Origin of the sequence: Erwinia typographi, assembly GCF_000773975.1 — a bacterium.
GTDB lineage: Bacteria > Pseudomonadota > Gammaproteobacteria > Enterobacterales > Enterobacteriaceae > Erwinia > Erwinia typographi.
Genome location: NZ_JRUQ01000027.1, coordinates 114100 through 229442, shown reverse-complemented (window position 1 = coordinate 229442; position 115343 = coordinate 114100). Strand labels below are relative to the sequence as shown.

Genomic DNA, 115343 nt, shown 5'->3' with positions numbered 1-115343 from the left:
TATCACCCGACGAGGGGGTTTCCAGCCCGATCAGCGAGCGGCCAGTGGTGGATTTACCGCAGCCGGATTCGCCCACCAGCGCCAGCGTTTCTCCCGGATAGAGGTTGAAACTGATCCCTTCCACCGCGTGAACTCGCCCTTTCAGGCGGCGTAAAACCCCTTCCCGCACGTCATAGCGTACGTGTAAATCGCGTACTTCCAGCAGCGGTTGAGCCGGTACGGCTGAGGGAGTCAGCGCCCCGCTGATTAACGGCGTCGTCTCTTCGGCTTCATTAAGCAGGCGAAAACGAACCGGCCCTTCCTGCCCCGCCGTTTCACCCAGACGCGGCACCGCCCGCATCAGGGCCTGCGTATAGGCATGTTGGGGCGCGGCAAACAGCGGCCCGACATCGCCCTGCTCGATCATCCGCCCCTGCTGCATCACAATCACCCGATCGGCCATTTCGGCCACCACCCCCATATCGTGAGTGATCAGCAAAATGGAGGTGTTGAATTCACGCTTAAGCTCCCGCAGCAGCTCAAGCACCTCGGCCTGAATGGTGACGTCCAGCGCGGTGGTCGGCTCGTCCGCAATCAGGATTTGCGGACGGCAGGCCAGCGCCATGGCGATCATCACCCTCTGCCGCATACCACCGGAGAGCTCATGAGGATACTGACGAAAGCGGCGTTGCGGATCGTTAATCCTCACCCGCGCAAGCATCGCTATCGCCAGATCTTTTGCCTGAGAAGCGGAAAGCTTCTGGTGGGTCACAATCACCTCGGTCAGCTGCAAGCCAATGCTCAGCACCGGGTTGAGGGAGGTCATCGGCTCCTGAAAGATCATCGAGATTTGCGCGCCGCGGATCTTATTGATCTGCTCTTCGTTCATGCGCAGCAGATCCTGGTCGTTAAACAGCGCTTCGCCAGCCCGAATAAAGCTGGAATGACGCGGCAGAAGTTGCAGCAGCGACATCATTGAAACGCTTTTGCCGGAGCCGGACTCGCCGACAATCGCCAGCGTTTCGCCCGGTTTTAGATCGAAAGAGAGGCCTTTCACCGTCGGGGGCTGGCTGATATCACGGGTGAAAGCGAGGGTCAGATTGCTGACGCTCAGCAACGGAGTGAGGGTCATGGTTATGCTCCTTAATGGCGCTGCTGACCGGGGTCGAGGGCTTCGCGGATACCGTCGCCCAGCAGGTTAAAGCCCAGCACGGTGATAACAATGGCGATGCCGGGAATAATGCAGATCCAGGGCGCGCGGGTGATAAAATCTCTTCCCTGCGAGAGCATCAATCCCCACTCCGGTAACGGCGGCTGCGCACCTAATCCGAGGAAAGAGAGCCCGGCGGCAGCCAGCATTGCCGTAGACATCCCCAGCGTGGCAACCACAATCAGCGGCGGCATCACGTTTGGCAGCAGATGGCGGAAAATCAGCCGGAAGGTGCCAGCGCCCGCCGCTACCGCCGCTTCGAAGTAGGGCCGGTTTTTCTCTACCAGCACCTGCGAATAGGTAATCCTGACGTAAAAAGGGATTGCCGCGATGCCCACCGCAATCATCGCGTTTTGCAGCGTCGGCCCCAGCATCGCCACCGCCGCCAGCGCAATCAGCACTTCGGTAAACGAGAACAGTACGTCGGTGCCGCGCATAATCACCCGCTCCAGCCAGCCGCCGGCATAGCCTGCCAGCAGGCCCAGCAGCAGCCCGGAAACGGCAGAGATCCCCACGGAAATCGCGCCGATCGTCAGCGTCAGGCGCGAACCGTAAATGATCCGGCTGAAGATATCGCGGCCAAATTCGTCGGTGCCGAACAAGTGCGCCAGCGAAGGCGGCGTCAGTCGGCGCCCTGCCCCCATCCGGTCCGGCGCATAGGGGGCCAGCAGCGGCGCGAGCATCGCCAGCGAAATCAGCAACAGCACAATCACCAGCCCGACCATTGCCGCCCGGTTGCGGCGTACGCCCCGCACAAGACGGCGGAATCCGTTGCCGCCGGTGGTCAGCGGCCGGGCCGCTTCACTGCTGAGTTGAGCAGACATATCGCCTCCGGTTATTGCACTTTGATGCGCGGATCGAGCCACGCATAGAGAATGTCGAGCAGCAATGAAACGATCGCCACAATAAAAGCAAACACCAGAATGAAGCCCTGAATCAGCGGGTAGTCACGCTGGAAAATAGCCTGCACGGCGAGCCTGCCAATGCCGTTCCAGCTGAAGACGTTTTCGATGATCACCGCCCCGCCCATCAGATAGGTGAACTGCATCCCCATCATGGTGATCACCGGGATCAGACCGGCACGCAGCGCATGGCGATAGAGCACCAGCGTGCGCGGCAGCCCTTTGGCCCGCGCGGTGCGGATAAAGTCCTGGCTGAAAATTTCAATCATCGAGGATCGGGTCAGGCGTGCAATGATCGCCGCATTGGTGATGCCCAGCGTCAGCGCTGGCAGGATCAGGCCTTCAAAGCCCGTGCCCGCCACCGGCAGCAGCCCCCACTTGACCGAGAACAGCAGCATCAGCATCAGCCCAAGCCAAAAATGGGGTAACGAGACGCCCAGGATCGCCGTCACCATCAGCGCGGAATCAAACCAGCTGCCGCGTTTATAAGCGGCAATAAAGCCGCAGGTCATGCCGAACAGCAGCGCGACCACCATTGCCGAGCAGGTCAGCGCCAGGGTGTAGGGCAGGCAAATCATGATCAGCTTCAGCACCGGCTGCTGACCCCGGATGGTCACGCCCATATCGCCATGAAACAGCCGCACCAGGTAGTTGAAATACTGCTGATAAATCGGCAGATCGAGGCCAAAGTTATGGCGGATCTCTTCGATCTGCGCGGGAGTCACGCCCTGAGACTGGGCAAACATGGTGCGCACCGGATCGCCAGGCACCAGGTGGATCAGCAACACCGCCGCCAGCGTGGCGATCCAGACGGTGACCAGCGCCGCAATGCTTCGGCGTGCGATAAATTGCAGCATAATAAGTCCCGAAAACGGGGGCTGCGGAACGCCCGCAGCCCCGAAGGTTACTGGACGGTGACGTCATTAAAGATTGGGCGGTTAAAGGTGCTGACCTTAAAGCCTTTCACTTCATTGCGCACCGCATACAGCCAGTTCCAGCCCGGCGTATAAAGCGGAACCTGAATCGCATGTTTCAGCAGGTAGCTTTGCGCATCGTGCACCGCCAGCAGGCGCTGGGCAGGATCGAGGGTGGTGCGGGTTTTCTCCAGCATGGCGTCCAGCTCAGGCGTCTGATAACCGGAATAGGCGCCCGGCGAGTGCCACAGGTTGTAGAGAATATCCGGGTCATACCAGGCCCAGCCCATCATATTGAACGAGCCTTTGCCGGTTTTGGTTTCGTTCTCCTGCTTGACGCGCGCATTCAGCGTGCCGATATCCATCAGCTCAATGGTGGCGTTAATGCCGATCTGCTGTAGCTGGTTCTGGAAGACCTGTAAGATCTTTTCACGGTTATCATCCGGCCAGGTCATCACCGTGACCTCCAGCGGCTTGTCCGGGCCATAACCGGCCTCTTTCAGCAGCGCTTTGGCTTTCTCAGGGTCATAGCTGTAGCCCTGCTTTGCACACCAGTCCTCGTCATTGCCGAAGACGCCCGGCCCAACGGTACAGTGTTCGCGCTGCGCCACATCGCCAAAGACAATATCAATGGCCGCGTCAGGATCGATACCGTAGGCCACCGCCTGGCGGATACGCTCATCGTTAAACGGCGGCCGCGAGGTGGTAAATTCAAAGAAGATCGTGGAACCGGTGTTTTTCGCCGTCAGTAAGTGCATTTTCGCCGACTTTTTAACGGTATCGACGTCATCCAGCGGCGGCGTGGCAATTTGCACCTCGCCGGTAGACAGCGCGGCAAGCCGGGACTGGGCTTCCGGCATACGACGGACAATCAGCTCGTCAATCTTCGGCGGACCGGCATTCTCGACCGGGCGACCATAATTTTTGAAGTGAGGATTAGGCACCAGCACCATGCGGTCGCCTTTTACCCAGGATTTCACCATAAACGGACCGGAGCCAATGGCCTTGCTGGAGCCGAACGCTTTGCCCAGCGCCTGATTGCTGTCGCAAAGGATTGAGGCAAAAGGTTCGCCCTGGAAAGCGAGGAAGGCGCCAAACGGGCTGGAGAGTTTAAATTTCACCGTCAGCGGATCGACGACCTCCACGGCGGTGACCGGACCAAACCCGGCTTTCATCACGCTGGGGTTTTTACTGTCGAAAGCGCGATCCATGGTGTACTTCACATCGGTAGCGTCCAGCGGCGTGCCGTCGCTGCACTGCATCCCGGCGTTAAGGTGGAAGGTGTACTCTTTGCCGTCCGGCGACATTTCCCAGCTTTTTGCCAGGTTAGGCACCACTTTGCCGTTGGCATCAAACTGCAACAGCGAATCATAAATCAGATCGAAGGTAGCCCAGGATTCCCAGGTGGTGGTGCGGTGCGGGTCCAGCGAATCGGCATCCACGCCCACCGCCCAGACGACCTTGCCAGCAGCCTGTGCCTGAACGCTGGCCACGGCGGGCACCAGCGCAGCCGCAAGGGCCATCTGCCTTAACGTTTTTGATACCGAGGTGAGGCGCATACAAACACTCCCAAAAGGTGAAGTTAACGGTGGATCTCGTCTGCAAACAGGCGCGAAGTGCGATCGGTGGCTATTTCCAGCCGTCTTCCTCTCGCGGTGTGGGTCAGGCGTAGCGTGGGGCGGTAATCTCCGTCAGGATTAACGGCAGGGGTGGCCAGCATCACGCCATCGGCGAACGGTAGCAGCGTAAAGCGACTGACGCCGAACGGGCCGGCCAGTTCAAGCTGCCACTGCTGCTGCTGGCGACTGATACGCCACTCGCAGTTAAGCTCAGGCTGATAAAAGGTGCCGGCAAGGGAGGCGTCAGCTTCCGGCAGCCAGGGCGTCAGCCGCCGCCAGCAGGCAGGGTTTGGCCCGTTGCTGCCCAGCAGGCAATCCGGCTGCGGAGAGAACTGGTAATGCAGCATCGGCCAGAAAGGACGGCAGCATCCTGGCTGGTGCCATTCAAGCGGCGCACGAGTCATGGTGCTGTTAAGCATCACTTCTCCACTGCGCTTTTCTACCTGTAAGAGCCGGTTTTCGGCTTCGTTATAGTAATAACCCGGCAGGACGTCAGCGGCAGGCAGACGCGCCGTCAGCACTGACGGAATCAGCACGTCGGCCAACTGACGTCCCAGCAGAAACGGGTTAATTTCCGTGGTGTTAGCGATTAAGACAAGGGTCACATCGGCCTGAGGGAACCAGGCTATTTCGGCAAATACGCCGGGCAACTGGCCATGATGGCCAAAAGAGGGCTGGCCCCGGTACGGCATCACCGTAAACCCAAGGCCGTAAATCGACGGACTGCCGTCCGCATAGGGACGAGCCTGCGCCATCCGCTGAAAAATCGGCTGAGACGCGCCGTGGCTGTCCCTCACCCAGGCCGCCCATTTCAGCAGATCGTCTACCGTGGAAAGCATACCGCCAGCGCCATCCAGCGGCACCGACCACTGTCCCTGAGTGGGCTGCCCCGCCTCAACGACGTAGGGCACCGCGCGGCCTTCAATCCACGGCGAATCGGTACGGGCCAGCCCGGTTTGCGTCATCCCCAGCGGCTGGAGAATTCGGCGCTGCAACACCGTTTCCAGCGCTTCCCCTTCCAGCTTTTCCACCACGCGGGTCAGCAGCAGAAAGCCGCTGTTGGAATAGGCAAAACGGCTCCCCGGCAGGAAGTTCAGTTCCGCTGTGCTGCAAATCAGCCGGTAACTCTCTTCCGCCGTGGCCGGATCGCTGAAATTGCCGCCGGAGAGCAGGCGCAGCTCAAGGAAATCACGCACGCCGCTCTGGTTGGACATCAAATCCAGCAGGGTGACCGGCACGCCATAATCGGGCAGCTCTGGCAGATATTGCTGAATGGGGTCGCTGACGGCAAGGCGCCCCTCGGCTTCCAGCATCAGTACGATACTGACCAGAAACTGCTTGCTGAGTGAGGCGATCCGCATCGGAACATCCGCTGCGTTGGGGCGTCCGGCGGCGATATCGGCCAACCCGTAACCCTTACGCAGCACCACTTTGCCCTGAGACAATACGCCGACGCTCAGACCGGGCATGTTGTAGCGCTGGAAGCGTGCGAGAACCGCATCCACCGCCTCTTCCGGCTGCTGCACCAGCGCGCTCACAGCTGTCCGCCTGCGGCAAACGGATCTTCCACCTGCGGCCAGAGCGGTCGGCCTGCTTTTGCCAGCGGCAGCGTGGTGAAATCAGGGGAAACCGTGCCGGGCGCGCTGACGTAAATCACCCGATCCGCAACCGGGGCAAATCCGGCATAGAAGTGCTGGGCCGACTTCACCACCACCGCGCGATAGTCGTTAAGGTCGAGGCCAAACTGGGTGTAGGCATCCGGGTGAAACGTCTGGGTACGGACGCTGTTAATGACGATATGCAGCCCGTCAGCGTCTAACAGCACCGCATCCCCCATCGCCTGCTTGCCGGCGCCAAACGTCACGGTCGCCTGTTCGACAATCTTCAGCACGCGAACCCGGAGATCGAGCGGATCGCCAGACTGCGGCCCGACTTTACCGCCGATCCTCAGCGGTAGCTGGCTGCCCTCTCCCGCCTCCTGGCAAATGCGCACCGCCAGCGGGTCCCAGAGGTTGCCGAACAGCACGCCGCTGCTTTTCGCCTGGATCATGCCCTGTAGCAGCCAGGTCGCATCGCTGGCGGCCCCGCCGCCTGCATTGTCGGCAATATCGGCGACTACCGTCACGCCGGGGAGGTCGGGCAGGCTGGCGGTCAACTGGTCAATGGTCAGCAGCGTCGGCTGATAGCGGTAACGCAGCCCGAGGATTTTCTCAGCCAGCTCATCCGCCAGCCGCCCGGCAAGCTGCGGATTATCTTTTACCGCAACCAGCGCTTTCGCGCCGACATTAGGGACATCCGCCCATGGAAAGCCGTGGCAGAAGCTCAGCGACAGCACGGCTTCCTGTTGCTCGCTGGTGAACATCTCATCCACCAGTTGGCGAATCTCGCTGTCCGACGTCCGCCAGACGCCGAGCATCCGGCAGTCTCGCAGCGCCATCACCGGCGTGAACTCACCCAGCGCCGCCGCACGACAGTGGGTAAACAGCTCCACGGCACGATCGTTAACATCGGTATGCGGGTACTCTTTGTAGAGGATCACCAGGCTGGCGGCGGCGATCAGCTCAGGATCAAGATGGCAATGCAGGTCCAGCTCAACCCCGATGATTACCTCCGGCCCGACGATCTGCCGTACCGCCAGCACCAGCTCTTTCTCGCAGTCATCGCAGTCGTCAGACGCCATCGCCCCATGCAGGTTGAGCAGAACCCAGTCCACCTGACCGGCGCTTTGCAAATCCGCCAGAAGATCGTCACGGAGCGTTTCCCAGACATCCTGCCGGGTCAGGCCGCCAGGCTGGGCGAAAGTGGTCAGGCTTTCCACCACCTCATCTCCCTGCTGCGTCGCCATCTCACGCCAAATCCGCACCGGCTGAGCGAAATAGTGATCGGACTGGCTCCCGTTATGGCGGGAGAAGAGCGTCTCATCAAAATTTTGTCTTCCGGTGGGGAGCGGTGAAAAGGTATTAGTTTCTGTTCCCAACGCAGCGATAAAAAGGTTCACGATCGTCAGTCTCCGCAGATTTTTTTCACATCCTACGCCACATTTTCTTTTAGTAAAAAATGTTTTTCTTATGATAAAAACGACACGCGATGCACGAAAATTCAGGTACACTGCCTGTGGGATCAGAGCAGAAGTGGGAAACAAGCATGGCGAAGAGTCACCAGGACGTAAAAGAAGCGTTACCTACCGAGTCCGATTTCGGTAACCGGATCAAATCGCTGCGCCAGGCGCGACAATGGACGTTAGAGCAGGTTGCAGAGAGCAGCGGTCTGTCGATCTCCACCCTGTCAAAAATTGAAAACGGTCAGGTTTCCGCCTCGTTTGACACGCTGGTGAAAATCGCCAATGCCTATCATTTGAGCTTTGGCGAGCTGTTCAGCGCCCAGCGACCGGTTGAAGCGCCCCTTACCCCGGCAGTACCGCCCATTTCCGGCCGCCGCACCTTTACGCGGGCGGGAGAAGGTCTGGCTTTCACCACCGATAACTACGGCTATAACGTGCATTCGGCAGAGCTGACCCATAAGGGAATGATCCCACTGATTATGCAGATCAAAGCGCGCAAGGTGCCTGCCAAAGCAGAGTGGTCGAGCCATGAAGGGGAAGAGTTTATTTATGTCACCCAGGGCGTCACCGAACTGCACACCGCCTGGTATGCCCCGCTGCGTCTGGAGACCGGGGACAGTGCCTATATCGACAGCACCATGCCCCATGCGTTTATTTCGCTCAGCGAGGAAGACGCGCATATCCTGTCGATCTGTATGACCCAGCGGCTGTTTTTCAAGGAAGGGACGGTCGGCATTCCTGCCGAATAAAAAACGCCCCGGCACAGGCCGGGGCGTCGCTACTTTCCTCAAACGGGGAAAGAAAAATCAGAAGTCGTAGCGCAGGCGCACCAGGTTCATATCACCCAGATTGTCGGTGCTTGACGTAAAGACGTGCTCATAGTCAACGCGGAAGCCGTAATCCAACTGGAAGGACACGCCGACGCCGTTATCGATACGCTGATAATTGCGGTCGTTGATGTATTCCAGACGGTCACCCATAAAGTAAGGCATTACCGACTTCAGCGCGTACTGACCAACCGGAATGGTATAACCGGCCAGATATTCAATCCCCCACGCATCGCCCGCGAAGTAGTTATCCACGTCGACCTTTTTGGTGGTCAGGAAGTTCTGGTAGTAGCCGCCGCCGAAGCTGAAGGTCCAGTTATCAGGTTTCCAGGTCAGAGCCGTTCCGTAGATGTTTTGATCGTAAGACTTCGACTCGTCATTGCCATGATCGCGCATCTCAGCGCGGGTATAGTTCCACGCCGTGCCCCAGGTCAAATCTTTGGTGATATGGTAATCCACGCCCAGCGATCCGCCGCCCTGACGCTTATAGCGCAGACCGTTACCCGGCAGATACTCATTATCATCAAACAGATAAGAAGCATAAATATCCGTATCGCCGAAGCTGTTTTTATACTTCAGCATGTTACGTGAACGGTAGGAACCGTCGTAATCTCCGTTAATGCCGTTGCCCGGTGCCTGGGCGAGCATGTCGTAATCCCAGATATCGGTTTTAGCCCCCACCACGTCGTAGTAGACGCTGTTCTGCTGGCCGTAGGTCAGCTGGCCCCAGGTCTTACTTTTGAACCCGGTGTACAGCATACGACGGGTGGTGTTGTTCGCCCCGTCAGCATAGTGATTATCCCAGCTGAAGACCGCTGGAATATTCACGCCGAGTTCGTAGTAGCCGATCCAACTCACGTCATCAAACAGGTAGTAATCAGCCGCGAAGCGGAAACGAGTCCCGCCGTCAAAGCCGTTACGCTTGTAAGAGCCGTTGTCGCTGGCGCCGGTCATGTTGTTGAACTGCGGACGGATGCTGCCGCCCACGGTGAAGTTCAGGCGGCTAAGCGGATCGCCGGCCTGCGGGTCCTGTTTCAGGAGAGTGATTTCCGCATGGGCGGCAAACGAAGCACTGCCGACCAGCAGACCCAGACCAATGGCCCGGGATAAAGCGCGCGTTTTTGTTAACATTTTGTATCCCTGAGAAGAATAATCACACATTTAGCGCGGATGATAGTAGCCTGGGAAGGATGACAAAATGTGTATTAACATGACCGTTTTGTGCTATTTGGCTGACGGAATTTTTAAGGAAATATGTATTCAGACGCACTTTCACACGAATATGGCTATTTTGTGCTGTATTTGACTTATGTCATCCACCGGTCACGATTTTCACACCGTGACTCTCCCTGAGCCAAAACCGTTCTGGTTAACACTTTTGCAACAATAAGGTGGTGTTCTGTTGCTGCCTGGCTATACCTCAAAAAGCAAAGAATAAAGGAGGCAAGCATGGCATCTGAGAGCAGCAGATCCGACGATCGCGAGGCAAGGCTGGCCCGACTCCGGCAGATACCTCGTACGCCAGTGCTGATCGTTGGCGGCGGCATCAACGGCATCAGCACGTTTCGCGAGCTGGCCCTACAGGGTATCCCGGTGGTGATGGTGGAAAAAGGCGACTGGTGCCAGGCTGCCAGCGGGGCGCTCTCGCGAATGATCCACGGCGGCTTACGCTATCTGGAGACCGGCGAGTTTTCTCTGGTTAAAGAGTCGGTCCGGGAACGCGATCGGCTGCTGAAAAACGCGCCTCATTATGTCGCTCCGCTGCGCACGACCGTGCCGATTGACAGCTGGGGCGGCGGCCTGCTCAATGCCGGAAAACGCTTTCTGCGCCTGACCGAAAAGCCAAGCCGCCGCGGCGCGCTGGTGATTAAAACCGGCCTGACGCTTTACGACGCCTGGTCGCGCCGCTTTGGCAACATGCCCAAACACCAGCTACACAATCAGCCGCAGACCCGTCAGCGCTGGCCGGGCTTCGCCGACTGGGTGAAATGCAGCGCAGCCTATTACGACGCGTGGATTGCGGCCCCTGAACGGCTGGGCTTTGAGCTGATTGAAGACGCCGAGCGCGCGGAACCGGCGGCTCTGGCGCTGAATTACCTCAGCGTTGAGCAGTGCGACGGCGAAAAGATCACCCTGCGCGATACCTTAAGGGGGGAAACCTTCTCGCTGAAAGCTCACGTAGTGGTTAACGCCACCGGCGCCTGGATTGACCGGCTGAACGGCACGCTGAGCGAATCGCTGCCGGAGCGCAAGCTGATTGGCGGCACCAAAGGCTCTCATCTGATCCTGCACTGCCCGGCACTCCTGCAAATGCTGGATGGCGAGATGGTTTACTACGAGAACCAGGAAGGCCGCGTTTGCATCATGTTCCCGTGGTACGGCAACGTGCTGGTTGGCTCCACTGATATCCGCGTGGATAACCCCGATGACGTGGTCTGTGAAAAAGATGAGCAGAGCTACATTCTGGATTCGCTGCGCTTTGTCTTCCCGCACCTGACTATCAAAGAAGAGGACGTGCTGTACACCTTTAGCGGCGTGCGTCCGCTGCCTGCCAGCCATGCCGCCAGCAACGGCAGCATCTCGCGTAACCACTCGCTGGTGCTGCTCCCGCCGCTGGCCGGTCGGGATTTCACCACGCTGTGCCTGGTCGGCGGCAAATGGACCACCTTCCGCCAGTTTGGCGAAGAGGCCGCCGACAGAGTGCTGAAGCTGCTGGGTGAACAGCGCAAGGTCAGCACCGCCGATCTGGCGATTGGCGGCGGCCGGGACTTCCCCAGCGCGACACGCAAGCCCGGCTGGCTGAAGGCGCTGAGCAGCGAATACGGGGTTTCGCAAACCCGCGTGTCCCAGCTGGTTTCGCGCTACGGCACGCGCGCCCAGGCGGTGATGAACTTTATGCGCCTTCAGCCGGACCATCCGCTGCACGCCCAGCCAGACTGGAGCCAGAACGAGCTGCGCTTTCTGATCCGGCATGAGCAGGTACAAACGCTGGAAGACCTGCTGGTTCGCCGTACGCCCCTCGCCATCAGCGGGCAGCTCACCCTGCCGCTGATGGCGGAAGTGAACGCGCTGCTGGCAGAGGATCGCGGCTGGTCGCCCGAAAAATCTGCGCAGCACCTCACCGACACCCTTTCACGTCTTGCCGCCCTTCACGGGCTTGGCAGGCTTTATCCCGTGGAGATGAATAAGGAATCCTGTCATGTCAGCCAGTCAGAAAGTGAGGCTTAACCGCCTCTTTAACCAGGGGAAATGCCTGGATGTCGCCATCGACCACGGTATCGCCAACGAGCCGGACTTTTTAATCGGGCTGGAAGATATTGCCAGCGTAATGCAGAGCCTGGTGACGGCCCAGCCGGACGCCATTCAGGTGAACTACGGCCAGGCCGATCTGCTCCAGCAGTTACCCCAGCGACAAAAACCGGCGCTGGTGCTGCGTACTGACGTGGGCAATGCCTATAACGCCGCCCGTCACCGCGAGATGTGGGCAGTTTTGCACAACCCGGATGACCCGATCCTTGCCGCGCTGCAAATGGATGCCGCCGCCGTGGTGGTCAACCTCTACCTGATCCCCGACGAGCCGGGGATTTTTCGCCAGTGCGTTGAGAACATTGGTCGCCTGCGCCACGCCTGTGAGCGCTACGCGATGCCGCTGATGATCGAGCCGCTGGTTATGGCTCCGGCCGGTCAGGGAGCGGCCTATGGCTCGCTGGGCGACGTGGAGAAAATGGTGCCGCTGGTCCGGCTGGCTCGTGAACTCGGTGCGGACATTATTAAGGTCGATCCCACGGATCGGGTGGAAGAGTTTCATCGCGTGGTTGAAGCCGCCCGCTGTCCGACGCTGGTTCGCGGCGGCGGCAAGGGCGAGCTGGCAGGCGTGCTGAACAAAAGTGCCGCGCTGATGGCTCAGGGGGCATCCGGCATGGTGTATGGCCGGAACGTTTACCAACACGACAACCCTGCCCGCGTCGTGGCTGCGCTGATGGCGATTATTCACCAGGGCGTCAGTGGTCAGGAAGCGCTGGAACGCTATCAGCGCGCAGAATAAAACGGAGACGATGATGAGTCAGCTGCTGGGCATTGATGCCGGAAACACCATGATAAAAGCGGTGCTGTTCGATCTGGACGGCACCGTTCGCGCCGTCGCCAGCTGTGCTGGCGAGACTCTCCAGCCGCAGCCCGGCTACGCTGAACGGCCGATAGCCGAGGTCTGGCAGAGTGTTACCGCCGCGATCCGCAGCTGCCTGGCGCAGATGCCGGAAGCGCAGGTGATCGCCGTGGGAGCCGCAGGCCACGGTAACGGATTGTACGCGCTGGATCGCCACCAGCAGCCGCTGATCGGCATTCAGTCCGTGGACAACCGGGCCGCCGGGCGGGTGCATGAGCTTGAACAGAGCGGGGCCGCCGCCGCTATTTATGCGCGTTCGCTGCAAAAAGTCTGGGCCAGCTCCACGCCGGTGCTGCTGAGCTGGCTGAAGCGTTTTGACGTGGCGACGTATCAGCGCGCAGGCCACATTCTCTGTGCCAAAGATGTGATTACCCATTTTTTGTGCGGCGAAGTAAGCGCTGACTTTTCCGATGCTGCCGGAGCCGGGCTGATCGACCACGGCGTTCGCGGTTACAGCGAGGCGCTGCTGGCGCTTTATGAGCTGGCCGACGCTCTCCCTCTGCTTCCTCCCCTGCATGAATCCTGCGACGTTGTCGGACAAGTGACGGCGCAGGCCGCGCGGCTGACCGGTCTGCCCACAGGGATTCCGGTAGTTGCCGGTATTTTTGATGTGGTCGCCAGCGCGGTGGGATCGGGCGTGGTCGCGCCTGGCGAAGCCTCCATTGTGGCGGGAACCTGGAGCATTAATCAGGTAGTGGTGGCCCGGCCAGATTACCTGCGGCCAGTCTTTATGAATTCCCTGATTGAACGCGATCGCTATATGGCGATTGAGGCCAGCGCCACCTCTGCGGCCAACCTTGACTGGTTCGTCCGTGAGTTTGCCGACGGGCGCGGCGGCAGCGGAGCGGAACGCAGCAGCGATCTGGTTGCTCAGGTGGTGCCGGATGCCCATCTGCCGGTCTACCATCCCTACCTTTACTCAGGGCGAAAAGAGGAGCCGGCCAAGGCGGGCTTCTACGGGCTAAGCGGCTGGCATACCCGCGCGGATATGCTGTTTGCGCTGTTTGAAGGGGTAACCTTTGCTCATCGCGCGCATATCGATCGCCTGCGGGCCGCCGGGCTGCCTTTCACCTCCGCGACGCTCTCCGGCGGGGCCACCCGCAGCTGCGTCTGGCCGCAGATGTTTGCCGACGTGCTGGGTATCCCGATTCAGGTAGCGGAATGCAAGGAGACGGGGGCGCTGGGCGCGGCGATTTGTGCAGGCGTCGGTGTGGGCGTCTGGTCGAGCCTCGCGGAAGGCGTGGTGCAGGCCGTAAAACTGAATCCGACCGTGCTCCAGCCCGATCCGCTTCGGCAGGCATTCCATGAGCCGCGCTACCGGCTTTTTAAAAAGCTGGAGCTGGCGATGGACAGCCTGTGGCATGAAGAACTGAATGAACATGCACAGCAAAATGTGATTTAAATCTGAATTTTGGCAACTCATCGCCAGATTGAGACGCGGGAAAAAACATTAAATTAACTGCACAATTACAGCGGTGGTTTGCCGCCCGAGCCCTCATTTTTCAGCAAATTCAACGAAATTCCCTTCTTCAGGCCGACGTTCCCTGCCGGGCTGATTAATGTTAATGCCGCTGAGTTCATGAAAAATTAAACGCAGGTTAAACGAAATGTAATAAAAAGCTGAACCGAACGCGCCATTACGGACTCCGGGATATTGCCAGAGATAATTCGCTGCGCTAAATTGGCCCATTCATCGCAGATCTGACCACAACTTTCACCGGCACAGGGCAGGGATTGCGCCAGCCTGAGGATAAAAACCACTCATGGGTTCAGAATTGCTCTCACTTATACTGTTTATTGCTTCGGTTTCACTTTACAGCTGGAAAGCTGGCAGAAACAAAATATGGTTCTCCGCGATCCTGCTGTTTCTTGGCATTTATATTATTCTCAACGCATCAATGCTGGCGAGTAATTACTTTACCGGCGAAGGGATCAATGATGCGGTCATTTATACTATTACCAGCAGCCTGAGCGGCGCCGGTATCAGCAAATATATTCTCCCTGCCGTTGGGCTCATTGTCTGTCTTATTTTGCTGTTTGCCTTTTTGTCGTGGCTACTTCGCCTGCGCAAAGGCCATCGTGCCAGCCAGCTTTACAGCCTGCTGGCGGTGATTCTGGCGCTGGCATCAATTAAAACCACGCCGGCATATCAGCAGGTCAGTAGCCTGATCAAATCCCAGGTGGGCAGCGGCAGCTCCGATTTTTACACGCATTTTAAGGTGCCGGGCAAGCAGATCCGCGGAGATAAACCTAATCTGGTGTATATTTATGCCGAAAGTCTGGAACGCACCTATTTTGATGAGAAAGCCTTCCCGCAACTGGCCCCTGAACTGACCCAGATTAAAAATACTTCTTACGACTTCAGCAATACCGAACAGCTGCCGGGTACGGAATATACCATCGCCGGGATGGTCGCCTCCCAGTGCGGCATTCCACTGTTCGCGCCGTTTGACGGCAACGCCTCAAGCTCCCTTTCAACGTTTTATCCGCAGAATGTCTGCCTGGGGGATATCCTTAAATCCTCCGGCTACCAGAACTACTTTTATCAGGGCGCAAGTCTGAGCTTCGCCGGCAAGGATCTGTTCCTCTCTTCGCACGGTTTCGATCATCTCTTCGGCTATAACGAGCTGAAGTCCGTAGTTAAAGATCCAAACTACCGCAACGACTGGGGTTGGTATGACGACACGCTGCTGGATGTGGTGTTTGATAAGTATCTGGAGCTGGCGAAACAGAACCGCCCGTTCTCGCTGTTCGCATTAACGGTAGATACGCACCATCCCGACGGCTTTATCTCCCGCACCTGCCAGCGCAAAACCTATCCTTATAACGGCAAACCCAACGAATCTTTCGCGGCGGTCGCCTGTAGCCAGGAGCATATTGCCCGGCTGATTCAGCGCATTCAGGCAACGCCGTATTTTAAAAATACCCTCATCGTGGTCAGCTCGGATCACCTGGCGATGAACAACACCGCCTATCAATATTTGAATCAGCATGACCGTAGCGACCTGTTCTTTATGCTGCGCGGGAGCGACATCAGCAGCAAAGTGCTGCCGGTGAAGCGTAGCACGCTCGATAACGGCGCGACGGTGCTGGACGCGATGGGCGGCGATAACTTTATCGGACTGGGACGCAGCAGCCTGTCCGCCACCTCGTTGGCCGCCACCTATCTGAATATCAAAGATAAAATCAACGAGTGGAAGCCAGACGTCATCAAGATGTGGAATTTCCCCAGGGCGATTTCGGATTACACTATCGATACGGATAAAAACACCTTCAGCTTCTCCGGCGTGCACTTTAAGCTGCCGCTGCTGCTGTCGGTGATGCCCAACAAGATTGAACCGAAATTTGACGTCTATCTGGCGGCGCCGCTGAAGCAGCAACTGGCGAAATTCGCCCCGGACGAAAAATTCGTCTGGATCGACCGCTGCTTTAAAATGGGCGACGTCTGGGACGAGAAGCTGGAGCTGAACCCAGGCCTGTGCGTGGCCGACGGGACGCTGAACTCGCCGCCGCAGATCCGGCAGATTCAGTCGGGCAGCACGCCGGGTAAAGTCACCTTTAAGCAGACCGGCGAACGGAGCGACGATCGCTATCAGCAGGCGGTCACCCGTCTGAGAATCAACGATGACGACCTGCGCTACACCTCCGAACGCATACTGTTTGGCCTGCCGGGTCTGCCGAAGCAGGTGCAGAAAGTCAGCGGCCTCTCGTTTATCGAACCCTGGGGCGGACGCTGGTCTGACGCGAACCTGCTGCCAACGGTGAGCGTACAGTATCTGGAACCGCTGCCTGCGGCCTTCGACCTGACGCTTACCGCACGGGCATTTGGCAAGAACAGCCAGCAACCGTTTACCTTCAGGGTGGGCGACGTAACGCAGCAGGTGAAGCTTAGCGCTGGCGACAGCACGGTCAAGCTGCACTTCAGCAATCCTTCACAGGCCAGAACCATTGAGATCCTGCCACCTGCGCCGGAAGAAACTGCCGAAGGCGCGATTGATGGTTTTGCCGCACGCAAGCTGGGGATTGGCCTGGTCAGCCTCGAAGTGAGCGCCACGGAATAAATTGCGACCAGCCGCGCCATTTTCCATCGGCTGGGCGCGGCTGGAGGCAGTTGAAACATTTTCTGGGAAAAGAGCAGGAAAAAGCGCGCTGACGCCTTTTTAAGCCGGTATAAAACAGATTACTATACGAAATATCTTAAGACCCACTCAGATGGATGACCGCCCGTTGAAACCCTTTTTTCACCGTTTGCTGGCATTACTGGTTGCTGCCCTGCCGCTGAGCGGCATGGCGGCGAAAACCGCGCCCGATCCGCTGCTGGCATCGCAGATTGTTGACCGCTACGCGCAGAACATCTACTACAACACCAAGGCGACCGGCATGGCGATGGTGGCGATTGACGCCAACCAGCGCGTGTTTGCCAGCCAGGGGGCGATTCGCCCAGGCAGCCGCATTCGTCCGCAGAAAGATTCGGTGATCCGCATCGCCTCGCTGACCAAGCTGCTGACCAGCGAATTGCTGGTCAAGCTGTCTGAACAGGGCGTGGTTCGCCTCGAGGATCCGCTGAGCAAATATGCCCCGTCGGGCAGCAGCGTGCCGAGCTACGCCGGGCAAACGATTAGGCTGATCAACCTTGCCACCCACACCAGCGGACTGCCGCGCGAACAGCCCGGAGGCAAGCCACACCGTCCGGTATTCGTCTGGCCGACCAACGCTCAGCGCTGGAACTGGCTGGAGAGCGCCCATCTGAAAGCCGCGCCGGGCACCCAGGCCGCTTACTCCAACCTGGCGTTCGACCTGCTGGGCGATGCGCTGTCCAGAGCCTCTGGAGTACCCTATCCGGCGCTGCTTCAGCGTGAGATCACCCGTCCGCTGGGCATGAAGGACACCACGTTCACGCCTTCTCCCGACCAGTGCGGACGCCTGATGGTAGCCGAAAAAGGGGCCAGCCCATGCATGAACACGCTGGCCGCCATCGGCAGCGGCGGCATCTACTCCACCCCGGACGATATGGGACGCTGGATGCAGCAGTTCCTCTCTTCCGATGTTTACGCCCGCACGCCGCAGGCCGACCGTATTCAGACCATGATTTATCAGCGCGACCAGCTCACTAAAGTGAACGGCATGGACGTGCCGGGTAAAGCGTCGGCGCTGGGGATGGGTTGGGTGTATATGGCCCCGGAGGGCGGCAGGCCTGGCATTATTCAGAAGACGGGCGGCGGCGGCGGTTTCATCACCTACATGGCGATGGTGCCGCAGTACAGCGTCGGCGTGTTTATTGTGGTCACCCGCTCCTCGCAGACCCACTTTACCGCGATGAGCGACGGCGTGAATAATCTGCTGACCGAGTTAATCGGCAATACGCCTGACAGCGCGCAATTAGCCGCCAGCATCATGTCTAATTAATTTACCAAAGCTCACTAACTGGCTGTACGCAACGCTGACCAACCGGGTACAGATGATCCCCGTCGCGTTATCAGGGCGAATTACCCCGCCCTGATAACGCGACGGCAGAAGCTTTCGCTGAAGATTGCCTCACTTAACCCGAAGATATTCCCCTTCAGCGGAAACATTGTGTCCAAATCCACAGTCTCCTTTAACCGAAGTGGTCAGCGTGTCGGCCCCGAAATTCATGCTCACCTCACAGTTTCCGAACTCATCGGTACTGCCTTCCTCCTGCTGGTGAAACACGCCTTTATTGTTGGCAATAATAACGTCCCCCTCCAGGCTGCCCATATTAGGACCGTTATACATACCCATTAATCCAGGGTAGAGACCATCGAAGATCAGATGATATTTGCCGCTTTTTTTACTGATGCTATAAGAACTCCACATCCCGCGACCGGCATATTGCCAGAATTCTCCTGCGGGACCGGCAGGCGCGGGCAGCGCCGCCAGCTTATCTTTAATAAGATTCAGGTTATATTGCGACCTCGGATGGTCTTTCTTAATCATTAACCATGCCCTGGCTTTCAGATACTCCCCCTGCCGAATCCACGTCAGGGCGACATTGTTATAGGCGGTGGCAATAGCGGCCTCCGAAAGCTCGCAGGTTTCACTCCAGCCGACCTGATCGGTATAGCTGTCGCGCGCCTTTTCATACTGCCCAGCTTTGTAGGCACGATCGCCAGCGGCGGCATAATTTTTGATTTTTGCGCAATCGACTTCAGGATGATCCTGGTCCGCCACCGCGACGGATGACATCAGCGCCAGCACGGTGAGCAAAGCGACACGAATCATATAAAACCTCCCTATTATCAATTTATTATGTAATTCATCAGTGCAGGCCACCGGTCTACGATAACACAATGACGACGACTTAATTGCCCCGCTTTCCCCCGCCGCAAGTTGCCGACTGACTCATCACGACCTGATCTTCATCAATACGCCCGTCCTGCAATCCTGCGCATATTTCACTCAGGTTACTCAACAATTACCCTGACCCCGGAGTCACTTTATGCAACACAGAATGATATTAAATGAAACCGCCTGGTTTGGTGCAGGATCCATTGCGCAAATTGTCAGTGAAGTGACGAAGCGCAAATTTAAAAAAGCGCTGTTAGTTTCCGACAAAGCTTTAGTGAAGGCGGGCGTGGTGGAAAAGGTCACCGCGCTGCTGGCTGAGCACCATCTGCCCTTTATGATTTATGATGAGGTGGTGCCGAATCCCACCATCGCTGTCGTACAAAAGGGCGTTGAGCTGTTTAAGACGTCAGGCGCGGATTATCTGATCGCTATCGGCGGCGGCTCGCCGCAGGATACCGCCAAAGCCATCGGCATCATTATCAATAATCCTGAATTTGCCGATGTTCGCAGCCTGGAAGGCTTTGCCGATACCCGCAACCCCTGCGTGCCGATCATTGCCATCCCCACCACGGCCGGAACCGCCGCCGAAGTGACCATCAACTACGTGATTACCGACGAAGAGAATCGCCGCAAATTTGTCTGTATCGATCCGCATGATATTCCGATTATAGCGATCGTCGACGCTGAGATGATGGCCTCCATGCCGCCTTCGCTCAAGGCCGCCACCGGCATTGATGCCCTGACCCACGCCATTGAGGGTTTCACGACCAAAGGCGCATGGGAACTGACCGATGCTCTCCACCTGAAGGCCATCCAGATTATCAACCGATCGCTGCGCGCCTCGGTAGCCGGTGAAGCCAAAGGCGTGGAGGATATGGCGCTCGGCCAGTACATCGCCGGCATGGGCTTCTCAAACGTTGGGCTTGGCCTGGTTCACGGCATGGCTCACCCGCTGGGGGCGTTTTATAACGTTCCTCACGGCGTGGCCAACGCGATCATTCTGCCGCACGTCATGGCGTGGAATGCCGAGTACACCGGCGAAAAATACCGTGATATTGCCCGCGCCATGGGCGTGGCGAAAGTCTGCGGCCTGAGCCTGAGCGAAGTGCGGGTCGCGGCGGTAGACGCGGTGAAACAGCTGTCGGCCGACGTGGGCATTCCGCCAAGGCTGCGTGATGTTGGGATGAAGGAAGAGGATATTGCCGCGCTGGCTCAGGCCGCGCTTGACGATGTCTGTACCGGCGGCAACCCAAGGGAGGCCACGCTCGCTGACATTACCGAGCTTTATCGCCAGCTCTATTGATCGATCTCCGGGCAGATGAGGGTGGCGTCTGCCCGGCGTTATGGCGGTCTGAGTTAGCCGATGGGCTTCAATTTCCCGATGCCGGGCAAGCCCTTCGCGATAAAACCTTTGCCAGAACCCACTGAGTTATACCGCCGCCAGCATACCGCCATCGACAAACAGCAGATGCCCGTTGACAAAGTCAGAGGCCTTCGACGAGAGGAACACCGCCGCGCCCACCAGCTCCTCCGGGTTGCCCCAGCGGGCGGCAGGCGTGCGCTTGCAAAGCCAGTCGGTGAACTCAGGATTATCCACCAGCGCTTTGGTCATTGGCGTCTGAAAATAGCCCGGCGCAATGCCGTTGACCTGAATATTATGGCGAGCCAGCTCAACGCACATGCCGCGCGTCAGCATTTTTACCGCTCCTTTTGTCGCCGCATAAGGCGTGATGGTATCGCGCCCCAGCTCGCTCTGCATTGAACAGATATTGACGATTTTCCCCGCGCCCCGGACGATCATCCGTTTCGCTACCGTTTGCGAAACCAGAAACACGCCGGTCTGGTTGGTGGCGACAAGGTCATTCCATTCCTCCAGCGGGAACTCGGTAAAAGGGTGGCGACGCTGGATGCCCGCGTTGTTAAACAGCACGTCTATTGGCCCAATCGTGGACTCGATTTTCCCGATGCCGTCCTCTACCGCCTTTGGGTCGGAGACGTTAAATACCGCGCTATGGGCGGTAAAGCCCTCCTCGCGCAGCTTACTCACCGCGTTCTCAGCGCGCTGTTCGGAAGTGCCGTTAATGATCACCTCCGCCCCGTGCTGGGCGAGGCCGCGCGCCATAATAAAGCCGATGCCCTGCGCTGCGCCGGTCAATAAAATACGTTTATTCTCTAAGCTGAAAAGGGTCATTTGTTCCTGCTCCGTAACGTCAAACAGCGAGTGGCTCGCGCGAGGTCAATGTGGTTCCGTTTTATCACACGGTTTTCACCCTCAGCAAACTACGATGAATATCACTTTAAAAAGGGGGTGACAGAAATAACGCTCAGCCATTCTCTGCATACGTGTTATTGGTCCATATAAGTCAAACAACTCTTTCCCCTGGTATTTTTTAGCCTCTTTTCCCCGCTACCTGTTCCCTATCCTGTTGTAAGTATTATCGTAGTATAGTTTTTCTTGGCCTCAGGTTTTCTCCGTGCGATGATTGCAACCTTAAAATATATTTCATAAAAAGGGAGTTTGCGCGATGCCTTCCTCTTACCAACGCTGCGTATTTACTGAAGGCCAGCTTGATCTGCCGCCGGGCTATGAAGACCGCACCCTCAACGTATTTAAACCGCTGGACCCGGCAGGAGCGGTGATTAATGTCTCCCGCGATGCGCTAAACGAAGGCGAAGCGCTGGCGGCCTATATCGATCGTCAGCTGGCGCAGCTGGCAAAACTGCTGAAAGGCTGGAAAGAAGAGAGCCGTCAGCCGGTGATGCTTGGCCAGCAGGCGTCAGCGGGAGAGAGCATTACCGCCAGCTACCTGCGCGACGGCAAGCGGATTTATCAGCAGCAGGCGGTCTTTGCCCTCGACGACTCGCTGGTGCTGGTTATTACTCAAAGCAAAACCGCCGCGCTGGATAACGGCGACAGGACTGCCTTCAGCGCGCTGCTGCAAAGCTACGCGCAGACCAACAAATAAGGACGTTGTCAGATGCTTGAAGCTGCGCGCGTTGGTGATGACATTGGCCACTCCCATGCCCTGGCAGGGATGATTGCCGGGACGATCGTCGGCGGCCTGCTGGCGGCCGTGGGCGGGATTGCCGCCGGGGCGCTGATGATAGCCGGACTGGCCTCCTCCTGCCTTGGGGTGGGCCTGCTGTTAGTCGGAGCCAGCCTTGCGGTCGGCTATGCTACGGGGGAACTGGCCACTGCGGCCCGCGACGGCATTGCCAATGCCGGGGCCAGCAGCATGACGCCGAAGGGCAAAATCCTCACTGGCTCGCCTGATGTCTTTATCAATGACCTGCCCGCCGCAATAGCCACCGTCAGCCAGGTCGGCTGCGCCGACGATGGCCCTTCCATGCAGATGGCGCAGGGCTCAGCGAGCGTGTATATCAACGGCTATCCCGCTTCGCGCGTTGGCGACGCCACTAATTGCGATGCGAAGGTGATGGTGGGCTCGCCCAACGTGTTGATTGGCGGCGAGAAAGAGACCACCTTACCGATCAAGCCGGAAGTGGCGGAGTGGATTTACAAAGCCTCCGACCTGACGCTGCTGTTCGCCGGTCTGCTCGGCGGCTGGGGCGGCGCAGCGGGAAAAGTCGGCGCGCTGGGCAAGCTACTGTCTAAAATTCCCGGCATCAATAAGATCGCGCGTGTCGCCTGTCGCGCAGGCGCGCTGATGACCGGCGCCGCTGCGGTGGGCATTATCGCCCGCCCGGTGGATATCATCAGCGGGCAAAAATTTCTCGACGGCGATGACGAGCTGGACTTCACCCTGCCCTCCCGCCTGCCGGTGATGTGGCAGCGCTACTGGCGCAGCGGCAATCCCGGCGACAGCGTGCTGGGGCGGGGCTGGAGCCTGTTCTGGGAAACCCGGCTGGAGCGCTATCAGGATGGCCTGGTGTGGCGCGCGCCTTCCGGCGACTACGTTTCCTTCCCCGATGTCCCTAAAGGCCGCAAGACATACTGTGAGGCCGAGAAATGCTGGCTGGAGCACCACAGCGATGATGGCTGGTCGGTGGCGGATATCAGCGGCGAGCGCTTTTATTACGGCAGGCTGGACGGCGACGCGCCGGGGCTGCTGACCGCGATAGCCGATATCACTGGCAATACCACGACCTTCCATTATCAACAAGATAACCTGCTGCACGAGCTGGTCGACAGCGCAGGGCAGCGCGTGGTGTGCCGCTACGATAAAAAGCGACGACGGCTGCTGGAAGCAAGACTCGACGATGCCATCACGCTTGTAAGCTACGATTATGACGATGAAGATCAGCTGATTACGGTGAAAAACCGGGGCGGTAGCGTGGTACGCCGGTTCAGCTGGCGCGATGGGCTGATGAGCAGCCACGAAGATGCCAATGGCCTGCTGAACGAGTATCTCTGGCGCGAGCTCGACGGTCTGCCGCGCGTGGTTGCCTACCGCAACAGCGCCGGAGAGCGACTGGATTTCACTTACGATTTCGCCAACGGCACCCGCAGCGTACAGCGCGACGACGGCTGCACGGCCCACTGGCTGTGCGACGATGACGACAACGTGGCGGCCTGGACCGACTGGGACGGCCGCCGCTACAGCTTTATCTATCAGGACGGCGAACTTAGCAGCGTGCTGCTGCCCGGCGGCGCACAGCGCAGCAGCAGCTGGGACCGCTATGGCCGCCTGCTCAGTGAACAGGATGAGCTGGGCCGTAAAACCGGCTATCGCTGGTCGCGCCTTACCACTAACCTGGCTGAAATTGAGTATGCCGATGGCACGCGGGAGCGCAGCGACTTCGACGAGTTTTCGCGGCTGATTAGCGAGACCGATGCCGCCGGCAACGTCACCCGCTGGCACTACCCCGATCCGGAAGAGAGCCTGCCTGATGCGGTTATCGACGCCACGGGCGGTGAGGTGAAGCTGGAGTGGAACCATCAGGGCCTGCTGACCCGGCGGACTGACTGCTCCGGCAGCGTCACCAGCTGGCAGTACGATCGTTTTGGTCAACCGCTGGCGATGACCGACGCGGAAGGCAACACCACCCGCTGGCACTGGCTTCCCGCCGGGCAGTTGAGCGAGGTGGAACACCCGGACGGCAGCGCCGAGCGCTTCAGCTGGAACGAACGCAGCCAGCTGGCGGCCTGGCACGATCCGCTGGACAGTATCATCCGCTGGAAGTACAACTCGCTGGGCCAGCCGCTGAGCCTGACCGACCGTCTGAACCGCACCCGCAGGTGGCATTATGACGCGCGCGGCCGACTGACGGAGCTGGATAACGGCAACGGCGGCCAGTATCGCTTTCAATACGACGCGTCAGGCCGCCTGACGCAGGAGCAGCGCCCGGACGAAACCTCCCGCCAGTTGGAGTACGGCGAGGCAGGCTACCTTGCCACGCTACTGGAGACGGCAAAGCCCGCAGCCGACGGCGGCATTGCCCGCCGCGCGCACTCCTTCCGCCACGATGCGGCCGGACAGCTGATATGGCGCGGCAACAAAAGCGCCGAATGGCGCTATCGCTACGATCTGCGCGGCAGGCTGAAGGTGCTGGAGCGCACGCCTACTGACGAGGGGCGCGAGCTGGGCATTGAGGAAGACCGGCTGCTGTTCAGCTATAACGTGTCAGGACAGTTGGAAGAAGAGAGCGGCATCAACGGCACGCTGCGCTACGCGCGTGACGAGCTGGGCAACCTCACCAGCCTGACGCTGCCCGGCGACGACGCGCTGAGCTGGCTGCACTACGGCTCCGGCCACGTCAGCGCCATTCGCTTTAATAAGCAAATTGTCAGCGAATTCACTCGCGACCGCCTGCACCGCGAGACTTCCCGTAGCCAGGGTGCGCGCCAGCAGCAGCGCAGTTACGACGCGCTGGGCCGCCGCACGCAGCAAAAAAGCCAGCTCAGCGGCGAGTTCGTCGCACCGCAAAACGCCCTGCTCGCCCGCGCCTTCCGCTACACCGCACGCGGCGAACTGGCTGGCGTTAGCGATACGCTGAGGGGCGACATCCATTACGGCTACGACGCCGAAGGTCGCCTGCTCAACCACGCCGAACCCCGCAGCGGTCTTGCCGCTAACGAACTGCGCTATGACGCCGCTGATAACCTGCTGGCGGACAGCGACGGACGCGGAGGCTCCGGCTCCAGTAACGGCCAGTCGGCCTTAGGTCATCAGGACAATGCCCCTCGCCAGCCTTCCAGGGGAAATCGCTACGGGAACGCCAGCGAAGGTTACGAACAGCCTGCCGCCGGACACCATGGCGCTGCAATTCCTGACAACCGGCTCAGCGTCTGGCAGAACCTGTTTTATAAGTACGACGGCTGGGGCAACCTGCTCAGCCGTCGCAGCGGTCTGTATGAGCAGCATTATCGCTACGATGCTGATAACCGTCTGATCAGCGCCAGCGGACGCGGTCCGTCGGGTAAATTTGAAGCCCATTACCACTACGATGCGCTGGGCCGCCGCACCCGCAAGCAGGTACAGATTAGCGGCAAAACCACCACCACGGCATTTCTCTGGCAGGGATATCGCCTGTTACAGGAACAGCAGCAGAACGGCGCAAGACAAACTTACGTCTACGACCCGAACGATATCTGGAGCCCGCTGGCGCGGCTCGATCAGCCTGCGACCGGAAGCCGTGCCGAAACATACTGGTTCAACACCGACCTGAACGGCGCGCCGCTGGAAATGACCGACGAAGAAGGCGCACTCCGCTGGGCAGGTCACTACGCAACCTTTGGCGAAGTACGAAATCAGACGGCACAGGGCTACGAACTGCGTAACGGCAAACCGGCCGTCGCCCAGCCGCTGCGTTACGCAGGACAGTACGCTGACAACGAAACCGGTCTGCACTATAATTTATTCCGCTACTACGATCCCGCCGTTGGACGGTTTACGGTGCAGGACCCGGTGGGGCTACAAGGCGGACTCAATTTATACGCTTACGCTCCCAATCCATTGAACTGGATTGATCCGCTGGGGTTGACGAAGTGTTCTCAAGAAAATATACCAATCAAAAGAAACTCAGGTAGGAAATTATTAAAAAGCCGTGGGTTAAATAAGCAAATACAGCATGATACTATTAATAGTTTTGATGGGCAAATATATGCCTCTAGAGGCAAGCCTGGAGATATATTTACTATTACGGAGCATACACCAGGAAGTGCTTCGCAAGTATATGTTACAAGAGGGAGCGCCGGGCTTACCCCGGCGGAAAGACGTGCAAATCTCGCTCTACCACCTAATAACTCGGCAACTTATGAAGGTAAGGTTGCATTAACCAGACCACAGGTGCTTCTTGAAGGTACAGTGGCACCACAACTGCAATGGGGAGCTGATAAGATTGGTGGGGGATGGCAAATAGTAACTGCTGGCGGTAGATACTCAGGAGCAACAGAGTTGTTATGAATCTTGAACAAATAAGTGAAAAAATATGTAATATGTTAACCGCCTCATCTTATTTTGATGAGGCTAATGATATTAAAAAATTGATGATTAAGGTTTTAACGCTAAATAGAAATGACTCTGACAGAGTGAATGCTATAGATAGTTTAATATCACGTTGCCATCCAAAATGGCTTGGGGATTATTATATCAATAATATCACTTATAAAGAATGGACTGATCTTATTACCCAATTTAAAAATAAACTTAATAAAGTAAAATAAAGTAAAGCCGGAAGTGCTCCCCGTGATCCTTCCGGCTTTTTATTATTCCGCTACTACGATCCCGCCGTTGGACGGTTTACGGTGCAGGACCCTATAGGGCTGGCTGGGGGCGATAATCTTTACCAGTATGCGCCTAATCCGCTGGGGTGGGTGGATCCGTGGGGGCTTTCTGCAGAAGACCTCGTTCGTTATAAACCTGCTTTGACCCTTAGTTCTCAACCAGGTGCGAGAGCGACTGCAATCAGTCGAGCATGGGGTGAAGAACGAGAATTAGTAGCAGTCGGCGGGGGGAGTAGGGAATGGACAGTTGCTGAACGTGAAGTAATACTTGGTACAAAAAACAATCGCCAGCTTTCTTCAATTATGTCTGATATGGGATATACTGGTCACCATATAAATAGTGTTAAAGGCAATGGTATATTGGGTGAAAAGTGGCAAGGTGACCCAAGGAATATTGTTTTCCTTCAGAAGGCTAATCATCCTGGCGGATACGATGAACATTTGCATGGATTACAAGGGCACCGTGGCAGCTATGAAACTCCAGGGAAAGGGCGATTGATAGATCGCAACTTAACACGTAAAAATTTGTCTGGCTGTGCATAACGTATATATATACTAAAAAATGAGGATATGTGATGAGCGATATTCATAACACATTAGAAAATTTCGTTGATACTTGCAAAAAATATTCTATTTCAGGGCACTTTGAAGTTATAGACGACTTAGATAAAATATATCCAGACAACTTGCCCCGCTCAGCTGAGATGGATTATTTTTACAAGAATTATAATCCAGAGGAACTAAAAATTGAAACCGGATTTACACCAATAAAAATATATGGGGTTACATATTTAGAAAAAGCTCAAACTGGTTATGGCTACCTTACTGATAACTATATTGTTATTGGTGATGATTTAGGCGGAGGAAAGCCGATAATCGCCGTAACTGATGATAAAAACACTCCAATCTTTGCAAATTATGATGTTGGTGAACCATTTAGAATAGCTGATGATTTTTGTGATTTCGTCACGTCACTAACCGAACTAATTGAGCTAGTTTATGGTAGCTATAATATTTTTGACATTGCTGATGATAATGACGAAATAAAAAAAGACTTCACCGACAAGTTAAAATCGGCAATATCCCCCATAATAGGCGATAACAATTTCAACGCTTTTTATGATTATTTTTATGGATAAAAATCATTAGTATCCATAACATTTCTTCACCATTCAATAAAAATACAATGATCCTGGTATTTTTAATCCAGAATAATGTACCCTATTAATTTAACATGAATTTTTCAATAAATACACTGATGACTTTTTATGCATCCTTGTTGACCGGTAAAAAATTTACTCTTCGTACCAACAGCTTTATACGGAAAAAAATCCGGTGAACTTATATTTTCTTAATCATTTCAGCAGGTAATATCAACATTGCCATAGTCCATTGACATAGGGTACTTACCGATACAAAAAACACATTAGCTCATTGGCTTCAAATGGGGACACGAACAAGTGTTAAGGTGACAACTCTATGAGAAATAAAGTAAATTCAATCCATTATTTAATGACATTATTAGATGGAAGAAATGAAGAAGAGTGGATGAAGATGTTGCATAATTTTTTATCTTCAGCTGATATAGAAGAAATACCAAACAATCCTGAAGTAAGTAGGGTTGAGTTTTTTTAAACATAGCAAGAATTAGATTAAACACGACCATAAAAAATAAAATTACTACTTTTGGCCTTAATGATTTGATTTCTTCTTTAGAAAAACTATCTGTTGATACATTAGTGGAAAGATATGCCTTAAAGAGTGCCAAATACTTCGGTGATTGTTTTGTTTATAAAGAAAACATTATTGGCTGTGGTGTTGTTATTAATGGCCATACATATTCATTCTCGCATTATAAACCTGAATATTATGTTGACGAAATCAAGAGGTAAAATTAGATGAAATAAAAACCAATAAAATAACAAGAAAATACCATCTGGATTATATAATGAACATATTAACAAACAGTTTTCCGTTATAGGCATGAGATATATCCATTGACAAATATTTTGAAATGGGAATATTGCTAAAAGGCATTAGAAATGGTGATGTGGAGGTGTTTTTGTCGTGAACGAGCCCAGAGAGATATCTCTATTAAAAATCTTTTCTCCGAGTGAGATAAGAAATGAAATATTTTCTTCAAAAATAGCTTTTTCTAAAAATCATCAAAGAAATAAAAATGAGGAATTGCGTGAATTAAAAATTCACCTTGATAACGCTAATTACTCAGGATTACTTATTGATGGCGGAGAATCATCTATTAATGTTTTGTCAAAATTTAAAGGTGACGCCATTAGTATTCTAGCGGGTAGAAATGATAATTATTTCTTCAAGCTGTATATAAACGAAGATATGGAAAAAGCCATATGTTTTATATTAATTAAGCGAAGAAAACACACGGAAGAAGAATTACAATTTATGGCTAAGAAATTGGGAATAAAGAATATACCACGTGAATGACAAAAAACCGGAAGCGCTCCCCGTGCTCCTTCCGGCTACTATTGTTAGCCGCTGACCTGAGCCAGTAGTTGCCGCACTTTCCGTGCTCACAGATCCGATCCTACCTGAACAGAGTTACCAGGGGGGTATTGGTGGATGCGCGCCCATCTGGCAAACTGTCCGGTAAAGCCCATGACGCCAGGCAAAATCGTGTCTCCTTAAGTCATCAACTGTCATGGCAGTTATAGCTACACAAGGTAATGCCTTGATGTAGTGATATACCCCGGTACAGTATATGAGGATTTATGCCACACTCCCCTGAAGATAAAAAGCGTGCGCTTAACCGAATTAAAAGAATACAAGGTCAGTGCGAGGGCATACAACGTTCGCTGGAAGCCGGGGTGGATTGCGCCCCGGTACTGATGCAAATGGCGGCGGTCAGAGGTGCCATAAATGGCCTGATGACGGAGGTCCTGGAAAGCTATATCAAAGAAGAGTTTGCCGGTAAGTTAAGTGCCGAAAGCGAAAGCGAACAAGATATAGGTGAGCTGGTTAAACTGGTTCGTTCTTACTTTAAGTAAGCCCCCTGCCCCGATTGCACGACCTCAGATTACAAAACCAGGCAGCACCTTAAGGTGCTGTTTTTTTTGCCCGGATTAAAACGCTGCGTAACCTTCGCCTCTAAACAAAAAATTAATTACTCTAATTTTCAGCTAATTAAAATAAATTCAGCAACATCATCGATAAATCATTATACCCCTACCGGGTATACGATCTATACTCCCCTCATCCGATGATACTTTCATCAAAATCGGTGAGCGAGGATAAGAGGGATGTTCACAACCTCCTTACGCTCCAGCCGTTATCCCCCATTTAAGTGGAGTGCAATGTATGAAATCACGCGCAGCAGTGGCGTTCGGCCCTGGTAAACCTCTGGAAATTGTTGAGATTGACGTTGAGCCACCGCGCGCTGGCGAAGTGCTGGTCAGGATCAGCCATACCGGCGTCTGTCATACCGATGCCTTTACGCTGTCAGGCGATGATCCTGAAGGCGTATTCCCTGCGGTGCTGGGCCACGAAGGCGCGGGCGTAGTGGTTGAGGTAGGAGAAGGCGTGACCAGCGTGAAACCAGGCGATCACGTTATTCCCCTGTACACGGCGGAATGTGGCGAATGCCTGTTCTGCAAGTCAGGCAAAACAAACCTGTGTACAGCGGTACGTGCTACCCAGGGTAAAGGCCTGATGCCTGACGGCACCACTCGCTTTTCCTATAACGGACAGCCTATTTATCACTATATGGGCTGTTCAACATTTAGTGAATATACCGTGGTTGCTGAAGTCTCTCTGGCAAAAATCAACCCGGCAGCGAATCACGAACATGTCTGCTTGTTAGGCTGCGGCGTAACCACTGGCATTGGCGCGGTACACAATACCGCAAAAGTACAGCCAGGAGACTCCGTGGCTATTTTTGGCTTGGGGGGTATTGGCCTTGCCGCGCTCCAGGGCGCACGTCAGGCAAAAGCGGGGCGCATTATTGCCATCGACACCAACCCGGCCAAGTTTGAACTGGCTAAACAGTTTGGCGCGACTGAATGCATTAATCCCAACGACTTCGATAAGCCCATTCAGGAAGTCATTATTGAAATGACCGGCTGGGGCGTCGACCACACCTTCGAATGCATAGGCAATGTCAACGTGATGCGCGCGGCGCTTGAGTCAGCACACCGTGGCTGGGGTCAGTCCGTTATTATCGGCGTCGCCGGTGCGGGTAAAGAGATCTCAACGCGTCCGTTCCAGCTGGTAACCGGTCGCCAGTGGAAAGGCTCTGCGTTTGGTGGGGTGAAGGGTCGCAGTCAGCTGCCGGGCATGGTTGAAGATGCGATGAAGGGAGAGATCGAACTGGAGCCATTTGTTACGCACACCATGTCGCTTGACGCAATTAATGATGCATTTGATTTGATGCATGAAGGCAAATCCATTCGCACGGTCATTCATTACTGATCGCTCAACGTTTCAGGTGTGGCTGATGAGCTACGCCTGAGCAAGCAGGAGAAATCATGAACGTACAGAAAATTCATCCGGCGGTTGACGCCGGTATCAAACCCACCAATGAGCATTTTTCCGGTGGCGTGCTCCGCTGCCACTGCGCTGAAAATCAGGTTGAAGTGAAGCTGGCAGGCCAGACGATGTTTAACCACGCCTGTGGTTGCACTAAGTGTTGGAAACCTTCAGGCGCGCTGTTCTCTTTGGTTGCCGTCATTCCTAAGGATAACGTGTCGGTCACGGCGCATGCGGAGAAATTAAAGGTCGTTGATGAGAACGCCCTGATCAGGCGTCATGCCTGCACGGAGTGCGGCGTGCATATGTATGGCCGCATTGAGAATGAGCAGCACGCTTTCTACGGCCTGGATTTTGTTCACACTGAACTGTCTGAAGCTGAAGGCTGGTCCACGCCTGGCTTTGCTGCCTTCGTCTCATCCATTATTGAAAGCGGCGCGCCTGCTTCAAAAATGGCAGCCGTTCGTGAGCGCTTAACCTCGCTGACGCTGACGCCGTACGACTGCCTTTCACCTGAACTGATGGATATGCTGGCGGTTCACAGCGCGAAACAGCTGGGTACCTGGCAGGCATAACGGCCTGTCAGACAGCGCCCTGAAAGCGCTGGCTAAACTGTTACGCCAGCTTGCTTACCGCTGGCGTAACAGCATTTCAGCCTGGCCCATCGCTGGCTGCGGCAAGAAGCGGCACGATAAGGTCGCTGAGCGGCGTAGGAATCCCCTGATTCCGGCCATAGCGCTGCACAACCCCGTTACGGATGTCCCATTCGAGCGGCTGCCCAGCCTGTCGATCGGCAAGGATAGAGGTGCCCAGGTCGGCCGGAGCGCGATGAAAACCATCGATAATCTCCTGCGGCACGTCATCACTTAATCTTGCCCCTTCGGCACGCGCAACCGCAAGACACTCGCGCAGGTAGGCCAAAGCCAGAGCGGTGATATCGGGACGCGAAAACATCCCGGCCCGACGCCCTGCCAGAACCATCAGACCGGCGACCGCGTTCTGCAACAATTTGCGCCAGGCGACAGAGATGAAATCGGCGGAGAGATCGACTTCACAGCGCGTCCCCTGCAGCGTCTTAAGGACCAGACCCGCTTCAGGCGTGTCTGGCAGCGTCAGACGAGGTTTAGCTCGCAGCCAGACAGAAGCGTCAGGTTCTCGTTGCGCCGGGAACCACACCACCGAGGGCAGCACGGTCGCGCCCGCTACATAGTCGGCAAACTGCGCTTTCTGTTCCACGCCGTTTTGCAGCACGCAAACCACCGTTTTCTCGTCGCATAGCTTCGCCAGCCATGCAGCCGTGGCTTTAATCTGCGTAGCCTTCACCGCCACGAAAACCAGGCCAACCGGCTGCTTAATCTCCGCCGGGTCGGTCAGCACCGGCCCCGGCACCACGATGCGTCCCCGATCAAAACGCAGCTCAAGCTGCTGGTGCGCTGTGCGGCCGCAAACCAATGGCGTTCGCCCTACTTCATGCAGCGCGGCGGCTATAGTGGTGCCGATTGCCCCCGGACCAATAAGAGCAACCGGGTAATGTTCAGACATCATAAATATTCTCCTGATTATTATTTGCTGCGCCGATCGCGCAATACGGCTGACGTTAGCCAATAATGAGGATGCCCAGGGCGATAACGCCGCAGGCCAGCACTCTTCGCGGAGTCAGCCTCTCACCAAGAAACAGATAACCCATCAGCGCGGCGAACAGCACGCTGGTTTCACGCAGTGCTGATACCGCCCCCAGCGGCGCAGCCGACATGGCATAGATAACGATGCCGTAAGCCAGAAGCGAGACCAGCCCGCCAATAAGAGACAGGATGAACCCTGGCCGCAGGGTAAATAAATGCGTTGTGCCACGCAGGCTGATATAAACCGCAGGCATCATCACCCCCCATAGCGCACACATCCAGACAGTGTAGGCCAGCGCGTCGCCGGACAGCCGCACGCCGATGCCGTCCGCCACGCTATAGGCGGCAATAAAACACCCGGTTGCAAGAGCATAGGGCAAACCCGGTGCCGCCAGCCTGCGACCGCGAAAGGCGAGAGCAACGATCCCACTGGAAATCAGCACGATGCCTGCAAGGGTGGGCATGGCTATCTTTTCTCCGGCAAAGATCGATGCGGCAAAGGTGATCAGCAGCGGAGAGCTTCCCCGTGCGATCGGATAGTTTTGCCCAAGCTCGCCCATCTGATAACTCCTGACCAGACACAGGTTATAGCCTACGTGCAGCACCGCCGAGAGTCCGGCATAAATCCAGCTGGCTTTCGCTGGCGGAGCCAGAAACAGCGCGATGACGACGCTTGCGATCGCAATTGATACGCACATGATCGACATCGACCAGAGTTTATCGGTTCCCCCTCGCAGCAAAGCATTCCAGCTGGCATGAAGCAGGGCGGCGAACAGGGTGAGTGAAATAATATAACCAGGCATGCGCTGATACTAAGCAGCCTGCCGCCACAATTAAAGCGAAGTCTCTTCATTACAGCATGAGTAAAAACTCATACTTCAGCGATAGCGGTCCTGCGCCTTGCGGGATTCGGCCAGCAGCCAGTTGCGGAAGTTGATGATGTGCGGTTGCGTTTCAATCCCTTTAGGACAGACAAAATAATAGGCCGTGGGTGAAGGGGAAAACAGATCAAACAGGCGGGTCAGGCTGCCCTCGTCGATCTCCTTTTCAACGTGTCCGCTACGCGCCAGCGCAACCCCCTGCCCCAACAGCGCCGCCTCGATGGTCATGTTGGTATCAGCAAGCCTGACGTTCTCCTGGAGAGCGGAAATACTCACGCCGACCTGCTTAAACCATGCCTCCCACTTTGGCACCAGGTCTGCGCCATCTCGGGTCAGGAGCGGGTAACGCAATAGTTCGGCTGGAGCCTGAGGCGTGCCAAAACGGTGCAGAAGCGCGGGACTGGCGACCGGAAAGATTTGCTCACGAAACATAAATTCGGCGTGCAGCGCAGGATAGTTGCCATTGCCAAAACGGATAGCCACGTCCGACTCTGAGCTGGAAAAATTAATCGCTTTATCAGTGGATTCCAGCGTAACCAGAATGTCCGGATGCAGCCGCGCGAGGTCCGGCAAGCGGGGTAACAACCACTTGAGCGCAAAAGAATAGGTGGTGCTGACCCGCAGCCTGACTTTGCCCTTTTGCTCGTGTAAATCAGCCAGCGTGGCTTCCAGGTTCATAAAAAATTCACGCACAATCGGGGCAAGAGCCGCTCCGGCCGGGGTCAGGCTTAATGATTTACCCCGCTGGAACAGCTGTAATCCCCAGATCTCTTCGAGGTTTTTCAGCTGATGGCTGACCGCACTTTGGGTGATATGCAGCTCTTCAGAAGCCGAGGTGAAGGTAGCGTGCCGTGTTGCGACCTCAAAGGTCCGTAAGGCCGCTACAGGAGGCAGATGTTTCATTTAACGGTATCCCCGCTGGGCGCAGCTATCGTCGCCCTCTATGAACGAATAGTCATAGTATCGAATACCGTCTCTTCACGCTCACCGGCCGATTAATGCTGACGTAAATCGCTAAGGAAACGTTTGGCGCGTTCATGCTGAGGATTGGTGAAGAAGCGCTCAGGCGCCGCTTTTTCGAGGATTTTTCCCTGATCCATAAACCAGATGGTATCGGCAACCTCACGGGCAAAGTTCATCTCGTGGGTTACGCACATCATGGTCATCCCTTCCTGCGCCAGACCGCGCATAACGTTTAATACTTCGCCGACCATTTCCGGGTCCAGCGCGGATGTGGGTTCGTCAAACAGCATCACTGGCGGCTTCATTGCTAATGCCCGGGCGATGGCGACGCGCTGCTGCTGACCACCGGACAACTGTGCCGGATAGGCGTCGGCCTTATGAGACAAACCAACACGTTCCAGCAGTTCGCCAGCATGGCTGCGCGCTTCCGAACGCTTAATGCCCAGCACTTTCACCGGCGACATCATAATATTTTCGATCACCGAGACGTGCGGGAACAGATTGAAACTCTGAAACACAAAGCCAATACGCGTACGTAACTGATTCAGGCGCGTGCTGCTGCCGTGGATATCAATGCCGTCAAACAGGATCTGCCCCTGTTCAATCGGCTCAAGGCGATTCACAGTGCGAATTAACGTCGACTTGCCGGAGCCTGAAGGGCCGCAAACCACTACCACTTCGCCACTTTTAATTTCAGCACTCAGGTCGGTCAGGGCCTGGTATTCGCCGTACCACTTGTTGACCTGGTTGAACAATATCATTGGTCTCATTATCGTTCCTTATTGCAGTTCAGTTTTGGTCAGTAGCAGGGCTTTTGCCGCCGTCTTCTCATCCGCGCGTTCATTACGCCGCTTGCGCGCGATACGATCTTCCAACTTATTCGCCAGCCAGGTCAGGCTGAAACAGATGATGTAGTAACCCATCGCGACGATGGCGAAGACCTGGAACGGCTTGGTCAGCAGTTGGTTATTCACCTGGTTGGCGGCATAGGTCAGCTCCGGCACGTTAATCACGTAGCCGAGGGTGCTGTCTTTGATAATCGATACCAGCTGGCTGACCAGGCTTGGCAGCGTGTTGTAGAGCGCCTGCGGTAAAATCACCAGCCGCAGGGTTTTCATATAGCTCATGCCCAACGCGCGAGACGCTTCATACTGCCCGCCCGGCAGCGCCTGAATCCCACCGCGCACAATCTCGGCGATATAGGCGCTCTCATAAATCACCAGGGTACACAGCATGGTGGTAAAGCCGCTAATATTGTGACCAATTAGCAGCGGGACGCAGAAATAGGTCCAGAACACCACCATCAGCAGCGGAATACCGCGCAGCACGTATACCCAGCAGGCGGCAGGCCAGCTCAGCCAGCGGAACGGCGACAGTCGCGCCAGCCCGAGCAGTACGCCAATCGGGAAGGCGAACAGCACCGCCAGCAGCGAGATCAACAGGGTACAGAGAATGCCGCCCAGCGGTCCATTCGGGTACTGTCCCATCAGGAACAACATGCCGTTATCATGCAGGATCGTGAAGATATCGAACATGGGTTACCTCGCGTAAGCGCGCTGGAAGTGACGAGCCAGCAACGCGCCGGCAGCCATCAACAGCAGAGAGAAGAACAGATAACCGACGGACGCCACCAGATAGGACTCAAAGGTGCGGAAGGTTTTGTTTTCGATATCGCGGGTGACATAGGTCAGCTCTGCCACGCCAATCACCATCGCCAGGCTGGTATTTTTAAACAGCAGCACCGTATGGTTCAGCAGCGACGGCAGCGCATTACGCAGCCCCTGTGGCAGGATCACCGAACGCATCGCCCGCACATAGCCCATCCCCAGCGCGCGCGCCGCCTCGTTCTGACCGTCCGGGATCGCACGCAAACCGCTGCGAATATCTTCGGAGAAATAGGCGGCCTGGCACAGGCCCAGCGCAAACAGTGAGAAAAGGAATTCGGCGTTGAAATCATTGATCCACATCTGCGTCGATTCAGGCAACAGCGTGGGAATGGCGAAATACCACATCATCAGCTGAACCAGCGTGGGGACGTTGCGATGGTAGGAGACATAAGCCTGCACCAGAAAAACCGCGCTGCGCTTGTGCGTCAGGCGAACCACCACCAGTAGCAGGGCAATAAACATCGCCAGCAGCCAGGAGCCTAACGCCAGCTCAAGAGTGACTACCGCGCCATCGACGATCATCTGCCCAAACTGGCCGGTCATGACGGCACCAAAATCGAGTGTCATCCTGTGTTCACCCCTCTGTGATTAACGCTACTGATTATTTGCGGTCGCCGGGACGCATAGTGGAGAGCCCACCAGGCACCTGCAATGTTGGCGTGATTTCAATATTGCCGATATTCACCGCCACCGGAGCCGAGAGAGCAAATGCCACGCAGTCAGCAATATCTTTCGCCTGCGGCAGTTCAAATCCGTCGATAAAGCGACGGCGCGCCTCTTCCTGGTCACCCATTACGTTGCCGAAAATTTCGGTTGCCACCCGGCCCGGACAGATTTCGGTAATGCGCACCCGCTTTCCGTAGCAATCGACGCGCAGCTGGCGCGACAGCGCATGGACGCCCGCTTTGGTGGCGTGATAGATGGAGTTGCCGTTGAAGTTGTAGATGGCGGCAATCGAAGTGATATTGATAACGTGACCGCAGTCGCGCGCCACCATGCCCGGCACCAGCAGGCGGCACAGGTGCAGTACGGCGCGCAGGTTAACGTCCACCTGGGTATCAATCGCTTCTTCATCGGCGTCCAGAATCGAACCCGGGCGCGAGACACCGGCGTTATTGACCAGAATATCGACGTCAATTTCCTTGCACAGGCGCGTCAGCGCGTCCAGATCGCCGACATCGATCGCGTGCGGGATACAGCCGGTACGGGCCGCCAGCGCGGTTAATTGCTCTTCACGTCGCGCCACCGCATGAACGGTAATCCCTTCCTGACAAAGACGCTCAACAATAGCTTCCCCCATCCCGGCGGACGCGCCGGTAACCAGGGCGGTTTTGTAATCTGCGAACGGCATGTAAACACTCCTGTAAATGCATCGGCTCAGTAAGTTTTGCCGATTTGATGATGTAATCCGACTTTATCCAGTTACGACCAGGCGGTATAAGACATAAACGGTTTGAGGCAATAAGGGTGACTTATAACAGCGTGCGGTCCCAGCTATGCTGTCGCAGCTGGCTGGAGGGCGGCAGCAGTGAGAGACCCAGTTCGCTGATAATTTCGTGCAGGATATCCACCATCGCAATGGCTTCCGCAGTATCGCCATGCACCAGAATCGAGGAGGCCTCAACCGCCAGGATGCTGCCGTCAATGGCCTGTACCGTTCCCTCGCTGAGGAACTGGCGCACGCGGGCGCGTACCTGCTCCGTATCATGGATTACCGCCCCCGCTTTGACGCGGCTTGCCAGTTGGCCATTGCTTTCATAAGCGCGATCGGCGAGGAAGGTGCAGATCACCGGCAGATCCAGCTGGCGCGCGACGCGCTCAACCGCATTGCCGGACAGGGTGCTGATGATCATATTCGGGTCGAAAGTTTTTACCGCCAGCAGCAGCACCTGCGCCAGCGCCTCATCTTCCGACACCATATTGCCCAGCGCGCCGTGAAAACTCATATGGCTGAGCGGATAGCTTGCCGCGGCGGCAAAGGCTGACAGCGCGCCAAGCTGATAGGTCACGTAGTGGGCCATCACTTGCGGTTCAATTTGCATACGGCGGCGGCCAAACCCCAGCAGATCAGGAAAGCCGACGTGCGCGCCAAGCTCCACCCCATGCTGCTTTGCCAGCGCCACGGTGTTAGCCATAATCACCGCATCACCGGCGTGAAAACCACAGGCCACGTTGGCGGAGGTGATGCGTGGCATCAGCGCGGCGTCATTGCCAATCTGGTAATCACCAAAGCCTTCGCCCAGATCGGCATTCAGATCAATATATTTCATGCTGCCTTCTCCGCGTGACGTAACACCATAATTTCGCTGCCATATTCCACGCAGTCCCCCTGGTCGACGCCCAGCGACTCCACCGTGCCGCTCACCGGACTGCGCAACGGCAGATAAATTAACCCCACCTTCAGCAGGGCCAGCATCGCATTTTTCTCGACGGCGGCACCCGGCGCGGTAAACGGCAGCCCGTTGGCGGGATGCTGCAACAGCACGGTGCCCGGCATCGGCGCACAAAGCGCGGCGGTGGCGTCCTCAGCTGCGCGGGGCTCAGCGGTGATAACCTCTTGCGCCTGTGGCAGCAGCTGCGCGGCCAGCGGGGCATATTCCATGCGCACATGATAGTTATTGCCGCCGAACTCAATGCTGGCTAAGCCCGAAGCGCGCATTCTGTGTGCGATGTTACGCAAATCGCGTAATGCTAATGATCTGTTTTCCATATTCATCTCGCCGAAGAGACTGACAAACACACGGTTGTCGGGGATGGGAATAGCCCGGGCTGCGAGCCGGGGCCGACGCTGATCACACTCTAGCGTGCCAGGCTCCGCGCAAGGTAAGAGGGTTTCGCTTTGCAGTAATAAGAGGGGCTTATTACCCGCTCAGCCCGGAATGCCGCTTATCAGCGATGGAGGAAAGGGTTTTTACTTAAGTCAGTCCCACGAGGCGCAGCTCCCGTCCGCAAAGCGGTTACCCCACCAGCGTCAGAGGCCGGTTATCCACGGTACGCTTTGACATCAGCGACAGCAGAATAGCTTTTACCGCTTCCGCTGGCTGTGACAAGGGCAGATGGTCAGACATACAGAACGACAGCGAGGTTTGCACATCAGGATCGACAATTTTCGCCATCCACGAATCGGCGGCTTTTAACATCGTCTGCGCTGCCGACTCGGGCATAATCGTGCAGCCTAAACCAGCCGCCAGCGCCGCATTCAGCGTAGTTTGCGATTCGATTTCACACTTCACCCGATAGCTCAGCCCTTGATGAATAAAGGCGTCATCGACCACTTTGCGCATGATGTTGTAGATACGCGGCAGGAACAGATCGTGGCGCGCCACCTTTTCGAGGGTGATGGTTTTCGCTGCTTTACCCAGCTTATTTGGGCAGACAAAACAGAGATGCTCTTTCATCAGCGGCATAAAGCGCAGGCCGTGGATCTCACGATTACCATAGATAACCGCCATGTCCATGCGGCCATTCATAATCAGTTCGCTCAGGGTGGTGCCAAAGTTCTCATTGAAATAGAGCACAATGCCGGGGTACTGACGGTTAACCTCTTCCATTAGCGGTAACGCCAGCTGCTGGGCGGCAGTGCCCGGCGCCAGTCCCACCGAAACGCTGCCGGACAGCGCCAGCATCGAGCCGTCGATGGCGCTTTGCGCCTGGTCGCACTGGCGCAAAATCGCCTGCGCATGGGTATAGAGGATTTTCCCCGCTTCGGTCGGCGTCACGCCGCGTTTGGTGCGGATAAGCAGCTGTTGATTGACCTCCCCTTCCAGCGTGGCAAGCTGCTGGCTCAGGGCTGGCTGGGCGATATGTAAAATATCGGCGGCTTGCGTCAGGCTACCGACATCAACAATTTTAATAAAGTACTTCAGCCGACGGAGATTCATAACCACTTCCTGAGAACAGTACACATCCGCAGTTTATTGCAATATCAGTGCCAACCCCGGTAAACAGCAGGCTGGCGCGGACTACCAGAAAAAACGCTACGGGCAGCGCTACATTCAGCGGTGACAGCTTCAGCAGGATAACGCGTCGCTGCGCACCGTAATGGTGCGCTAAACGCCTTTAACGCCCGTCAGGCTGCAATGACATGATTACTGGCCATTTCCCACTGCAACACTACCGGCTCGCCGACGCCAAAGGTCGGCAGGGTGCCGTTGCCGTTGGTTTGCTGCCAGACCATCATCTCCTCGCCTCCCGCCAGTTTCAGGCTGTAGTGCAGCATAAACCCGCGATAGACCACCTGAGAGATATGCGCCGTCACGCAGTTATAGCCAGCGGCTGGCGTGCCGCCGCTAAGCGGCGACAGGCGAATAGCCTCAGGGCGAATGGTCACCGTCACCGAGATGGCCGCAGACGGGCAGTCGGCCACCGATAAATTGACGCCAGAAGTTGAGACTAACTGCACGCTGTCTGCCTGACGCTGTACCACCCGGGCAGAGAGGAAATTGGAGGCGCCAATAAAGCCGGCGACAAACTCGGTGGCGGGCTTCTGGTAAATTTCCGCCGCAGGCGCCACCTGCTCCAGCCGTCCTCCCTGCATCACCGCGATTTGATCGGCCATGGTCAGCGCTTCATCCTGATCGTGCGTCACCATAATGGTCGTCAGCTCCAGCCGCTGCTGTAGCTGGCGGATCTCCAGCTGCATACTTTCGCGCAGGCTCTTATCCAGTGCGCCCAGCGGCTCATCGAGCAGCAGCATATCGGGTTCAATCACCAGCGCGCGCGCCAGCGAGACGCGCTGCTGCTGTCCGCCCGAAAGCTGGACAGGCAGCCGGTCGTGATACTGCCCAAGCTGGACCATATCCAGCGCTTTTTTCACCTTTTCGGCGGTTTCGCTGCGCGACATGCCGCGCATCTTCAGGCCAAAGGCAATGTTCTCCGCTACGTTCATATGCGGAAACAGCGCGTAGTTCTGGAACAGCATGCCGACATTACGGCGGTGCACAGCGGTTTCCATAATCGACCGGCCGCCAACCAAAATATCGCCGGTCGTTGGCGCCACCAGCCCGGCCACCATGCGCAGGCAGGTGGTTTTGCCGCAGCCGCTGGGACCGAGTAATGCCAGAATTTCTCCGGCATTCACCTTCAGGGAAACATTATCCACCGCGACACTCTTGCCGTAGTGCTTGCTCAGATTGTCGAGACGAACCTCAAAAGAACGCTGCATAATCGATTACCCGGTGAATGTCTGATTATATTTTTCCAGCAGCTCGGCGCGGCGCGGAATGATGTAGGTCCAGTCTGGCGTAAACAGGTTCAGCGATGTCATTTTGTCTTCAGGATAAGCAAGGTATTTCAGGGTTTGCTGATCAAACTCAATCCCGCGCACCGTTGGCGCACTGAGGGTGACCTCCGCCAGCATTTTCTGCACCGAAGGCTCCAGCAAACGGTTAATCCAGGCCAGCCCCAGCTCACGCTGCGGCGCATCCTTCACCAGCGCCAGGCCGTTAATACCGGTAAAGGCGCCCTCTTTCGGATAGGTCATATCCAGCGGGATGCCTTTTTTGGTATGCGGATAGATCGCTTTCGAGTACTCAATACCGCCGACCAGCGCCTGGCCCTGCGCCACCATCATCACCTGCGCTTCACCGTCATACACCGTCATCACGTTGGCTTTCAGCTGCGCCAGTTTTTCCCAGCCTTTATCAAGCTCGTACTGCGCTTCCTGCAATGGCTTGCCGGTAGCCAGCGCGGCTGCCACAATCAGCATCAGAATACTTTGGGTATTTTTCGGCGTGTTGAGGATCATCTGGTGAGCATATTTCGGCTCGAAAATCTCCGCATAGCTTTTAATCGGCTGCGTCATCTGCGGATTAATAAACAGGCCCGCCATCGAAACCGAGAAGCCAACGCCGTAACCGTTGCCCAGCAGATAGCGATCGAACACATTTTTCAGGTTCGGGATCTCATCCACCGGTAGCTGTTCAATTAATCCCTCCTCCTTCGCCTGCGGCACGCCGATATCGTCCATCGACATCACGCTGAACACCGGTTTTTTCCTGGTGGCGCGCAGTGCGGCGATATTGGCGAGGGTGGCGCCTTCGGTGGTCAGCACGCGACAGCTGTACTCTTTTTCGAACGCGGGCAGGATCTCTTTCTTAATCAGCGCGCCCTGCGCCGAGTTATACACCCCTACCTGCAAAATACGATCGGCCGCATTCGCTTTGATATTGAGATAAGGCAGCATCGCGGTGCCCGCCACTGCCTTCAAAAAGGTACGTCGCTTCATGGATGTCATACTGCTTCCTCTGGTATTGGGGTGAAATGTTATGCGGCCATGGCGCGACGCAGACCAACCAGCTTTTCCAGTGCCAGTACGACTACCGTTGCCAGGACAATTATTAACGTGGACATCGTTGCTACTGAGGGATCGAAAACCGTGCCGATCTGGCGGTAGAGCACCACAGGAACCGGAGTATTCTGTGAGTCCGCCAGCCACATCGACACCGGATAATTATCGAAAGAAACCATAAAACAGAAGATGGCGCCCGAGGTGACGCCCGGTACAATCTGCGGGAAGATCACCTGGCGAAAGGTCGCCCAGCGGCTGGCGCCAAGGGTCCGCGCCGCCTCTTCAAGGCTGGGATTGATCAGTTCAAGGCTGGTCAGCACCGTGCGCACCACATAAGGAGAGGTCACTACCGTATGCGCCAGCAGCAGGTTGAGCTTCACGTTGCTCCAGCCGTAGCCGGAGAACAGTTGCAGCAGCGCCAGGCCGGTGATCAGCACCGGAAAAATCAGCGGCGACAGCAGTAAACCTTTGCACATTGAGGAAAACGGCAGGTTGCCGCGTACCAGCGCAAAGGCCGCCGGAACGCCTAACAACAACGATAACAGCGTGGTGCCAATCGACAGCAAGGTACTGAACAGCAGCGCCTCAATAAACTCGCTATTGGCTAAGACTTTGCTGTACCACTCAAGGGTAAAGCCGGTGGGGGGAAAGCTGACGAAATAGCCATCGGAAAAAGAGATCGCCACAATCAGCACAATCGGGGTGATGATAAAAATCATCATCGCGGCGGCAATGCCATACAGTACCCATGCCGCGAAACCACGTAAGTTATTCGTCATTTGCGCTCTCCCGGCAAACGACGTCCGCCAAGCAGTTTCATCGACAGGGTGTTTACCGCAATAACGATAAATACCAGGATGGTGGCGATGGTGGCGCCAAACGGCCAGTCATACACCGCGACAATCTGCTGCTCCGCCAGGTTGCCGAGCATCTGCGAGCGCGGGCCGCCAATCAGCGCCGGGATCACATAAGAACCGGCCGCCAGCGAGAAGACCAGCGTCATCCCGGCCACCAGCCCCGGCAGGCTTAGCGGCAGCGTAACGCGCAGAAAAACACTCCACGGCGGCGCGCCGAGGGTGCGAGCGGCAGATTGCAGATTAGGATCGATTTTGCCGAGCGCGGAGGCTAGCGGCAGCACCATCATCGGGAAGAAGATATGCAGCGAGCCAATAATCACCGCCCAACTGGTAAACATCAGTGAAGTGGGACGCTCAATCACCCCCAGATGCAGCAGCACATAATTGACCAGTCCGCCCGGGCCATTATTTAAAATTAACTGCCAGCCATACGCCCGTACCACCACGCTTACCGCCAGCGGCGCGATAATAATTAGCGTCATAATGCGCGACACCGTGGCATTGCCGCGTACCAGCACCGATGCCACCGGATAGGCCAGCAGCGCGGCAATGACTGCGGTGATCACACTGATACGCAAGGTATTGATCAGCACTTCGCTATATAACGCCACCTGGAAAAAATGCAGATAATGTTCAAAGGTATAGGGCGCGCCGATATTTCCGTCTGGGGTTTGCGTCATGAGGCTAAAAAACATCAGGCGTACCGCCGGAGCAAAAAAGAAAAACAGCTGAAAGGCGAGTAAAGGTACAATTAACCATGCCGGAGAGTGCCAGAGGGTTAGCCTTTTTATTCGATACAGTGGCGCGGGAATATCAGTCATCGGATTTCCTGTAAGCAAGCTAATAACTTTCTTCGATTAAGGATAAATCGCTAGCGTAAGCATTGGTGTAGGAACAGAAAAACCGCGACATTTTTATAACTCGTTGAATAAAATGAGTTAGCATTTAATTTTCGTCGTCACGAAACGGTAATATGATTTACTGACCAAAGAACAATACATTTTCATTATGTGGCTACCTTTTCCCGTTATGATCATAAGCGGAACACTAAGTCGCCCGATGGGGGCGTTTCTGTGCAGATATTGTTTTGTGTTATGTCACCAAAACAAAGCGCTATTGGATTGTTTAACCCTTTCATAATTATTCTTCTTCTGAACACCCCGTCTTCTCGCTAATTTTCACTGACTAATGACTTTGGAATCCAGGACCATGCCTGATATTGCCGATCGCTTAAAGAATGTTACCGTTTCTGCCTCCGTCGCCATGACCCAGAAAGCGCGAGATCTTGCTGCCCAGGGAGTGCATGTTGTCGGCCTCTCTACCGGCGAGCCGGATTTCCCAACCCCGGAACACGCGACCGAAGCCGCCTACGCCGCCGCGCGCGCTGGCGACACGCGTTATCCGCCAACCGACGGCACTCCGGCACTGCGGGCGGCAATCCAGCGCAAATTTAAGCGTGATAACAATCTGGACTACGACATCAGTCAGATCCTGACGGCGGGCGGCGCCAAGCAGATTATCTTTAACGCTATTCTGGCAACCATCAATCCGGGTGATGAGGTGGTGATCCCCACGCCGTCGTGGATTAGCTATGCCGATATCGTCAAATTTGCCGGGGGTATCCCGGTGCCGGTCGCCTGTCCGCAGGAGAATGGCTTTAAGCCTTACCCGGCAGATCTGGAAGCGGCGATCACGCCGAAAACCAAATGGTTGCTGCTGAACTATCCGAGCAACCCGACCGGTTCCGTAGCCACCCGCGCCGAGATGCAGGCCATCGCTGATGTGATGCTGCGCTATCCGCAGGTGTGGATCATGACCGACGATATCTACGAACACCTGATTTACGATGACGTCACCTTTTACACCCTGGCGGAAGTGGAACCGCGCCTGTTTGATCGGGTGCTGACCGTCAACGGCGTCTCCAAGGCTTACTCAATGACCGGCTGGCGTCTTGGCTTCTGCGGCGGCCCGAAAGATCTGATCAAAGCGATGAGCAACGTCAACACCCAGAACAGCGGCGGCGTGACCACGCTGACCCAGGCCGCGGCGGTTGCGGTGCTTGATGGCCCACAGGATCTGCTGAAAGAGCGCGCCGCCATCTATCGCCAGCGCCGTGACTATGTGCTGGAAAGGCTGACCTCGGTTGACGGCCTGAGTTGCCATAAGCCGCAGGGCGCGTTTTACCTGTTCGTCAATATCGCGGCATTTATCGGCAAAACCAGCGCCGGCGGCCGTCCAATCAGCAACGATGCCGATTTCGTGCTGGCGCTGATCGAAGAGCAGCATGTGGTCACCGTGCAGGGCGCGGCTTATGGCATGAGCCCCTACTTCCGCCTCTCCTACGCCACCAGCATGGAGATGTTGCAGGAAGGCTGTGACCGTATCGCTGCCTTCTGCGCCGGCATTCACTGAGGAAAATGATCATGCTCGACACAGCACAACGTGTGGTAATGGTTTCCGGGGCCTCTCGCGGCCTCGGTTTACATATTACTGAGCGTTTACTCCAGGCAGGATTTACCGTTTCCGCCGGGGTGCGTAACCCGGCGTCACTGGCAGGCCGCGAGGGCCTGCTGGTTTGTCAGTACGATGCCAGCGAATCCGGCAGCGGCGAAGCATGGGTAGCGGCGACCCAGCGGCAGTATGGCCGCATCGATGCCCTGGTGAACTGCGCCGGAATCAACCCACGCCTGCGGGTGATGGACGAGGATGAAGGCGCTCTTGATGAGATGTGGAAAATTAACGTCAAAGGGCCGCTGCGTCTCAGTCGTGCCGCGCTGCCATTTCTGTTTAAGTGCGGCAACGGACGCATCATCAACGTCGCCTCGCTGGCCGGACGCCGGGTCGGCAGCAATGTGGGCTATGCGATGACCAAGTTTGCCGTGGTGGCGCTGACGCATGGTATTCGTCAGGAGTGCTGGGATCGCGGAGTCCGCGCTACCGCGCTTTGTCCTGGCTATATTGCGACGGATATGACCGTCGGTGAAACCGAGGTTACCCGTGAGGAGATGACGCAACCGGAAGATTTAGCCGAGATGGTTGAGCTGTTGCTGCGTCTGCCAAACACGCTGTCAGTGGCGGAACTGCTGATTAATTGCCGTAAAGAAGCGATGCTTTAAACCAGAGGCGGGCGTTATCCCGCCCCTGGCGGTTACAATCCTGAAGTCAGCTCCAGCAGTAATTCTCTCACCGCAGCGGCAGGTTCAGACATTGGCGTACGGTCGGAGACGCACAGGGACAAAGTCTCTTCTATGCCAGGATCGGCAATCGAGCGAATAATCACATCCCTTGATTCTGACTGAATGCGCCCGGCAATCGCTTTCGGCATAATCGTCACCCCCAACCCGGCATCAACGGCGCGGGCAATACTTTTTACCGCTTCCAGCTCGCCGACAATATTGATCGCCGCGCCCTGCTGGCTAAAAACCCGATCGATAGCGCGACGAACAAAGTTATACGCTGGCGGCAGCAGCATTGGCAGGCTGCTCAGTTGGCTGACATTCACCGGCCCGCCTTCATCATCGAAATCAAAGTCCGCGTGGGCGACAAAAAAGAACTCCTCCACCACCAGCGGTTCGTAGTGCAGCCCTTTAATACCGCCGCTGCCGTGCAGCAGGGCGATCTCCAGATGTCCGTTGGAAACCAGCTGGCTGTAGGCCTGGCCGACGCTTTCCACCAGGTGCAACAGGATTCCCGGATGGCGTTTGCGCATTTCGGTTAATAGCGGCATGGCTAAGGTAGCGGCAACGCTAAAGGGCGCCAGGCCGACGGATACCCGACCGGAGAGAGCCTGCCCGGCATCCAGCACATCGACCTCCGCCTGCCCCAGCTGGCGCAGAATGGCGTTAGCGTGGCTGTAGAGCACTTTCCCCGCTTCGGTCGGCACCACTCCCTGCTGACTACGAATTAACAGCTTGCGTTTGAAGTGCTCTTCCAGAGATACCAACTGCTGGCTGAGAGCTGGCTGGGCGATATGCAAGGCATCCGCTGCCCGGGTGATGCTGCCCATATCCACAATGGTGATAAATGCTTTCAGTCGCCGGGTATTCATCTGCACCTCTGGGGATCTACTGCGCGATAACCTCTGATGCTGGCGCTACCGTGCCGCCATTCGCTTCAATTTCGCTGCAGACAATGCTGGCCAGTTCAACCGATCCCGGCGTGTCGCTGTGGATCAGGATCGATCGGGCGCGCACCGCAAGCGGCTGCCCCTCGAAGGTCGTGACCGTCCCTTCCAGTAAAAACTGGCGCACGCGCGCACGCACCGCCGACTCTTCTTTAATGACCGCGCCAGCGATGCCTCTTGGCACCAGTTGCCCAAGCGCATCATACGCCCGGTCGGCAAGGAAAATGGTCAGCGTCGGCAGCCCGCAGTCTTGCGCCGCCTGCTCGACAAAGGTGTCGGGCTGGGAAAAGATAATCAGCTGCGGATCAATACGCGCTACCGACTGCATCACCTGCTGTGCCAGCGCCCGGTCACGGTTGATCATATTGCCCATCGCCGCGTGAAAACTAAGATGCGCCACCCTGACCCCTTCTGCGGCGGCGATGGCGCGCAGCGCGCCAAGCTGATACACCACCTGCTGGCAGATCTGATCGGCGCTGAACGGCAGCTCTTTGCGGCCGAAGCCCTGACGATCCGGCAGGCCGGGGTGTGCGCCAATGCCGACACCCTGCTGCTTCGCCAGCCGCACCATTCGCGTCATGATATCCACATCGCCAGCATGAAAACCGCAGGCGATATTGGCGGAAGAAACCACCTGCATCAGCGCAGCATCATCACACAGTTGATAAACACCAAAACCTTCACCCATATCCGAGTTCACATCGATCTTCATCTGCATTTCCCCAAGGTTGGCAACGGTCAGAGACCGACGACCTTTTTCATTGGCAGGCAGCTGTCGCGCAGGCGCATCAGCCAGCGTTCGATGCCAGCGGCAACGCGAATCGCCTCCTGCGCATCGCTTTTAATCAGCTGGATAAACTGACCGGGCTGCACCTGGCCCAGACGCCATAAATCCTCTTCGATAATTCCGGCGATTTTCGGATAGCCACCGGCGGTATTAGCATCACTCAGCTGAATAATCGGCTCCCCGGCTGGCGGCACCTGGACAATGCCGGGCACCAGGCCATAGGAGCGCATCTCCACCACTTTTTCCGGCATAATCGGCTCGCCGGAGAGGCGATACCCGGTACGGTTACTCTGCATTGAGACCTGCCAGCGCTGCTGCCAGAAGCGCTGATGGTCGGCAGCGAACAGCGGATACTCACCGGAAGGGATTGCGCGCAGCTGCACCACGCCGTCGTCAGCGCTGGGAAAGAGGCTGGCCATCGCCACCGCAGGCGGCTCAATCCCCATGCCGCTAACGGGAAGCGGCAGTGCGTCTGTCGGACCAATCGGCAGGCGATCGCCCTTCTGCAACCAGCGCCCTTCAAGACCGCCAAAGCTGCCGCGCAGCGCGGTGCTGCGCGACCCCATCACCACCGGCACATCAATGCCGCCAGCGACGCAGAGATAGCTACGCGCGCCGCTGCGCGGGAAATGCAGCTCCAGCTCCTGCCCCTGCTTTACCGCACAGCCCCACCAGGGCGGCAGCGCTTCGCCATCAAGGGTGGCGCGACAGTCGGCGCCGGTAATGGCAATGCTGGCGTCCTGTAAAAAACGAACGCGAAACGGAAACAGCTGAATCTCCAGACAGGCGGCATTCTCATCGTTGCCGGTCAGAATATTACCGGCCCGCAGCGCCAGCGCGTCCATCACGCCGCTGACCGATACGCCAATATGGCGAAATCCGCTGCGGCCCAAATCCTGCACCGTGTTAAGCAGGCCGGTTTTAATAATCTCAATCACAGCTCGATCCTTTCGGCCAAAAAACGCACGCTGTCCCCCGGCGCCATCAGTGCTGGCTGCTCCGCCCAGGGATCAAAAACCGTTAGTTCAGCAAAACCAATCGCATTCCAGCCATTCGGCCCGGTTAACGCGGAGACGCCCGCCTGCGCGCCGCCAATGGTGACGGTGCCTTTCAGCATATTCAGCGAGGGAACTTTTTTACGCGGGGTGGCAAGGGTCGGATCGAGGCCGTGCAGATAAGCAAAGCCCGGCGCGCTGCCCAGCGCAAAAACCGTGTAACTCCCCTGCGAATGGCGTCGAATCACTTCCGCCGCCGTCAGGCCAGTGTGCTGACAGACGGCATCGAGATCGGTAGCGTGCTCACCCCCGTAGATCACCGGAATTTCTATCAGCTTGCCGCGCGGATTAACCGCCTGAGCCTGCTCCCACAACCCCTTTAACAGGGCGAGAGTGGACTCATAGTTAACCGGGGTCTGACGGAATAAAACGAGGAGATTGGTCACGCCGGGGATCAGGGATTCCACATCGTCGCGGGCGGCAAGCAGCGCGGCCAGCGACCAGATACGGCGCTGGGCCGGGAGGTCGAACTCGCCCGGCGCTTCCACCAGCCAGGCGCGGCTGCCGATGGTAGAAATTTTCACCTTGTCGCCGTGACCGGCAAGAATAAAAGAGGCGCGGGAAGGCGCCTCGCGAGACAGCATCGTCATCAATTATTCCAGAGGTTCGAATTTAAGGCTGGATAACGGCTGTACCTTCTCTTCACGAATCATTTTGTATTCGGTGCCAGGTCCAATCCATTTATCCCAGATTTTGTCGATGGTGCCGTCGTCGTCCATCGCCTTCAGGCTGGTATTAACCTTCGCCAGCAGCGCAGGCTCACCCTTCTGCATGCCGACGCCAATCGGCTCCAGCGCCATCGGCTCTTTGATCATCCCCAGCTCAATGCCATCTTTTTTCGCCTGAGAGATCATTTTGATACCGGTCATGGTGTTGGTGACAAAGCCGACCACTTTATTCTGCTCCAGCGCGAGGAAAGCGGAGGCGGCGTCCTGGAAAGTCACGGCTTTCGCTCCGGCCAGATAGATTGACTGCTCTGAGGTAGTGCCTTTGGTGGCGCTGATACGCTTGCCTTTAAAATCAGCACGGGTTTTATCAACGTTCGGCTTTTTCACCAGCAGCATCTCTTTCGCCACATAGTAGGGATCGCTGAACTGGATCTGGTTACCGCGGGTTTTGGTATAGGCAAGGTTGGCGATCAGCACATCGGCACGTTTGGTGGCAATCACCGCAATCCGCGCTTCAACAGAAGTGGGGACCAGATTCAGTTTCAGGCCCATCTTTTGCGCCAGCGCGGTACAAAGGTCAATGTCCATGCCCACTAACTGACGGGTTTGCGGATCGGGTGACGAAAAGGGGGGAACATCAGAATAGACCGCGCAATTTAACTCGCCGCGCGCCTGTAGATCTGACAGCGCATCGGCCTGCGCCGCAGAGAAGCTCATCATCAGCGGCAAAGCCAGCATGGTCCCAGACAGTAACTTCATTTTCATCAATATCTCTCCGACGTTTCTTTTATTTAATCGAGTGTGACTGAACATCCCCTGGCGCATTCCGCATCTTTCATGACACAACTGTTCCGACTATATAAGCTGCTTTCTGGCTTGTATAAGAGGTAAACCCTGTATGGCGATATGCATTTTGTATGACTGAAAAAGCCCCGCGCAGCGCGCAAAGCGACTATAAGAAAAAACTATCCGGGCAGAGCAAAATTATCTTAACCCCCCGCCAGAACACCGCTCTAAGGTAGTGAGGATTTCTATTGCGGTAATAAAGCGAGACCGAAGGTTGAAGATGAATTCCAGAATGGGCGTTCTGCTTAAAATTATGGCAGCCCTGTGCGCGACATTAATGCTGGCTTGTGTCAAGGGACTGGGTGGCGCGATCCCAACTGGCGAAGTGATTTTCTTCCGCTCCTTTGTCGCCTTACTGCCCTTGCTGATTTGGTTAAAATTTCAGGGCAATGTGCTTGATCTGATCAAAACCAAAAATATCTTCGGCCATTTAATTCGTGGATTTTCCGGTACTGGCGGCATGTATTTTAACTATCTGGCGCTGGTGTCTATTTCGCTGGCCGATGCCACCGCCATCAGTTATGCCGCGCCGTTATTTACCGTAATAATGGCGGCGATGTTGTTGAAAGAAAATGTGCGCTTCTCCCGCTGGCTGGCTGTGATTGTTGGATTCTCCGGGATCATCGTTATGCTCTCGGCTCATTTGAGTGCCAGCGGGTCTTTTTTCTCCGGTGAATCGGCGAGCGCCACCGCCAGCATGGGCGTTATTTTCGCGCTGCTGGCCGCCGCCTGTTCCGCCACGTCGTCAGTGCAGATCCGTTTTCTCAACGGCGTTGAAAAGCCCGGCGCCATTGTTTTTTACTTCTCGTTGATGACCATGCTGATTGGTATGACGACGATATTCTTCGGCTGGAAAGTGCCTGACGCTACCCAACTGCTGCTGCTGATCGGCTGCGGTTTTTTTGGCGGCATGGCGCAGATTTTGATCACCCTCAGCCTGCGCTATGCCGATGCCTCGCTGCTGGCGCCGTTTGACTACACCACGCTGGTCTGGTCGATGCTGATTGGCTACTTCTTTTTAGGCAGTCTGCCTACCTCGACGACGGTTATCGGGGCGGCAATCGTGGCGACAGCCGGTATTTTCACCGTCTGGAGCGAACGTCAGCGTAAACCGCGTATTACTCGCGAACTCAATTAAGGAGGTAAACCGTCATCATCTTTTCCCTTTAATCCATTTCCACACTTTATTTTAGTAAAAAAATAAAAATCGCCTTTTATATTCAAGCGATATCCGATTTTCATGCTGTTAAGCTCACTCAATGAAAACCAGGAATAAATGATGAAGCATTTAAATAAAGTCTGTGTGGCTATACTTTTATTAACTTCTGGAACAGGCATGGCGGCCGAGATTTATAACAAGGATGCTAATAAGCTGGATCTGTACGGCAAGATTCAGGGTATGCACTATTTCTCCAGCGATGACAGCCTGGCTGGAGATCAAAGCTATATTCGTGTCGGTTTTAAAGGTCAGACGCAGATTAACGATCTGATTACCGGCTATGGCCAGTGGGAATATCAGTTCCAGGCCAATAATAGCGAAGGATCGGATGCCAATGACAACAACAAAACCCGTTTAGGTTTCGCCGGTTTGAAGTTCGGCAGCTATGGCAGCTTTGACTATGGCCGTAACTATGGTCTGCTCTACGATGCGATTGCCTATACCGACATGCTGCCGGAGTTTGGCGGCCCTAACGGCACCGCCGACGGCTTTCTGCGCGGCCGCTCAACGGGCGTGGCGACTTATCGTAACCGTGATTTCTTTGGTCTGGTTGACGGCTTGAATATCGGCCTGCAATACCAGGGTAAGAACGATCGCGATAACATAAGCAAGGCCAACGGTGACGGATGGGCCAGCTCCATTAGCTACGACACTGACTTTGGCGTCAGCGTGGCCGCGGCTTATGCCAGCCTTGATCGTACCGATGCGCAAAATGCCGCTGACGTTTACGGCCACGGCAAGAAAGGCGAAAGCTGGAGCGTCGGCACGAAATACGACGCCAACCAGTGGTATGCCGCCGCCATCTATGTTCAGACGCGCAATGCTTACGCCATCAGCAACAGCAATACCGGTGAAAGCGGCTTTGCCAACCAGTCTGAAACCTTCGAAGCCACCTTACAGTACCAGTTCCTGAACGGGCTTCGCCCTTCGATTGCCTATGTGCAAACCAAAGCGAAGGATATTGAAGGCGTAGGCGATGAGTATCTGCTGAAATTTATCGAACCAGGCATTACTTATTATTTTAATGCGAATATGAAGACTTACGTGGCATGGAAGATTAATCAGCTCGACGAGAATAATAAACTGGGCCTCGCCAGCGACGATCAGGTTGCTGTGGCGCTGGTTTATCAGTTCTGAGTGTTCAGCCGGGCCAGCACGCTGGCCCGGTTCTGCGTTACGGATGACGCAGATGGCCCGGAGGATGATATCTCGCTGAAAATGCCGACCTTTAAAGACGTTCTTGGGTAGCGCTACAGGCGAAAATGGCAGCAAATTTTAGCCGCGCGAGACTCTTTGCAACAGTACCAGTCCGGCTGTTTTCAATTGCGAGCCGTTACGGATAACGGCCAGATCAGGTCTGAGCTGTTACCGATTATTCAACCTGAATGCTATCTATGCTGCCATCACTCTGACATTCCTTTATCGTCACGGTAGCTCCAGTTAAATAAGCAGCCATTGCAGTAGTGTACGTAGCCTTGACATAGCCATCGTCACTGTGATTTGAAATATAGTAAAAATCCTCCCCTATTTTTATAGCAACTCTTCTATCCCAGTTTTCTGCATATAACCCGGTAACTTCCCCCTTAATATCACGAGCGCAATTCTTCAGAGGGGATGGCGGAATCCCTGCAAAGCAAGAAGTTGATACAAATAAAATAAGTGATATTAAAATGCTTTTTTTCATGCTGATTCTCCTGTGAAACGTTTAATTAAATAAATTGTGTATGCTCGAAAACCGGACTTCAGCTCCGGCCTGTGGCTGAAGCCTTACCGCTAAATCCGGTGAAAACATATGTGATTTCGGTCACCTTAGTCGTCGCGGAGAAGGAAGCCCAGTATTCCGGATGTAGTCCCACCTCCGGCTACCCGGCGTAAAATCTGCGAAAACTGGAATCTTCTTCCGTGGTCGTCCCCGACCGCATAATTAATCAGCACTCTTCTCCCCTGGTTTTCTTTCACCCACGAGTCAGGAATGTCAAAGACCAGTTCCGCATCATCACTGCCGGCCTTCAGTGCCGTCCTGTGACGGGTCACGCCGTCAAACGTGATCGACACACGGTGGTGAGAAGTCATACCGTCGTATTTCACGGTCACACGGCGAAGCCCCAGCTCCGCCACTGGCGGGGGCAGCGTCAGCGCCTGACCTTCCACCTGCAGAGGCAGTACATCCGAGCGCTGTACGTCCGAGCCTCCACCTTTCCTCACGGTAAACGACACATTCACGGTGCTGCCAATTGCGTCGATAAACTCCATCCGGGGGATGCTGAACTGCAGTTTCCCCACTGCTGCTACCGTCTTCTGCGCCGGCGTATACGTCTTACGCGGCCCTTCCCAGTGGACGCTCAGCACATCCCCGGGGGCCATGCCGGTGTAAGCTGGCACATCCACTGTCAGGTTTTTCGGGTAGTAATAATCCTCTTCCGTCAGCGTCCGTCCGCCGTTCCCCGTCGCCTGCAGCACTGTCGGGGAGAAGAAAGCAATATCATTCTCTTTAACGACCTGGTCGCCTTCATGCCAGCTGAAAACGGTTCGTGGCTCAGTCCCATCCCCCAGAGTAATCCTGATGACCGGGATAATTTTTTTTGTCTGATTATAGAAATCCCGCTGCATAAACTGCGCATTGTGCAGCCCGCTCTCGCCACTCTGTCCCGGGTAAACCGCATAGAAAAAAGACTCCAGAGGCAGCTGTTCCCCGATGCCGGCTGGCCAGGCTGCCACAGACAGCTCATTCTGTTTCCATGAACTGAGCTCAGCCCCCTGGTCAGTCCGCCGCCGGCTCTCCAGACTGGTCGCAAAGCCATTTGTATCCGCGTTAAAACCACACTGATGATGATATCTGTGGAAATCAAAAACGGGGACTTTGTTGAAGTGATCCAGCCACTGCTGAGCGGTGGTGATCCCTTGTTTTTCACACTGCCCACTGTCGGCAGGATAATAATTATTCGCGCCACACCCGCTATCTGAGCGGCCTTCCGTACCTGAATCATAAGGAAATGAACAGAGCACGGTCAGGGGATGCGCAGCTGATGCGCCAGCCTCACCGGATTTAAGGGTAAAACCCTGTGCGCGGGCCTGCTGCAGCCGGGTGGTACTGAGGTCATTGCGGAAATAGGAGAAGGAAACCCCACCGCGTGTAACGGAGGCGGGACTCGGATCCCAGGCATGGTAATGCGGACTGGCATTTGCTGCCCGGATAATAATGCCATTGCAGAAAAAAGCTGGCTTATCGCCACAGGTATCACGGATGTCGAAAAAGCGTTTGTTCATGTCCTCAGCCACTTTTTGTCCGGTTGATACAGTTGCGGCATAAGCCTTAGTGATATTCACACTGCCTGACAGTACCAGTGTAAAAATAAAAACAGAGAAATATCTTTGTATGTAGTCCATTAACATATCCAAAATCGTTCACAACATTACGAACAACCACACGCCAACACCCACTAAGTTTTTATATTCACGGGTATACTGAAAGCCAGCAGTTAAATTTCAATCACATCATTTCAGGGCATGATAAATTTTAACGATAATACGTTAATGATTATCGCTACTGGTTGAAATAGCTAAAATTTCATCAGTACAGCAATCTTTGCAACAGGAGAAAATAAACTAAGCCGCCAAATGCCATGAAAGTTTATTTTAATTTAAAGTAGCATAAAGGTTATCTGCAGATCATTCACACTTACTGAAAAAATAAATCTTAACTTAAAATAACATGAACCACCCAATAGACATCGCTCAAAAAACGGAATTTAAGCATTCCTTCATGATAATTTAAGACGGCATAATAAAAAGCATTGAGTATTTAAACAATACGTTTTGACTTAAATTATCAAAAATTTAAGAAAATTTAAGGGTAATTGAAGAGGCCATACAGCACTGCACCCGCCTGAGGTCTCAGTCCTTTCCCGACAGACAATGTTGACCCTGACTGACTCTGCCCCCGAATCTGACCGAGTGATAATCAGAAATAACCGGCTTCATGAACGCTCTGAATCTGAATACGGTGAATAAGATCTCCAATTTCGCCACGCTGAACGAATTGGCGGAAGGTTGAATGTTCTTGCCGATAACGCGTTGTTTAACTAAATCCCGATAGCAGAACGCCGCAAGATGGCAATGCACTTACCCCATTATGCATTTTGTTGTGCCAGGATAGCCTCAGCCAACAGTGAATCCAGCACCAGATGGTTGGCAAACCCGCCTTTTAAGGTGGCGATAACCGCCGAGAGCTTTTCCTGTCCTGACGCCACCAGCAATCCGCTCATCTGGCGTAAATGCGTTAATTCAATTCCCATCAAACGCGCGTCGACATCCCCGGTCATTGGCTCGCCTTCCGCATTGATAAAACGGCCCGCAATAATACCGGCGGCACCGTTGGTAATATAACGTTCGGCTTCCTGCTCGGTGACAATATTGAACTGCGTGACATGACCGTCGCGGGTCGCGGGGCTGACGGTGAAAATGGCTTTATTGCAGTTTTTGAGCTGGGAGAGTTGGTCAGCAATAATCGGCTCCGCCCTCAGCATGGCCGCAAGCTCCGATGAACTGCATACCGCCGGGACATTCAGGTTGATGCATTGCGCATTCAGGCGATGGGCTATCTCAATCGAACAGCGTTCCGCCGTTGGCAGCAGCGGGTTTGACATAGCGCCGATAAGCTGACGTATAGTGAGATTTTCCACCGACCAGAACGGGACGCTGTCGGAGATAAGGCTCAACGTTGAGCCCCAACTCACGCCAAGCTGATCGCCAGGCTGGACAAAATTTAACAGAATATGGGCGGCGGCTTCACAGACTTCATGAAGGCGGCTCTCATCTGAGAGCCCCTCCCCAGGGATAACGTTGACTTCATCCAGATTGAAATGCTGAGTCAGGCGATCGGCCAGATCGTTAAGGCGAAAGTGATCGCCGCTCAGACGGACAGAAACTATTTCACGGGCTTTCGCCAGGCGTAAATAGTTAATGACCGTGGGGCGGGAAAGCTTCATTTTCGCGGCAATCTCGCTTTGCGTCAGATTCTTGACATAATAAAGCCACGCCGCCTCCGCAATGACTTTATCCGAAGGCGTTGCGCCCCTGGTTTGGATCTTAATAGCCCTACTCCCGGTTATTTTGCGTCTGACCGGAGGACATCTTCTGTTATCTGGCTATCTGTTTCAAGTGAACGATCCGCCCGCAAGCCCTGCCGTTGAAGATCGCCATGATAGCCGCGAACCGCCTCCAGCGGGCTGACCTCCTGGTCAACAACGCGCCGCATCCACTGCACTATCGTCGGCTGATGTTCTGCGGCGTTAATTTTGCGGCCAAACAGAGCAAGGCGACCGCCGTGGCGTTCAGTCTGCGCAAGAAGCTCAAAGGTATCGCGATGCGTCCCTTGCCCGCCGCCAAGAACCCCTACCACCATGCCGGGATCGTGAGTGACCAGTTCCTCCAGCGCGTCAGGCCCGTTATAGGCCACCTTGAGGAAGGCCGGACGCTCGGCGCGGGTTAGTGATGCCAGCGTGCGAATAATGCAGTCGTTGATAAATGCCGGGATCGCCTCCGTCGGGAGGCCGGTGTCGATCCCCGGATTAAACACTTCGAGAAAGTGTGTAATGCCGTGGGTTCGCGTGTCGGCCCGAAACCTGGCATAGGCTTCCAGCGAAGCCACATCATGCTGCGCATCATTAACATAGGTCAGAGAGTAGAGACTCAGCGACGCGCGGGCGAACTCCAGCGAGGCGCCACGATAAGGCAGCGGCGCATCATCGCGATAGCGACCGCCGCGAATACCTACCCAGGCGTCAGTGGCTTCGTTGCCGCGAAAAGCGGGCGCTATCTGGCTTCCGTCAAAGGCATGCTGCTCAATCAGCATCTCCAGGGTGGAGATCGACGTCAGCATAATGTCTACAACGTTCTGCTCAATCAATGCGCGAATCTGTTGATGAAATTGCGCTCGCGTGCGGTGACCGGCGGGTTGACCGTCCGCCGCCCGGCGTGGCCCCATCGCGGGAACGCCGCCAGCCACATCCACATCTTTTGCGTCGGCGAGGATAAAATCGCCAACGCGATAACGTCCCTCGCGTATCCGCAAGATTTTTTCTGCAAAGCGCGTCTGCGCCATATCAAATAATGCGCTCAAGGTGTGTTCCCTCTGTTATCGTCACAAATTAAACGTCGAGTAATGCCTGTATTCCCTGATCGAGGCGCACAAATTCATGGTATCTCTCGTCAAGTATCGCGACATTGTCGGCAACCGGCGTGTGATAACGGGAAACACGGCTCATCGCCCCTGCCGCTTCTTCCAGGCTGCTATACAGCCCGCCTGCTACCGCTGCGCAGATAGCTGCGCCCAGCGCGCCGATTTCCGGCGCGTCTACCACTTCAACCGGACAGTTGGTGGCATCCGCAAAGATCTGCGCCCAGAATGGCGAACGTGCGGCGCCGCCGGTAAGGCGAATGGTTTCAGGCCAGCGTTTCTCGCTATATTCCATCAAGGTTTCCGCATGGCGACGATGCTCAAAGGCGACCCCTTCGCAGATGGCTCGAATCATTGAGGCGTGATTATCCGATGCGCTAAGCCGTACAAAACTGCCCTGATTAGGTTTAGGGCCGTGGATATAGGGCATGAAGTAGCAGCGCTGGCTGTCAATGGCACAACTTTCAGCCAGCGTCAGCGCCTCTTCAACGCTCAGGTGATCGCCCATGGCATTTTTCAGATACCAGCCAAGGTTGGCGGCTGAAGAGGGGCTGCCTTCCGCCACCAGACGGGCCGCGCCATCGCGATACAGCATATTCAACAGCGGGTAGCGATCCTGAATCGGTCGGGTGACTTCCAGCGCGTTAATCGCCCAGGTGCCGGCGATGAAAACCATGTGTTCGTCAGAGACCACGCCTGCGCCGAGCGCGCAGGCGGCAACATCCATCATGCTGCCCGCCACCGGTATGCCCTCTGGCAAGCCGGTTTCCTGCGCCGCCCTGGCGCTGATGCGTCCTGCCGGCGATGAGCTGTTCACCACCGGGGGCAGTTTATCCTTCAGCCCCGGCTGGCCCAGCATCGCCAGCGCTTCGGTGGAATAATCTTGTCTTTCCAGGTTCATTAGCCCGCCGCCGCTGGCATCCGACGGATCGGTCACGGCTTCCTGCGTCAGGCAGAAGCGAATAAAGTCTTTGCAGGCCAACCCCCAGCGGGTTTTCGCCATCACCTCCGGTTCGTTTTGCGCCAACCCGACCAGTTGGAATAGCGTTTGTCCTCCCCACGGGCGGTGCCCATTTTCATCACTGAGTGCCTGATCCTGATGTTGAGCAATCAGTTGGTCGGCAATGGGCTGGGCGCGATGATCAACAGAGACAATACCAGGACGGGTTGGCTGACCCGCTTCATCAACTAAAAAAATCCCGTTGCCAAAACCGGTACACCCAACGGCGACCACGCGTTGGGCGATATCGTCCTGAAGGATTTCACGGATGGTCGATCGCGTGGCTTGCCAGAACGCATTACCATCGCGTTCCACCCGGCCATCCGGGTAGTGCAGCGTAGTGACTTCAGCATTGCGATGACGAACGATACGACCTGTCGCGTCGAACAGCGCAACTTTTACTGCCGTACCGCCAGCGTCAATCGCCAGAACCAGGGGGGTGTAGGGGGTTGGCATAATAATTATCTTCCATTCCAGATAATACGGGGATCGGCCGCGCAGTTTGTCGTCTGCGTCTCAGCCCAGCTTTCGTCGTAACCCAGCGTCTGCGCCATCACGCGTGCAATGTCTGCCAGCGTGGTTTCCGTCAGTTGCCCGGTCATCACGATATTGGTACGGCGCAGGATCATATCTTCCAGCGATAGCGCCATGCGCCGTTGCGTTAACCAGATTATTTCGCGTTGTGAATAGCTTTCCGCCTGCGTCAGCGGCCGGTCTGTCTGCAAACCGCAGAAGTCGGCCACCTCTTTAGCCAGGGTGCCATAGCGTGTATAAAGTTGCCGGACGCGAGCTAACGGCAGCCCGCAGCTGTCAGCCAGTTCAGTCAGATTCAGTTCTCCGGCACCCGGATAGCTCAGCCCCAGCGTGGTCATCTGGCGGGGGTGCTTTAGCTGTTGCAGCACGGTGTTGGCCGCCAGTTCGGCAAACGCGCGGAAGGTTGTCCATTTCCCGCCGACCAGCGAAAGCACCGGCGTTTCACCTGCCCGGTTTTGTTGCAGAGCATGGTCACGCGCCGCCTGCGTGGCGCTACCTTCGCTGGCCTGCAAAGGACGGATACCGCTGGTGACCGCCACAATATGTTCCGGCTGAATGCGAATGTCGTCAAACAGGCTATTCAGGGCATTGAGCAGATAATCGACCTCACTGGATGAAACCTGACGATCGCCGGGGTCCTCAGTTTCCACTTCGGTTGTCCCGATTAAAATGACCTCCTCCACCGGTAATGACACCACCATGCGACCGTGCCCGTCATCGAAATAAAACGAACGTCCGGCCATACGCTGCTGCAACGCCGGATGGCGTAATACCAGGTGCGCGCCTTTCACGCCACGGACGTAGTGCGTCTCCAGGCCCAGCTGTTGATTAACCTTATCAATGGCGGAACCGGCTGCGTTAACAATAATCTTTGGCGTCAGCACGACGCTGTCGTTGCACTGCGTGTTGGTAATTTCAACCTTGCCAGGCGCGCTATAGCGCCAGCTGATATGGTTGATCGCCGCGACGTTTTCCTGCTGTACTGCGCTGCTCAACATCTCAAACATCAGCGCTTCCGGCCCCACAATCTGACCGTCGTAGTAACTGATGACGGAACGCACCGGACGAGGCAGACCGGCAGGAAACTGCGACCGTCTGATGGCGACATTATGATGCGGGAGCGCCCGACGTATCGCGCCAAAGCGCTCATAAGCCAGTAAGCCGCTTTTCAGGGCGACAAAACTCAGCGGCCCCGATTTGTCGGATAAGCCAAAGAAACGTAATGCAGTCCGTGGCAGCCCTTTTATCCAGTGCCTGACCGGCACGACGACTTCCAGCGGTTTCACCAGGTGAGCGGCGTCATGCAATAACATATTGCGTTCACGCGCTGATTCACGAACCAGATCAAACTCACGGCCTTCGAGATAACGTAAACCGCCATGCGCCATGCGGCTGGAAGCGCTACTGGCGCCCGAGCAAAAATCTCCGCTGTCTATCAGCGTCGCTGACACATTGTTCAGCGCCAAATCTCTTAACAGACCGATACCATTTACCCCGCCGCCAATAATCAAAACTTCTGGCGCAAGCGTTGTGCGCAGCTTTTCCCACATTTCCTTTCTCTGCGCATTTGGGGAATTTCCTTCTGTGCTGAACATGCGATCTGCCTCACGAAACGATCAAATTAAATGCTGCCTGTCTTTTACATATGTCATGCATGATATACATATGTCAACAATGATGTTGCGAAAAGGTATGGATATGTAACGGAAATGGGAACAAGAGATATCGAGGCGAAGTTTTTAATTTGTTGTTTCTTAAAAAAATAAAACAGCTTCCTTCGTTAAGTGTTACTGCGAAGTGAAGGAGTTTTCATTCATTCACGATTATCACTATGGGTGACCCTGCGATCAGGGGTGAGGAGTAAGAGATGAATAACGTAAACAGGAAAAATGGCCTGCTGCTGGCAGGGAGCATCATTGCCTTCATCCTGATGGGGGCCGGGCAGTCATTGATGGGACCTTCACTGCCAGAGTTTCGTACCGCATTTAAACTCTCGGTGGCCTCTGCCAGTATGGCGGTGACTGCGCAATGGGTCGGGGCGCTGATTGGCGTCGTGGCGTTGTTTCTAGCCGGTAAACGCGACTGGACGCGCGTGGCATTCGGCCTGTTAATCATTGGCGCTGGCCTGATGGCGCTGCAACTGAGCTGGATTTTAACGCTTATCGGCTCACTGACATTCGGTGCCGGTTACGGCGCCAGCCTGGCGCTGGTTAACTCGCGTCTGATGCAGTCGTTTGAAAAAGCGGGACCGTCGCTGGTCAGCCTGGTGAATGCGCTGTTTGGCGGCGGGGCGATTGTTGCGCCGTTAGTGTTTGTCGCGCTGGCGCGCAACCCCGAGCTTTGTTTTGGCATCCTGGCCGCAGGACTGGTGCTCCCCTTTCTGCTCTCTTTCTTCTTTCCCCGGACGCATAGCGAACAAACCACCGCGCAAGAAATTCACCGTGGAAAAATTTCCTTCCCCACGCTGTTTATCGGGGCTTCCGGAACGGCGATAGAAGCCTGTCTGATTGGCCTTGGGCCGGTGATCTTGCTGGGCGGAGGGTATTCCGATAACGCGGCGGCGAGTGCTTTATCGCTATTTTTTGTCTTTTTCCTTTCCGGGCGAATTACATTAAGCCTGGTCGGCCAGCGGCTTCCTGCGGCGCCGATGCTGATAGCCGGGTTTACCGGAGGGGCGCTGCTGCTGGTCTGTGCCGGTTTTAACATTGCCCCTACCCTTACTTATCCACTGGCGGGGTTCTTCATCGGCAGTCTCTTCCCCAACTTTTTTGTTTTTGGCTCTTATCGGATGGGGAAAGATGCCAGAACCGGCTCAATTATTGTGATGGCCGCGCTGGCTGGCGGGGTGACCGGTCCGTTGATCGTTGGGCAACTAGTGACGGCCATGCCGCCGCTGATGCCCTTCTGGTTGCTGGCCGCCTACAGCGGATTGATTGCGCTGTGCGGGCTGTATGTTTTACGCGAGTCCGCGCTATCAAGGGCGTCATCGGTTTCATAATGGCCTGACCAGCTGAACGTTTGGCCGATGCGCTGGTGAGCCAGCGCATTTGGGCTTGCGGTAATAAACATGATGGCGTGACATGTTTATAGCATCGACATATTCAGTATGCTAATGGCTACACACGGGTATTAAGGTAGCTGGCAAAAACTGGCTGACTGACGTTTAGCTTCTCGCGCAGCGCCTTAATCTCAACAGGTTGCAGATCGTCCACGTTATTAAGGCAGCTTTATCAGAGTTGCGCATCGTTTCCTGGGGGATGGCATCAACGCTGAATGATCCAGCAACCGCGCTGTGGATGGCCTCAAATGCAGGACTCTTGAATTTACTTTTTGCAGTCATGGCAAATCTCCACCAGCTCTTTACTCTTAATCAGTGCCGTAATCTTTTCATCAGCAAGTGCAGCATAGTGCTTTACTAATTCGCGGAATCCAGCCAGTTCACGATTATCAATAACTATTGTCATTTCACACTTCTGACATCGGATATGTCAAAAAAGTCATATGTGTTTTTAATCCAGAGGAACGTTTCACGCCGCGCGGATCAGACAGGAAAGGAATGCGTAAATGAGGTGACTTAGAAATTTTTATTGTCCATCTGACGTCGTCAATGAACTGAAAATGAACACTCTCTCTATCTGTAGAGGCATTTTCAAATGTACCCGAAGAGTATTCCCCTCCAAGATGGGCAACCTCTATAACACCTTGCTCACGACTTATCAAAGCAATAGTCAGCGATTCTTCAAACAGAACGTCATCGGTGGTAAAGAGCAAACATCTATCTTCATCAACCCTGAAAGCCGCTTCCAGTACCTTTCCAGGAACAATCATTCCTGATGGCTTATCGTCCAAATAAACCTTTGAACGTGCCTGCGAGAACTCTGTTTGCCTGGAATGTTCGACTAAGGATAATGTGCTGAGCTGTTGCATGATTATCTCCAAAAATATCCCATTTCCCATGCGGCAAGCGCACCACCGATGAATCCACCGATAAGAACACAAACAGGTGCTCCTGGACCATGACCCTTACCCCGAATATGCTCCAGTCATAATCAGGAATAACCGGCCTCATGTTGGTTGCATATTCTGGCAACCGGCAGATTTCTCGGCGAATTCAGATGGGGGTCATCCAGCCCAGTGCAGAATGGGGACGACTCTGGTTATAGTGTATGCGCCAGGCCTCGATTTTGCACCGGGCATCCTCCAGGGACATGAACCAGTTCTCGTTCAGACATTCCTGCCTTAACCTGCCGTTGAAGGACTCCACGGTCGCATTGTCCGTCGGTGTTCCCGGGCGTGAGAAGTCAATGCGGATACCCCTTTCATACATCCACCTGTCCAGCATTTTCCCTGCAAATTCAGAACCAATATCGGTTTTCAGCAACTGAGGTAAGGGCCGTCTGAGCGCGATGCTGTTCAGCATTTCTGCCACTTCTGTTGAACGTAAACTCTGGCCCACGCAAATTCCCAGGCATTCATGTGTGAACAAATCGATTACCGCCAGCAGACGCAATCGCCTTCCGTCAAACAGCGCATCAGAGACAAAGTCCATGCCCCAAACGTGATTCGGATACAGCCCCTGAGGTTGCGGTTGTCGGCGCTGTGCGGATTTATTGCGGCGTGGCCGTTTGAGGCGCAGCGACAGCCCCTGTTCGCTGTAAAGCCGGTAAATCCTTTTGTGGTTATCACGCCAGCCTTCCCGCCTGAGCATCACATGTACCCGGCGGTAACCGTAATGCACCCGGGTTTCGGTGATCTCACGGATGCGCAGCCGCAGTGCGCTGTCGTCGGGGGCCACAGAACGATAGTGAAACGAGCTGCGGCTGACCCGCAGCGCAAAACAGACCTGTCTCTCACTGGCACCGTAGCGGACCTGCAAATCCCTGACCCACTCGCGCAGGCGTGCCAGCGTCAGCTCTTTTTTGCCAGCACGTCCTGCAGCATGGCCTTGTCGAGGCTCAGATCGGCAACCAGCTTCTTCAGGCGCAAGTTTTCCTCTTCCAACTGGCGCATATGTTTGAGTTCAGACGGGGAAATTCCGCCGTATTTCTTACGCCAGGTGTAAAACGTGGCGTCGGAGATGCCCAGCTTGCGGCAGACGTCCGGCACGGACGTCCCCAGTTCAGCCTGCTTCAGGGCAAAGACAATCTGCTCTTCGGTGAATCGTGACTTTTTCATCGGCACAACCTCCGTTCAGGGAGTCATTATCATGCCGGAATTCTGTTTCTGAATGGAGCAGGATTTCGGGTCAGGGTCATAACCTTCAAAAAGTGTTTCTATGCATATGTTAAAACGCACAGCTTTTGAAAGTCATATTGAGAACTATATTTATTTCTTAATTTATATTTAATTGTGAAATTCCCAATAAACCTAAATAAAGCAAATTTGAAAATGCCACACAAAGAGCCATTAACTTAATGAAACACTTAATTACATTATAAAACATTAATATTATACCACTAACTTTACGCAATCGTTTGCTTGAATAGGATTTTTGGTCATAAAAAACATAAAAATCAGAATTAAATTTCACAAACTCAATTTTTATAGTTAAATTAATCATTTTGGTCGAAATTCATACAAGTTGACTCATGAGTAAAAGTCATGTTTTATGTTTAACCTGTTAGGGTCTTTAGACTCATATCATGTGTATTACATTAACGTTAAAAATAAGGATGAATTATGCCGATTATTAACCCAGTCTGGAAAGAGAATGAATTACTAGGTGAAATCGAATATAATCGAGACCTACAAAGTATAATTGAAAAAAATACTTGGCATGATTTATTCGGCTCACCTAAATGGATCCTGATGAATCCAGCAGATGAAGTTGTTGATTTTTATCAAAAATATATTGTTAACCCCTCTAATGCATTACGTAATCGTTTCACCTTAACAGGTAAAAAACTACATGACTTAGGTTGCGGTGGTGGACGTCATGTTTATTACTTTACTGAACGTGGATTTGACGTTACTGGTAGCGATTTATCAGAAAATGCTATAAATCATACACGTAATGAATTAATAAAGCGCGAGCAGCATGCAGACTTACATCTTTGTCCTATGACTGAACTTCCGTTTGAAAACAATACATTTGACGTTACAATATCTCGAGCTGTAATAAACCATTCCACACTTCAAGATGTGAAGAAAGTAATTTTTGAGGTAGCCCGTACCACTAAACCAGGCGGCCTATTTTTTGTAACTTTTTCTTCTGAGCGAGCATCAGACTGGAAAAAAGGGAAAGAAGTTGATCCAGATGTCTCTTATATTCCAGAAAGTGGGCCTGAAAAAGGATTAGTGCATACGTTTCTTAACGCGGGAAACACCGCAGCATTACTTGAGCCATTTTTTCGTATTGAAGAAATTTATCTCTATGAGCATCCTTCATGGGTGACATCTGCTCCAGGCGCATCTGATCCTAATGAATATTTTGGTTCAGAATACGTAGCGATCTGCGTTCGCCGTTAATTTTTGGGGAAAATTCTGAATACCTTAATGGACACTTATTATGATATTGACCGGAAAAGCAATAAGCGAAAATGTTGCTAATTGCCAAATTACTATTGAGCCTTATAACAAGGAACATGTCACAACTAACTCATATGACCTTACGCTGGGCAGTCAGTTTATTCGGTATACAGGAGAGGTTCTTGATCCACGTATTAAAAATGAATATGAGACAATTGAATGTGATGAACAGGGTATTGTTCTTCAACAAGGCGATTTTTTATTAGGTCATAGTTGTGAAAAGATTGGTAGTCAGAATTATGTCCCTATTATTCATGCGAAATCGGGAATTGCAAGACTAGGTTTATTTGTCCACATCACAGCAGATTTGATTGATATCGGTTCGTTTGGTTGCGTGACATTTCAACTTTATAGTACTCTGCCGATAAGAATTTTTCCAGGCATGAAAGTAGGTCAGGTTTCGTTTTGGAAACCTATGGGTGATATCACATTATATGAGGGAAAATATCAGGGTTCAAAAGGCCCTGCACCTTCAAAAGTTCATCGTGATTTTATTGCTTAGTTTTTTCTTAATGGTGACCTCATGATCTTGACTGGAAATGAAATTAATCGCCGATTGCAGAAAGGTGAAATTACAATTTCACCTTTCTGCGATAATCAGTTGAACCCTAACAGTTACAACTATCGTTTAGGACCTAAGCTGGGTATACCATATCAGCATAAGAATGAAATGCTTTTTGAATTTATTCATATGCCAGAAAATGGCTATGTGATGCAACCTGGCTGTACATATCTCGGGCACACCCTCGAAATTCTAGGCAGTGATACTTTTGCTATGTCCTTGATAGGAAGAAGCTCATTAGGTCGTCTTGGTTTATGGCTGCAAGTTTCTGCCAATTTAGGACATACAGGCTCATGTCATAGATGGACCTTAGAATTAGTATGTGCTAAGCCGTTCAGACTTTATCCAGGAATGAAAATAGGCCAAATTTCATTTTGGTTAAATCACGGAGACATAGGATTATATCGTGGTGGATACTCGTCATTTAACGAACCTCATGAATCATGCATTAATAAGGGACTGAAATATGCTGCAACCTAATAAATGGAAAACATCTGCGTTGAATTTACAGCAGGATAAAGAGCTAATAGCAGATGTCTTTGCAGAATGCTTTAAAAATAAATCATTTGATTTTCATGCACCAGATGCACTAGTGCCAAGTCGAGACGATTCGACTCTTTTTACTGGTTCAACAATTAGCACATTCAAATATCTTTTAAAATTTAATGAAAAAAATTATCGCTATTTTACTCGACAAAGATGTCTTCGTACCCAAAACAGTGAATTATTATCAAAAGGAGAATATCCTAAGTGGTCTTCTTTATTTGAAAGCGTAGGAGCGATATGTAGTATTGATTACCAGAGAGAAATTGTATCTTCCACACTGGATTTTGCTAAGAAATTAAAATATTTAAAAGGCATAGATTACAGATTCAATATATCCAGTTCAGATATTGACCTGCAAAAATTACTTATTAGTTGTGATCAAAACGTACCCTTACATTTTGATTCTCAACCTAAAAGCTACTATTGCCATGTTTTTGGAATGGAAAACGTTAGCGGAAGAAACTGTAATCTAGCCGTAAGTATTGATGGCCGTGAATTTAGTGATATAGGTAATCTAATTATCATCGAACATTTCTCTGAAAAAATTGCATTAGAATCTGCCTTCGGGATTGAAACTATTGTCACACGAATAAATGGCTTGGATAGTTCTATTTTAGCGTTACCACCTTGCATGAATGTCGAATATCCAGATTCAAACATGTTATTATTAATCGATGCATTAGTTTCATGCATTGCAATTCTTTCAATGAAGATTAAACCCGTTGCCACTAACCGGGGGAGGGTACTCCGACGATATCTGCAAGGGCTATCCTATCTACGCATACATTCAAATACAAGCATAGATGAGATGGAAAATCTTGCAGAACGTTATGAACGTAAATTCTTTGGGAGTAATTACATGACTCATTTCATCGTTAATTATATTCAGCACTATGAGCAGCTAAGGCTTGAAGGCATAAATGAAAATGTAATAAATAAAATATTAACTAAAAAAACACAAATAGTTTGAGGTAAATAATGCTAACCGGAATCATTTCCGACATCCATGAAGATATTATACGTCTTGAGGCTGCGCTCAAGCTTTTTGAAGAACAAAACGTTGATGATATAATTTGTTTGGGCGATATTGTAGGATATTCAGTTCCTTTTTATGGCTACCTCAGTACTAGAGATGCAAACCGCTGTGTGGAATTGATACGTAAAAATTGTTCAGTCGTTGTTATGGGAAACCATGATCTATTTGCAACAAAGAGATTACCGTCTAAGTGTGCGGATTTTAATTTTCCTATGGACTGGTATCAGCGCTCATTTGCAGAGAGGAAAAAATTAAGTAAAGGCAAAATATATCTATACGAAGATCATGAACTCCCTGCATTATTAGATGATGAGAACCTCACTTGGCTGAGCGAACTCCCTGAATATGTAATAAAAAGTTACCCTACTCACAATGTCATGATTTCTCACTATGCCACCCCTGACATAACTGGCTGTAGTTCAACAGAAGTGAAATATTTCGAACAAATATTAAATCATCTCGAATTTATGACAACTAAAAATTGTATTTATGGTTTTTCTGGGAATGATCACATTCCCGGAATGAAAATTTTCTCAGATGGTACTGTAAAAAATTATGACTTTGAAAAAGTCATCCTTGGAAAACAGCCTTGCTGGGTTACAGGTCCAACAGTGTCTATGGGCACAGTTGCAAATGGCGTAATGATTTATGACAGTGTTTGTCGAAAGTTAGAAACCTTTGCATTAAATAGCCCAATTCATACTGTACCGTCATCAATTTAACGGAAGTAATTATGGCTCAAACCACGTTATTATATGTTAATGGTCGTCAAAATCCTCATGAACGTATGGCTGAATTAACTACCGCTATTTCGGCAAACTACAAAATTGTTGTTTTGGGCAACTCATTACCTATATGGGTTTCCAGCCTGGCATGTGAGATAGTCGAATGCGATTTGCATGATACCTCAGCAGTAATCACGATTGTAAACAAGCTTCACTTAAACTATGATTTTAAAGGTATTGTTTGTTGGTCTGAAACTGACGTACCTTTACGCAACTTGTTGTGTAAATCGCTTGGGTTGCCTGGAATGGCTCAGGAAGATGTTAGGTGCTGCCGGGATAAGGTATCTATGAAGCAGCGTTTGCATCAACAAAGTAATCTTCTACCTAAATGGAAATGCGTATCATCGTTAGAGTCCGCTCAAAATGCAGCTTTAGAGATTGGTTTTCCGCTCATCTTAAAACCAGCTTCTGGATCAGGTTCTAAGGGCATTTTTAAAATTAACAAAATGGAGCATTTAATCGATGCTTGTTCAGAGCTAAATAAAATAACCCGTCCTGAATTCGATGCAGTGTTTGAACGTTTCGGTAGTGAATGGATCATTGAAGAATATATCGACGGTCCTGAATTTAGTGTAGATGGATATGTTCACCGTGGAAACATCTACATTACAGGCATTACTGATTACGAATCCGATGCCGAAAATTTTATTGAGCATCGCCATATTTTCCCCTCAGCACTGCCCTCACATCAACAACAAGATATCTGTAAGAATGCTAGAGAAATCATTGGATTATTAAATATTCAAGCTAGCAATTTTCATCTTGAAGGGAAATACAACAATCAAGGCTTTAAATTTATTGAATGTGCTGCCCGTCCTGCCGGGGGTTACATTTCCACTCACTTATTACAGTATGCCACACAAAACCAACATCTAAAAAACTATTTGAGGGTATGTCAAGACCTTTCACCGTTGCCAAACCCAGCGATAACTGAGTACATCGGCGTTAAATATTTATTTGCACATAAATCCGGAGTATATAGGGGCTGTGCAAACTTTGAATACATATTGAACAACCCACTTATCAAACATATTTATCTACACTTCCAACCGGGCCACAAGATTCTATTACCCCCTAATAACTATAATGATTTCAGACTTGGCGTAATTATAGCCACTCATAAGAATTATGATATAGTTGCTCAAACACTTGAAAAAGCAGCTTCTGAAATAAGGTTTCATATCGAATGAAGACATTGATTCTATTTGGTTGCGCCTCCCTAAGACAGGGGCCCAGAGCTATTGCTCAGGCAAAAAAAGTTGGACTTCATCCAGTTTTGATTGATACTGCAGATAATATTGCCTTCTTCAATGCTGGTTATGATCAAATTGTAGAACAACGCGTAGTGAATGAGAAAAGTTATAGTGCAGCCTACCTCATCATTAATGAGCTAGCTGAGAGCCATGATTTAGCTGCAATATACACTTTCGAAGAGTATTCTGTAGAAATTTGTGCGAAACTAAATCAGGCTTTTTCTTTACCGGGTAGTTCGCCTGAATCTGTAAGCTTAGTGAGAGATAAATCACTTTGTAGAAACTGCCTCAGAGAAGCGGGAATGTTGCAACCATTATCAGCGCGTGTAACTTCGTTCGAAGAAGCTACATTATTTATGAAAAAATCTGCAACCGATTCATTTATTATAAAACCCATTGATGCAGCAGGAAGTCAAGGCGTAAGTCGTATTGAAAGAGATAATGAAGAACAGCTCTCCCTGGCGATTGCTTTACTCTTACCCGATCAACAAAAAAATTTCCTCATCGAAGAATTTATTTCCGGCAATGAATATAGTATCGAAGGTTTTTTCCATCAAGAACGACCTGTTTTTTTTGGAATAACCAGTAAATCCCTTTTTCCAGGTGATAGTTTTGTTGAAAATATGCATGTTTTTCCTGCAAAGCTTTCATTATCTTTGCAGAAAAATATTTTAGCGCAGGTCAAATGTGCGTTAGGCGCTACTCAACTTACCGTTGGCCATTTTCATGTTGAATGCTGGCTTCACGATGAGACAATCATTATTGGAGAAATTCATAATCGCCCAGGCGGTGACTACATACATCTATTGACTGAAATAGCTACTGGTATTGAAACTTATACATCGGTATTTAAACAATTTCATTCATTGCCAATTACGGATGTAACTTCACCCGGCCACATCTATAATGCAGGGATACGTTATTTTCATGCTTCCCCAGGAAAACTGAGCTCAATTACAGGCATTGATGAGGTGAATGAACATCCAAATGTTATCCTTACAGAAATTAATGTCAAGAAAGACGATCATATTCACTTAATTACTCAATCATCACAAAGGGTTGGGTGTATGGTAGCTAAACACAATAGTGCAGATGCATTGCTTGAATTACTTGATTGGGGGACAACACATGTTAAATTTGAAGTGGATTAAACCTTTTGTGTCTGCAATTACGTTAAGTGCCTTCTTTTTTTCATGTAGCTGGTTCTCATTATTGGCTATAATTAGCATTTATTTAACAAATGTACTAAATCTTTCTGCTATGTTAACGGCTACCATAATGATGGTAACTTCCATAGCTTCGAAACTAACGCGTTTAATGGTATCAGCTCTCTTTGACAGGCTTGCCCCTCATTACGTCATCGCGCTATCAGCCAGTGTAATATCAGTTAGTTGTTTAGTCCTTGCTATCACTACTAACACAATTTTTGTTGTCTTTGCAATTCTTGGCTTTGGCATTGCTTATGGCTCAACAAGTATGGTGTTAAGGACTTTAACAGGAATTATTCGTGATAACAAACAACGGACGGAAAAATTTGTTCAGTTATCAGTGATTACAAATCTTGCTTCAATGGTTGCACCATTAGCTTGTGTCAGCCTTTATGAGGGGGTTTCTGTAAAAGCTCCTTTTATTTTAAACGCTCTTATAATGCTTTTGTTAGCGTTTATTTCGCTTTTTAAGGCTAGCTGGCCTAAACTACCTCCTCAGCAACCTTGGTTACACGCATTAAAGCAACAAATTAGAAGTAAAAACATTGTTATCCTTTTTATTCTTACACTACTCTGCTGGACCATCTATTCACAATTGTTCTCAGCTTTACCTCTTTATGTCGAGCAGCAACTTGGTAGTACAAAGGATGTTGGCTATCTTTTATCTTTTAATGCAATATTATCTGTTATACTTGCCTCTCCCATTCATAAAATAACGTTGCGGTTTTGTCTGTCAACACATCATATTATTATTATTTCGTTGTTGTTGCATGCTTTAGGCTCATTATTCATTCATTTTTCATCTTCTAGTCATACTATCTATTTTTCATTGCTTATCTGGACTATGGGAGAATTACTATTGATTCCCACCTTACAAAGCACTTTAGCTGGTTCTGTAGATGGTGAATTGCTGGTCAGTGTAACAGCTATCAATGCCATTGCTATGGGATTAGGAGAAGGATTTGGCAGTTTTTTAGGAGTAATATTGACAAGAGAAACTCACATCTCATTTTTAGTTTTCTCAGGTATCAGTATAATTACTCTACTCTATGCATGGCATTATCGCCGCTATTTATCTTCCTAATAAAGACTATTCTCGAGAGTTTATCCCCTATTGCTTACTTCATAATCAGCTAATAAAAAATCTTAGTTGATTATGACTCCACATATATTTATAAAAAACATGAAAATGAATTTTTATAGAGCGAAATCATTCTGTAACCATTTTAAATGGCTTAATAAAATCCTTTGTAAAATTCATTAAACCCATATAAACTTAAATACTAACCATATTTAAATCACTGCATATCCCTGATCTATTTAAATTCTAAGCTTCCTCCCTTTTCTTATTATTATAAAGTTCTGATTAAGAAGTATTCCTTTCTCATGTTTAACTCGCTCCTCATAATAAGCGCCCTCAACTTCTTCTTCCTTATCAAGGATATAGTGAATTAGAGCCCGAAAGAAAAAAAGTAACTTCATGCTCATAACCCAGTTTTACGATGACTCGGGGAGAACTTGATTTTAAAGCATTCGAAAACATTTGTAAGCGCACCCGTTTTAGTTCCACGCACTTTTTGAGACTTCCGGGTTTTCAGCCATCAGTCGGTACTCTTCCGGCGTCAGGTTATTCAGGGATTCATGAGGCCGCTCGCTGTTATACTCAGCCAGCCAGCGCCCGGTGATTTTTCGTGCTTCATTCAGGGTCCTGAGTTGCGGGGAGAATCGCGGAAAGCCTTGCGGATACTGGATTTCAGGCACAAAAAAAGACGTCTGTTGAGGTCTATTTACATACTATTGGTGCGAAGGCCGGACTCGCCAAATCAACATAACCATCTGAATTACATAAACATTAAATTATTTAAATCTTCGTTATATACTCACTTGTATACTCAATTGATTTTAGTTTGCCATCATTATAAATCAATGAGTTAGAGCAATGTGTATAGTCTCAGTTTTGAGTCATTTTTACCAGCAGGAGGCAACTTAAACTCTCCGCTTCAACGGGGCTTAGCTAACATCCCCGGATAGTGTTTCGCAATAATGTCATTCATCCTTTCTATCAACTCCAAACGCTTGAACTTCAGATGGGCTGTTCCCTTTTGAAAGTAACGAATACTGAAGAACTCATCCACATACATATCCTTAGCAGGGTTATCCCGAATATGTTCCATCAACCGGGTAGAGATATCACCACGGTTGTCGGGAATCGATTTGCCATCGAGTAAAAACAGCATCCGCTCCAGATCCGCCAGTTGATCCCGCCTCCAGCCCCAGTTCAGACTAAATCCCCAGCGGTTATGCGTCACCAGATTGTTAATGATGATCTTCTTACCAAAGCTACAAGGGCTATTGGTCTTATATTCCCATGACAGACCTTTGAACACATTGATGATCCCACGCTCAAATACATCCATTTTATTCAGATGTAACTGCTCAAAAGTACTGAGTATATTCGCCTCGCTGATGGCAGGTAGATCGCCCTCCTCCAGGTTCTTATGCCATTGGTCGCGCGCCTGAGCATCCATCAATGCCATCATGCCAGACTTCAACATCAAATCACGCCAGATACTACGGTCAATATTGCGGGTGACAGCAGGGATCGCTTTATCCACAGTTTCAGTCAGCCAACTATCGTAGCGGTGCCCGGCTTTCATCGCCCAGTCTTGCGCTGTACCACCGCCAACTTCAGAGGTTAACCGTGAAATGGCATCAAGCTGCTGGATGAGCTGTTCAATTTGCAGCAGTGCTGCATCGCGGCCAGAGACTACTCGTTCGATACTGGTCGAACAGATGAGTTCATTGTGTTCTGTTAATACATCGGGTTCTGTTTGCATCGTCAATCATCCATAAAAGCAAACACGCCTGCCGGAAATGGCAGGCGCATTATGCGATGAATAAATAAGGTGGGAAGTTCAAAGGTAAAAATCAGGAATGGGGCTCGACGAATTTATATATTCATTAATCCGGTAGCTCGCCTGGCTCTGAGTAAATCGATAGTGGTCAGGAATGGTGTCTGCTCTTGCCAGGTGAATCCTTTACGGTCGATGCGCACCAGTTCATAGCGTTCCACCAGGAAATTCACCGCATCAGCAAGTGTGATACCCGCCTCGATATGTTCCTGGATGGCTGAATCATCATGGAATGGTGTGTCGTTGAGCGTAAGACTGTAATGGTGTTCCAGTAGGTACGTTAACAGTTGCTGCCAGACCTGAACGGGCGACAGGCGTGGCGAAACCGGCACCGTGGCCGGTACAGTTGTGGTTTGCATGAGTTGAGTCCCTGATAAAGGAAGAGGAAGGTGTTACCTGGTTACGGCTGACTGGGGATAAATAGCGATGTAAACGTAGCCATGAGAGCCGAGAGTGTCAGCTTCATAAGTGAGTCCGTTGTGATGCAGAGTGACGGAGTGCTGACTGCGGGGATCAAGCTCTCCAGTGGTGAGCATCCGCTCTAGCTGTTTCATTATTAGTGGAAACGCCTGGTCCAGGCGCAATGTTTCATCGTCACTGAATGAGCCATTAAACTCAGCCCGGTCAGCCAGGAAGTAGAGACGGTTGCCTTCCTGAACCAGGCGAGCGCCGAAGCACGGCGTGATATTACGTATTAATCCCCACTGAAGGCAGGATGCGCTCTCCGCTGATGTGCCGGATAAGGTGGTCGAATGCATTAACATATTCCTTAATGATTGAGAGAGATGATTAATTCATCGTCACGCTGCGAAGGATGGCATATGGTCCTGCCCGGTCCTGACGACGCTCAACAAAAACAGCGAGTACCCCGCTGATATCCTGAACTTCACGTCCGTAGTAATGGCAGACACTACCATGCCACCGGTAGTGACCTGTACAGAAGGCGGATAGCCTGGAATCGGGATGCTGACGATAAATATTCATTGCCTGGCGCTTACTGATGATTTTCATTCTGCACCTCACAACCAGCCACATTCAGCAAAAGACACCACTTCGCTCCCGACCACAAGATGATCCAGCACACGCACTTCCACCAGAGCCAAGGCTTTAACAATCCGCTGAGTGACATGTTTATCCTGCTGGCTGATTTCTGTCGTACCCGAAGGGTGGTTATGGGCCAGAATTACCGCAGCGGCGTTGTGCTTCAGGGCTGACTTCACCACTTCGCGAGGATGCACTTCGGTATGGCTTAGCGTGCCGGTAAACAGTGTTTCTCGCTCCAGCAGGCAATGCTGATTGTCGAGATACATCACGATGAAAACTTCCCGCTCCTGGTGAGCCATTTGTAGCTGAAGCCAGGTCTTGGTGAAGCAGGTAGAGGTAAAAGATTCATTCCGCTGGCGCTGATACTTTTCCAGCAGTCGTAACGCCCGACGGATAACGCGTTGCTCATTTGGCAGGAATACCGGGGATAAATTAAGTGCGGACATAATTGCTCCTTAAAATAAATTGCCCCGTCGGCTTAGTGGCAGGGCATAAAGAGATGGATGGTAAAAAGTTTCATGAAGCGAGGTGCAGCATATTCTCCGCCATCACCCACAGCGCACGATTGAGCTTCACATCACCGTCGATACCTTTCACTGCTCGAGTGTGAGCGCGTTTACCCTGGGTAGTTCGCCCCGACAGCCCACCTTTAATCAGGTTTTCCTGAATGCGCTGATAAGTGGTCCACAGGTCGTTACTTTCATCCTGCCAGCGGCGCGGGGAAAGGATCTGCGATTCCGTCACCGGCTGATGCTCTTCACCAAAGCGATAGGTTAATGCTGCTTTCGCCATCGCCTGCTGTGCGGGTGGCGGTAACATCAACGACTGCATGGCATCGCGCTTCTCTTCTACGCGGTCAAATATCCCCAGTACTTCGTAAGCCCCTTCTATGACTTTCTCTACTACGTTGCCTTTATGTGGAACACGAACTTCACCAAAACTCTCACCGCAAATCAGCCCATTTTGGCAAACCGCTCTGAATAACCCCGGTAGCATCTGATATGAACTGGAGCCGTCATGGCTGTTAAGCAGAATTATTTCCGGAACCTGTTTGCCCGTAATCTGGCCTTCACGACGCAGGCGCAGCATGTGTTTCGTATGCTCTCGTTTACTCTGGTCGCGGACTCTGGTCTGGCACGCGAAGAATGGCTGGAAGCCCTCGCGTTGCAGGTTATCGAGCAGGGAAATAGTTGGAATGTAGGTGTACCTGTCACTGCGGGATTCATGCTTTTCTTCGCTAAAAACACTCGGCACATAATGCGCCAGTTCGTCGCGGGTTAACGGACGGTCACGGCGTACGAGGTTAACCGCACCAAAGCGGCTGGCTAATCGGGTCATAAAAAACTCCTGTGAAAAATCGGCATAAAAAAGGCCACCCCGAAGGATGGCCCTGACTGTTATTAATGAGTCTGATTAGGTCGCTGGTGGCAACGTGGGTTGCAGGGCTGGTTCCACATCAGGCGGCACCGGTTCTGCTGAGCCGTGCCTTTCGGCCCGGTATAGCTGGAGCTGCGCCAGTAACGGTGCTTTCCGTGACTGGAGATAACCCAGGCACCATTCCCTTCTGACAACCAGTCTCACCGGCACGGGCAGAAGTTCATAAGCCCTACTGAACACCGACTCGATAAAAATATCGTCACTAAGTTTATCTTCGGCAATATTCAGCAACCCATTGATGACGATACTGTCGAGCAATCGCTTATATCGAGTAGTACGGGATTCTGGCCCTTCTGTCGTTTGCTCACTGACATTTTCTTCTACCTGCTCAACCGGGTTATCAGTGGAGGAGACATTTCGCCGCATACTCACTTTCTCTTTCAGTCCCTTGAGTTTCCCCTGGGTATTTTCAGACATATTGCTTTTATCCTCCGAGCTCACTGGACGGGTGTTCAGGCAAGCGTGGCGAGTTTTTTAATGATACGTATCAGACTCAGTGTGGTGAGGCTGGCTCCCAGAGCTTTAACCGCAACAGAATTGCTGCGCATCAATGTCACACCGGCAACACTCAAAACAAGTTGCCAGGTACAGCCCACAGTTAGTGGCGTTTCCTGCTGTAATGTTTTTCCCACTGAACCTCCATTAGTTGAATGCCGAATAAAAAGTTATCTCACTGATAAGGTTATTTATAACCATTGGGAACCCACTGGCCCTGCTTACGGATATCAGTAATGATGTCTCCCTGGTTGACCGAAATTGTGCGCCAACCCGGCTCTTTGCTGGAGGCATTACCGTAGGTGTATCCCACTGTCATAGTGAGTGCTTCACCCGTCGTGGTGGTTAAATCTGCTTCATATGCCGCTTCGGTATTTTGTTTACGGATGAAACGCACGGTATTAATGGCACGACAACGCAGACTACTTTTGGCATGTTCAAATGAGTTATCCGCCATCTGGCAACCTTCAGATTTAATTTCATCCGTCAGGCTTGTCGAAGCATTAAAGTTTTTAGGGGCAGGAACGAAATTAGCCATATCGCTATGCATTGTTGGAGGATCTGTCTGAAGTACAAGATAAACAGGACAATCTGATTTTCCGACTTCACAGGCTTTTGCGACGTACTCACGTACCAGCCAGCCTTTATTGCCGAAATACTCAGCACCGCTCTCGTCTTTACATTGTGACCACGTAGCTTTTTGTCCCATCATCACGCCATCTACCAGGACACAGGTGACGGCCTTTACAGGTTTTCCGTCCCAGCGAACAGCATCATAGGGCTGAATGCCTGTATGATTCACATCAAGCGTATAAGCCTGCGGATTCTTCGCTATCCGGTCATTTGCCTGTTTCAGCTGATTACTCCCTTCCTGAGTCAAAAAGAAGGTATAGCGTTCGGGATGTATGTCGCCGTGAATTGTCATTGCAGACGAGACCAAAGGAATAAACAGTGCTGCGGAGCTGAGAGATAAAACAACGAGTTTACGCATAAGGTTTCCTTTCAGTTAATTAATGATTAATACAGTCCTGCCATGTGGTATCAGCCAGCGCCTCATTCAGCCCTTTGGCGCTGAATTTATTAGAGATAGCGGCATTCATAGAGGTCATTTTTATTACATCTTTTTAACTTGTCGCTTTTAACGCAGTAAAGGCCGTTTCGTTCAGAGGATGGTTCGTACCATTGATACTGACGCCAGGCTCAGAAAACCCTGTTTGTGACGAGACGCGGTAATCCTCTGCAGGCACGCTGTAAGCAAGAGCCAGCTTTCCGCTTGTGCAGGTCAGTGTGAGCACTTCGCCGGAAGCATTTTGAGTATTGAGTTCAAACTCCATGGCACTGATGTTCCCGTACCAGTCACCCCATTGCTGGTCAGCCTGTACGGCGCTGGCACTGTGGCTAAGCAGCACTAATCCAGCCAGAGTTGCGTAATGGTTTCTGAGCATTTGGTTTCCTTTCCTGATGATTTAAATACAAAAAAGCCCGCTTCCGTTTTAAGGGAAGCAGGCTGATCGTATTCATTAAATGAGCTAGCGGATAATCGTTAATACAGATCAGTTTCAGGAAATTGATCGTTTTAATCTATAAAAATAATGATCGATTCATAAAAATTGATAGTTAAAAACTATCACAGTGGTTTGTATCGATCGGTACTGCAGATCAATGTGCTAGCACCAATGCGGTTAGCATGAATCGGAGTGCCAGCATGCGGATGATATAGGTTGGAAATATTCTAGATTAAGCTGGAGTTATTAACTAAGATCATATTTATATTAATAACCTCATCCGGTCTTAAAGATGAAATAGCTAGTAAGGTATCATGTCACACAAGGAGGGAGGCTCATCATTTTTATTCTCATTTCCATCTTCGTTATTTTCTACAGGAATAATTTCTTTTTTAATCAGACTTTCATTGATTGCTTCGATCAATGTTTTTTTATGAGGTGGTTCCACATCCGGTAGAATTGATACGGTAGGCGTGACACAGTCAATAACACCATGGCTATCCAATTCATTATTTTTAGAAACTGCTATTGTTTTTTGTCGACCTTGAGATTGTGACTTAACTTTTCCCCTGTAGTTCGATGACTCCCATGCCTTTTTTAAACGGGTAATAAATTTCATATCTTGATGATAGAAGGACGTATAAATACAGCGCAACGCTAAATATTTTTCAGTTGTTGTAGATGGCCTAAAAAGGCTAAGAAAATGAGGATTGTGAATATATCCATTAATAGCAGAACTGAATAAACCATGCAATAAATCAGGAGATGCAGAGTTTTCTTTAATGTATTTATCCTGCATTCTCTTTATAGAACCATTAAGGATTCCGATTTTATCCTTATTGATATACTTCCATGTCCAGTTTATTTTGTTTTTATCATTTTTTTGAATGGTAACTTATTTATTAAGTGACTGTGTTTGTTCCATTCATCCCTTATATCAGACATGATAGATAATTTAACTGACAAATCATAAGGAAATCTGTCAAAGAAGTCCTCTATGCATTCAATACGTTCACGATGACTGTCAGGATAATGGTTTTTGACAAGATAATAATACGATGTTCTGAAATGGACGATGAGATCCTGGGGGTTTGTAGTGTTTACAAGATATTTATTCCTATTACTCAACCCTCTGACAAATAGCCATGCAAAATAGCATGCATCGTTGCACCGTTTGAACCAACTGAACTCTTTTGATGGCAATAAGGCCTCTTTTGCTTTCTTAAAATTATAGACATATGAGAGCAGTGCGTCTGACTCATTATAAAGAATATAAAAGGCTTCATTGATCGCCTGTGCTGCTAAAAAAGAGTCTTCACCATAAATGTGGTTTTGATTAAATGCCTTTATTCCTTTTGATTGTCGGTAGTTTTCAATAGCGGCATTATTTCCTTCACGCCATAAAAACAACCTAACATCACGTTTCGTTTTTATATCTATCCATATTTCTTCGTTCATGATGAGTTATCCTTTTTAACTTAAGTTGAAATTATTCTGAAAGGATAAATCATAGTGTAAAACATAGCAATATTCGTAGATAAAACGTAGGCATAAAAATCCATATAGAACCTATTACAAGGCACTTTTCACATGAAAAACTGGGCTTCCTCTTCTGCAGGATTGCAGATGAAATCCATTACGTGCAAACAGGTCGACTAAGAATCCGTGAGATATACGGAGCATGTCTTGTACTGTGACTAAAAGCCTAAACAGAGTGAATACGGTAACCATATGTAAAACCGTACATACGCAGCCTATGACATGAAAGGATGCCGCCCGGTGTCCTCCTGATACATCTCCGGAGACTTTCATGAGCTTAATTGATATTCACAACGACCAGATGGTTGATATGGCATTTATTGTCCGCTTTACTGGTATGTCTGATAAATGGTTTTATAAGCAGATTCAGGAAGGAAAGTTCCCGAAGCCAATTAAAATGGGACGTAGTTCTCGTTGGCTGGAAAGCGAAGTGGTAATGTGGTTTAAAGAGAAAATTAACCAATCCCGTACTGAGTAACATTTTACCTTTATACCCTGCTGCAATAGTCACTAACTTTATACATGCCATTTTATCTTGCTAGCCTTACTCTTCCTGGATAAATTCCTTATTTCAATTAAGGTTCTTATTTTATTGAATTGATGTTGTCATTAATCATAACTGACATCATAGCAGGTAAGACAATCATTAATTACTTCACCCATTAGGCAAAAGAAAGATTCATGTGTGTATAAACGCATATAACTCTTAAAGCCACAATCACTCCGATGTATTGTGGCTCTATTTTGGATATGAATAAAATGAGTATATCAGACGATATCTTTCTTAGTTGTGCTGAGATCCATAACGAAAATAATTCAATGCTAATATCCATAACAGACAACAGTATTAACATTGAAAAACTCCACCACGTATATACGTTACTGAAAAAGATAATACGCCAAAAGACATTACCATTTACAACCCGACTTAATAGCTCTGGATATAAACAAACCAGTAGTACTCTTGCTGTGTTGAAGGTTATACATCTGCTTGACCAGATACCTGATATATTCCTTCAGTTTCGTAAGCTTCATCCATTAATCACCTTTTTCCAGCAAGTACGTAAACGGTATGATTTTTATTGCAGAATTTACAATGGCGCAATCATCAATTCAGATGCGACTAATACCGCTATGATGTTGAATCAGCTTGTAACTGAATATCGTGATGAAGTAAATAATTCTGCTTTTAGGCAAGACCTCAGAAAATACCAAAGAAATTCAATGAAGAACTTGAAAGGGGTGACGAATTATATCCAGCATCTTTTTAATAATCATGCACGACTGCTGGTTCTCCGCCTGGACCTATCATGGGCGAAAATGCACTCAGGCAGCATTACGCCAGAAATAGCAAAACAACAACGTCAGCAACTGCTTCGCAACATGAAAAGAAAACGATTGTTCAAACATGTACTGGGCATGGTGTGGAAGCTGGAATATGGACCTGACAGAGGTTTCCATTACCACACGCTGTTCTTCCTTGATGGTAATAAAGCCCGCAGCGATATCAGTCTCTGTAAACAGTTTGGTGAGTACTGGACGTCGGTTATTACAGAAGGCAAAGGCACTTACTTCAACTGTAATGCACAGCCTGAGCGTTATGTGAAATCAGGTATAGGGATGGTGAAGCATGACGATATCGTTAAGCAGGAAGGACTACAGTGTGCTGTGGGGTATCTAACCAAGATAGATACGTTCGCTCGTCTGGCATTACCTGGCAACATGAGAACCTTTGGCAGGGGTGAAGTGAAAACACTCAACAAAGCTGGCAGACCCGGCAGGAATCGTGCTCAACCTTCGTAGCCTCTACAGGCCACATAACGACATAATGCCAGCAGCTCTTGCTGGCATTTTTCATTTCATCAGGAGTTTAATTATGTATGAACCTGTCTATGCGCCCTGTGCCATCACCTATCATGGCGAATGGGTCGTACCGGAAACGGTGGTACAAGAGGATTACGATATCCTGTTCTGCGAATGTTGCAGACTGAAAATCAGCGTTGTTATTGATGAACTTACAGGAGTAAAAAGCTTTGTTCATACGCCACTGCGTCTGGAGACTGCAAAATTACTTACAACTTGCCCCTACAGCAAATCTGCTAATAATTTAGCCATCGGGAGTAAACCTCCAAAACAGACGCTACGTGTACAATTCGCTCCTCTACAACCTGCGAACTCCCGCCAGCTTCCCTGCAAAACGACTAAGCAGAATTGGCATTGCTGCTGGTGCCATATCTGTTGGAATGGTGAAAAGGTATGCCCGCAATGTGAAGATTGGATCTATGCCATTAGTGCCTAGTTCTTACCATCTGAGTTTTGGCGCTGCGACTTAAAGATCTATAACCCATTATTTAAATGTGGGATATTTGAACAATCTTGGCGAATGCGATAAAACATCAACTGGAAGACAATCACAAAGGTGAAGTCAATGGAAAGGAAGCAACAGCCAAAGGTCTGCGTACATCTTCTTGATAAAGAAAAACCGTATTACTTTTCGCCTGAGCAACAAAAATCCACGCCACCCAACTTTTTCCAGCACTCACTTAAACTCGCCAGGGATAACCGCAATTACATTGCGACCTGCTGCTGTGATCCAGCTCAGGAACTTAAGCTTTATGTCAGAAGCAACAAAGGCTCCGGTCTATTTACTCTCTGTCGTAACCCAAACACCGGTCCTCGGCACAAACCATCCTGCTCATACTACTCTCGTATAAATACTGATGGTGGTGCAAAAGCATATTCATCAGCGGCTGTCAGGGAAGAGGAGGACGGAACCCTTCGTATCGGATTAGATTTTTCGTTACGCGTATCGACGGCGGACCCTGAACGAGCTGCTCCAGCTGCAATGCATCCTCCAAGGGAAAGAAAGCAAGTCAAACGCCTTAGGAAAATGAAGATGCTAGGTCTTCTTCATTTGCTTTGGGAGAACACAGGATTAAATGAATGGGCCCCATGGCTTGAAGGCAAGAGAAGGCTTACAACAGTCATGACCCGTTTGCAAAAAGAAGCCAGCAGCATTAAACAAGGCCGCACAGTTCTGGCCGATGTTCTATTGCTACAAGGGAACGAGCACGCCAATAAGAAGGCTGTAAGTTATGCCTGCGCGAACAGTCGCCGTCTGATCGCTATCTCAGAACTTAATGCATGGTCTCCAACTATGAATGTTGGCAATAATCTGCCTCTAGCAGGAACAACGAAGAGCAGTCCTCCTGCCGGGATGCCTTATCTAACCATCGATAGTTCACGTTGGGAAAGGTCCTTAGCCAGATTTCCACGTGATGTAGCATGGTGGCAGCGTGGCGGTAAAATCATCGCTATTGCTGTCACCGACGTACCTGTAAAAAAAATAGCTGAAAAGTCTGGCCAGGAATATTTTTCCGCAAGTGTTCGTCAGGTTGTTTTTATGATGGTTAGTGAACGATGGATCCCACTCGATTCATCTTACGAAGGGATCATTGAAGAAAAGCTAGCCAAGGAACGACGCCAGTTTATCAAGCCATTGATTTATGATTCAGCGGAAGATCAGTATCATCCCGATGTCATACTCACGGATGTCAATGCTGCAGACTTCGTTCCTCTCGAAGTATGGGGGCGTGATACTGAGGATTATTTACAGCATAGGGCTGTGAAAGAAAAATGGTATCAGCAGGAGTTTGGCGACTCCTGGTGGTCATGGGACGCAGTAAGGGATCCGAGAGGCGAAGAAATATCGACCTTTCCACAACGAAAAAAACATTACGAATCCAAGTATCCATTAGAAGAAAGGGAAACCAAGTGTTAAATGCCATTCTGGAGGGGAAAGCGGGCAGAATAACGCTCAATGAAGGGATACCGCAAAGCTGGCGAACAGTTTTTCAGTCCTATGAAGATTTACTGACTGCAGCAATCTGGAGCCGCATTAACTATTTGTCACCTGCCGCAATGGAACATTTTTTTTCAGCATTACTGGGAATAAACGGGGAAAGTTGGGGAGCATTTGAGTCCATCAATTTCTGGCCCAAATATGTTTTTCCTAATCCAGTTGATGAAAACATGAAGCTTTATTTTTCTGGTCAGGAACGGTTCGCTGAGCCCGATGTGGTGATCACATTCGAACATATTGCACTGATCGTTGAAGTTAAACCACCGGCTGGTGGTATGCAATATCAGCAGCAATGGCGAAAAGAACTTTATACCTATTTACATGATGATGACGCCAAAAATACTGTCCATTTTCTCGCTCTGGGCAATTTGCCTAGAACAACAGCAAACTGGTTTATTGAATTGAAAGCAGAGTTTCCGCAAGTGGATTTTCATGGCATGGAATGGCACAAGCTCAGAGAAATATTCCAGCACTCAGAATGGGAAGCTCCGCAAGATAAGCGCATCGTTGCTGATTGCCTGAAAGCGCTCACGCTCTATGGCATCCGAGAACCACTGCTTCCCTGGCAACAATTCCATCAATTTCTGGCAGATACACCGCTGCCCTCTGAATACTCATTTTTGAAGGAACAATAAATGACGCACGATCCTTTTGCTCAAGTCCGCCAGGCTCATCGCATTTGTGGGGCGTATTACCAACAAATACTACCGATGCTCAATGAAGTTGCGCAGAAAATGGGAACATCATTTTTGCTATGGGATACATGGAGTTTCAGTAAGCCTCCTCGTCGCAGATCTAATCCACTGGAGAGTTGGAGGTGGGACTATTTGCCGATGATGGATGTTTCATTTGTATTTAGTAAACAGGAACAACCCAATTCACCGATGTCGATAAGCGACTATGTGCTGGATTTTAAACTGGTTACAGACAGTGAACTGGAGTATGACCAGCGCGTGTTGATGTACCCTAAAGACGAAGAGCCTTTGGCAACTAAGCTGAAAACACCGGCTGAAGAAACCAAAAGCTATCTGAATATTTATCTCTTTTCTGCCGTGAACGATGATGCAACATACTCATCACCAGAAGAAATGTGGAACAACTATGATGGCTATCCTGATGTTAATTCAAAGAGACAGTTTTCTGACGATAACCGAATCCAAGGTATCGGGTTTTCAGTGCCGCTGGTGGAGATTGCTAATGACAAGGGTGTGAATATGCTGGTGGAAAGGATTTCTGAAAATAGGGAATATCTTTTGGTACGGCGAGATTCCGACTGTGCCCATACCTCAGATACCCATCAGACTTACGACTAAGTAGCATTCAGTCTTGATAGGTGTTTATACGGGTAGCAACGCGACCGTCTTTACAACTAATTGCAAAAACCACAAAGATTCTAAATGAGCGATATCCAACTGTTCCGGTATGGCCCTTCCGGGGTAAGCGAGCTTTCAGGTAAAGCAGCTACAATTGAAAAAGAGCTACAATCCCTTATAGAAGCAAACATGGAAGCCTTTCTAGGCGTGCGTTTCCTTGCCAGCGAATACAGCACTGGTAAAACTCACCGTGGCAGAATCGACTCTCTTGGGTTAGATGAGAATAACTGCCCAGTAATTGTCGAGTATAAACGTCATAGCAACGAAAATGTCATTAACCAAGGGCTTTTCTACCTAGATTGGCTACAGGATCATCAGGCAGAATTTCGCTGGTTGGTGATGGATAAGCTAGGCAAGGAGACAGCAGAATGCATTGATTGGTTAGGTACTCGCCTGCTTTGCATTGCGGCAGATTTTAACAAATACGATCAGCACGCTGTACAGCAGATCAATCGAAATATCAGCTTGATACGTTATAAACTTTTTTCCGAAGACCTACTAATGTTTGAATTGGTTAATGCAATAACGGAAAAAATGTTACAACCGACGATGTTTGAAGATGTTCAGTCCAATAAACAGGCCAAGTTGGTTGAGACGGCTGCAACTGAACGCCACGATTTACATCAGAATCGGATTGCCATGGCATCACCCAAACTGCTAACTCTATACCAAGAAGTTTGTGACTACTCTGAATCGCTTGGGGATGATGTTCAACGTAAAGAATTGAAGTTTTATACAGCCTTCCAAAAAATAAAGAATTTTGTGAGCCTTCAAATTTGGGCACCACAGCGTGACCCTCAGCTTCGCCTTTATTTAAAACTCAACCCGAGAGAAGTCGAATTATCACAAGGGTTCATCCATGATGTTACTGATAAAGGGCACTGGGGCACGGGAAACCTAGAAATTATCATACGGACTAAGGATGATCTAGATAAAGCTAAACTTTTAATTGAAAGGTCGTATCAAGAAAATTGATCTATTGTTGGGACTATTGTTAATAGTCCCAACAATAATTCATATATTCTTTTACATAAATAACCGATATGCATATGCATTACTAGGTAATGTCGGAACATTCGCAATCGTCCTGGCTAGCCTTTGAGAATATCTAATCGTTACAGGTACAGGGTCATACAACGCGTCATTATTCCAGTCCATTTTTGTTAATGCCAGTGCTTCCAGAGACATAATCTCTAAAGGGCCTCCTCCTGCAAAGCGCGTTAAGCTAATAGGGCGAGGGATACTTTTTCCTCCTTGATAATAATCCCTTTTTGAAGACGCCTGAGGTGCATTTCCAGCCACCCAGACTAAAGCTGATGAACCAGAGCGTTGCAACATAACTCCTCGAGGAACTGGATATCCATCAGGTACACTTAGAATTGTGTCCGAACTCCCTTGCTTTAGCCAAACCCCACGCCAACCAGGGCTACTTGAAACTTCAATGCATTCAACTTCCTGTACAGCCGATAATGCATCAAGCGCACCGTTTAGCTCATCTTGTTTAAATGATGTCGTTTTATGAACAACGAGGCGACGTGGCAACATGCCGCCATTTCGACTCTGATAAAGGTTGAGGCTCCGAGCTAATACAGCTCGCATGTCATTACGGCTCAAAAAAGGATTATGCTTGGCTTCTTCAACATCTATTACTGGATCCTTGGCTTCAAATGCAACGAATTGCATTCCCCCACCATCCGCATCAAATACTTGAGAACAGCATGTTACATATTGTGCATTCTTTGGATCTCCGCGTAAGGCATATGCAATGCCGATATAGGCAGTATTTTTAGGAACGCCTGGAATAGGTGCAAGTTTCCATGGAACACCTCCAGCTTTAACATATAACGCAATCGACAGACGCCATGCCAGCGAAGCTCTAGCCCCAAATGTGAACACCCGATCATTAATTACTTGGGTGGGTATGCCAAACGTTGCCCCTAATGCTTTAAGTGCATCGTGTGCATCAAATCCAGAGGCACGAAATGCACTTTGCCACGCATCGGGCAGATGTACTAAAACAACGTCAAATTGATCCCGAACCAAGTCTAATCGGCAGACCCCATCATTTAATGCGTACATTAACCTTGTATGAGGCAAACCCTCAGAACTAAGTTCAGATACGTTATCGGCTAATCGAATATGCGCAGCTTTAACTGGAGCTGCGACAAGGGGCACACCAAAGACTCTTTCAAATCCACGAAAATTGGGTACATATTCTTTACGATCGTTCGGAATATGATGAGAGCGTAATGTATCGACCAGTGAGCGTAAATTATTCCATCCACTCGCTGGTCCAATTGTCGCAATGCGTAAAGCCGGAGTGTAAGTAGGAAATACAGAACTGCTATAGGCTCCGTGACTGTCAAGTCCTCGTAATGGATTAACTTCCAAATTATTATCTTCCGGGTCAAAAGACAACAATGGTTCATCTAATAAAGTAAATGGTGGTAACTTTGAAACATTGTAATCTTTTTTCATCGACCACCTCTTAAAAAATAATCATGTTCATGGCTAGGACGACTCCAGGCAGTTATCGGAGACAATTGGAACTCTGCATCCAAACCATTTTCTTGTTTTAAACCGAGAGCTTGGACATATCCATCTTCTTTTCCTGCTAATATACTTGCCCACTCAGCGATTATTCTGGACCAGATTTGATTATACCGTCTTGCCCATCGCTCCCTTTGCCAGTCCAAAGAGGGATTTGCGGTTTTCGATGAATTTCCGGAGAAAGGAGTTGATATTAAATTACCCAAGTTATTTTTAAGTTCAGAATAAGGTAATTCAACATTAGTGAACGGTTCAAAAATACACCACCAACCACTACTCATCCTATCAAACCTGAGTTGTACTCCTTCGCTAAATGGGTAATTACACCCAGGAACTAAGCCTGTCAACTCAGTAGAATATGCCTGCCGAAGCCCTGAAAGTTGCTGTTTTCGCCAAGCTGTGTGTTCAGGAGTGTCGTCTATCCGATCCATTGAAATAATTAAGGAGTGTCCTCTACTGCGTAATCGTGGCTTTAATGGTTTTTTTCTGCATAAAGCACGAAGGAATGCCTCATAAAGCAGTCCAGATGCCCAAGTATCTTTTTCAGGATTTAATTCAATAGTGCCTTTAAGACATCCTCCCATAGAAGCAAACACGCGTGATAATTCTTTATCATCGCCAAAGGCGACAACTTCACTGCCTCGGCTGGCAACTATAGCCTTAATCTTTGCCTCACGAATTAGCTTTCTTGCATGAGCTGATGTAATTTTTGTATTGATACTTATAAGCCGAGCATGTGTTGGCATGGTGAGGATTGGAATAGCTGAACATCTCAACACAGGAAATTTGCGTTGTTCACGAATAGGTAGAGGAACATTTTGCAATATAGATCCGGCGCGAGATGTTTGAATGTGCTGCCTTAATGCCACCGGCAAATCAATTGCATTGGCAATGTCACCAGCCAATTCATCAAAAGTTGATGATTCAACTATATGTGCAGAGATTTTTAGTTCTAATGCTTTATTAATGAATTCTTTTACTGCTGGCAGAATTGTACTTGCTGTAGGTGTTACCCAATATATCCCTCCGGGAAATGCATTAGCTTGACTCAGTGCGTCCGTAAGTGCTTGCATCACGGATGCATCACGCCCGCTGTAACCGAGGATAACAAGTCCAAAGCGTGAACAAACAGTAGTCAAAATCGACCTCATTCGGGCATCTTGTTCTCTAAGCTCATCTGAAGTGTTTTTTAGTTCAACTGAACGAAAGTCGCCATGGATTTTCGCCAGTAATGGCCAATTGGATTCTTTAACACAACGTTCAGCACGTCCTGCATTATCAGTTGCAGCGTCAGTTAATACCGCCCGTTGGGTAGTATCAATTAATTGGCTTGCCACTGTCGTAGCCGTTTCGATCAAGTGATCAAAATTGGTTGTGAAAATACAAGGGATGCGCCCTGTCGTTAGAAGAGATCCGATGACCTTGTGCGCAAACGAGGGGGAACCTTGCTTCACCGCATTTTCAATATATAAACGGCGCTCTTCCTGAGTAGGATAAACTGCCTCAAAAGCAGCAGCATATTCAGTTGGATCTCCTGAAGGGGGAAGTACTGGATGAGTTTTGAAAAAAAGATTGATTCTATCGATCCAAAGGGAGTCATTGCCATCGACTTCTTGCGTTTTTAAGCCGGTTAACTGGCAGAATAATCGCTTCTTAAAGTCCAAGATCATCGAATAACCGGTTGGAATTCCGGCAGATGCAGACGCTCCAGCCCCAAGAAACCATGCAAATCGTTCTGGTTTCAAAGCGAAGGCATTAACAAATTGAAGCCCCGTCAAAGTTTGACTCATCTGCAGTTCCCCTTCGCGTAAGTTGTATAGGTGAAGTTCTAAGCCGACTAAGAATGGATACTAACAGTATCAATTTAATGAACTTAATCTATAGCTGCTATACCAAAGCTCGCGTATATCTCACAAAAATTGAGCGATAACCTGTGATAACATCCACAGATATCTTGTTGTATCCATTGCATAAGGCAACGATTTAATGGAGCAGTCTCGCAATTTTGAAATGCTACGCAGTCAGTGGCCTGATTTAGCAAGCCTTGCGACCGCAGCAGAACAGTACGTCCATTCGGATCCAGAAAGTTGCTTAGTTAAGCTACGCAACTATGATGAGCAAATTGTCCGCTGGATCTATCGACAGGAACGACTTCCTGAAGGCTTCAAAGCTAGCTTGTATGATCTGATGAATGCTTCTGTATTTACTAGCATCATGCCTGAAGCAATTTTAATGAAAATGGACGCCCTGCGCATTCATGGCAATCGCGCAGCTCATGGCAGCACCATTAAAGCTCAGGATGCATACTGGTTGTTAAAAGAAGCATTTCTATTAGGGCTATGGCTTTACGTTCGTTACGCTCAGGGGAATGTTGATGACTGCCAACCTTTTGCTCTACCTCCATTGTCTGATGCTCTAAATACTTCAGTTAATCTTACTGAACAGCAAAAACGTTTAGATACGGCGATCAAAGATCTTGATAGTGCTCGCGAGCGGGAAATTGCGCTTCAGCGCGCATTGCAAAAAGAGCAGGAAAAAACAGAAATACTTGAACAACGTCTGCATGAAGTAAAAGATCGTAACCAGCAAGTTGCTGACATTCTATCACTTGATGAAGCTGAAACTCGCCGCCACCTGATTGACTCACGCCTCATTGCTGCAGGCTGGGATGTAGCTCCCGACGCTGCCAATACTGAACAGGTATCTCAGGAGCATCCTGTTAAAGAACAACCAACGACATCAGGCAACGGATTTGCAGATTATGTACTGTGGGATGATAGCCACAAACCGATTGCCGTAGTTGAAGCAAAAAAAACTAAAGTCAGTCCAGATAAAGGTCGGACACAAGCCAGACTATATGCTGATTGGCTGGAGAAAGAATACGGCCAACGTCCTGTTATTTTTTACACCAATGGTTACGATATTTATCTGTGGGATGACCATAAAACTCAGGGCTACCCGCCACGCAAAGTATTCGGTTTCTACAGTAAAAAAAGCCTGCAATATCTGATTCAACAACGCGAAACCCGCTTACCACTGAATGAAGTTCCTCACGCCAGAGACAGTAAAGGTGAGCTTGTCGCTGGCCGCTTGTATCAACAAGAGACCCTTGCGAGGGTGAGTGAACGTTTTACACAGAAATATCGTCAGTCGCTCATTGTACAAGCTACTGGCACGGGAAAAACTCGAGTTGCTATCGCTTTAAGCAAACTAATGATTGATGCCCGCTGGGTGAAGCGTGTGTTGTTCCTTTGTGACCGTAGAGAACTACGTAAGCAGGCAGGGAACGCGTTTAAACAATACATCAGTGACCCTATGTATGTCGTTGGCGTATCTCCAAAGAAAGATATGCTTAATGCCCGTGTCTATATAGCGACCTATCCAGGGATGATGAACATCATGGATCGCTTTGATGTTGGTTATTTCGATCTCATTATTGCTGATGAATCACACCGTTCCATCTATAACGTATACGGTGATTTGTTCAAATATTTTGATGCGTTACAGGTAGGTCTGACAGCGACCCCTATTGATATGGTCAGCAAAACTACTTTCGGGTTGTTTGGCTGTGAAGGGCGCATTCCTACGGCCAACTACAGCCTGGAAGATGCAATTGCAGACAACAATCTGGTGCCATATGAAGTTGTCACCCACACTACACAGTTTTTACGTGAGGGAATCAGGCGCGATAACTTAAGCGATGCTCAGATACGTGAACTAGAAGAACAGAATATTGATCCCAATACACTGGAATTTGATAGCAAAGCCATCGATGATCGGATCTATAACCGAGACACTAACCGGCTAATTTTACGTAATCTGATGGAAAATGGCATCAAAGATAAAGACGGCCAGCTTCCCGGCAAATCAATTATATTCGCCAGAGGGCACGACCATGCCATCTTGTTGAGAGATCTATTTGATGAAATGTACCCGCAGTTTGCTGGCCGCTTTTGTCAGGTTATTGATAATCAGGAAACCAGGTCGGAGCAGCTGATAGAAGATTTTAAAGGGTTGGATGAAAGTACCAACAAAGAGCTTATCATCGCAATTTCGGTTGATATGTTGGATACCGGCATCGATGTACCAGAAATCGTCAACTTGGTTTTTGCAAAACCCGTTAAATCGAAAGTGAAGTTCTGGCAAATGATTGGCCGTGGAACACGTTTAGCTAAAGGTCTGTATGGCGTTGATGAGAATGGAAAATCGCTGGATAAAGAGAAATTCCGCATCTTTGATCACTGGGGTAACTTCGAGTATCACGAACTAAACACCGAGGAAGCCGAGGTTACAGCCAGTAAGCCCTTAGCGCAGAAACGTTTTGAGGCATGGATTGAGCTAGGCCGGGCAGCATTACGAAAGTTTGATAAACAAGCAGTTAATCGAGTAGCCGCACAACTATTGGTACAAATAAATGCTCTGGATGATAAATCCATAGCAGTGCAAGAAAGATGGCAGCAAAAAGCACAATGTAGCGATGAAAGGCTCTTGCAACAATTTGCCCCACAGACCCAACAGGTATTAATCGATTTTATTGCGCCACTAATGCAATGGGTAGATGTACGCGGCCAAAGCGACGCGATGCGTTTCGATATGGATATGCTAGCTGCACAAACAGTCCGTTACACCAACATGGAAGAACTTGATGTACTCTGGCCTACCGTAGTTGAAAAGCTAGAAAGGCTCCCCCCTCATTTAGTGCAGGTACAGCAACAAGGGGCTCGCATAAACAATTTGCGAGAACTTTCTTGGTGGAAACAAGCTAGTTTTGATGATTTTGAAGATATGCGTATCCATTTGCGTGGCATCATGCATCTGATGGAAAAAGAAGTCATACCCCAAGTTGGGGCGCTCACGGTAGATGTTACTGAGGATGTAACTCAGATAGAAACCGGCATCAGGAAAACACAAGTTAGAACTGTGGATTTCAGACTTTGGCGTCAACAGGTTCAAGGGGCACTGGAACCATTATTCCAGCAAAATCCCGTGCTCAAGAAAATTCGCCGTGGTGAACCAGTGACACCTGAAGAGCTAGACGAATTGGTAAAACTTGTGCTAATTCAAAACCCCAACGTCGATATTCGCGATCTGCAAAGCTTCTTTCCTCAGGCAACTGCCAGTCTGGATAAGCTGTTGCGAACGATTATCGGTATGGATGGGCAAGCTGTTAACGAACGCTTCGCTATGTTTGCATCTGAAAATCACCTTAACAGCCAGCAGATTCGTTTCCTGGAGATGCTCAAAAATCATATCCGTGATTACGGTACTATCGAGATGAAACAGCTCTTCGAACAGCCATTTACCCAGATACATGGTGAAGGTGTCACCGGAATCTTCCCGGATATGCAGCAGATCGTGACATTGCAAAAAATCGTAGAAGAGTTGGGTGTAGTCATTCCGTCACCGGCGCTATAATGCTCCCATTCAAGCCTCGTACATCCTGGGGCTTTCTCTTTTCAGAGCTGCCATCGGTAGCGATAAACGTGAATTAAAGAAGCCTTATGATCACAAGAGAACTAAAAAGCAGCATTGATAACTTATGGGAAGATTTTTGGGTTGGTGGCATCACTAACCCCCTGACGGTGATCGAGCAAATCACTTACCTGATGTACTCCCGGATGCTCGACAGCCTTGAGCTGAAGGACGAAAAGCGTAAGCAACTGACAAAAATCGATTTCAAGCCACGCTTTGCCCCTGAACAACAAGAGTTTCGTTTCAGCCAGTACAGCAATTTAGGTGCCGATGAAATGATGGAAGTGGTCCGTGACGGTGTATTCCAGCATTTTCGGACATTAGGCAGCAGTGATTCACTTTTGGGCAACTTTATGAAAGATGCCCGTCTGGAGATAGTGAAACCGTCACTATTGACCAAAGCAGTAGAGATGATCAAAAACTTGCCGTTGGATCGTGGTGATACCAAGGGTGATTTGTATGAATACCTACTCAGCAAACTCACAACCGCGGGCATTAATGGTCAGTTTCGTACACCCCGCCACATTATCCGCGCCATAGTAGAGATGATGGAGCCTAATCCTGCGCGCAATGAAACAGTCTGTGACCCAGCTTGCGGGACTGGTGGTTTTCTGGTAACTAGCTATGAGTATCTTCTCGAAAAATACAGCTCCTTAGAGTCAATTCATAGTGAATTAGGTGTGAACGAACATGGTGAGCTGGAAGAACAGAAAATATTTACTGGTGATCTTCTAACAGCATATCGTGTCCATGTAGATCAGAATATGTTCCATGGATACGACTTTGACACCACAATGCTACGCATCGCTGCAATGAATCTAATTATGCATGGTGTTGAACAGCCGGATATTCATTATCAAGACACCATGAGTCAAAGCTTCAGCGATAATTTTCCGCAGGCGAGTAAGAATGCGTTTAACTTGATACTGGCAAACCCACCGTTTACAGGTTCTTTGGACGAAGAAGACATTGATCCTTATCTGCTAGCAACAGTTAAAACAAAAAAAACCGAACTACTATTTTTAGCGCGTATTCTGCAAATGCTGAAGGTTGGTGGTCGCAGCGCAACTATCGTGCCTCAAGGCGTACTTTTTGGTTCCAGTAAAGCCCACCAGTCTCTGCGTAAGACACTAGTGGAAGATAACCAGCTAGAAGCTATTATCAATCTACCTTCAGGTGTGTTTAAACCTTACGCTGGAGTGGCAACAGCGATCTTGATATTCACTAAAGGCGGGCAAACGGACAACGTCTGGTTCTATGATCTTCAAAACGATGGCTATAGTTTGGATGATAAACGTAATCCAATAAAAAATAATGATTTACCCCATCTTATTGCGAGCTGGAAACATTATCGCCAAACCCAAAGCCTACCTACAGATAACTTTATAGGGAATAGATTTTCAGCCCTACTAAGAGAACAGTATCCTAATGGTATTGATATTTCCAACGATTATCGTGATCGGAAAAAATCACCATTTATAGTGAAAAAAGCAGATATTATCTCCGAAAAATACGACTTCTCAATAAATCGCTATAAGGAAGTCGTTCATGAAGCACAATTTCTAGAAGATCCAAAAATAATTTTCCTACGACTAAAAAAATTAGAGAAAGATATTTTGGCTGATCTTGAGGCGCTGGAGAAATTGCTATGAGCTACGTTACATTTAAATTAGACAATATAGCAGAAATCAATCCTCGCTTACCTAAAGGAATAAATGAAGAACAAGTTGTAAGCTTTATTTCAATGGCTTCCGTTAGTGAGGCGGGAAAAATAATATCTCAAGAAAAGAAAACTATCAAAAGCCTCAAAAAAGGATTTACATATTTTGAACGCGGTGATGTTTTATTAGCAAAAATAACACCATGCTTTGAAAATGGTAAAGCCACTTATGTAGAAAATATTGATTCTCAAATTGGTTTCGGCTCAACAGAATTTCATGTACTCCGGCCTAATACAGAGCTAGTTAACCCTAAATATCTCTTCTACTTAGTTTGGAACGAGAAATTTAGATTTTTAGCAGAAAAAAAAATGACAGGCAGTGCGGGACAAAAAAGGGTTCCTGTAGATTATTTACGCAACTATGAAGTAAAACTTCCGACCCTCGAGCAGCAAGATTTAATAGTAAAAACGCTGGATAAGTCTTATGAAATTAAAAGGAAACGCATTGAGGCAGTCAAAATTCAGCAGGAGTTATTAAATGCGATTTTTTTCAAAATGTTTGGTGATCCAATCATCAATAATAAAAACTGGAATACCAAACCTCTAGGTGATGTAATAAAATTATCCAGCGGTACAGGCCTCATTGCTAAAGCAATGGATCAAGATGGAATATACCCTGTATATGGAGGAAATGGAATTACAGGTTATCATTCAGAATACATGTTCAGCGATCCGCAATTAACAATTGGACGTGTGGGCGTATATTGCGGAAAAATTCATATAACGAAACCTAACTCATGGGTTACTGATAATGCATTGTATGTTAAAAAATATTTATGTGATACGAATATTCATTATCTTTCACAATTGCTGGAAATATTAAACCTAAATCAATTTGCAGGAAGAGCCGCTCAACCCTTAGTTTCAGGAAGTAGAATTTATCCTATAGAGGCTATTTTTCCGCCTATTGAGGAGCAGAATAAATTTGAACATATTAAGAAGGAAATATTATTTACTTATGAAGTTATAAACTCTAGCCAAAACAGTATTGAAGAATTTATAGGCTCATTATCTAGGTCAATAGCTTGAACATTTATTAAACACTAAACATTGCGTGTAATATTTAATTAACGGAGGAATTCATATGAAAATAAAAAAACTAGCTCTAACCAATTTTCGAACTTTTCAAGAATGTCAAACCATTGAATTTTCTCCAATAACACTTCTGTTTGGCCCTAATTCAGTGGGTAAAAGTACTGTACTAGTAGCATTGTTTTATTTACAGCAAATAATTGAGAGTGGGAATTGTAATCCTGAAAGATTAGAAGCGCTCGGAGATAAATATATCGGTGGGTTTAAAAAATTAATACATAAAAATAACATTAAAGACTCGATAATAATAAAGTTAACTTTCGATAAAGATAACAGAATTGGCAGTAGCTATGGGTTTATTGAAGATTTATTTGAAGATTATATTACAGGTATTACGAGTCCATCTGAATTATCTGAAGAAATGTCAATTGAGTTTGAAATAGCTTGGTCAACAGCAGAAAATACTGCTTACATTTCACGCTACACAATAGCTTTTGATGGCGAGAATATTGCTGAGGTTACTAGTGATTCAGGGCTAAAACAGCCTATAATAAGCGCAATAAATTATTTACACCCCTTGCTAATACCTGATAATCATAATGAGTGGCTACTCAATTGCATAGATGAAGGTACCACTATTCATGAAGCCCTTAAAGTGAAAGCTCTTGATATAAAAAGAAATAAAAAGCCTGACTATAGAGCTATATCAAAAGGCAATGATTATGAAGATGAAGATGAAGATATATCCTTAAGTAACGATGCGTTTGTTAGTGAATTCCATCAATTACTCAATAAACCAAGATTAGCGGATAATGCCACTACAACCAGTACTGAAAGCGTGCTTACTGATGAGTTCTCGTTTGCATCGCATAAAACAATTCATGTACCCATTGCTTTAGAGTCTCACTCAGGTGCATTACCCTATATTGGAAAAAAACTAACCGTCTCTTTAATGCTTGAAGACACGCGATTAAATGAAAGGGCCATCGAAATATTAAGCGACTTAGTTGTTGCCCCTCTCGATAATTTATATGACCTTTTAAAAGATAGTTTATGTATTGGTCCACTACGAACAATTCCTGATGCTTTATTTCAATCGAACGCCAATATCAACCAAAAAGACTGGTACAATGGATCAGCTTCATGGCACACCTTAGCTAAGATAGATATAAACTTATTACAAACGGTTAATTTTTGGTTATCTGATCATAGCAAGCTTAACCTTGGTTATGGAATTGCATTACACGCAGAGAAAACATTTTCCGAAATTAAGCGCATATCAAAACATATATCAAAAGAAAATTTGAAAGCAAGGCTAGATACAGAAATTATTTCATCTTACGAACATGACTCTTCTACAACTCGCTATCAATTGGATTTGATAAACAATAAACTTAAATATTCACTATGGGATATTAATAATGATATTTCAGTAGAACCTAATGAAATTGGCGTTGGGATATCTCAACTTATGCCTTTGGTTGTAGCCTCTTTAAGTCGCAAGCAAGGGTTAATAGCTTGCGAACAACCAGAGCTTCATGTCCATCCAAGAGTGCAAGTTGCTATTGGTGATTTATTACTACAGTCGAATAATAAAATTAATTTTTTGATTGAAACTCATAGCGAGCACTTAATTTTACGACTACTAAGACGAATTAGAGAAATCAATGAGAATAAGTTGCCAAGTGACTTTAATGAAATCTCAACTAAAGATCTCTCGGTGATATACATAGAACCTTCACCAAGTGGAGCTAAAGTAAGAAGAATTAATGTCACTGAAGATGGCGATTTTAATGAAGCTTGGCCTGGTGGCTTCTTCGATGAGCGAGACGAGGAGCTATTCTGATGTACGAAGAAATAACATTAGACCCTCATTGCATGAGCGAATATCACTATTACGGTTTGCTTAAAGAGAGATTTGGTTTTGATCGTGGTAGATATATTATCGCACCAGTAAGAGAATGGGCAAGAGCGGCTTTTAATGCTGTAAAGGAGTCCACAGACCTTCAAGATGTAAAAAAACAATCCATAAAAAACTATCTTAATAAAATATATAAAGAAAAAGATCAAACCATTTTTTATCTACCCCAACATCGAAGCCATATAGATTATATCAATTGGTTAGACTGGGTACACAAACAACAAACATACGCTCCATTCCATTTTATTATATCTGAGACTTATGCTGGTGCTTTAAATTATGAGAAAATCATTAATGGTGATGAAAGATGGCATATCCCTCCAACTAAATTAATAAATTCCAATGCCGAATCAATTTATGCAGAAATATCACCGCTATTAAAAATTGGAAATGAAATAACAATTATCGACCCATATTTCGTTCTATCTGGAAACAAAGTTTTACATGCTATATTTAATTCATTAACGGAAAATGCCGGGATTGTTAAAATAGTTTTAGTAACCGCTATCGACACAGCAAATGTAGAAACTATTTTCCAAAATGAGTTCATGGGTAAATATAAAAACATACCAACCTTTGAGTATATTTTAATCCCAGACAACTTTGTTCATGACCGCTATTTAATCGCTAATAAGGGGGCGCTGAAATCTGGCCATGGTTTTTCTGAAAGAGTTGAAAAAGGTGTGCAAGCTGATAATTTAAGCATTAGCTTGTGTGGTACAGCAGAATGTTTTTCAACTAAAGAATGGATAGATAGATTTGTTTTAGAAAAGAAAGCTGTAGTAAAAAAACTATACCCGTAATTTATAATTATGATGGTGTTCTCAAAAGAGCCACCATCATATATTCTTCATTTAAGAATTTAAAAACTATTTTCTTCTTCCAAAGTCAAACGGACTAATCCCCTTCTCCCGATTCACATCCAGATAATCCGCCCACCACTGCACCATCAATCTACGCTCTCCCAAATGCTCAGCCTTATGAATATAAGCCGCACGCACAGAGTTACGCTCCTGGTGACTCATCTGCCGTTCTACCGCATCCTTCGACCACAATCCCGACTCAATTAACGAGCTACAAGCCATTGTCCTGAAGCCGTGTCCGCAAACTTCCACTTTCGTATCGTAACCCATCACCCGCAGAGCTTTATTCACCGTGTTTTCACTCATCGGCTTATGTGGATCGTGATCGCCAACGAAGATCAGCTCACGGTTTCCACTCATGCTTTTGATCTTTTCCAAAATGGCGAGAGCTTGACGCGATAAGGGAACAAGATGTGGAGTCTTCATCTTAGAGCCACGCTGAGAGTGTTTAACGCCTTCCAGTGGTTCACGCTCTCCCGGTATCGTCCACATAGCAGTTTCAAAATCGACTTCTGACCAACGAGCAAATCGCAGTTCACTAGATCGAATAAATACCAATAACGTCAGTTCCACAGCTAAGCGTGTTAGTGGTCTGCCGGTATATGTGTCGATCCGATGAAGTAGTTCAGGTATACGATTAAGTTCTAGTGCAGCACGATGCTGACGTTTAGCTGTGGCGACCGCTCCAGCGATCTCTTGTGCGGGGTTGTAATCGATTAAACCGCTTTGCACGGCAAATCGCATAATTGCTGTTGTTCGTTGTTGTAGACGCGCTGCCACCTCAAGACGTCCAGACATCTCTACGGCTTTGATGGGAATAAGTAAATCTCTGGTTTTTAGCTCGGTAATATTCCGCTTACCAATCGCATCGAACAGATTATCTTCCAGACTTTTAAGAACACGACCACTATGTGACTCAGACCATTTTTGATTGCTTGCGTGCCAATCTCTGGCAACAGACTCGAAAGTGATGACCTCTTTAGCCTGTTCTTCTTTTACTGCACGCTTATGCTCACGAGGATCGACACCGGCAGCAACAAGCTTCCTGGCCTCTTCCCTCTTTTGACGAGCATCAGCCAGTGACGTTTCGGGGTAAACACCAAAAGCCATCAGATGTTGTTTACCGCCAAAGCGGAAACGAAAGCGCCAGTATTTAGAGCCGTTGGGGTGTATCAACAAAAACATGCCGTCGCCATCTACTAGCGAGTATTCCTTTGCTTCAGGTTTTGCCGAACGCACCTTGGTATCAGTCAGGGCCATGATGGTATTCCTTCCATATGCTGCCGTGAGTATATAAGCATTATCGAACCAGCATATATACTCGGTTCTATACTCACAAGCATGTTGATGTGGGGTAACTCAGATTGACGTCGGTTGACTGAAAAGCGGGGCAAAGCCTTGCTGCCACTGGATTTTTGGCATAAAAAAAGACCTCAGTTGAGGTCTATTTACATACTGTTGGTGCCGAAGGCCGGAATCGAACCGGCACGCCTTGCGGCGGTTGATTTTGAATCAACTGCGTCTACCGATTTCGCCACTTCGGCACTGAAGGGTATGCGGAAAACGTTGGGGATTATACCGTTACTCTCTGCGTGCGCAACTACTATCCGCCCCAACGTGACGCGAGTGCTGAAAAATCCAGCGCCTTAAGACTAATCCCAAACACCTCCTTCATCCCCTGTCCGTTCTGCCCCTGGCGGAACTCCCTCGCGTTACGGGAGTCCCAAAGGTGAAAGGCGCGGGGCTGAGGCCTGGCGCGCCAGATAACAGTCTAAAAGGTCAATTATGAAATTTTCAAAGATGGTTTTGGCAGTAACGGTTTCGACTTCCTTGTTATTTGCTGGCGCAGCCTCGGCGGCTAGCTGGCAGGATCAGCTGAGCAGCGCGGCGAACTCGCTCAGCCAGAAAGAGGGCGCAGCGGGTTCCAGCACCACGCCACAGGCCAGCGGCACCTCGATGAGCGCGCTGACCGGCCTGCTGAACGGCGGCAACCAGTCACTTAGCTCCAGCACCATGACCAACGCGACCGGCGTGCTTCAGTACTGCATGAAGAACAACCTGGTGGATAACAACGTCAGCTCGGTGAAAGACCAGCTGATGGGCAAACTGGGCCTGGAAGACAGCGCTAAGCAGCAGGAAACCACCGACTACAAGCAGGGCCTGATGGGTCTGCTGAACACCGGCAACAATCAGCAGGTGAACCTGAACAGCCTGGGCGATACCGCCATGGGCAAGAAGGTGAAAACCAAAGCCTGTGACCTGGTGCTGAAGCAGGGCAAACAGTTTATCTCTTAATAACGGCGAGGCTGTCCCCTCATCGTCATTCCCGCGAGCCGCCTCTGTGTGGCTCGTTTTTTTTACATCAGGATCGGCTTGCTGCCCGGCATTGCCATCACCCTGCCGTCCTGATGCTTAAACGTCGCTTTATTCTGATATAACATACTCACGGCAGGTGAAATCCTGGCGTGAAGCCACATGCCGTGCTACTACGCTAAGAGTGCTATCGTCTTCAACTTCCGTCACTTCAGGGACAATACCGATGACTGAACCATTATTGATTGCCAAATCCGCCGATCTGTCGCTAAACCTGCTGCCCGGCATGGCTAACCGCCACGGCCTGATTACCGGAGCCACCGGGACGGGGAAAACCGTCACGCTACAGAAAATGGCTGAAAGCTTCTCCAACATTGGCGTACCGGTATTTATGGCCGATGTGAAAGGCGACCTGACCGGCGTAGCCGAAGAAGGCGTCTCTTCGGAGAAACTGCTGGACCGGCTGGCGAAAATTGGCGTCACGGACTGGTCACCGCAGGGTAATCCGGTGGTGCTGTGGGATATCTTTGGCGAGAAAGGTCATCCGGTGCGGGCAACCGTCTCCGATCTCGGCCCTCTGCTGCTGGCGCGCCTGCTGAACCTGAACGAGGTGCAAAGCGGCGTGCTGCAAATTATCTTTCGCGTGGCGGACGATCAGGGCCTGCTGCTGCTCGACTTCAAAGACCTGCGGGCGATGACGCAGTACATCGGCGATAACGCCAAAGGCTTCCAGACGCAGTACGGCAATATCAACAGCGCGTCGGTTGGGGCGATCCAGCGTGGTCTGCTGGCGCTGGAGCAGGAAGGCGCAGAGTACTTCTTCGGCGAGCCGATGCTGGATATCAAAGACTGGATGCGCACCGACAGCAACGGCAAAGGGGTGATCAACATCCTCTCGGCGGAAAAGCTCTACCAGATGCCGAAACTCTACGCGACCAGCCTGCTGTGGATGCTCTCCGAGCTGTATGAACAGCTGCCGGAAGCGGGCGATCAGGAGAAGCCAAAGCTGGTGTTCTTCTTTGATGAGGCGCACCTGCTGTTCAACGACGCGCCCGACGTGCTGCTGGATAAAATTGAGCAGGTTATTCGTCTGATCCGTTCGAAGGCGGTCGGCGTCTATTTTGTGTCGCAGAACCCGGCGGATATCCCGGACAGGGTTCTCGGCCAGTTGGGTAACCGCGTGCAGCATGCCCTGCGCGCCTTTACGCCGAAGGATCAGAAGGCGGTGAAGGTAGCGGCGGAGACTATGCGCGCCAACCCGGATTTTGATACCACGACAGCCATTCAGGAGCTGGGCACCGGCGAAGCGCTAATCTCTTTCCTGGATGAAAAAGGCAGCCCGACGATGGTGCAGCGCGCCTCAGTCATTGCGCCGTATTCCAGGATGGGGCCAGTCACCGACGATGAGCGCAACGGGCTGATTAATCACTCCCCGCTCTCCGGCAAATATGACGAAGCGGTCGATCGCGAATCCGCCTTTGAGAAGCTGAGCAAAGGCGTGCAGGCCGCCGCCGAAGAGGCCAACGCGCCGCCGGTTAAAGGCAGCAAGGTTGAGGTGGATGACGGTATAATGGGCGGGCTGAAAGATATCCTGTTTGGCAGCACCGGGCCGCGCGGCGGCAAGCGGGACGGCATAGTGCAGAGCGTGACCAAAACGGCGGCACGGCAGATCACTAACCAGATCATTCGCGGCGTGCTGGGCAGCATTATGGGCGGCCGTAAACGCTAAGCCGTTGATTACAGGCTCTGCTGAAGGAACTACACTGTCCTCATGGATAAAGAACTCGAACTCGCCAGAGCCAAACGTACGCCGCTGCTGCTTCTTTGCGGCGCGGCGCTCCTCTTTATCGCCACGGTGCTTTACCCGCTGTGGTATCCATCCAGTCACTGGGTTGGCGCGCTGAAGGCCATCTCAGAAGCGTCGATGGTGGGCGCGCTGGCCGACTGGTTTGCGGTCAGCGCGCTGTTCCGCCGCGTGCCGATCCCGCTGGTTGGTCGTCATACCGCCATCATTCCCCGCAACAAAGAGCGCATCGCCGATAACCTGGCGCTGTTTGTGCAGGATAAGTTTCTCAGCACCAGCTCGCTGCTGGCGCTGATTCGCCGTCACGATCCGGCACAGATCGTTGCCAACTGGCTGAGCCGTCCTGATAACGCCGCGCGGCTGGGCGGCTATCTGCTGAAGATTGTCCGGGGCTTTCTGGACCTGGCCGATGACCAGCGCATTCAGGCGTTTATGCGCCGTGCGATCCACAAGGCGATTGATAAGGTCGACCTGTCGCAGTCGACGGCGATGGTGCTGGAGAGCCTGACCAAAAATAACCGCCACCAGTCGCTGCTGGATGATGCCATCGCGCAGCTGCTGCAACTGGTCAACAAGCCCGGCACCCATGAGTTTATCGCTCAGCAGGTGATGCGCTGGCTGAAGCGTGAACATCCTCTCAAAGAAAAGATGCTGCCCACGGAATGGGTTGGCGAGAAGAGCGCCGAGATGGCGGCCAGCGCGGTGAGATCCATCCTCAGCGATATCGAGCAGGACGGCGCGCATGAGATCCGCCAGGCCTTTAACCGGGCGGTGCAGCGGCTTATCGAGCGGCTGCGCAACGACCCGGAGATGCTGCTGAAAGCGGAAGAGGTCAAAGCGTATCTCAAGCAGGATGAGGCGCTGAATACCTACATCAGCCAGCTGTGGGGCGACCTGCGCGGCTGGCTGAAGGAGGATCTGGATAAGGAAGACTCTACGCTGCACGCGAAGGTCAGCTCCGCCGGGCAGTGGCTGGGCGAAACGCTGATGCAGGATGCTAATCTGCGCGCCTCGCTGAATCAGCATATGGAGGATGCCGCTTCCGGCGCAGCGCCGGAGTTCTCGGCTTTCCTCAGCCGCCATATCAGCGATACGGTGAAAAGCTGGGATGCAAAGGACATGTCGCACCAGGTGGAGCTGAATATCGGCAAGGATTTACAGCGGATACGTATTAACGGCACGGTCGTTGGCGGGGTGATAGGGCTGATACTGTATCTGCTTTCGCTGCTGCCGATGCTCATTGAACAGCTGCGTTAATACGCAAAGCAAAAATCCCTTCTCCCCGCAGTTCGAAGCTGAGCATCTTCAGCCGCCGCTAAAGCGCAGCCCCTGTAACGCAAAACGCCACCTGAAGGTGGCGTTTTATCGGATACGAACAGAATTACCGTCGCTTCAGCAGCATAAACACGCTGATCGCAAAGAACGCGGCGCTTGGCAGCAGCGCGCCGAGGATCGGCGGGATGTTATACACCAGGCTGAGCGGGCCGAAAATCTGGTCGAGCACGTAGAACAGGAAGCCGAAGCTGATCCCCGTCACCACCCGCATTCCCATCGATACGCTGCGCAGCGGGCCAAAGATAAACGACAGCGCCATCAGCATCATCACCGCCACCGACAGCGGCTGGAAGATTTTATTCCACATGTTCAGCTGATAGCGCCCGGCGACCTGACCGCTCTGCTTCAGGTACTTCACGTAGTTATACAGACCGCGAATAGAGAGCGAGCCGGGGTCCAGCGACACCACGCCCAGCTTGTCCGGCGTCAGCGTGGTTTTCCACTCGCCGCTCAGCGTCTGGCTACCGGTGACCTGCTTCGGATCGGTCAGGTTGGACTGGTCCACTTCCGCCAGTTCCCAAAGCTTTTTATCGGCGTTGTACTTAGCGGAGGCCGCATAGCGCACGGTATCCAGGCGGCGATTCTTGCTAAAGCTGTAAATGCTGACGCCGTTCAGCTCGGTGTTATCTTTAATACTTTCGATAAAGATAAAGTTGTCGCCGTCTTTGGCCCACAGTCCGTTCTGGGTGGAAAGCATCGAACCGCCCACCAGCTGCTGCGCGCGGTAGCTGCGCGCCATTTGCTCGCCCTGAGGGGCGACAAACTCGCCAATCGCCATGGTCAGCAGCACCAGCGGGATGGCGGTTTTCATTACCGACGCGGCAATCTGCATACGGGTAAAGCCGGAGGCTTGCATCACCACCAGCTCGCTGCGCTGCGCCAGCGTGCCCAGCCCCAGCAGCGCGCCCAGCAGCGCCGCCATCGGGAAGAATATTTCGATATCCTTCGGCACGCTCAGCACGGTATACAGACCCGCGCCCACCGCAGTGTAGTCGCCCTGGCCGGTTTTGCGCAGCTGGTCGACAAACTTGATGATGCCGGAGAGCGACACCAGCATAAACAGCGTCGCCATAATGGTGTTGAAGATCGTTTTACCGATATATCTGTCGAGTACGCCAAACATCAGACCGAGCCTCCCTTGCTGAAGCGCCCGCGCAAGCGCCGCATCGGCACCGTATCCCACAGGTTGAGCATGACGGCCAGCGCCAGATAAGACAGATTGACCACCCACATCCAGATAGCCGGATCGAGGCGGCCTTTTTGTCCGCTTGAGCGCAGCGAGCTTTGCAACAGGAAGAAGATCAGATAGAGCAGCATCGCCGGCAGCATCGACAGCACGCGGCCCTGGCGCGGGTTCACCACGCTGAGCGGCACCACCATCAGCGCCATCACCAGCACCGAGAACACCAGGGTGATCCGCCAGTGCAGCTCGCTTTTAAACTCCGGCTTGCTGGACTGAACCAGGGTTTTCATGTCCATCTGCTCAGCATCGTTCGGGTCCAGCACCACGTCCTGATGCCCGACAATCGCCTGATAGTTCACGAAGTCCGTAATGCGGAAGTCGCGCAGCATCGCCGTGCCCTCAAAGCGGGTGCCCTTCTCAAGGGTCACCACCTGAGAACCGTCCGGCCGCTGGGTCATATGGCCTTTGTCAGCCAGCACCACGGACGGACGGGCATTGCCCTTCGCCCGCAGCTGGGCCAGAAAGACGTTGCCAAAGTTGTTGCCCTTGACGTTCTCAATGAACATCACCGACTGACCGTCGCCAGACTGCTGGAACTGCCCCGCAGCCAGCGCGGCAGCGCCAGGATTAGCTTTAGCATTTTGCGTCACTTCGCTCTGATAGCGGGAGGACCACGGGCCAAGCCAGGCGACGTTGACCGAGGCAACTATCGCGGTGAACAGCATCAGCACCATCGCCGCCTTCACCAATACCGCCTTGCTCAAACCGCAGGCGTGCATCACCGTGATTTCGCTTTCGGTGTATAACCGACCAAGCGTCATCAAAATGGCCAAAAACAGGCTCAGTGGCAAAATAAGCTGCGCCATTTCCGGCACGCCAAGGCCTAATAATGTCAGGACTAAATTTGTTGGGATCTCGCCATCCACCGCGGCTCCTAAAATCCTGACTAACTTCTGGCAAAAGAAGATCAGTAGCAGGATGAAGAGGATAGCCAGCTGGCTTTTGAGCGTTTCCCTTACCAGATATCTAATGATGATCACGCTGAGTACGCCTGTGAAAACTTGTCTTTTTGCAGGAAAATCGCTAGTTTCATCGCTTATACGCCATTTTTTCTCATCAATGGCCTCCGTCATAGCTAAACTAGTATGACAACAATCGCGTTATGGTGATGCAAAAAAATTATGTTTCCCAACATTATTGGGCTGAAACATCACCAAAACGAATTCTGACGCCGGTTACCCTAAAGGCGTAGTGCCCGGCAGCGAGCTTGACGAAAGCGCTACATTCTAGCCGCAGCAAGCGCCGTTGTCTTTAAGATTCAGGAGAGTGCATGGAGTTCAGTGTAAAAAGCGGTAGCCCGGAAAAACAGCGCAGTGCCTGTATCGTGGTTGGCGTGTTTGAACCGCGCAGGCTGTCACCGATTGCTGAACAGCTCGATAAAATCAGCGATGGCTACATCAGTGCCCTGCTCCGCCGTGGCGAACTGGAAGGCAAAGTCGGCCAGACTTTACTGTTGCATCATGTGCCAAATATCCTCTCTGAGCGCATTTTGCTGATTGGCTGTGGCAAAGAGCGCGAGCTCGACGAGCGCCAGTACAAACAGGTTATCCAGAAAACGATTAACACCCTTAACGATACTGGCTCTATGGAAGCGGTCTGCTTCCTGACCGAGCTGCACGTCAAGGGCCGCAATACTTACTGGAAAGTGCGCCAGGCCGTTGAGACCTCCAAAGAGACGCTTTACAGCTTCGACCAGCTTAAAAGCAACAAAACCGAGCCGCGCCGTCCGCTGCGTAAGCTGGTGTTTAACGTGCCAACCCGCCGCGAGCTGACCAGCGGCGAGCGCGCCATTCAGCACGGGCTGGCGGTGGCGACCGGCGTCAGAGCCGCCAAAGATCTGGGCAATATGCCGCCGAACATCTGCAACGCCGCCTACCTGGCTTCGCAGGCTCGTCAGCTGGCGGACGCCTTCAGCAAAAACATCACTACCCGCGTCATTGGCGAGCAGCAGATGAAAGAGCTGGGCATGAACGCCTATCTGGCGGTCGGACAGGGCTCGCAGAACGAGTCGCTGATGTCGGTGATTGAGTACAAAGGCCACCCGGACGCAGACAGCAAGCCTATCGTGCTGGTCGGCAAAGGCGTGACCTTCGACTCCGGCGGCATCTCGCTCAAGCCAGGCGAAGCGATGGACGAAATGAAGTACGACATGTGCGGCGCGGCGTCGGTCTACGGCGTAATGCGTATGGTGGCCGAGCTGAACCTGCCGCTGAACGTGGTCGGCGTGCTGGCGGGCTGTGAGAACATGCCTGGCGGCCGGGCTTACCGTCCGGGCGACGTGCTGACCACCATGTCCGGCCAGACCGTGGAAGTGCTGAACACCGATGCCGAAGGCCGTCTGGTGCTGTGCGATGCGCTGACCTACGTCGAACGCTTCGACCCGGAAGTGGTGATTGATATCGCCACTCTGACTGGTGCCTGCGTGATTGCGCTGGGCCACCACGTCAGCGGGCTGCTGTCGAACCACAACCCGTTGGCGCACGAACTGATCGGCGCGTCCGAACAGGCGGGTGACCGCGCGTGGCGTCTGCCGATTGCCGACGAGTATCAGGAACAGCTGGACTCCAACTTTGCCGATATGGCGAACATTGGCGGCCGTCCTGGCGGCGCAATCACCGCGGCCTGCTTCCTGGCGCGCTTTGCCCGTAAATATAACTGGGCGCACCTGGACATCGCCGGGACCGCATGGCGCTCCGGCAAAGCCAAAGGCGCCACCGGCCGTCCGGTTGCCCTGCTGTCGCAGTTCCTGCTGAACCGTGCTGGCCTGAACGGCGACGACTAATTGCCGATGAAAAACGCAACCTTCTATCTGCTGGAAACCGATACCCCGGTTGACGGGATCAGCGCCCTTGAGGCGCTGGTTTGCGATATAGCAGAAGCGCGCTGGCGCGAGGGAAAACGCGTGCTGATCGCCTGTGAGGATGAGGCGCAGGCCGTCCGGTTGGACGAAGCCCTGTGGCAGCGTCCGGCCAGCGCCTTCGTGCCCCATAACCTGGCGGGCGAAGGGCCAAAATATGGCGCGCCGGTCGAACTGGCCTGGCCACAGCGCCGGGGCAACTCTCCGCGCGATCTGCTTATCAGCCTGCTGCCGCAGTTTGCAGATTTTGCCACCGCTTTCCATGAAGTGGTAGACTTCGTCCCTTATGAAGAATCTTTGAAACAGCTGGCGCGCGACCGCTACAAAGCGTATCGCAGCGTTGGATTCCACTTGAATACGGCCACGCCGCCCGTGCCGCCAACGACATAGTAGAAATGGAAAAGACATATAACCCGCAAGATATCGAGCAGCCGCTTTACGAGCACTGGGAACAGCAGGGCTACTTTAAACCGAATGGCGATACCAGCCAGGAGAGCTTCTGCATCATGATCCCGCCGCCGAACGTCACCGGCAGCTTGCATATGGGTCACGCGTTTCAGCAAACCATCATGGATACCATGATTCGTTACCAGCGTATGCAGGGCAAGAACACCCTGTGGCAGGCGGGAACTGACCATGCGGGTATTGCTACCCAGATGGTGGTGGAGCGTAAAATCGCCGCGGAAGAGGGCAAAACGCGCAAAGATTACGGTCGCGAAGCGTTTATCGAAAAAATCTGGGCGTGGAAAGCAGAATCTGGCGGCACCATCACCCGTCAGATGCGCCGCCTGGGCAACTCCGTTGACTGGGAGCGCGAGCGCTTCACCATGGACGAAGGTCTGTCTGACGCCGTGAAAGAAGTGTTTGTACGCCTGTACAAAGAAAACCTGATTTATCGCGGCAAGCGCCTGGTCAACTGGGACCCTAAGCTGCGCACCGCGATTTCCGATCTGGAAGTGGAAAACCGTGAGTCTAAAGGCTCCATGTGGCATATCCGCTATCCGCTGGCCGACGGCGCGAAAACGGCCGATGGCAAAGACTATCTGGTCGTGGCGACAACCCGTCCTGAGACGGTGCTGGGCGACACCGGCGTGGCCGTTAACCCGGAAGATCCTCGCTACAAAGATCTGATTGGCAAATTTGTGGTGCTGCCGTTTGTTGAACGCCGCATCCCGATCGTTGGCGATGAACATGCCGACATGGAGAAAGGCACCGGCTGCGTGAAAATCACCCCGGCGCACGATTTCAACGACTACGAAGTAGGCCGCCGCCACCAGCTGCCGATGATCAACATCCTGACGTTTGATGGCGACATCCGCGAGCTGGCACAGGTTTATGACTGCAACGGCGAAGAGTCCGACGTTTACAACGCCGCGATCCCGGCAGAATTCCAGAAGCTGGAACGCTTCGCCGCGCGTAAAGCCATCGTAGCGGCAGTAGACGCGCTCGGCCTGCTGGAGGAAGTGAAGCCACACGATCTGACCGTACCCTACGGCGACCGTGGCGGCGTGGTTATCGAACCGATGCTGACCGACCAGTGGTACGTGCGTACCGCCCCGCTGGCGAAAGTGGCGGTGGAAGCCGTTGAGCAGGGCGATATCCAGTTCGTGCCGAAGCAGTACGAAAACATGTATTTCTCCTGGATGCGCGATATCCAGGACTGGTGTATCTCCCGTCAGCTGTGGTGGGGTCACCGCATCCCGGCGTGGTACGACGCGGAGGGCAACGTCTACGTTGGCCGCACCGAAGAAGAAGTGCGCGCCGAAAACAAGCTGGCTGCCGACGTGGCGCTGAATCAGGACGAAGACGTGCTGGACACCTGGTTTTCCTCCGGCCTGTGGACCTTCTCCACGCTGGGCTGGCCTGAGAACACCGAGGCGCTGCGCACCTTCCATCCGACCAGCGTACTGGTCAGCGGTTTCGACATTATCTTCTTCTGGATTGCCCGCATGATCATGCTGACCATGCACTTCATCAAGGATGAAAACGGCAAGCCTCAGGTGCCGTTCAAAACGGTCTATATGACCGGGCTGATCCGCGATGACGAAGGGCAGAAAATGTCCAAGTCGAAAGGCAACGTCATCGATCCGCTGGATATGGTGGACGGGATTTCGCTGGAAGATCTGCTTGAGAAGCGCACCGGCAACATGATGCAGCCGCAGCTGGCTGAGAAGATTCGCAAGCGTACAGAAAAGCAGTTCCCGAACGGCATTGAGCCGCACGGCACTGACGCCCTGCGCTTCACCCTGGCGGCGCTGGCCTCAACCGGTCGCGACATCAACTGGGATATGAAGCGTCTGGAAGGCTACCGCAACTTCTGTAACAAGCTGTGGAACGCCAGCCGCTTTGTGCTGATGAACACCGAAGATCAGGATTGCGGCTTCAACGGCGGCGATAAGGTGCTGTCGCTGGCCGACCGCTGGATCCTGGCGGAATTCAACCAGACGGTGAAGGCGTATCGCGAGGCGCTGGATAGCTATCGCTTTGATATTGCGGCCAATATTCTGTATGAATTCACCTGGAGCCAGTTCTGCGACTGGTATCTGGAGCTGACCAAGCCGGTGATGAACGGCGGCACGGAAGCGGAGCTGCGCGGCACCCGCCACACGCTGGTAGAGGTGCTGGAAGCCTTGCTGCGCCTGGCGCACCCGATTATTCCGTTTATTACCGAAACCATCTGGCAGCGGGTGAAAGTGCTGAAGAACATCAGCGACGACACCATCATGCTGCAGCCGATGCCAGCCTTCGATGCCGCGAAGGTCGATGAAGCCGCGCTGAACGATACCGAATGGCTGAAGCAAGCTATCGTGGCCGTACGTAATATCCGCGCGGAAATGAACCTGTCCCCTTCCCGGCCGCTGGACGTGCTGCTGCGCGGCGCATCGGCGGAAGTGGTGCGTCGCGTGAGCGATAACCACAGCTTCCTGAAAACGCTGGCGCGGCTGGAGAGCATTACCTGCCTGGCTGCCGATGAGAAAGGCCCGCTGTCGGTCACCAAAATCATCGACGGCGCCGAGCTGCTGATCCCAATGGCCGACCTGGTGGATAAAGCCGCCGAGCTGGAGCGTCTGGCGAAGGAAGTGACCAAGCTGGAGCTTGAAATCACTAAGATTGAGAGCAAGCTGTCCAACGAGGGCTTTGTCTCCCGCGCGCCGGAAGCGGTGGTGGCGAAAGAGCGCGAGCGCATGGTTGAGTTTGGCGAGGCGAAAGCTAAGCTGATAGAGCAGCAGGCGGTGATCGCCGCGCTGTAAGGTGACCGGGCCGTTTCAGCCCGTTGCCAGCCGACAAATCAGAGCCGGGCTTGCCCGGCTTTTTTGGCATGTTTAAAACGAGTGAGCCTTATGACAACCGCATCGCAGCTCAATTTGCACGTGCGACCCATCGCCCCAGAGGATAACCCGCATATTGCGCAGGTGATCCGCGTGGTTTCTGCTGAGTTTGGCCTTACCGCCGACAAAGGCTTTACCGTGGCCGATCCAAATCTTGACCATCTTTACGAGCTCTACAGCGAGCGTGACAGCGCTTTCTGGGTGATCGAGCTTGAGGGCAAGATTGTTGGCGGCGGGGGCGTAGCGCCGCTGAAGGGCAGCGAGGAGGATATCTGCGAGTTGCAGAAGATGTACTTTATGCCGGCGGTACGCGGCCTTGGGCTGGCGCGCGAGCTGGCGATGCAGGCGATGGACTTTGCCCGCGAGCGCGGTTTTAAGCGCTGCTATCTGGAAACTACCGCTTCGCTGACCCGTGCCGTACGCCTGTATGAACATTTAGGCTTTGAGCATATTCCCGGCCCGCTGGGCTACACCGGCCACGTTGACTGCGAAGTCACCATGCTGAAAACGCTCTGAGCTGTCGTAGTGCGACAGGCTTCCTTCCGCCCGACCGTTATCGCCGCAATCTTAATCAGAATGCCGGAACGCCGCTGTGGAACCGTAGCTGCTGGTCCGGTTCCTGAATCAGCTTCGCTTCCGTCTCGCCAATCTTCCTGACCCGCGCGCTGATATCCGTGGCCGAGATCTCGGCGGCCAGCGCCAGGTAGTCCTGATAGTGCCGCGCCTCTGAGCGCAGCAGCGAAAGATAAAACGCGGCCAGTTCGTCATCCAGATACGGCGCCAGGCTGGCAAACCGCTCACAGGAACGCGCTTCGATATACGCCCCGCAAATCAGCTTATCCACCAGCGTCTGGGGTTCATGCGTGGTCACCTCGCGCAGTAACCCTTTGGCATAGCGGCTGGCAGTGATTTTGATATAGGGAATGCCGCGCGCCTGCATGATCTCCAGCACCTGATAAAAGTGGTGCAGCTCCTCTTTAATCAGCAGTACCATTCTGTCGATAAGCCTGTCGCCATAGCTGAGATCGGCACGGCTAATCACCGTTTTCGACAGGCTTTTATGCTGCTCCAGAAACGCCAGGTCGGCGTTCTCGCTGTGCACAAACTGTTCCCATGGCTTCAGCCAGGCCAGCAGCGCGTCGCCGCTCTCTTTGTCCGCTACGTAGCGGCGAATTAACCACATCGCGGTCTGTGCCGCCTTCAGCTCGCAAACCAGATGGTCAGTCAGCAGCAGCGGCAGGTTCTCTGGCATACGCGCACGATCGATCCATGCCTGGGGCGTGCGGCAGTGCAAAAAGGCGTGAATGGGGGCAAGCAGGCGGTCGGTGTTCATACGGGAAAGCGGTCCGGGGAGTGAGTAAGGGCAAATCAGGCTTCACCTTCAGGGAGAATCGGTGCAAGGCAAATCCAGCTTTTCGACGCAGCGAACAGGCCCGATGCGGCGTTCGGGCCTGAAAAGTCGTCAGGCAGAATTAATGGCGGGTGCCATTATCATCTTCATCGATAAAATCGCCCTCTTCGTCTTCGTCCTGCGCATCAGGATCTTCGAAGTAGGTGCCCCAGCCGTCATAGTCAACGTTGTACTTCGCGGCCAGGTCGACCAGTTGCTCAACCTGAGTGTCGATCAGTTCGGCATTCAGCGCGCCTTCGCTCAGAATATCGCAGCACATCACTTTGCTGCCGTCTTCCAGCTCCAGCTCTTCCGGCTCGGTCACTTCGTATCCCAGCTTGAAGGCATCCACCGCCGCCTTTTCCAGCGCGTCGAAACTGTCGCAGGAGAGGTGATGTTCGATGGTATAGAGCGCATCCGGGTCGCTGCCGTCGTCCAGCAGTTCTTCAATAATCAGCCGCGTCTCTTCACGCTGCTCTTCCAGCAAGGCTTCGTTTGCCATGATCCGTTCCTCAGTATGTGGCATCTCTTCTGAGTATTTTCCCACAGTGCCGTTCCCGCCACTACCTTTATAAAAAAGTTTCTGCACGCCGGGGTTGAAAATGCATATTCATACGGTTAAATTGAATTTTAATTCAATAATTGTCATATGGAGTGCTTTATGAGTCACTTATATCACCGCCATTTTCTCAGGCTGCTGGATTTTACCCCCGCCGAAATGACCGCGCTGCTGGCGCTGGCCTCCACGCTCAAAACCGATAAGAAAAACGGTGAGGAAATTCAGCATCTCAAGGGCAAAAATATCGCGCTCATCTTCGAAAAAGACTCGACCCGGACACGATGCTCTTTCGAAGTTGCCGCCTATGACCAGGGTGCCAACGTCACTTACCTCGGGCCAAGCGGTAGCCAGATCGGTCATAAAGAATCGATCAAGGATACCGCTCGCGTGCTGGGCCGCATGTATGACGGCATTCAGTATCGCGGCCACGGTCAGGCGCTGGTTGAGGCGCTGGCTGAGCAGGCGGGCGTTCCGGTGTGGAACGGTCTGACTAACGAGTTCCACCCTACCCAACTGCTGGCGGATCTGCTGACTATGCAGGAACATCTGCCGGAAAAAGCCTTCAGCCAGATGACTTTAGCCTACGTGGGCGATGCGCATAACAATATGGGCAATACCCTGCTGGAAGCAGCGGCGCTGGTCGGACTGGATCTGCGCCTGGTCGCGCCGAAAGGCTGCTGGCCTGATGCGGCGCTGGTAGCGGAATGTCGCAGCGCGGCGGAGGAAACCGGCGGCAAAATAACCCTGACGGAAGATATCGCCGAGGGCGTGCACGGCGCTGACTTTATCTACACCGATGTCTGGGTGTCGATGGGTGAACCGAAGGAAGTCTGGCAGGAGCGCATTGCCCTGCTGCGTAAATATCAGGTGAACAGCGCGATGCTGGCGCTGACCGGCAACCCTCAGGTTAAGTTCCTGCACTGCCTGCCAGCCTTCCACGATGACCAGACGACGCTGGGTCAGCAGATGGCGGAACAGTATAATTTGCAGGGCGGTATGGAAGTGACCGACGAG

104 protein-coding genes, 1 tRNA gene and 4 pseudogenes (2 of these 109 only partly in view) are annotated in these 115343 nt (G+C 51.4%); 50 read left to right on the top strand and 59 right to left on the bottom strand.

Annotated elements, in window-relative coordinates:
* The 6 genes in view from NG99_RS08340 to NG99_RS08315 are tightly spaced (at most 47 nt apart) and all read right to left on the bottom strand, a layout consistent with a single transcriptional unit that may run on beyond the window.
* On the bottom strand, positions 1 to 1111 hold the 5' portion of the coding sequence (locus tag NG99_RS08340; RefSeq protein WP_034890735.1) for an ABC transporter ATP-binding protein. Its footprint begins 710 nt before the window's first position; the window shows 1111 of its 1821 coding nt (coding positions 1-1111); the start codon lies at positions 1109 to 1111; the stop codon falls past the left edge of the window.
* 11 nt (positions 1112 to 1122) lie between these two features.
* Positions 1123 to 2013, bottom strand: coding sequence for an ABC transporter permease (locus NG99_RS08335; RefSeq protein WP_034890733.1), 891 nt, complete (start codon positions 2011 to 2013; stop codon positions 1123 to 1125).
* 11 nt (positions 2014 to 2024) lie between these two features.
* Positions 2025 to 2948 carry an ABC transporter permease gene (locus tag NG99_RS08330; protein WP_034890730.1) on the bottom strand — a complete coding sequence of 308 codons (924 nt, stop codon included), beginning with the start codon at positions 2946 to 2948 and terminating at the stop codon, positions 2025 to 2027.
* Positions 2949 to 2995: 47 nt separating this feature from the next.
* A complete protein-coding gene (locus tag NG99_RS08325) occupies positions 2996 to 4564 on the bottom strand; it encodes an ABC transporter substrate-binding protein (protein WP_157032588.1) in 1569 nt (522 codons plus the stop codon).
* 23 nt (positions 4565 to 4587) lie between these two features.
* Entirely contained in the window at positions 4588 to 6162 is a 1575-nt protein-coding gene (locus NG99_RS08320) for a serine hydrolase domain-containing protein (protein WP_034890725.1), read from the bottom strand.
* A complete protein-coding gene (locus tag NG99_RS08315) occupies positions 6159 to 7622 on the bottom strand; it encodes a M81 family metallopeptidase (protein WP_034890722.1) in 1464 nt (487 codons plus the stop codon). Before NG99_RS08315 ends, NG99_RS08320 begins: the two co-directional genes overlap by 4 nt.
* 146 nt (positions 7623 to 7768) lie before the next feature.
* Between NG99_RS08315 and NG99_RS08310 the strand changes: the two genes are divergently transcribed.
* Positions 7769 to 8434, top strand: a complete 666-nt coding sequence (locus tag NG99_RS08310; protein WP_052130622.1) for a helix-turn-helix domain-containing protein — start codon at positions 7769 to 7771, stop codon at positions 8432 to 8434.
* A gap of 57 nt (positions 8435 to 8491) precedes the next feature.
* Here the strand turns inward: NG99_RS08310 and NG99_RS08305 are convergent, their stop codons facing one another.
* Positions 8492 to 9643 (bottom strand): porin, encoded by a 1152-nt coding sequence (locus NG99_RS08305; RefSeq protein WP_034890719.1) that lies wholly within the window; start codon positions 9641 to 9643, stop codon positions 8492 to 8494.
* A 318-nt stretch (positions 9644 to 9961) separates the two neighbouring features.
* Here NG99_RS08305 and NG99_RS08300 point away from each other — a divergent pair, with 318 nt between their 5' ends.
* From NG99_RS08300 to ampH, 5 genes are all read left to right on the top strand, one after another.
* Complete coding sequence (locus NG99_RS08300) at positions 9962 to 11740, top strand: glycerol-3-phosphate dehydrogenase/oxidase (RefSeq protein ID WP_052130621.1); 1779 nt, start codon at positions 9962 to 9964, stop codon at positions 11738 to 11740.
* The gene (locus tag NG99_RS08295; protein WP_034890716.1) at positions 11712 to 12557 is read left to right on the top strand and encodes a class I fructose-bisphosphate aldolase; all 846 of its coding nucleotides are present in this window, start codon (positions 11712 to 11714) and stop codon (positions 12555 to 12557) included. The genes NG99_RS08300 and NG99_RS08295 overlap by 29 nt, the downstream gene beginning before the upstream one ends.
* A gap of 13 nt (positions 12558 to 12570) precedes the next feature.
* A complete protein-coding gene (locus NG99_RS08290; RefSeq protein ID WP_052130620.1) occupies positions 12571 to 14079 on the top strand; it encodes an FGGY-family carbohydrate kinase in 1509 nt (502 codons plus the stop codon).
* Between the two features lie 361 nt (positions 14080 to 14440).
* Positions 14441 to 16738 (top strand): phosphatidylglycerol--membrane-oligosaccharide glycerophosphotransferase, encoded by a 2298-nt coding sequence (gene opgB / locus NG99_RS08280; protein WP_034890710.1) that lies wholly within the window; start codon positions 14441 to 14443, stop codon positions 16736 to 16738.
* Between the two features lie 151 nt (positions 16739 to 16889).
* On the top strand, positions 16890 to 18083 hold the full coding sequence (gene ampH, locus NG99_RS08275; protein ID WP_052130619.1) for a D-alanyl-D-alanine-carboxypeptidase/endopeptidase AmpH: 1194 nt from the start codon (positions 16890 to 16892) through the stop codon (positions 18081 to 18083).
* Positions 18084 to 18212: 129 nt separating this feature from the next.
* Here ampH and NG99_RS08270 read toward each other — a convergent pair whose 3' ends face one another.
* Positions 18213 to 18917 (bottom strand): hypothetical protein, encoded by a 705-nt coding sequence (locus NG99_RS08270; RefSeq protein WP_034890704.1) that lies wholly within the window; start codon positions 18915 to 18917, stop codon positions 18213 to 18215.
* A gap of 217 nt (positions 18918 to 19134) precedes the next feature.
* On the opposite strand from NG99_RS08270, the gene fucO reads away from it, so the two are divergent.
* Positions 19135 to 20286, top strand: a complete 1152-nt coding sequence (fucO, locus tag NG99_RS08265; RefSeq protein WP_034890703.1) for a lactaldehyde reductase — start codon at positions 19135 to 19137, stop codon at positions 20284 to 20286.
* Between the two features lie 126 nt (positions 20287 to 20412).
* On the opposite strand, the gene idnO is transcribed toward fucO, so the two are convergent.
* Positions 20413 to 21174 (bottom strand): gluconate 5-dehydrogenase, encoded by a 762-nt coding sequence (idnO, locus tag NG99_RS08260; RefSeq protein ID WP_034890700.1) that lies wholly within the window; start codon positions 21172 to 21174, stop codon positions 20413 to 20415.
* A 334-nt stretch (positions 21175 to 21508) separates the two neighbouring features.
* Between idnO and NG99_RS08255 the strand changes: the two genes are divergently transcribed.
* The 10 genes and pseudogenes from NG99_RS08255 (at position 21509) to gfa (ending at position 31742) form a co-directional block, all read left to right on the top strand.
* A complete protein-coding gene (locus NG99_RS08255) occupies positions 21509 to 21949 on the top strand; it encodes a DcrB-related protein (protein WP_034890697.1) in 441 nt (146 codons plus the stop codon).
* Between the two features lie 12 nt (positions 21950 to 21961).
* On the top strand, positions 21962 to 26350 hold the full coding sequence (locus NG99_RS08250) for an RHS repeat-associated core domain-containing protein (RefSeq protein ID WP_084110455.1): 4389 nt from the start codon (positions 21962 to 21964) through the stop codon (positions 26348 to 26350).
* The gene (locus tag NG99_RS08245; protein ID WP_034890694.1) at positions 26347 to 26610 is read left to right on the top strand and encodes a hypothetical protein; all 264 of its coding nucleotides are present in this window, start codon (positions 26347 to 26349) and stop codon (positions 26608 to 26610) included. Before NG99_RS08250 ends, NG99_RS08245 begins: the two co-directional genes overlap by 4 nt.
* A 42-nt stretch (positions 26611 to 26652) precedes the next feature.
* Positions 26653 to 27213, top strand: a pseudogene (locus NG99_RS30270) (RHS repeat-associated core domain-containing protein); the annotation flags it as partial.
* Between the two features lie 32 nt (positions 27214 to 27245).
* Entirely contained in the window at positions 27246 to 27809 is a 564-nt protein-coding gene (locus NG99_RS08240; protein WP_034890691.1) for a hypothetical protein, read from the top strand.
* Positions 27810 to 28149: 340 nt separating this feature from the next.
* On the top strand, positions 28150 to 28305 hold the full coding sequence (locus tag NG99_RS29185) for a hypothetical protein (RefSeq protein ID WP_157032587.1): 156 nt from the start codon (positions 28150 to 28152) through the stop codon (positions 28303 to 28305).
* 432 nt (positions 28306 to 28737) lie between these two features.
* Complete coding sequence (locus NG99_RS08235) at positions 28738 to 29130, top strand: hypothetical protein (protein WP_034890688.1); 393 nt, start codon at positions 28738 to 28740, stop codon at positions 29128 to 29130.
* A 284-nt stretch (positions 29131 to 29414) separates the two neighbouring features.
* Positions 29415 to 29690: a metal/formaldehyde-sensitive transcriptional repressor gene (locus NG99_RS08230; RefSeq protein ID WP_034890685.1), complete on the top strand. Its 276-nt coding sequence runs from the start codon at positions 29415 to 29417 to the stop codon at positions 29688 to 29690.
* 310 nt (positions 29691 to 30000) lie between these two features.
* Entirely contained in the window at positions 30001 to 31110 is a 1110-nt protein-coding gene (locus tag NG99_RS08225; RefSeq protein ID WP_034890682.1) for an S-(hydroxymethyl)glutathione dehydrogenase/class III alcohol dehydrogenase, read from the top strand.
* Between the two features lie 56 nt (positions 31111 to 31166).
* Positions 31167 to 31742 (top strand): S-(hydroxymethyl)glutathione synthase, encoded by a 576-nt coding sequence (gene gfa / locus NG99_RS08220; protein WP_034890678.1) that lies wholly within the window; start codon positions 31167 to 31169, stop codon positions 31740 to 31742.
* 76 nt (positions 31743 to 31818) lie between these two features.
* Here gfa and NG99_RS08215 read toward each other — a convergent pair whose 3' ends face one another.
* The 14 genes from NG99_RS08215 to NG99_RS08150 all read right to left on the bottom strand — a co-directional run bounded on the left by NG99_RS08215 (position 31819) and on the right by NG99_RS08150 (position 44267).
* Positions 31819 to 32709, bottom strand: coding sequence for an oxidoreductase (locus NG99_RS08215; protein WP_034891079.1), 891 nt, complete (start codon positions 32707 to 32709; stop codon positions 31819 to 31821).
* Between the two features lie 55 nt (positions 32710 to 32764).
* The gene (locus NG99_RS08210) at positions 32765 to 33592 is read right to left on the bottom strand and encodes a DMT family transporter (protein ID WP_034890675.1); all 828 of its coding nucleotides are present in this window, start codon (positions 33590 to 33592) and stop codon (positions 32765 to 32767) included.
* 75 nt (positions 33593 to 33667) lie between these two features.
* The gene (gene gcvA, locus NG99_RS08205; RefSeq protein WP_034890672.1) at positions 33668 to 34573 is read right to left on the bottom strand and encodes a transcriptional regulator GcvA; all 906 of its coding nucleotides are present in this window, start codon (positions 34571 to 34573) and stop codon (positions 33668 to 33670) included.
* A gap of 92 nt (positions 34574 to 34665) precedes the next feature.
* Positions 34666 to 35403 carry an amino acid ABC transporter ATP-binding protein gene (locus tag NG99_RS08200; protein WP_034890669.1) on the bottom strand — a complete coding sequence of 246 codons (738 nt, stop codon included), beginning with the start codon at positions 35401 to 35403 and terminating at the stop codon, positions 34666 to 34668.
* A gap of 9 nt (positions 35404 to 35412) precedes the next feature.
* Entirely contained in the window at positions 35413 to 36168 is a 756-nt protein-coding gene (locus NG99_RS08195; RefSeq protein ID WP_034890666.1) for an amino acid ABC transporter permease, read from the bottom strand.
* A 3-nt stretch (positions 36169 to 36171) separates the two neighbouring features.
* Entirely contained in the window at positions 36172 to 36867 is a 696-nt protein-coding gene (locus NG99_RS08190) for an amino acid ABC transporter permease (protein WP_034890663.1), read from the bottom strand.
* Between the two features lie 34 nt (positions 36868 to 36901).
* Positions 36902 to 37651, bottom strand: a complete 750-nt coding sequence (locus tag NG99_RS08185) for an SDR family oxidoreductase (RefSeq protein ID WP_034890660.1) — start codon at positions 37649 to 37651, stop codon at positions 36902 to 36904.
* 121 nt (positions 37652 to 37772) lie between these two features.
* Positions 37773 to 38570, bottom strand: coding sequence for a LamB/YcsF family protein (locus tag NG99_RS08180; protein ID WP_034890657.1), 798 nt, complete (start codon positions 38568 to 38570; stop codon positions 37773 to 37775).
* On the bottom strand, positions 38567 to 39010 hold the full coding sequence (locus tag NG99_RS08175; protein WP_034891077.1) for an acetyl-CoA carboxylase biotin carboxyl carrier protein: 444 nt from the start codon (positions 39008 to 39010) through the stop codon (positions 38567 to 38569). Before NG99_RS08175 ends, NG99_RS08180 begins: the two co-directional genes overlap by 4 nt.
* A 247-nt stretch (positions 39011 to 39257) precedes the next feature.
* Positions 39258 to 40181, bottom strand: coding sequence for a nitrogen assimilation transcriptional regulator NAC (gene nac / locus NG99_RS08170; RefSeq protein WP_034890654.1), 924 nt, complete (start codon positions 40179 to 40181; stop codon positions 39258 to 39260).
* A gap of 188 nt (positions 40182 to 40369) precedes the next feature.
* Complete coding sequence (locus NG99_RS08165; protein ID WP_034890651.1) at positions 40370 to 41464, bottom strand: ABC transporter ATP-binding protein; 1095 nt, start codon at positions 41462 to 41464, stop codon at positions 40370 to 40372.
* Positions 41465 to 41470: 6 nt separating this feature from the next.
* A complete protein-coding gene (locus NG99_RS08160; RefSeq protein WP_034890648.1) occupies positions 41471 to 42535 on the bottom strand; it encodes an extracellular solute-binding protein in 1065 nt (354 codons plus the stop codon).
* Between the two features lie 29 nt (positions 42536 to 42564).
* Positions 42565 to 43368 (bottom strand): ABC transporter permease, encoded by an 804-nt coding sequence (locus tag NG99_RS08155; protein ID WP_034890645.1) that lies wholly within the window; start codon positions 43366 to 43368, stop codon positions 42565 to 42567.
* Positions 43365 to 44267 (bottom strand): ABC transporter permease, encoded by a 903-nt coding sequence (locus NG99_RS08150; RefSeq protein WP_034890642.1) that lies wholly within the window; start codon positions 44265 to 44267, stop codon positions 43365 to 43367. The genes NG99_RS08155 and NG99_RS08150 overlap by 4 nt, the downstream gene beginning before the upstream one ends.
* A 388-nt stretch (positions 44268 to 44655) precedes the next feature.
* Between NG99_RS08150 and NG99_RS08145 the strand changes: the two genes are divergently transcribed.
* The gene (locus NG99_RS08145) at positions 44656 to 45858 is read left to right on the top strand and encodes a pyridoxal phosphate-dependent aminotransferase (protein WP_034890639.1); all 1203 of its coding nucleotides are present in this window, start codon (positions 44656 to 44658) and stop codon (positions 45856 to 45858) included.
* A gap of 11 nt (positions 45859 to 45869) precedes the next feature.
* Positions 45870 to 46562 (top strand): SDR family NAD(P)-dependent oxidoreductase, encoded by a 693-nt coding sequence (locus tag NG99_RS08140; RefSeq protein WP_034890636.1) that lies wholly within the window; start codon positions 45870 to 45872, stop codon positions 46560 to 46562.
* Between the two features lie 32 nt (positions 46563 to 46594).
* On the opposite strand, the gene nac (NG99_RS08135) is transcribed toward NG99_RS08140, so the two are convergent.
* The 5 genes from nac (NG99_RS08135) to NG99_RS08115 are packed head-to-tail and all read right to left on the bottom strand — an operon-like array spanning position 46595 to position 50844.
* Positions 46595 to 47494, bottom strand: coding sequence for a nitrogen assimilation transcriptional regulator NAC (nac, locus tag NG99_RS08135; protein ID WP_034890634.1), 900 nt, complete (start codon positions 47492 to 47494; stop codon positions 46595 to 46597).
* Between the two features lie 16 nt (positions 47495 to 47510).
* Positions 47511 to 48281, bottom strand: a complete 771-nt coding sequence (locus NG99_RS08130) for a LamB/YcsF family protein (RefSeq protein WP_034891073.1) — start codon at positions 48279 to 48281, stop codon at positions 47511 to 47513.
* 26 nt (positions 48282 to 48307) lie between these two features.
* Positions 48308 to 49294, bottom strand: a complete 987-nt coding sequence (locus tag NG99_RS08125; RefSeq protein WP_034890631.1) for a 5-oxoprolinase subunit C family protein — start codon at positions 49292 to 49294, stop codon at positions 48308 to 48310.
* On the bottom strand, positions 49291 to 49995 hold the full coding sequence (pxpB, locus tag NG99_RS08120; RefSeq protein ID WP_052130627.1) for a 5-oxoprolinase subunit PxpB: 705 nt from the start codon (positions 49993 to 49995) through the stop codon (positions 49291 to 49293). Before pxpB ends, NG99_RS08125 begins: the two co-directional genes overlap by 4 nt.
* A gap of 9 nt (positions 49996 to 50004) precedes the next feature.
* Positions 50005 to 50844, bottom strand: coding sequence for a transporter substrate-binding domain-containing protein (locus NG99_RS08115; RefSeq protein ID WP_034890626.1), 840 nt, complete (start codon positions 50842 to 50844; stop codon positions 50005 to 50007).
* 301 nt (positions 50845 to 51145) lie between these two features.
* On the opposite strand from NG99_RS08115, the gene NG99_RS08110 reads away from it, so the two are divergent.
* Both NG99_RS08110 and NG99_RS08105 read left to right on the top strand, forming a co-directional pair.
* Positions 51146 to 52063: a DMT family transporter gene (locus tag NG99_RS08110; protein ID WP_034890623.1), complete on the top strand. Its 918-nt coding sequence runs from the start codon at positions 51146 to 51148 to the stop codon at positions 52061 to 52063.
* A gap of 138 nt (positions 52064 to 52201) precedes the next feature.
* Complete coding sequence (locus NG99_RS08105) at positions 52202 to 53281, top strand: porin (RefSeq protein ID WP_034890620.1); 1080 nt, start codon at positions 52202 to 52204, stop codon at positions 53279 to 53281.
* A gap of 235 nt (positions 53282 to 53516) precedes the next feature.
* On the opposite strand, the gene NG99_RS08100 is transcribed toward NG99_RS08105, so the two are convergent.
* The 6 genes from NG99_RS08100 to NG99_RS08075 form a co-directional block, all read right to left on the bottom strand.
* Positions 53517 to 53828, bottom strand: a complete 312-nt coding sequence (locus tag NG99_RS08100; protein WP_034890618.1) for a hypothetical protein — start codon at positions 53826 to 53828, stop codon at positions 53517 to 53519.
* A gap of 125 nt (positions 53829 to 53953) precedes the next feature.
* Complete coding sequence (locus tag NG99_RS27525) at positions 53954 to 55411, bottom strand: hypothetical protein (protein WP_052130618.1); 1458 nt, start codon at positions 55409 to 55411, stop codon at positions 53954 to 53956.
* 863 nt (positions 55412 to 56274) lie between these two features.
* Positions 56275 to 57132 carry a sugar-binding transcriptional regulator gene (locus tag NG99_RS08090; RefSeq protein ID WP_084110453.1) on the bottom strand — a complete coding sequence of 286 codons (858 nt, stop codon included), beginning with the start codon at positions 57130 to 57132 and terminating at the stop codon, positions 56275 to 56277.
* Positions 57133 to 57251: 119 nt separating this feature from the next.
* Positions 57252 to 58265, bottom strand: coding sequence for a hypothetical protein (locus tag NG99_RS08085; protein WP_198138746.1), 1014 nt, complete (start codon positions 58263 to 58265; stop codon positions 57252 to 57254).
* 28 nt (positions 58266 to 58293) lie between these two features.
* Positions 58294 to 59778 (bottom strand): FGGY-family carbohydrate kinase, encoded by a 1485-nt coding sequence (locus NG99_RS08080; protein ID WP_034890613.1) that lies wholly within the window; start codon positions 59776 to 59778, stop codon positions 58294 to 58296.
* Between the two features lie 5 nt (positions 59779 to 59783).
* A complete protein-coding gene (locus tag NG99_RS08075) occupies positions 59784 to 61406 on the bottom strand; it encodes a glycerol-3-phosphate dehydrogenase/oxidase (protein ID WP_052130617.1) in 1623 nt (540 codons plus the stop codon).
* Between the two features lie 317 nt (positions 61407 to 61723).
* Here NG99_RS08075 and NG99_RS08070 point away from each other — a divergent pair, with 317 nt between their 5' ends.
* A complete protein-coding gene (locus NG99_RS08070; RefSeq protein ID WP_034890610.1) occupies positions 61724 to 62854 on the top strand; it encodes an MFS transporter in 1131 nt (376 codons plus the stop codon).
* A gap of 121 nt (positions 62855 to 62975) precedes the next feature.
* Here the strand turns inward: NG99_RS08070 and NG99_RS28155 are convergent.
* The 4 genes and pseudogenes from NG99_RS28155 to NG99_RS29180 form a co-directional block, all read right to left on the bottom strand.
* A pseudogene (locus NG99_RS28155) lies at positions 62976 to 63196 on the bottom strand (helix-turn-helix domain-containing protein); the annotation flags it as partial.
* Positions 63180 to 63308: pseudogene (locus NG99_RS29670) on the bottom strand (type II toxin-antitoxin system RelE/ParE family toxin); the annotation flags it as partial. The pseudogenes NG99_RS29670 and NG99_RS28155, both read right to left, overlap by 17 nt.
* Positions 63309 to 63321: 13 nt before the next feature.
* Complete coding sequence (locus NG99_RS08065; RefSeq protein ID WP_034890608.1) at positions 63322 to 63783, bottom strand: hypothetical protein; 462 nt, start codon at positions 63781 to 63783, stop codon at positions 63322 to 63324.
* A 184-nt stretch (positions 63784 to 63967) separates the two neighbouring features.
* Positions 63968 to 65031 (bottom strand): IS3 family transposase gene (locus NG99_RS29180; protein WP_157032586.1). Its coding sequence is split into 2 segments (ribosomal slippage): positions 63968 to 64770 and positions 64770 to 65031, totalling 1065 coding nucleotides; the frame shifts between segments, so codons are not numbered across the junction.
* 504 nt (positions 65032 to 65535) lie between these two features.
* Between NG99_RS29180 and NG99_RS28150 the strand changes: the two genes are divergently transcribed.
* The 8 genes from NG99_RS28150 to NG99_RS28130 are packed head-to-tail and all read left to right on the top strand — an operon-like array spanning position 65536 to position 72858.
* Complete coding sequence (locus NG99_RS28150; protein ID WP_072017566.1) at positions 65536 to 66324, top strand: class I SAM-dependent methyltransferase; 789 nt, start codon at positions 65536 to 65538, stop codon at positions 66322 to 66324.
* Between the two features lie 40 nt (positions 66325 to 66364).
* Entirely contained in the window at positions 66365 to 66886 is a 522-nt protein-coding gene (gene dcd / locus NG99_RS28145) for a dCTP deaminase (protein WP_072017565.1), read from the top strand.
* Positions 66887 to 66907: 21 nt separating this feature from the next.
* Complete coding sequence (locus NG99_RS28140; protein ID WP_072017564.1) at positions 66908 to 67426, top strand: dCTP deaminase; 519 nt, start codon at positions 66908 to 66910, stop codon at positions 67424 to 67426.
* On the top strand, positions 67413 to 68462 hold the full coding sequence (locus NG99_RS08045) for a hypothetical protein (RefSeq protein WP_034890602.1): 1050 nt from the start codon (positions 67413 to 67415) through the stop codon (positions 68460 to 68462). Before NG99_RS28140 ends, NG99_RS08045 begins: the two co-directional genes overlap by 14 nt.
* An 8-nt stretch (positions 68463 to 68470) precedes the next feature.
* Positions 68471 to 69250, top strand: a complete 780-nt coding sequence (locus NG99_RS08040) for a metallophosphoesterase family protein (RefSeq protein ID WP_034890600.1) — start codon at positions 68471 to 68473, stop codon at positions 69248 to 69250.
* Positions 69251 to 69261: 11 nt separating this feature from the next.
* Positions 69262 to 70503 carry an ATP-grasp domain-containing protein gene (locus NG99_RS08035; RefSeq protein WP_034890598.1) on the top strand — a complete coding sequence of 414 codons (1242 nt, stop codon included), beginning with the start codon at positions 69262 to 69264 and terminating at the stop codon, positions 70501 to 70503.
* On the top strand, positions 70500 to 71717 hold the full coding sequence (locus NG99_RS28135) for an ATP-grasp domain-containing protein (RefSeq protein WP_072017563.1): 1218 nt from the start codon (positions 70500 to 70502) through the stop codon (positions 71715 to 71717). Before NG99_RS08035 ends, NG99_RS28135 begins: the two co-directional genes overlap by 4 nt.
* Positions 71695 to 72858, top strand: coding sequence for an MFS transporter (locus NG99_RS28130; protein WP_072017562.1), 1164 nt, complete (start codon positions 71695 to 71697; stop codon positions 72856 to 72858). The genes NG99_RS28135 and NG99_RS28130 overlap by 23 nt, the downstream gene beginning before the upstream one ends.
* 476 nt (positions 72859 to 73334) lie before the next feature.
* Here the strand turns inward: NG99_RS28130 and NG99_RS08030 are convergent.
* From NG99_RS08030 to NG99_RS27520, 13 genes and pseudogenes are all read right to left on the bottom strand, one after another.
* Positions 73335 to 73484 (bottom strand): annotated as a pseudogene (locus NG99_RS08030) (integrase core domain-containing protein); the annotation flags it as partial.
* Positions 73485 to 73774: 290 nt separating this feature from the next.
* Positions 73775 to 74611, bottom strand: a complete 837-nt coding sequence (locus tag NG99_RS08025) for a DUF4942 domain-containing protein (protein WP_034890592.1) — start codon at positions 74609 to 74611, stop codon at positions 73775 to 73777.
* A 113-nt stretch (positions 74612 to 74724) separates the two neighbouring features.
* Positions 74725 to 75045: a TA system toxin CbtA family protein gene (locus NG99_RS08020; RefSeq protein WP_034890589.1), complete on the bottom strand. Its 321-nt coding sequence runs from the start codon at positions 75043 to 75045 to the stop codon at positions 74725 to 74727.
* Positions 75046 to 75078: 33 nt separating this feature from the next.
* Positions 75079 to 75444, bottom strand: a complete 366-nt coding sequence (locus NG99_RS08015) for a type IV toxin-antitoxin system YeeU family antitoxin (protein ID WP_034890586.1) — start codon at positions 75442 to 75444, stop codon at positions 75079 to 75081.
* Positions 75445 to 75475: 31 nt separating this feature from the next.
* The gene (locus NG99_RS28125) at positions 75476 to 75697 is read right to left on the bottom strand and encodes a DUF987 domain-containing protein (protein WP_072017561.1); all 222 of its coding nucleotides are present in this window, start codon (positions 75695 to 75697) and stop codon (positions 75476 to 75478) included.
* A gap of 8 nt (positions 75698 to 75705) precedes the next feature.
* The gene (gene radC / locus NG99_RS08010; RefSeq protein WP_034890583.1) at positions 75706 to 76176 is read right to left on the bottom strand and encodes a RadC family protein; all 471 of its coding nucleotides are present in this window, start codon (positions 76174 to 76176) and stop codon (positions 75706 to 75708) included.
* Between the two features lie 70 nt (positions 76177 to 76246).
* Positions 76247 to 77068: a DUF932 domain-containing protein gene (locus tag NG99_RS08005; RefSeq protein ID WP_034890580.1), complete on the bottom strand. Its 822-nt coding sequence runs from the start codon at positions 77066 to 77068 to the stop codon at positions 76247 to 76249.
* 75 nt (positions 77069 to 77143) lie between these two features.
* Positions 77144 to 77584: a hypothetical protein gene (locus tag NG99_RS08000; RefSeq protein WP_034890577.1), complete on the bottom strand. Its 441-nt coding sequence runs from the start codon at positions 77582 to 77584 to the stop codon at positions 77144 to 77146.
* 35 nt (positions 77585 to 77619) lie between these two features.
* Positions 77620 to 77799 (bottom strand): hypothetical protein, encoded by a 180-nt coding sequence (locus tag NG99_RS28120; RefSeq protein ID WP_057533538.1) that lies wholly within the window; start codon positions 77797 to 77799, stop codon positions 77620 to 77622.
* A gap of 50 nt (positions 77800 to 77849) precedes the next feature.
* On the bottom strand, positions 77850 to 78653 hold the full coding sequence (locus tag NG99_RS07995) for a hypothetical protein (RefSeq protein WP_034890574.1): 804 nt from the start codon (positions 78651 to 78653) through the stop codon (positions 77850 to 77852).
* A gap of 133 nt (positions 78654 to 78786) precedes the next feature.
* Positions 78787 to 79107, bottom strand: coding sequence for a hypothetical protein (locus NG99_RS07990; protein WP_034890573.1), 321 nt, complete (start codon positions 79105 to 79107; stop codon positions 78787 to 78789).
* Positions 79108 to 79468: 361 nt separating this feature from the next.
* Complete coding sequence (locus tag NG99_RS29175; protein WP_157032585.1) at positions 79469 to 79966, bottom strand: hypothetical protein; 498 nt, start codon at positions 79964 to 79966, stop codon at positions 79469 to 79471.
* Between the two features lie 62 nt (positions 79967 to 80028).
* Positions 80029 to 80625, bottom strand: coding sequence for a hypothetical protein (locus NG99_RS27520; RefSeq protein WP_052130616.1), 597 nt, complete (start codon positions 80623 to 80625; stop codon positions 80029 to 80031).
* Positions 80626 to 80977: 352 nt separating this feature from the next.
* On the opposite strand from NG99_RS27520, the gene NG99_RS07980 reads away from it, so the two are divergent.
* The 7 genes from NG99_RS07980 (at position 80978) to NG99_RS07955 (ending at position 86916) form a co-directional block, all read left to right on the top strand.
* Positions 80978 to 81184: a helix-turn-helix transcriptional regulator gene (locus NG99_RS07980; RefSeq protein WP_034890572.1), complete on the top strand. Its 207-nt coding sequence runs from the start codon at positions 80978 to 80980 to the stop codon at positions 81182 to 81184.
* Positions 81185 to 81456: 272 nt separating this feature from the next.
* Positions 81457 to 82509, top strand: coding sequence for a YagK/YfjJ domain-containing protein (locus NG99_RS07975; RefSeq protein WP_232298241.1), 1053 nt, complete (start codon positions 81457 to 81459; stop codon positions 82507 to 82509).
* Between the two features lie 73 nt (positions 82510 to 82582).
* Positions 82583 to 83005, top strand: a complete 423-nt coding sequence (locus NG99_RS28115; RefSeq protein WP_072017560.1) for a putative zinc ribbon protein — start codon at positions 82583 to 82585, stop codon at positions 83003 to 83005.
* A gap of 129 nt (positions 83006 to 83134) precedes the next feature.
* Positions 83135 to 84487, top strand: coding sequence for a DUF1173 family protein (locus NG99_RS07970; protein WP_072017559.1), 1353 nt, complete (start codon positions 83135 to 83137; stop codon positions 84485 to 84487).
* A complete protein-coding gene (locus tag NG99_RS07965) occupies positions 84481 to 85203 on the top strand; it encodes a hypothetical protein (protein WP_034890569.1) in 723 nt (240 codons plus the stop codon). The genes NG99_RS07970 and NG99_RS07965 overlap by 7 nt, the downstream gene beginning before the upstream one ends.
* Positions 85204 to 85881 (top strand): hypothetical protein, encoded by a 678-nt coding sequence (locus NG99_RS07960; RefSeq protein ID WP_052130613.1) that lies wholly within the window; start codon positions 85204 to 85206, stop codon positions 85879 to 85881.
* 84 nt (positions 85882 to 85965) lie between these two features.
* Positions 85966 to 86916, top strand: a complete 951-nt coding sequence (locus NG99_RS07955) for a DUF5655 domain-containing protein (RefSeq protein WP_034890568.1) — start codon at positions 85966 to 85968, stop codon at positions 86914 to 86916.
* Between the two features lie 51 nt (positions 86917 to 86967).
* Here the strand turns inward: NG99_RS07955 and NG99_RS28110 are convergent, their stop codons facing one another.
* A complete protein-coding gene (locus tag NG99_RS28110) occupies positions 86968 to 88419 on the bottom strand; it encodes an argonaute/piwi family protein (RefSeq protein ID WP_072017558.1) in 1452 nt (483 codons plus the stop codon).
* Positions 88416 to 90281 (bottom strand): SIR2 family NAD-dependent protein deacylase, encoded by a 1866-nt coding sequence (locus NG99_RS28105; RefSeq protein ID WP_072017557.1) that lies wholly within the window; start codon positions 90279 to 90281, stop codon positions 88416 to 88418. Before NG99_RS28105 ends, NG99_RS28110 begins: the two co-directional genes overlap by 4 nt.
* A 196-nt stretch (positions 90282 to 90477) precedes the next feature.
* Here NG99_RS28105 and NG99_RS07945 point away from each other — a divergent pair, with 196 nt between their 5' ends.
* The 5 genes from NG99_RS07945 to NG99_RS07925 all read left to right on the top strand — a co-directional run bounded on the left by NG99_RS07945 (position 90478) and on the right by NG99_RS07925 (position 99439).
* The gene (locus tag NG99_RS07945; protein WP_034890566.1) at positions 90478 to 93906 is read left to right on the top strand and encodes a DEAD/DEAH box helicase family protein; all 3429 of its coding nucleotides are present in this window, start codon (positions 90478 to 90480) and stop codon (positions 93904 to 93906) included.
* A gap of 86 nt (positions 93907 to 93992) precedes the next feature.
* Positions 93993 to 95615, top strand: a complete 1623-nt coding sequence (locus NG99_RS07940) for a type I restriction-modification system subunit M (RefSeq protein ID WP_034890565.1) — start codon at positions 93993 to 93995, stop codon at positions 95613 to 95615.
* Positions 95612 to 96712, top strand: coding sequence for a restriction endonuclease subunit S (locus tag NG99_RS27515; protein ID WP_052130612.1), 1101 nt, complete (start codon positions 95612 to 95614; stop codon positions 96710 to 96712). The genes NG99_RS07940 and NG99_RS27515 overlap by 4 nt, the downstream gene beginning before the upstream one ends.
* A 55-nt stretch (positions 96713 to 96767) precedes the next feature.
* Positions 96768 to 98561, top strand: a complete 1794-nt coding sequence (locus NG99_RS07930; RefSeq protein ID WP_052130611.1) for an AAA family ATPase — start codon at positions 96768 to 96770, stop codon at positions 98559 to 98561.
* Complete coding sequence (locus tag NG99_RS07925) at positions 98561 to 99439, top strand: hypothetical protein (protein ID WP_052130610.1); 879 nt, start codon at positions 98561 to 98563, stop codon at positions 99437 to 99439. The genes NG99_RS07930 and NG99_RS07925 overlap by 1 nt, the downstream gene beginning before the upstream one ends.
* A 66-nt stretch (positions 99440 to 99505) precedes the next feature.
* On the opposite strand, the gene NG99_RS07920 is transcribed toward NG99_RS07925, so the two are convergent.
* Positions 99506 to 100759, bottom strand: coding sequence for a tyrosine-type recombinase/integrase (locus NG99_RS07920; RefSeq protein WP_034890563.1), 1254 nt, complete (start codon positions 100757 to 100759; stop codon positions 99506 to 99508).
* A gap of 199 nt (positions 100760 to 100958) precedes the next feature.
* Positions 100959 to 101043: transfer RNA gene (locus tag NG99_RS07915), tRNA-Leu, on the bottom strand.
* Between the two features lie 241 nt (positions 101044 to 101284).
* Here NG99_RS07915 and NG99_RS07910 point away from each other — a divergent pair.
* The 3 genes from NG99_RS07910 to NG99_RS07900 all read left to right on the top strand — a co-directional run bounded on the left by NG99_RS07910 (position 101285) and on the right by NG99_RS07900 (position 104873).
* Positions 101285 to 101794, top strand: coding sequence for a DUF2501 domain-containing protein (locus tag NG99_RS07910; RefSeq protein ID WP_034890562.1), 510 nt, complete (start codon positions 101285 to 101287; stop codon positions 101792 to 101794).
* Positions 101795 to 102038: 244 nt separating this feature from the next.
* Positions 102039 to 103541: a helicase HerA-like C-terminal domain-containing protein gene (locus NG99_RS07905; RefSeq protein WP_034890559.1), complete on the top strand. Its 1503-nt coding sequence runs from the start codon at positions 102039 to 102041 to the stop codon at positions 103539 to 103541.
* A 42-nt stretch (positions 103542 to 103583) separates the two neighbouring features.
* Positions 103584 to 104873, top strand: a complete 1290-nt coding sequence (locus tag NG99_RS07900) for a DUF445 domain-containing protein (protein WP_034890557.1) — start codon at positions 103584 to 103586, stop codon at positions 104871 to 104873.
* A 124-nt stretch (positions 104874 to 104997) separates the two neighbouring features.
* On the opposite strand, the gene lptG is transcribed toward NG99_RS07900, so the two are convergent.
* Together lptG and lptF are read right to left on the bottom strand one after the other, a co-directional pair.
* Positions 104998 to 106074: an LPS export ABC transporter permease LptG gene (lptG, locus tag NG99_RS07895; RefSeq protein ID WP_034890555.1), complete on the bottom strand. Its 1077-nt coding sequence runs from the start codon at positions 106072 to 106074 to the stop codon at positions 104998 to 105000.
* Positions 106074 to 107174, bottom strand: a complete 1101-nt coding sequence (gene lptF / locus NG99_RS07890) for an LPS export ABC transporter permease LptF (protein WP_034891051.1) — start codon at positions 107172 to 107174, stop codon at positions 106074 to 106076. The genes lptG and lptF overlap by 1 nt, the downstream gene beginning before the upstream one ends.
* Before the next feature lie 290 nt (positions 107175 to 107464).
* Between lptF and pepA the strand changes: the two genes are divergently transcribed.
* The 4 genes from pepA to NG99_RS07870 all read left to right on the top strand — a co-directional run bounded on the left by pepA (position 107465) and on the right by NG99_RS07870 (position 112896).
* Positions 107465 to 108976 (top strand): leucyl aminopeptidase, encoded by a 1512-nt coding sequence (gene pepA, locus NG99_RS07885; protein WP_034890553.1) that lies wholly within the window; start codon positions 107465 to 107467, stop codon positions 108974 to 108976.
* Between the two features lie 6 nt (positions 108977 to 108982).
* A complete protein-coding gene (locus NG99_RS07880; protein ID WP_034891048.1) occupies positions 108983 to 109441 on the top strand; it encodes a DNA polymerase III subunit chi in 459 nt (152 codons plus the stop codon).
* Between the two features lie 5 nt (positions 109442 to 109446).
* A complete protein-coding gene (locus NG99_RS07875) occupies positions 109447 to 112302 on the top strand; it encodes a valine--tRNA ligase (protein WP_034890551.1) in 2856 nt (951 codons plus the stop codon).
* A gap of 90 nt (positions 112303 to 112392) precedes the next feature.
* Entirely contained in the window at positions 112393 to 112896 is a 504-nt protein-coding gene (locus tag NG99_RS07870) for a GNAT family N-acetyltransferase (RefSeq protein WP_034890550.1), read from the top strand.
* 55 nt (positions 112897 to 112951) lie between these two features.
* Here the strand turns inward: NG99_RS07870 and miaE are convergent, their stop codons facing one another.
* Together miaE and rraB are read right to left on the bottom strand one after the other, a co-directional pair.
* Positions 112952 to 113713, bottom strand: a complete 762-nt coding sequence (gene miaE / locus NG99_RS07865; RefSeq protein WP_034890549.1) for a tRNA isopentenyl-2-thiomethyl-A-37 hydroxylase MiaE — start codon at positions 113711 to 113713, stop codon at positions 112952 to 112954.
* A gap of 139 nt (positions 113714 to 113852) precedes the next feature.
* Positions 113853 to 114272: a ribonuclease E inhibitor RraB gene (gene rraB, locus NG99_RS07860; RefSeq protein WP_034890547.1), complete on the bottom strand. Its 420-nt coding sequence runs from the start codon at positions 114270 to 114272 to the stop codon at positions 113853 to 113855.
* Positions 114273 to 114431: 159 nt separating this feature from the next.
* On the opposite strand from rraB, the gene argF reads away from it, so the two are divergent.
* A protein-coding gene (gene argF / locus NG99_RS07855; RefSeq protein WP_034890546.1) for an ornithine carbamoyltransferase crosses the window boundary here: on the top strand, positions 114432 to 115343 show its 5' portion. 99 nt of this gene lie beyond the right edge of the window; 912 of the gene's 1011 nt are visible here — the first part of the coding sequence; it begins with the start codon at positions 114432 to 114434; its stop codon lies beyond the right edge, outside the window.

What these genes read in the sequence shown, in the direction of transcription:
- NG99_RS07870 (WP_034890550.1), top strand. Translation starts at nt 112,393, where the DNA reads ATGACAACCGCATCGCAGCTCAATTTGCACGTGCGACCCATCGCCCCA.
- NG99_RS08270 (WP_034890704.1), bottom strand. Translation starts at nt 18,917, where the DNA reads ATGATTCGTGTCGCTTTGCTCACCGTGCTGGCGCTGATGTCATCCGTC.
- NG99_RS29175 (WP_157032585.1), bottom strand. Translation starts at nt 79,966, where the DNA reads ATGCAGGATAAATACATTAAAGAAAACTCTGCATCTCCTGATTTATTG.
- NG99_RS28130 (WP_072017562.1), top strand. Translation starts at nt 71,695, where the DNA reads ATGTTAAATTTGAAGTGGATTAAACCTTTTGTGTCTGCAATTACGTTA.
- NG99_RS08175 (WP_034891077.1), bottom strand. Translation starts at nt 39,010, where the DNA reads ATGGAAAACAGATCATTAGCATTACGCGATTTGCGTAACATCGCACAC.
- NG99_RS28135 (WP_072017563.1), top strand. Translation starts at nt 70,500, where the DNA reads ATGAAGACATTGATTCTATTTGGTTGCGCCTCCCTAAGACAGGGGCCC.
- NG99_RS07900 (WP_034890557.1), top strand. Translation starts at nt 103,584, where the DNA reads ATGGATAAAGAACTCGAACTCGCCAGAGCCAAACGTACGCCGCTGCTG.
- NG99_RS07975 (WP_232298241.1), top strand. Translation starts at nt 81,457, where the DNA reads ATGAATAAAATGAGTATATCAGACGATATCTTTCTTAGTTGTGCTGAG.
- NG99_RS07960 (WP_052130613.1), top strand. Translation starts at nt 85,204, where the DNA reads ATGACGCACGATCCTTTTGCTCAAGTCCGCCAGGCTCATCGCATTTGT.
- NG99_RS08065 (WP_034890608.1), bottom strand. Translation starts at nt 63,783, where the DNA reads ATGCAACAGCTCAGCACATTATCCTTAGTCGAACATTCCAGGCAAACA.
- NG99_RS07930 (WP_052130611.1), top strand. Translation starts at nt 96,768, where the DNA reads ATGAAAATAAAAAAACTAGCTCTAACCAATTTTCGAACTTTTCAAGAA.
- NG99_RS08295 (WP_034890716.1), top strand. Translation starts at nt 11,712, where the DNA reads ATGTCAGCCAGTCAGAAAGTGAGGCTTAACCGCCTCTTTAACCAGGGG.
- NG99_RS07920 (WP_034890563.1), bottom strand. Translation starts at nt 100,759, where the DNA reads ATGGCCCTGACTGATACCAAGGTGCGTTCGGCAAAACCTGAAGCAAAG.
- NG99_RS08330 (WP_034890730.1), bottom strand. Translation starts at nt 2,948, where the DNA reads ATGCTGCAATTTATCGCACGCCGAAGCATTGCGGCGCTGGTCACCGTC.
- NG99_RS08100 (WP_034890618.1), bottom strand. Translation starts at nt 53,828, where the DNA reads ATGAAAAAAAGCATTTTAATATCACTTATTTTATTTGTATCAACTTCT.
- NG99_RS08305 (WP_034890719.1), bottom strand. Translation starts at nt 9,643, where the DNA reads ATGTTAACAAAAACGCGCGCTTTATCCCGGGCCATTGGTCTGGGTCTG.
- NG99_RS08070 (WP_034890610.1), top strand. Translation starts at nt 61,724, where the DNA reads ATGAATAACGTAAACAGGAAAAATGGCCTGCTGCTGGCAGGGAGCATC.
- NG99_RS08180 (WP_034890657.1), bottom strand. Translation starts at nt 38,570, where the DNA reads ATGAAATATATTGATCTGAATGCCGATCTGGGCGAAGGCTTTGGTGAT.
- NG99_RS29185 (WP_157032587.1), top strand. Translation starts at nt 28,150, where the DNA reads ATGAGAAATAAAGTAAATTCAATCCATTATTTAATGACATTATTAGAT.
- NG99_RS08110 (WP_034890623.1), top strand. Translation starts at nt 51,146, where the DNA reads ATGAATTCCAGAATGGGCGTTCTGCTTAAAATTATGGCAGCCCTGTGC.
- NG99_RS07970 (WP_072017559.1), top strand. Translation starts at nt 83,135, where the DNA reads ATGGAAAGGAAGCAACAGCCAAAGGTCTGCGTACATCTTCTTGATAAA.
- NG99_RS08040 (WP_034890600.1), top strand. Translation starts at nt 68,471, where the DNA reads ATGCTAACCGGAATCATTTCCGACATCCATGAAGATATTATACGTCTT.
- NG99_RS28110 (WP_072017558.1), bottom strand. Translation starts at nt 88,419, where the DNA reads ATGAAAAAAGATTACAATGTTTCAAAGTTACCACCATTTACTTTATTA.
- NG99_RS08200 (WP_034890669.1), bottom strand. Translation starts at nt 35,403, where the DNA reads ATGAGACCAATGATATTGTTCAACCAGGTCAACAAGTGGTACGGCGAA.
- NG99_RS08215 (WP_034891079.1), bottom strand. Translation starts at nt 32,709, where the DNA reads ATGTCTGAACATTACCCGGTTGCTCTTATTGGTCCGGGGGCAATCGGC.
- NG99_RS08325 (WP_157032588.1), bottom strand. Translation starts at nt 4,564, where the DNA reads ATGCGCCTCACCTCGGTATCAAAAACGTTAAGGCAGATGGCCCTTGCG.
- NG99_RS07875 (WP_034890551.1), top strand. Translation starts at nt 109,447, where the DNA reads ATGGAAAAGACATATAACCCGCAAGATATCGAGCAGCCGCTTTACGAG.
- NG99_RS27520 (WP_052130616.1), bottom strand. Translation starts at nt 80,625, where the DNA reads ATGAACGAAGAAATATGGATAGATATAAAAACGAAACGTGATGTTAGG.
- NG99_RS08160 (WP_034890648.1), bottom strand. Translation starts at nt 42,535, where the DNA reads ATGACATCCATGAAGCGACGTACCTTTTTGAAGGCAGTGGCGGGCACC.
- NG99_RS28140 (WP_072017564.1), top strand. Translation starts at nt 66,908, where the DNA reads ATGATCTTGACTGGAAATGAAATTAATCGCCGATTGCAGAAAGGTGAA.
- NG99_RS28115 (WP_072017560.1), top strand. Translation starts at nt 82,583, where the DNA reads ATGTATGAACCTGTCTATGCGCCCTGTGCCATCACCTATCATGGCGAA.
- NG99_RS08290 (WP_052130620.1), top strand. Translation starts at nt 12,571, where the DNA reads ATGAGTCAGCTGCTGGGCATTGATGCCGGAAACACCATGATAAAAGCG.
- NG99_RS07925 (WP_052130610.1), top strand. Translation starts at nt 98,561, where the DNA reads ATGTACGAAGAAATAACATTAGACCCTCATTGCATGAGCGAATATCAC.
- lptG (WP_034890555.1), bottom strand. Translation starts at nt 106,074, where the DNA reads ATGTTTGGCGTACTCGACAGATATATCGGTAAAACGATCTTCAACACC.
- NG99_RS08000 (WP_034890577.1), bottom strand. Translation starts at nt 77,584, where the DNA reads ATGTCTGAAAATACCCAGGGGAAACTCAAGGGACTGAAAGAGAAAGTG.
- NG99_RS07955 (WP_034890568.1), top strand. Translation starts at nt 85,966, where the DNA reads ATGAGCGATATCCAACTGTTCCGGTATGGCCCTTCCGGGGTAAGCGAG.
- NG99_RS08300 (WP_052130621.1), top strand. Translation starts at nt 9,962, where the DNA reads ATGGCATCTGAGAGCAGCAGATCCGACGATCGCGAGGCAAGGCTGGCC.
- idnO (WP_034890700.1), bottom strand. Translation starts at nt 21,174, where the DNA reads ATGACCCTTTTCAGCTTAGAGAATAAACGTATTTTATTGACCGGCGCA.
- NG99_RS08255 (WP_034890697.1), top strand. Translation starts at nt 21,509, where the DNA reads ATGCCTTCCTCTTACCAACGCTGCGTATTTACTGAAGGCCAGCTTGAT.
- NG99_RS08140 (WP_034890636.1), top strand. Translation starts at nt 45,870, where the DNA reads ATGCTCGACACAGCACAACGTGTGGTAATGGTTTCCGGGGCCTCTCGC.
- dcd (WP_072017565.1), top strand. Translation starts at nt 66,365, where the DNA reads ATGATATTGACCGGAAAAGCAATAAGCGAAAATGTTGCTAATTGCCAA.
- NG99_RS08090 (WP_084110453.1), bottom strand. Translation starts at nt 57,132, where the DNA reads ATGAAGCTTTCCCGCCCCACGGTCATTAACTATTTACGCCTGGCGAAA.
- NG99_RS28105 (WP_072017557.1), bottom strand. Translation starts at nt 90,281, where the DNA reads ATGAGTCAAACTTTGACGGGGCTTCAATTTGTTAATGCCTTCGCTTTG.
- opgB (WP_034890710.1), top strand. Translation starts at nt 14,441, where the DNA reads ATGGGTTCAGAATTGCTCTCACTTATACTGTTTATTGCTTCGGTTTCA.
- NG99_RS07995 (WP_034890574.1), bottom strand. Translation starts at nt 78,653, where the DNA reads ATGCGTAAACTCGTTGTTTTATCTCTCAGCTCCGCAGCACTGTTTATT.
- NG99_RS08130 (WP_034891073.1), bottom strand. Translation starts at nt 48,281, where the DNA reads ATGAAGATCGATGTGAACTCGGATATGGGTGAAGGTTTTGGTGTTTAT.
- NG99_RS08240 (WP_034890691.1), top strand. Translation starts at nt 27,246, where the DNA reads ATGAGCGATATTCATAACACATTAGAAAATTTCGTTGATACTTGCAAA.
- NG99_RS08185 (WP_034890660.1), bottom strand. Translation starts at nt 37,651, where the DNA reads ATGCCGTTCGCAGATTACAAAACCGCCCTGGTTACCGGCGCGTCCGCC.
- nac (WP_034890654.1), bottom strand. Translation starts at nt 40,181, where the DNA reads ATGAATCTCCGTCGGCTGAAGTACTTTATTAAAATTGTTGATGTCGGT.
- NG99_RS28150 (WP_072017566.1), top strand. Translation starts at nt 65,536, where the DNA reads ATGCCGATTATTAACCCAGTCTGGAAAGAGAATGAATTACTAGGTGAA.
- rraB (WP_034890547.1), bottom strand. Translation starts at nt 114,272, where the DNA reads ATGGCAAACGAAGCCTTGCTGGAAGAGCAGCGTGAAGAGACGCGGCTG.
- NG99_RS08145 (WP_034890639.1), top strand. Translation starts at nt 44,656, where the DNA reads ATGCCTGATATTGCCGATCGCTTAAAGAATGTTACCGTTTCTGCCTCC.
- NG99_RS27525 (WP_052130618.1), bottom strand. Translation starts at nt 55,411, where the DNA reads ATGAACAAACGCTTTTTCGACATCCGTGATACCTGTGGCGATAAGCCA.
- radC (WP_034890583.1), bottom strand. Translation starts at nt 76,176, where the DNA reads ATGTCCGCACTTAATTTATCCCCGGTATTCCTGCCAAATGAGCAACGC.
- NG99_RS08075 (WP_052130617.1), bottom strand. Translation starts at nt 61,406, where the DNA reads ATGTGGGAAAAGCTGCGCACAACGCTTGCGCCAGAAGTTTTGATTATT.
- miaE (WP_034890549.1), bottom strand. Translation starts at nt 113,713, where the DNA reads ATGAACACCGACCGCCTGCTTGCCCCCATTCACGCCTTTTTGCACTGC.
- NG99_RS08225 (WP_034890682.1), top strand. Translation starts at nt 30,001, where the DNA reads ATGAAATCACGCGCAGCAGTGGCGTTCGGCCCTGGTAAACCTCTGGAA.
- NG99_RS08190 (WP_034890663.1), bottom strand. Translation starts at nt 36,867, where the DNA reads ATGACACTCGATTTTGGTGCCGTCATGACCGGCCAGTTTGGGCAGATG.
- NG99_RS08080 (WP_034890613.1), bottom strand. Translation starts at nt 59,778, where the DNA reads ATGCCAACCCCCTACACCCCCCTGGTTCTGGCGATTGACGCTGGCGGT.
- NG99_RS08005 (WP_034890580.1), bottom strand. Translation starts at nt 77,068, where the DNA reads ATGACCCGATTAGCCAGCCGCTTTGGTGCGGTTAACCTCGTACGCCGT.
- NG99_RS08245 (WP_034890694.1), top strand. Translation starts at nt 26,347, where the DNA reads ATGAATCTTGAACAAATAAGTGAAAAAATATGTAATATGTTAACCGCC.
- NG99_RS07980 (WP_034890572.1), top strand. Translation starts at nt 80,978, where the DNA reads ATGAGCTTAATTGATATTCACAACGACCAGATGGTTGATATGGCATTT.
- gcvA (WP_034890672.1), bottom strand. Translation starts at nt 34,573, where the DNA reads ATGAAACATCTGCCTCCTGTAGCGGCCTTACGGACCTTTGAGGTCGCA.
- gfa (WP_034890678.1), top strand. Translation starts at nt 31,167, where the DNA reads ATGAACGTACAGAAAATTCATCCGGCGGTTGACGCCGGTATCAAACCC.
- NG99_RS08150 (WP_034890642.1), bottom strand. Translation starts at nt 44,267, where the DNA reads ATGACTGATATTCCCGCGCCACTGTATCGAATAAAAAGGCTAACCCTC.
- NG99_RS08230 (WP_034890685.1), top strand. Translation starts at nt 29,415, where the DNA reads ATGCCACACTCCCCTGAAGATAAAAAGCGTGCGCTTAACCGAATTAAA.
- NG99_RS28125 (WP_072017561.1), bottom strand. Translation starts at nt 75,697, where the DNA reads ATGAAAATCATCAGTAAGCGCCAGGCAATGAATATTTATCGTCAGCAT.
- NG99_RS08310 (WP_052130622.1), top strand. Translation starts at nt 7,769, where the DNA reads ATGGCGAAGAGTCACCAGGACGTAAAAGAAGCGTTACCTACCGAGTCC.
- NG99_RS08195 (WP_034890666.1), bottom strand. Translation starts at nt 36,168, where the DNA reads ATGTTCGATATCTTCACGATCCTGCATGATAACGGCATGTTGTTCCTG.
- NG99_RS07940 (WP_034890565.1), top strand. Translation starts at nt 93,993, where the DNA reads ATGATCACAAGAGAACTAAAAAGCAGCATTGATAACTTATGGGAAGAT.
- fucO (WP_034890703.1), top strand. Translation starts at nt 19,135, where the DNA reads ATGCAACACAGAATGATATTAAATGAAACCGCCTGGTTTGGTGCAGGA.
- NG99_RS07905 (WP_034890559.1), top strand. Translation starts at nt 102,039, where the DNA reads ATGACTGAACCATTATTGATTGCCAAATCCGCCGATCTGTCGCTAAAC.
- pepA (WP_034890553.1), top strand. Translation starts at nt 107,465, where the DNA reads ATGGAGTTCAGTGTAAAAAGCGGTAGCCCGGAAAAACAGCGCAGTGCC.
- NG99_RS08335 (WP_034890733.1), bottom strand. Translation starts at nt 2,013, where the DNA reads ATGTCTGCTCAACTCAGCAGTGAAGCGGCCCGGCCGCTGACCACCGGC.
- NG99_RS07945 (WP_034890566.1), top strand. Translation starts at nt 90,478, where the DNA reads ATGGAGCAGTCTCGCAATTTTGAAATGCTACGCAGTCAGTGGCCTGAT.
- NG99_RS08210 (WP_034890675.1), bottom strand. Translation starts at nt 33,592, where the DNA reads ATGCCTGGTTATATTATTTCACTCACCCTGTTCGCCGCCCTGCTTCAT.
- NG99_RS08025 (WP_034890592.1), bottom strand. Translation starts at nt 74,611, where the DNA reads ATGCAAACAGAACCCGATGTATTAACAGAACACAATGAACTCATCTGT.
- ampH (WP_052130619.1), top strand. Translation starts at nt 16,890, where the DNA reads ATGGATGACCGCCCGTTGAAACCCTTTTTTCACCGTTTGCTGGCATTA.
- NG99_RS08155 (WP_034890645.1), bottom strand. Translation starts at nt 43,368, where the DNA reads ATGACGAATAACTTACGTGGTTTCGCGGCATGGGTACTGTATGGCATT.
- NG99_RS07880 (WP_034891048.1), top strand. Translation starts at nt 108,983, where the DNA reads ATGAAAAACGCAACCTTCTATCTGCTGGAAACCGATACCCCGGTTGAC.
- NG99_RS08250 (WP_084110455.1), top strand. Translation starts at nt 21,962, where the DNA reads ATGCTTGAAGCTGCGCGCGTTGGTGATGACATTGGCCACTCCCATGCC.
- pxpB (WP_052130627.1), bottom strand. Translation starts at nt 49,995, where the DNA reads ATGCTGTCTCGCGAGGCGCCTTCCCGCGCCTCTTTTATTCTTGCCGGT.
- NG99_RS08020 (WP_034890589.1), bottom strand. Translation starts at nt 75,045, where the DNA reads ATGCAAACCACAACTGTACCGGCCACGGTGCCGGTTTCGCCACGCCTG.
- NG99_RS08105 (WP_034890620.1), top strand. Translation starts at nt 52,202, where the DNA reads ATGATGAAGCATTTAAATAAAGTCTGTGTGGCTATACTTTTATTAACT.
- NG99_RS08115 (WP_034890626.1), bottom strand. Translation starts at nt 50,844, where the DNA reads ATGAAAATGAAGTTACTGTCTGGGACCATGCTGGCTTTGCCGCTGATG.
- nac (WP_034890634.1), bottom strand. Translation starts at nt 47,494, where the DNA reads ATGAATACCCGGCGACTGAAAGCATTTATCACCATTGTGGATATGGGC.
- NG99_RS07990 (WP_034890573.1), bottom strand. Translation starts at nt 79,107, where the DNA reads ATGCTCAGAAACCATTACGCAACTCTGGCTGGATTAGTGCTGCTTAGC.
- NG99_RS08035 (WP_034890598.1), top strand. Translation starts at nt 69,262, where the DNA reads ATGGCTCAAACCACGTTATTATATGTTAATGGTCGTCAAAATCCTCAT.
- NG99_RS08015 (WP_034890586.1), bottom strand. Translation starts at nt 75,444, where the DNA reads ATGCATTCGACCACCTTATCCGGCACATCAGCGGAGAGCGCATCCTGC.
- NG99_RS08045 (WP_034890602.1), top strand. Translation starts at nt 67,413, where the DNA reads ATGCTGCAACCTAATAAATGGAAAACATCTGCGTTGAATTTACAGCAG.
- NG99_RS08165 (WP_034890651.1), bottom strand. Translation starts at nt 41,464, where the DNA reads ATGCAGCGTTCTTTTGAGGTTCGTCTCGACAATCTGAGCAAGCACTAC.
- NG99_RS07910 (WP_034890562.1), top strand. Translation starts at nt 101,285, where the DNA reads ATGAAATTTTCAAAGATGGTTTTGGCAGTAACGGTTTCGACTTCCTTG.
- NG99_RS27515 (WP_052130612.1), top strand. Translation starts at nt 95,612, where the DNA reads ATGAGCTACGTTACATTTAAATTAGACAATATAGCAGAAATCAATCCT.